Source organism: Rhodovulum visakhapatnamense (genome assembly GCF_004365965.1).
Lineage (GTDB): Bacteria > Pseudomonadota > Alphaproteobacteria > Rhodobacterales > Rhodobacteraceae > Rhodovulum > Rhodovulum visakhapatnamense.
Genome location: NZ_SOEB01000016.1, coordinates 1 through 97,610 on the forward strand (window position 1 = coordinate 1; position 97,610 = coordinate 97,610).

95 protein-coding genes, 4 pseudogenes and 1 riboswitch are annotated in these 97,610 nt (G+C 63.6%); of the genes and pseudogenes, 44 read left to right on the plus strand and 55 right to left on the minus strand.

Annotation, left to right across the window (positions count from 1 at the left end):
• The 12 genes from EV657_RS13995 to EV657_RS14055 form a co-directional block, all read right to left on the minus strand.
• Positions 1-224, minus strand: a 224-nt coding sequence (locus EV657_RS13995; RefSeq protein WP_134078427.1) for a transposase, incomplete at its 3' end; no start/stop codon positions are given.
• Between the two features lie 29 nt (positions 225-253).
• Positions 254-988 carry a hypothetical protein gene (locus EV657_RS14000; RefSeq protein WP_134078429.1) on the minus strand — a complete coding sequence of 245 codons (735 nt, stop codon included), beginning with the start codon at positions 986-988 and terminating at the stop codon, positions 254-256.
• 508 nt (positions 989-1,496) lie between these two features.
• Positions 1,497-2,690: a GIY-YIG nuclease family protein gene (locus tag EV657_RS14010; protein WP_134078430.1), complete on the minus strand. Its 1,194-nt coding sequence runs from the start codon at positions 2,688-2,690 to the stop codon at positions 1,497-1,499.
• Complete coding sequence (locus tag EV657_RS14015) at positions 2,683-4,788, minus strand: pseudomurein-binding repeat-containing protein (protein WP_243837623.1); 2,106 nt, start codon at positions 4,786-4,788, stop codon at positions 2,683-2,685. The genes EV657_RS14010 and EV657_RS14015 overlap by 8 nt, the downstream gene beginning before the upstream one ends.
• Positions 4,728-5,144 carry a hypothetical protein gene (locus EV657_RS14020; protein WP_134078432.1) on the minus strand — a complete coding sequence of 139 codons (417 nt, stop codon included), beginning with the start codon at positions 5,142-5,144 and terminating at the stop codon, positions 4,728-4,730. The genes EV657_RS14015 and EV657_RS14020 overlap by 61 nt, the downstream gene beginning before the upstream one ends.
• The gene (locus EV657_RS14025) at positions 5,141-7,888 is read right to left on the minus strand and encodes a DNA methyltransferase (RefSeq protein WP_134078434.1); all 2,748 of its coding nucleotides are present in this window, start codon (positions 7,886-7,888) and stop codon (positions 5,141-5,143) included. Before EV657_RS14025 ends, EV657_RS14020 begins: the two co-directional genes overlap by 4 nt.
• Positions 7,885-8,307, minus strand: a complete 423-nt coding sequence (locus tag EV657_RS14030) for a type II toxin-antitoxin system VapC family toxin (RefSeq protein ID WP_134078435.1) — start codon at positions 8,305-8,307, stop codon at positions 7,885-7,887. Before EV657_RS14030 ends, EV657_RS14025 begins: the two co-directional genes overlap by 4 nt.
• Positions 8,308-8,310: 3 nt before the next feature.
• Complete coding sequence (locus EV657_RS14035) at positions 8,311-8,559, minus strand: FitA-like ribbon-helix-helix domain-containing protein (RefSeq protein WP_107326311.1); 249 nt, start codon at positions 8,557-8,559, stop codon at positions 8,311-8,313.
• A gap of 48 nt (positions 8,560-8,607) precedes the next feature.
• Entirely contained in the window at positions 8,608-8,883 is a 276-nt protein-coding gene (locus EV657_RS14040; protein ID WP_134078437.1) for a WGR domain-containing protein, read from the minus strand.
• A gap of 84 nt (positions 8,884-8,967) precedes the next feature.
• Positions 8,968-9,900 (minus strand): DUF2493 domain-containing protein, encoded by a 933-nt coding sequence (locus EV657_RS14045; protein WP_134078438.1) that lies wholly within the window; start codon positions 9,898-9,900, stop codon positions 8,968-8,970.
• 367 nt (positions 9,901-10,267) lie between these two features.
• Positions 10,268-11,299 carry a DUF7146 domain-containing protein gene (locus EV657_RS14050; RefSeq protein ID WP_134078440.1) on the minus strand — a complete coding sequence of 344 codons (1,032 nt, stop codon included), beginning with the start codon at positions 11,297-11,299 and terminating at the stop codon, positions 10,268-10,270.
• A gap of 3 nt (positions 11,300-11,302) precedes the next feature.
• Positions 11,303-15,664, minus strand: a complete 4,362-nt coding sequence (locus EV657_RS14055; RefSeq protein ID WP_134078442.1) for a bifunctional class I SAM-dependent methyltransferase/DEAD/DEAH box helicase — start codon at positions 15,662-15,664, stop codon at positions 11,303-11,305.
• A gap of 177 nt (positions 15,665-15,841) precedes the next feature.
• On the opposite strand from EV657_RS14055, the gene EV657_RS14060 reads away from it, so the two are divergent.
• From EV657_RS14060 to EV657_RS14070, 3 genes are all read left to right on the plus strand, one after another.
• A complete protein-coding gene (locus EV657_RS14060; RefSeq protein ID WP_134078444.1) occupies positions 15,842-16,138 on the plus strand; it encodes a hypothetical protein in 297 nt (98 codons plus the stop codon).
• 365 nt (positions 16,139-16,503) lie between these two features.
• Positions 16,504-17,325 (plus strand): type IV toxin-antitoxin system AbiEi family antitoxin, encoded by an 822-nt coding sequence (locus EV657_RS14065; RefSeq protein ID WP_134078445.1) that lies wholly within the window; start codon positions 16,504-16,506, stop codon positions 17,323-17,325.
• The gene (locus EV657_RS14070) at positions 17,315-18,232 is read left to right on the plus strand and encodes a nucleotidyl transferase AbiEii/AbiGii toxin family protein (protein ID WP_134078447.1); all 918 of its coding nucleotides are present in this window, start codon (positions 17,315-17,317) and stop codon (positions 18,230-18,232) included. The genes EV657_RS14065 and EV657_RS14070 overlap by 11 nt, the downstream gene beginning before the upstream one ends.
• Before the next feature lie 82 nt (positions 18,233-18,314).
• On the opposite strand, the gene EV657_RS21620 is transcribed toward EV657_RS14070, so the two are convergent.
• The 8 genes from EV657_RS21620 to EV657_RS14105 form a co-directional block, all read right to left on the minus strand.
• Positions 18,315-18,491 (minus strand): hypothetical protein, encoded by a 177-nt coding sequence (locus EV657_RS21620; RefSeq protein ID WP_166673712.1) that lies wholly within the window; start codon positions 18,489-18,491, stop codon positions 18,315-18,317.
• Positions 18,492-18,527: 36 nt separating this feature from the next.
• Positions 18,528-19,145 (minus strand): DUF6088 family protein, encoded by a 618-nt coding sequence (locus EV657_RS14075; protein ID WP_134078448.1) that lies wholly within the window; start codon positions 19,143-19,145, stop codon positions 18,528-18,530.
• A gap of 57 nt (positions 19,146-19,202) precedes the next feature.
• Entirely contained in the window at positions 19,203-19,847 is a 645-nt protein-coding gene (locus tag EV657_RS14080; protein ID WP_134078450.1) for an antitoxin of toxin-antitoxin stability system, read from the minus strand.
• A complete protein-coding gene (locus EV657_RS14085; protein ID WP_134078452.1) occupies positions 19,840-20,259 on the minus strand; it encodes a hypothetical protein in 420 nt (139 codons plus the stop codon). The genes EV657_RS14080 and EV657_RS14085 overlap by 8 nt, the downstream gene beginning before the upstream one ends.
• Positions 20,260-20,334: 75 nt before the next feature.
• Positions 20,335-20,532 carry a hypothetical protein gene (locus tag EV657_RS14090; RefSeq protein WP_134078453.1) on the minus strand — a complete coding sequence of 66 codons (198 nt, stop codon included), beginning with the start codon at positions 20,530-20,532 and terminating at the stop codon, positions 20,335-20,337.
• Position 20,533: 1 nt separating this feature from the next.
• Positions 20,534-20,911 (minus strand): DUF6915 family protein, encoded by a 378-nt coding sequence (locus tag EV657_RS14095; protein WP_134078455.1) that lies wholly within the window; start codon positions 20,909-20,911, stop codon positions 20,534-20,536.
• A gap of 10 nt (positions 20,912-20,921) precedes the next feature.
• On the minus strand, positions 20,922-21,413 hold the full coding sequence (locus EV657_RS14100) for a DUF6878 family protein (protein ID WP_134078456.1): 492 nt from the start codon (positions 21,411-21,413) through the stop codon (positions 20,922-20,924).
• A gap of 101 nt (positions 21,414-21,514) precedes the next feature.
• Positions 21,515-22,033, minus strand: a complete 519-nt coding sequence (locus tag EV657_RS14105) for a DNA repair protein RadC (RefSeq protein ID WP_134078458.1) — start codon at positions 22,031-22,033, stop codon at positions 21,515-21,517.
• Between the two features lie 159 nt (positions 22,034-22,192).
• Here EV657_RS14105 and EV657_RS14110 point away from each other — a divergent pair, with 159 nt between their 5' ends.
• Positions 22,193-22,576: a hypothetical protein gene (locus tag EV657_RS14110; RefSeq protein ID WP_133618642.1), complete on the plus strand. Its 384-nt coding sequence runs from the start codon at positions 22,193-22,195 to the stop codon at positions 22,574-22,576.
• Between the two features lie 51 nt (positions 22,577-22,627).
• Here EV657_RS14110 and EV657_RS14115 read toward each other — a convergent pair whose 3' ends face one another.
• Positions 22,628-23,827, minus strand: coding sequence for a DUF932 domain-containing protein (locus EV657_RS14115; protein ID WP_134078460.1), 1,200 nt, complete (start codon positions 23,825-23,827; stop codon positions 22,628-22,630).
• 451 nt (positions 23,828-24,278) lie between these two features.
• On the opposite strand from EV657_RS14115, the pseudogene istA reads away from it, so the two are divergent.
• From istA to EV657_RS14135, 4 genes and pseudogenes are all read left to right on the plus strand, one after another.
• A pseudogene (gene istA, locus EV657_RS14120) lies at positions 24,279-25,499 on the plus strand (IS21 family transposase); the annotation flags it as partial.
• Positions 25,432-26,160, plus strand: a complete 729-nt coding sequence (istB, locus tag EV657_RS14125; RefSeq protein ID WP_134078461.1) for an IS21-like element helper ATPase IstB — start codon at positions 25,432-25,434, stop codon at positions 26,158-26,160. The pseudogene istA and the gene istB, both read left to right, overlap by 68 nt.
• A gap of 172 nt (positions 26,161-26,332) precedes the next feature.
• Positions 26,333-27,356, plus strand: a pseudogene (locus EV657_RS14130) (IS110 family RNA-guided transposase).
• 259 nt (positions 27,357-27,615) lie between these two features.
• On the plus strand, positions 27,616-30,930 hold the full coding sequence (locus tag EV657_RS14135) for an error-prone DNA polymerase (protein ID WP_243837625.1): 3,315 nt from the start codon (positions 27,616-27,618) through the stop codon (positions 30,928-30,930).
• Positions 30,931-30,977: 47 nt separating this feature from the next.
• Here the strand turns inward: EV657_RS14135 and EV657_RS14140 are convergent, their stop codons facing one another.
• Together EV657_RS14140 and EV657_RS14145 are read right to left on the minus strand one after the other, a co-directional pair.
• Positions 30,978-31,364 (minus strand): hypothetical protein, encoded by a 387-nt coding sequence (locus EV657_RS14140; RefSeq protein ID WP_107326303.1) that lies wholly within the window; start codon positions 31,362-31,364, stop codon positions 30,978-30,980.
• Between the two features lie 189 nt (positions 31,365-31,553).
• Positions 31,554-31,958, minus strand: coding sequence for a single-stranded DNA-binding protein (locus EV657_RS14145; protein WP_133618492.1), 405 nt, complete (start codon positions 31,956-31,958; stop codon positions 31,554-31,556).
• Between the two features lie 420 nt (positions 31,959-32,378).
• On the opposite strand from EV657_RS14145, the gene EV657_RS14150 reads away from it, so the two are divergent.
• On the plus strand, positions 32,379-32,699 hold the full coding sequence (locus EV657_RS14150) for an H-NS histone family protein (protein WP_134078465.1): 321 nt from the start codon (positions 32,379-32,381) through the stop codon (positions 32,697-32,699).
• A gap of 204 nt (positions 32,700-32,903) precedes the next feature.
• On the opposite strand, the gene EV657_RS14155 is transcribed toward EV657_RS14150, so the two are convergent.
• Complete coding sequence (locus tag EV657_RS14155) at positions 32,904-33,503, minus strand: LysE family translocator (protein WP_134078466.1); 600 nt, start codon at positions 33,501-33,503, stop codon at positions 32,904-32,906.
• A 106-nt stretch (positions 33,504-33,609) separates the two neighbouring features.
• On the opposite strand from EV657_RS14155, the gene EV657_RS14160 reads away from it, so the two are divergent.
• On the plus strand, positions 33,610-34,056 hold the full coding sequence (locus tag EV657_RS14160; protein ID WP_134078468.1) for an Lrp/AsnC family transcriptional regulator: 447 nt from the start codon (positions 33,610-33,612) through the stop codon (positions 34,054-34,056).
• Positions 34,057-34,216: 160 nt separating this feature from the next.
• On the opposite strand, the gene EV657_RS14165 is transcribed toward EV657_RS14160, so the two are convergent.
• Positions 34,217-35,092, minus strand: a complete 876-nt coding sequence (locus EV657_RS14165) for a DMT family transporter (RefSeq protein ID WP_134078470.1) — start codon at positions 35,090-35,092, stop codon at positions 34,217-34,219.
• 553 nt (positions 35,093-35,645) lie between these two features.
• Complete coding sequence (locus EV657_RS14170) at positions 35,646-36,542, minus strand: LysR family transcriptional regulator (RefSeq protein ID WP_134078472.1); 897 nt, start codon at positions 36,540-36,542, stop codon at positions 35,646-35,648.
• Between the two features lie 139 nt (positions 36,543-36,681).
• Between EV657_RS14170 and EV657_RS14175 the strand changes: the two genes are divergently transcribed.
• The 4 genes from EV657_RS14175 (at position 36,682) to EV657_RS14190 (ending at position 40,589) form a co-directional block, all read left to right on the plus strand.
• Complete coding sequence (locus EV657_RS14175) at positions 36,682-37,866, plus strand: MFS transporter (protein ID WP_134078473.1); 1,185 nt, start codon at positions 36,682-36,684, stop codon at positions 37,864-37,866.
• Positions 37,867-37,986: 120 nt separating this feature from the next.
• Positions 37,987-39,078, plus strand: coding sequence for an alpha/beta hydrolase (locus EV657_RS14180; RefSeq protein ID WP_134078475.1), 1,092 nt, complete (start codon positions 37,987-37,989; stop codon positions 39,076-39,078).
• A gap of 66 nt (positions 39,079-39,144) precedes the next feature.
• Positions 39,145-39,555, plus strand: coding sequence for a cyclophilin-like fold protein (locus EV657_RS14185; RefSeq protein ID WP_134078476.1), 411 nt, complete (start codon positions 39,145-39,147; stop codon positions 39,553-39,555).
• A 287-nt stretch (positions 39,556-39,842) separates the two neighbouring features.
• Entirely contained in the window at positions 39,843-40,589 is a 747-nt protein-coding gene (locus EV657_RS14190; RefSeq protein WP_134078478.1) for an SDR family oxidoreductase, read from the plus strand.
• Between the two features lie 672 nt (positions 40,590-41,261).
• Here EV657_RS14190 and EV657_RS14195 read toward each other — a convergent pair.
• The 6 genes and pseudogenes from EV657_RS14195 to ectA form a co-directional block, all read right to left on the minus strand.
• Positions 41,262-41,453 (minus strand): hypothetical protein, encoded by a 192-nt coding sequence (locus tag EV657_RS14195; RefSeq protein WP_425057260.1) that lies wholly within the window; start codon positions 41,451-41,453, stop codon positions 41,262-41,264.
• A 260-nt stretch (positions 41,454-41,713) separates the two neighbouring features.
• Positions 41,714-41,866: pseudogene (locus EV657_RS22740) on the minus strand (IS5/IS1182 family transposase); the annotation flags it as partial.
• 161 nt (positions 41,867-42,027) lie between these two features.
• Positions 42,028-43,461 (minus strand): aspartate kinase, encoded by a 1,434-nt coding sequence (locus tag EV657_RS14205; RefSeq protein WP_134078481.1) that lies wholly within the window; start codon positions 43,459-43,461, stop codon positions 42,028-42,030.
• Positions 43,462-43,474: 13 nt separating this feature from the next.
• On the minus strand, positions 43,475-43,858 hold the full coding sequence (locus EV657_RS14210) for an ectoine synthase (RefSeq protein WP_134078482.1): 384 nt from the start codon (positions 43,856-43,858) through the stop codon (positions 43,475-43,477).
• Positions 43,859-43,862: 4 nt separating this feature from the next.
• Entirely contained in the window at positions 43,863-45,137 is a 1,275-nt protein-coding gene (gene ectB / locus EV657_RS14215) for a diaminobutyrate--2-oxoglutarate transaminase (RefSeq protein ID WP_134078484.1), read from the minus strand.
• A 26-nt stretch (positions 45,138-45,163) separates the two neighbouring features.
• Complete coding sequence (ectA, locus tag EV657_RS14220; RefSeq protein WP_134078486.1) at positions 45,164-45,682, minus strand: diaminobutyrate acetyltransferase; 519 nt, start codon at positions 45,680-45,682, stop codon at positions 45,164-45,166.
• 447 nt (positions 45,683-46,129) lie between these two features.
• On the opposite strand from ectA, the gene EV657_RS14230 reads away from it, so the two are divergent.
• The 4 genes from EV657_RS14230 (at position 46,130) to EV657_RS14245 (ending at position 50,019) form a co-directional block, all read left to right on the plus strand.
• Positions 46,130-46,546, plus strand: coding sequence for a universal stress protein (locus tag EV657_RS14230; RefSeq protein ID WP_243837627.1), 417 nt, complete (start codon positions 46,130-46,132; stop codon positions 46,544-46,546).
• A 27-nt stretch (positions 46,547-46,573) separates the two neighbouring features.
• The gene (locus EV657_RS14235) at positions 46,574-48,241 is read left to right on the plus strand and encodes a BCCT family transporter (RefSeq protein WP_134078489.1); all 1,668 of its coding nucleotides are present in this window, start codon (positions 46,574-46,576) and stop codon (positions 48,239-48,241) included.
• Between the two features lie 101 nt (positions 48,242-48,342).
• Complete coding sequence (locus EV657_RS14240; protein WP_134078543.1) at positions 48,343-49,122, plus strand: ion channel; 780 nt, start codon at positions 48,343-48,345, stop codon at positions 49,120-49,122.
• Positions 49,123-49,203: 81 nt separating this feature from the next.
• Positions 49,204-50,019 (plus strand): formate/nitrite transporter family protein, encoded by an 816-nt coding sequence (locus tag EV657_RS14245; RefSeq protein ID WP_134078491.1) that lies wholly within the window; start codon positions 49,204-49,206, stop codon positions 50,017-50,019.
• Positions 50,020-50,025: 6 nt separating this feature from the next.
• On the opposite strand, the gene EV657_RS14250 is transcribed toward EV657_RS14245, so the two are convergent.
• The 5 genes from EV657_RS14250 to EV657_RS14270 form a co-directional block, all read right to left on the minus strand.
• Entirely contained in the window at positions 50,026-51,303 is a 1,278-nt protein-coding gene (locus EV657_RS14250) for an MFS transporter (RefSeq protein ID WP_243837631.1), read from the minus strand.
• The gene (locus EV657_RS14255) at positions 51,300-52,169 is read right to left on the minus strand and encodes an MBL fold metallo-hydrolase (RefSeq protein WP_134078492.1); all 870 of its coding nucleotides are present in this window, start codon (positions 52,167-52,169) and stop codon (positions 51,300-51,302) included. The genes EV657_RS14250 and EV657_RS14255 overlap by 4 nt, the downstream gene beginning before the upstream one ends.
• 22 nt (positions 52,170-52,191) lie before the next feature.
• Positions 52,192-52,935 carry a ZIP family metal transporter gene (locus EV657_RS14260; RefSeq protein WP_134078494.1) on the minus strand — a complete coding sequence of 248 codons (744 nt, stop codon included), beginning with the start codon at positions 52,933-52,935 and terminating at the stop codon, positions 52,192-52,194.
• 75 nt (positions 52,936-53,010) lie between these two features.
• Entirely contained in the window at positions 53,011-53,463 is a 453-nt protein-coding gene (locus tag EV657_RS14265) for a sll1863 family stress response protein (protein ID WP_134078495.1), read from the minus strand.
• Positions 53,464-53,473: 10 nt separating this feature from the next.
• Positions 53,474-53,761: a sll1863 family stress response protein gene (locus EV657_RS14270; RefSeq protein WP_134078497.1), complete on the minus strand. Its 288-nt coding sequence runs from the start codon at positions 53,759-53,761 to the stop codon at positions 53,474-53,476.
• Positions 53,762-53,891: 130 nt separating this feature from the next.
• Between EV657_RS14270 and EV657_RS14275 the strand changes: the two genes are divergently transcribed.
• Genes EV657_RS14275 through EV657_RS14285 form a run of 3 tightly spaced genes read left to right on the plus strand, consistent with a single transcriptional unit; the run spans position 53,892 to position 56,987 of the window.
• Positions 53,892-54,263 carry a cupin domain-containing protein gene (locus tag EV657_RS14275; protein WP_134078499.1) on the plus strand — a complete coding sequence of 124 codons (372 nt, stop codon included), beginning with the start codon at positions 53,892-53,894 and terminating at the stop codon, positions 54,261-54,263.
• A 4-nt stretch (positions 54,264-54,267) separates the two neighbouring features.
• Positions 54,268-55,677 carry a dihydrolipoyl dehydrogenase gene (locus EV657_RS14280; protein ID WP_134078500.1) on the plus strand — a complete coding sequence of 470 codons (1,410 nt, stop codon included), beginning with the start codon at positions 54,268-54,270 and terminating at the stop codon, positions 55,675-55,677.
• A 41-nt stretch (positions 55,678-55,718) separates the two neighbouring features.
• Positions 55,719-56,987 (plus strand): MgtC/SapB family protein, encoded by a 1,269-nt coding sequence (locus EV657_RS14285; RefSeq protein ID WP_134078502.1) that lies wholly within the window; start codon positions 55,719-55,721, stop codon positions 56,985-56,987.
• A gap of 518 nt (positions 56,988-57,505) precedes the next feature.
• Here the strand turns inward: EV657_RS14285 and EV657_RS21625 are convergent.
• From EV657_RS21625 to repA, 6 genes are all read right to left on the minus strand, one after another.
• Positions 57,506-57,670 carry a hypothetical protein gene (locus EV657_RS21625; RefSeq protein ID WP_007803240.1) on the minus strand — a complete coding sequence of 55 codons (165 nt, stop codon included), beginning with the start codon at positions 57,668-57,670 and terminating at the stop codon, positions 57,506-57,508.
• Between the two features lie 391 nt (positions 57,671-58,061).
• On the minus strand, positions 58,062-58,535 hold the full coding sequence (locus tag EV657_RS14290; RefSeq protein WP_134078503.1) for a hypothetical protein: 474 nt from the start codon (positions 58,533-58,535) through the stop codon (positions 58,062-58,064).
• 101 nt (positions 58,536-58,636) lie between these two features.
• Positions 58,637-60,808, minus strand: a complete 2,172-nt coding sequence (locus tag EV657_RS14295) for a ParB/RepB/Spo0J family partition protein (RefSeq protein ID WP_134078547.1) — start codon at positions 60,806-60,808, stop codon at positions 58,637-58,639.
• Positions 60,809-60,977: 169 nt separating this feature from the next.
• The gene (repC, locus tag EV657_RS14300) at positions 60,978-62,189 is read right to left on the minus strand and encodes a plasmid replication protein RepC (protein WP_134078548.1); all 1,212 of its coding nucleotides are present in this window, start codon (positions 62,187-62,189) and stop codon (positions 60,978-60,980) included.
• 212 nt (positions 62,190-62,401) lie between these two features.
• A complete protein-coding gene (repB, locus tag EV657_RS14305) occupies positions 62,402-63,334 on the minus strand; it encodes a plasmid partitioning protein RepB (protein ID WP_134078505.1) in 933 nt (310 codons plus the stop codon).
• Positions 63,318-64,511 carry a plasmid partitioning protein RepA gene (repA, locus tag EV657_RS14310; RefSeq protein ID WP_134078507.1) on the minus strand — a complete coding sequence of 398 codons (1,194 nt, stop codon included), beginning with the start codon at positions 64,509-64,511 and terminating at the stop codon, positions 63,318-63,320. The genes repB and repA overlap by 17 nt, the downstream gene beginning before the upstream one ends.
• 208 nt (positions 64,512-64,719) lie before the next feature.
• Between repA and EV657_RS14315 the strand changes: the two genes are divergently transcribed.
• The gene (locus EV657_RS14315; protein ID WP_134078508.1) at positions 64,720-64,947 is read left to right on the plus strand and encodes an AbrB/MazE/SpoVT family DNA-binding domain-containing protein; all 228 of its coding nucleotides are present in this window, start codon (positions 64,720-64,722) and stop codon (positions 64,945-64,947) included.
• Positions 64,937-65,332, plus strand: coding sequence for a PIN domain-containing protein (locus EV657_RS14320; RefSeq protein ID WP_134078510.1), 396 nt, complete (start codon positions 64,937-64,939; stop codon positions 65,330-65,332). Before EV657_RS14315 ends, EV657_RS14320 begins: the two co-directional genes overlap by 11 nt.
• Positions 65,333-65,410: 78 nt before the next feature.
• On the opposite strand, the gene EV657_RS14325 is transcribed toward EV657_RS14320, so the two are convergent.
• Positions 65,411-66,295, minus strand: a complete 885-nt coding sequence (locus tag EV657_RS14325; protein WP_134078512.1) for a recombinase family protein — start codon at positions 66,293-66,295, stop codon at positions 65,411-65,413.
• A 227-nt stretch (positions 66,296-66,522) separates the two neighbouring features.
• Here EV657_RS14325 and EV657_RS14330 point away from each other — a divergent pair, with 227 nt between their 5' ends.
• Entirely contained in the window at positions 66,523-67,590 is a 1,068-nt protein-coding gene (locus EV657_RS14330; RefSeq protein ID WP_208323277.1) for a hypothetical protein, read from the plus strand.
• Positions 67,591-67,711: 121 nt separating this feature from the next.
• On the opposite strand, the gene EV657_RS14335 is transcribed toward EV657_RS14330, so the two are convergent.
• Positions 67,712-68,377 carry an ArsR/SmtB family transcription factor gene (locus EV657_RS14335; protein WP_134078515.1) on the minus strand — a complete coding sequence of 222 codons (666 nt, stop codon included), beginning with the start codon at positions 68,375-68,377 and terminating at the stop codon, positions 67,712-67,714.
• An 88-nt stretch (positions 68,378-68,465) separates the two neighbouring features.
• Here EV657_RS14335 and EV657_RS14340 point away from each other — a divergent pair, with 88 nt between their 5' ends.
• Both EV657_RS14340 and bluB read left to right on the plus strand, forming a co-directional pair.
• The gene (locus EV657_RS14340; protein ID WP_134078517.1) at positions 68,466-69,320 is read left to right on the plus strand and encodes a sterol desaturase family protein; all 855 of its coding nucleotides are present in this window, start codon (positions 68,466-68,468) and stop codon (positions 69,318-69,320) included.
• A 56-nt stretch (positions 69,321-69,376) separates the two neighbouring features.
• Positions 69,377-69,563: riboswitch (cobalamin riboswitch) on the plus strand.
• A gap of 43 nt (positions 69,564-69,606) precedes the next feature.
• Positions 69,607-70,329: pseudogene (bluB, locus tag EV657_RS14345) on the plus strand (5,6-dimethylbenzimidazole synthase).
• A gap of 45 nt (positions 70,330-70,374) precedes the next feature.
• Here bluB and EV657_RS14350 read toward each other — a convergent pair.
• From EV657_RS14350 to EV657_RS14380, 7 genes are read right to left on the minus strand one after another with little or no spacing between them, the layout of a single operon-like run.
• Positions 70,375-70,755, minus strand: coding sequence for a hypothetical protein (locus tag EV657_RS14350; RefSeq protein WP_107326240.1), 381 nt, complete (start codon positions 70,753-70,755; stop codon positions 70,375-70,377).
• Between the two features lie 15 nt (positions 70,756-70,770).
• Positions 70,771-71,463 carry an ABC transporter ATP-binding protein gene (locus EV657_RS14355; RefSeq protein WP_134078519.1) on the minus strand — a complete coding sequence of 231 codons (693 nt, stop codon included), beginning with the start codon at positions 71,461-71,463 and terminating at the stop codon, positions 70,771-70,773.
• A 3-nt stretch (positions 71,464-71,466) separates the two neighbouring features.
• Complete coding sequence (locus EV657_RS14360) at positions 71,467-72,600, minus strand: ABC transporter permease (RefSeq protein ID WP_133618486.1); 1,134 nt, start codon at positions 72,598-72,600, stop codon at positions 71,467-71,469.
• A complete protein-coding gene (locus EV657_RS14365; RefSeq protein ID WP_134078520.1) occupies positions 72,597-73,742 on the minus strand; it encodes an efflux RND transporter periplasmic adaptor subunit in 1,146 nt (381 codons plus the stop codon). Before EV657_RS14365 ends, EV657_RS14360 begins: the two co-directional genes overlap by 4 nt.
• A 3-nt stretch (positions 73,743-73,745) precedes the next feature.
• On the minus strand, positions 73,746-74,342 hold the full coding sequence (locus EV657_RS14370) for a TetR/AcrR family transcriptional regulator (protein WP_107326294.1): 597 nt from the start codon (positions 74,340-74,342) through the stop codon (positions 73,746-73,748).
• Positions 74,343-74,395: 53 nt separating this feature from the next.
• Positions 74,396-74,671: a DUF6522 family protein gene (locus EV657_RS14375; protein ID WP_133618482.1), complete on the minus strand. Its 276-nt coding sequence runs from the start codon at positions 74,669-74,671 to the stop codon at positions 74,396-74,398.
• Entirely contained in the window at positions 74,668-75,099 is a 432-nt protein-coding gene (locus EV657_RS14380; RefSeq protein ID WP_134078522.1) for an Rrf2 family transcriptional regulator, read from the minus strand. The genes EV657_RS14375 and EV657_RS14380 overlap by 4 nt, the downstream gene beginning before the upstream one ends.
• A 75-nt stretch (positions 75,100-75,174) precedes the next feature.
• Between EV657_RS14380 and EV657_RS14385 the strand changes: the two genes are divergently transcribed.
• The 5 genes from EV657_RS14385 to EV657_RS14405 are packed head-to-tail and all read left to right on the plus strand — an operon-like array spanning position 75,175 to position 78,685.
• A complete protein-coding gene (locus tag EV657_RS14385) occupies positions 75,175-75,633 on the plus strand; it encodes a group III truncated hemoglobin (protein ID WP_134078524.1) in 459 nt (152 codons plus the stop codon).
• Between the two features lie 13 nt (positions 75,634-75,646).
• Complete coding sequence (locus EV657_RS14390; protein ID WP_107326284.1) at positions 75,647-76,135, plus strand: hemerythrin domain-containing protein; 489 nt, start codon at positions 75,647-75,649, stop codon at positions 76,133-76,135.
• Positions 76,128-76,811, plus strand: coding sequence for a 5-formyltetrahydrofolate cyclo-ligase (locus tag EV657_RS14395; protein WP_134078525.1), 684 nt, complete (start codon positions 76,128-76,130; stop codon positions 76,809-76,811). The genes EV657_RS14390 and EV657_RS14395 overlap by 8 nt, the downstream gene beginning before the upstream one ends.
• Positions 76,811-78,016 (plus strand): NnrS family protein, encoded by a 1,206-nt coding sequence (locus tag EV657_RS14400; protein ID WP_134078527.1) that lies wholly within the window; start codon positions 76,811-76,813, stop codon positions 78,014-78,016. The genes EV657_RS14395 and EV657_RS14400 overlap by 1 nt, the downstream gene beginning before the upstream one ends.
• 6 nt (positions 78,017-78,022) lie before the next feature.
• Entirely contained in the window at positions 78,023-78,685 is a 663-nt protein-coding gene (locus EV657_RS14405) for an NnrU family protein (RefSeq protein WP_107326250.1), read from the plus strand.
• 4 nt (positions 78,686-78,689) lie between these two features.
• Here EV657_RS14405 and EV657_RS14410 read toward each other — a convergent pair whose 3' ends face one another.
• Positions 78,690-79,388 carry a cyclic nucleotide-binding domain-containing protein gene (locus tag EV657_RS14410; RefSeq protein WP_107326251.1) on the minus strand — a complete coding sequence of 233 codons (699 nt, stop codon included), beginning with the start codon at positions 79,386-79,388 and terminating at the stop codon, positions 78,690-78,692.
• A gap of 249 nt (positions 79,389-79,637) precedes the next feature.
• Between EV657_RS14410 and EV657_RS14415 the strand changes: the two genes are divergently transcribed.
• The 12 genes from EV657_RS14415 (at position 79,638) to EV657_RS22260 (ending at position 94,741) form a co-directional block, all read left to right on the plus strand.
• A complete protein-coding gene (locus EV657_RS14415; protein WP_134078529.1) occupies positions 79,638-82,355 on the plus strand; it encodes a nitrate/nitrite transporter in 2,718 nt (905 codons plus the stop codon).
• Between the two features lie 15 nt (positions 82,356-82,370).
• Complete coding sequence (locus EV657_RS14420; RefSeq protein ID WP_133618475.1) at positions 82,371-86,117, plus strand: nitrate reductase subunit alpha; 3,747 nt, start codon at positions 82,371-82,373, stop codon at positions 86,115-86,117.
• Positions 86,114-87,640: a nitrate reductase subunit beta gene (gene narH / locus EV657_RS14425; RefSeq protein WP_107326207.1), complete on the plus strand. Its 1,527-nt coding sequence runs from the start codon at positions 86,114-86,116 to the stop codon at positions 87,638-87,640. Before EV657_RS14420 ends, narH begins: the two co-directional genes overlap by 4 nt.
• Entirely contained in the window at positions 87,640-88,335 is a 696-nt protein-coding gene (gene narJ, locus EV657_RS14430; RefSeq protein ID WP_107326208.1) for a nitrate reductase molybdenum cofactor assembly chaperone, read from the plus strand. Before narH ends, narJ begins: the two co-directional genes overlap by 1 nt.
• Before the next feature lies 1 nt (position 88,336).
• Positions 88,337-89,122: a respiratory nitrate reductase subunit gamma gene (gene narI / locus EV657_RS14435; RefSeq protein ID WP_134078531.1), complete on the plus strand. Its 786-nt coding sequence runs from the start codon at positions 88,337-88,339 to the stop codon at positions 89,120-89,122.
• A 5-nt stretch (positions 89,123-89,127) separates the two neighbouring features.
• On the plus strand, positions 89,128-89,922 hold the full coding sequence (locus EV657_RS14440) for a peptidylprolyl isomerase (RefSeq protein WP_107326210.1): 795 nt from the start codon (positions 89,128-89,130) through the stop codon (positions 89,920-89,922).
• Positions 89,923-89,942: 20 nt separating this feature from the next.
• Positions 89,943-90,512, plus strand: coding sequence for a hemerythrin domain-containing protein (locus EV657_RS14445; RefSeq protein WP_134078532.1), 570 nt, complete (start codon positions 89,943-89,945; stop codon positions 90,510-90,512).
• Positions 90,502-91,119, plus strand: coding sequence for a carbonic anhydrase (locus tag EV657_RS14450; protein ID WP_134078534.1), 618 nt, complete (start codon positions 90,502-90,504; stop codon positions 91,117-91,119). The genes EV657_RS14445 and EV657_RS14450 overlap by 11 nt, the downstream gene beginning before the upstream one ends.
• Before the next feature lie 65 nt (positions 91,120-91,184).
• Positions 91,185-92,393 (plus strand): molybdopterin molybdotransferase MoeA, encoded by a 1,209-nt coding sequence (locus tag EV657_RS14455; RefSeq protein ID WP_243837635.1) that lies wholly within the window; start codon positions 91,185-91,187, stop codon positions 92,391-92,393.
• An 11-nt stretch (positions 92,394-92,404) separates the two neighbouring features.
• Positions 92,405-92,926: a DUF2478 domain-containing protein gene (locus EV657_RS14460; RefSeq protein WP_134078537.1), complete on the plus strand. Its 522-nt coding sequence runs from the start codon at positions 92,405-92,407 to the stop codon at positions 92,924-92,926.
• Between the two features lie 183 nt (positions 92,927-93,109).
• Positions 93,110-94,327 (plus strand): chromate efflux transporter, encoded by a 1,218-nt coding sequence (gene chrA, locus EV657_RS14465; protein WP_243837637.1) that lies wholly within the window; start codon positions 93,110-93,112, stop codon positions 94,325-94,327.
• Positions 94,328-94,564: 237 nt separating this feature from the next.
• Positions 94,565-94,741, plus strand: coding sequence for a potassium-transporting ATPase subunit F (locus EV657_RS22260; protein WP_243837639.1), 177 nt, complete (start codon positions 94,565-94,567; stop codon positions 94,739-94,741).
• Between the two features lie 180 nt (positions 94,742-94,921).
• Here EV657_RS22260 and EV657_RS14475 read toward each other — a convergent pair whose 3' ends face one another.
• Both EV657_RS14475 and EV657_RS14480 read right to left on the minus strand, forming a co-directional pair.
• The gene (locus tag EV657_RS14475) at positions 94,922-95,764 is read right to left on the minus strand and encodes a hypothetical protein (RefSeq protein WP_113901343.1); all 843 of its coding nucleotides are present in this window, start codon (positions 95,762-95,764) and stop codon (positions 94,922-94,924) included.
• A 238-nt stretch (positions 95,765-96,002) separates the two neighbouring features.
• On the minus strand, positions 96,003-96,659 hold the full coding sequence (locus tag EV657_RS14480) for a hypothetical protein (RefSeq protein WP_045682560.1): 657 nt from the start codon (positions 96,657-96,659) through the stop codon (positions 96,003-96,005).
• 301 nt (positions 96,660-96,960) lie between these two features.
• Between EV657_RS14480 and EV657_RS14485 the strand changes: the two genes are divergently transcribed.
• A complete protein-coding gene (locus EV657_RS14485; RefSeq protein WP_208323279.1) occupies positions 96,961-97,524 on the plus strand; it encodes a Fic family protein in 564 nt (187 codons plus the stop codon).
• Positions 97,525-97,610: the final 86 nt, after the last annotated feature.

Genomic DNA, 97,610 nt, shown 5'->3' on the forward strand with positions numbered 1-97,610 from the left:
CGTGCGAAGACACCCATGTCGCCCCACCGCTTCCAGCGATTGTAGAGGGTCTTCGGCGGACCATACTCCCGTGGCGCATCGCACCAACGCAACCCGTTGCGATTGATGAAGATTATTCCGCTCAACACGCGCCGATCATCGACGCGCGGCTTACCATGGCTCTTCGGAAAGAAAGGCTTCAACCGCTCCATCTGCTCGTCGGTCAGCCAGAAAAGGTTGCTCATCATCACCCCCGTCAGTCCGGGAGTTTGAATCACGCAGGCCGGGCAGCCTCAAGCAAATCAATGGGTCCTGAGCCTAGGCCGGAAAGGATTTGTCGCACATCATTCGCGATCAAGGGGTCGATGTCGGAGCGGTCAGGGGACAGACCAAGCGGCTGCTTCACGGCATTGTAGAGCCCCTGTACGTCCTTCTTGGCAGGGAGCGGTAACCCCAGCTCGATGAGGATCGACCGGCACACGCTCTCGACCGTGCTGCACGCGGCGGTGACGGCATCCTCGGGGTCGGTCTGGCTACTGGCGAGGGCGCGGTCCAGATCGCGGCTCACCGTGTCGAAGTCGATCACCTCGGACAGCCCGGCAAGCTCCGCCAGGACAGGGACATTCTTGCCCGCCTCAACAAGCCGCATCCGCCCGCCCTGCTGCTGAACCTCAAAGCCGTCGAAGCGCAGCGCGCGGTTAAGATGATCGAGCACGGCGATATGGCGCTCGGGCTCATGGATAAAGTCGCGGGGGTCAGCGGCAGCCTCGATGATCCTCGGGAGTGCTTGATCGGCTTCGAAGCCATTGTTGAGATTGATAAGGCACTGCACCAATGACGGCACGCGGGAGCCATTCACCGTGAAGGCCACATTGCAGGCGCGCATGAATTTCTCGATCTTCGGCCCGCTGCGATAGATCCCGATGGGAGGCGTCGTGTCATGGCCCCCACCGCCGCTGATAATGTCGGCGATGGCGTCAATGCTCTGGGGCGATAGCGGGAAGGGCATGGCTATAGGTGATCCTTCGCCCAAAGAAGCGCATTGAAGGCGGCAAGCTTTGCATCGCTTTCAGTTGAATATGCCTTCCTACCAATCTGAGCGGCTCCCGATGCCCTTCTCAGGACACGCACTGACCATCCGGCGCCTGCCCGATACACCGTAAGATTGAACCCGTCTGTGTTGATGTAAAGGTTGCCTTGTCTGGATGTGCGCCATTTTCGAGAAGGCCATCCAGCACGGCGGCGTGCGGAATTTCTGAGACGCTTCTCCCGCTCCCGGGGCCGCTTGTAGTCCTCTTCCATGTGCTCAGCACAAACACAGCCGACTTGAAGCGAACCGGGATAGTCTGGATGCTCCATGATATGAGCATACCGGATTTCGGCGCTTTCACACATCTCGCAGAGTTGGCTGGGCTCTTCCAAGTCTTCAACCCCGACACAGGTCCAGCCTTTTTTCGGGACGCCTGCCTCTGACCATTTCCCTCGACGCGTGTGACTGTCCCGATCCATCGCCCAACCTACCCCGAAATCCATTTGAGTTCGGCTGCGTGGGGATCATAGCGATAGCTGGTTATTGTGCCGTCCCTGATCTTCTCCACAGCATCGTTTATGACAAAGAGAGGTACGAGGAACCATTCTCGCGGGACCACAGGCCGTCCAAAGCGATCCATGACCTCGATTTCGAGCCGTGCGGGTTCGAAAATCCGGTGGATCAGGTTTTCCAGCTTGGACCGGTTGATGTTGTAGAGCTCATATGTCGCAATCACCTCGACATTCGCCATCAAGAATGTCGGTTGCAAATGCGCGCCGGCGATCCGCTTTTCGACGCTCATATTGGTGACGCCGATCTTGTGCACCAGTTCCCGGTTTTCTGTGACGAGTGGATGATCTGACTTGCTGCGAAGCACATAAATGATCCCGCTGGCCTCATCGCCATCGATTGTCTGGTCCGAAAAAAGCGGGCCTGCCGATGGGTCAGTGATCCGGCGTCCGGCGTCGTCCTTGTTCAACGCGCGCTGGAGCGAGCGCATCAGCATGTTGCTCTCGGTGCCGTTGTCAAAAATGACCCGAAGGCGAGCATCCGTACGACCTTGCTCGTTCGTGATGGTCTCACCCTTTTCAGCAACATAGGCTTTCTGACCGCCGACGATGAAAAAGCGGCCCTTCTCGATCTCCGCTTTCATCTCGAAAGGGCGCGTTTCGCGCAAACCGGTGTCCAGTTCCTTTTGGACCATCTCGAACAATGGCTTGAACTTTGAGAAATCTTCGCATTTTTCACGGTTGGCGACCTCGTCGGCGGCCTTTTTCTCAGCGGTAGAGCGGACATGCTTCAATTCGGTAAGTGGGGATGCATCAACCGCCACACCCAGTTCCGCCAGAAGCGCGTCATCATCGAGCTCATCCGTGTCCGTCGCTACGAGCATCGGGCCCTCTGACAGAAGTTCGTGTTTGTCAAAGGGCGCGACGAGATCGCGGCATTCCTGCAAGTCGCGGATCCGATCGAGGCGCACTGCATAGAGACGTTCGAAGATATCGCGGTCTTCACCGTGCTGTGGCGGGCGACCGAATTCATCGACGAACCGAAGGATCTCTTCAAAGCCTGCGATGATGCGTTCTTCGCGTGGTGTGCGGCTGAGCTGCTTCTTGACCTCGACCTCGACACCAAGCTCAGCAAGAAGGGCATCATCCTCGTCGGTGAAACCCTTAGCCATTGGCAGCCTCCTGCTTCATGCGCGCGAGATAGGCCACGCCTTCGGCCATTTTCTTCTCCCACGGATCAGGCGATGTAATGGATGGCAGACGGCCTCGCTCCTGCTTGAACTTGACAGCACGCTTCGCCAGATCGCGCGCCTCGTCCGGTGACAGTTGCACCTTCTTCGCCGAGATCACGGCTTGAACCTGCCGAAGGCTATCCTCGCTCATCGTCTTTGCCAGGATCGAATAGGCTTCGCCGAAGGGGTTGATCCGGTCGATCAAGTCGATGTCGAGCTCACGCACATCCATGGCGAATTTGCGCACCCCGTCGATCAGCGCGGTGTTTCCCGTAGTCTGCGTGTGATCGCCATTCGACAGAGCGATCTCTTTCGCCTTCTGGGTCAGGTTCAGCGCGGCCACCGCATGCTGGCGCACGGCTTCCTGATCCTCGGCGTTGAGCTCCGGGAACTTTGCTCCGACGATCTTTCCCATTCGAACCTGCGTGAGTTCCTCGGGCACCAACTCCTCATCGAATAGGCCGCGCTCGATCGTGGTCTTGTCCTGGACGAAAGCGGTGATCACCTCGTTGAGGTCCTCCTGGCAGATGCGCTTGGCTTCCTTGCTCTTGGGTTCGACCAGGCCCTTGATCTCGATCTGGAATTGCCCACTGGCCTCGTTGAAGCCGACATTTTCCTTGCTCGGATCATAGCCGCCGTCCCCGTAATCGAACCCTTCGACAGGGCCGCTTTTCGCGGTTTTCGGCGTGAAGTTGAAACGCGGGGCCAGCACCTGCTCCATCAGCAGGCTGGCAGCGATCGCTTTCAACGTGTCGTTGACCGCCTCGGTTACGGCCTCAGCCGCGGCGTCGGGCTCCGCGATAAGGTTGGTGAAGCGCGCGCGCGTCTTGCCCTCGGCATCGCGGGTGGCGCGGCCGATGATCTGTACGATCTCCGTCAGGCTGGCGCGATAGCCGACTGTCAGGGCGTGCTCGCACCAGATCCAGTCGAACCCTTCCTTCGCCATCCCCAGGGCGATGATGATGTCGACATGGTCGCGATTGTTCTTCTGCGCGGGGTCCTTCAGCGCGGCGGAAACCTTGTCGCGCTTGGCCGGTTCGTCATCCACCAGATCGGCGATGCGCAGCACACGCCCTTCCGGCGTCTTGACCAACTGAAACCCCGTGGCGGGGTCGGTGCCCTGCCAGTCGCCCAGGGCGTCGATGATGTGCTCGACCTCGCGGTGCTTGTCCTTGGTGCTTTCGCGTGAGTTCACGTTCGGAATGTGCAGGATCGTCTTCTCGGTCGGGTCGAGCACCTTGAGGATGTCATCCGCATAGGACCCGGAATAGAAGAAATACCCGATGTCGAGCGACTTGAGGTATCTGTAGCCGTTCAGCTGTTCGTAATAGGTGTAGGTGACGGTGTCGAACTTCGCCTCGTCCTCGGGCGACAGAACGGCCTCGGCATCACCGCGGAAGTACGATCCGGTCATGGCGACCAGATGCACCTTGTCGCGGGCAACCAGCGCGCCCAGATGCGCGCCCAGCTTGTTGTCGGGGTTGGCCGAGACGTGGTGGAATTCGTCCACCGCGATCAGGCGATCATCAAAGGCCTCGATCCCGAACTTGTCGACGGCGAAACGGAAAGTGGCATGGGTGCAAACAAGCACCTTGTCGTCGCTCGCCAGGAACTTGCCGACGGCGCCGACCTTGCCGTCATCGCCACCGGGCGCGTTGCACAGGTTGCATTGCGGCTGGACGGTCCAGTCGGCCCAGAAGCCATACTTGCTGAGCGTCTCGTCGTTGAAGCTGGACCCGATGGATTTTTCCGGCACGACCACGATGGCCTGACGCAGGCCCTGATTGTGCAGCTTGTCGAGCGCGATGAACATCAGCGCGCGGCTCTTGCCCGAGGCAGGGGGTGACTTGATCAGCAGGTATTGCTCGCCGCGCTTTTCGTAGGCGCGTTCCTGCATCGCGCGCATGCCCAGCTCGTTCGACTTGGTCGAGCTGCCGTTGGCGGCGTATTTGACAGAGACGGAGGGGACACCTTTGGTCATTGCGAAATCCTGTACTCGTTCAAATAGCTGATGGCCCAAGCAGGCGGGCTTGGCCAACTGCGAAAGCCCTTCTGATGCCAGGTGACGCTGTCGGCACCGATCTTGTCATTCGCTTCCATGAAACCGACCAGGGCATCATGATCGTAGAGATAGAGATCGTCGCCATGAAGAAATGCGATGTGAATGCCCTTGCCGGTATATTTCCGGTCGATGACAAGCCGCCCCTTGAGCTGAATTTTCAGAAAGGTTTCGCCGTCGATATGCACGGCGATGAAATCCGCGCCCTGCCAGTCATCGGTCAGGCGGATACTGTTGAAGCCGTAATCGGCCAGTCGCCCGGCGACCTTCTGGAAGTTGTAGTTCTCTTTCTGCCGTGAGTTGAGATCGGCATAGGCGACGCGCTGAAGCTTCATGCGCTCACCTTCGTCGTCATCCGCGTATACATCTCGAACAGCTTTTCCAGCCGTTCGGTGTCGTTGCGGAAGCGGCGGCCGATGTAGATGCGTTCCAGCACCTCGTCGTTGTGGTCATGGGCGGCGCGCAGGTTTGCGGGCATTTTTTCGGGGTCGTAGAGGTCGGCGATGGTGGCGGGGAAATGCGCCTCGCGGGCCAGAAGGATGCCTTCCGCCGCCGCTGTCAGATCAGCGCGGTTCTTTTCGGTCAGTTTGGGGACGGGGAAGGTGTTCCAGCCGAGGGTGTTGGAATAGCGGAAATCGGTTTTCATCTTGCCGCAGACCGTGGCGATCCAGACCAGATGCAGGCGCGAGGCGATCAGCGCCATGTTCCAGAGCGGGGCGTCGTAGAGGGCGAAGGTTTCACTGGTCACTGTTGAGCGCGCATCAATGATGCCGTTCGGCAAATATGGGCGGTTTTCAGAAGACGTTCGAGGAACAGTGAGCGTCCAATTCTTTCCGATCCGCATTTCACGCATCTGATGGGCGCGACTTGCCATCTCGTTGGCGCTCTTGTCGCGGCTATTCAAGCGCATAATGCGCACGCCTTCTATGCGTTGGCGAATTGCTTCAATCGCCAACGCCTCTTGCAGATGATCGTTCTCAATCCACAAGCAATAGCGTTCCAATCCGCGAATGAACTCCGCAGAACCATAAATCCGGCGGATGAATTTGTTATGTTGGTCGGGGGTCAGACCAAGGGTCCGCACTTCGTCTGCACTCAGGAGCAGGTGCCCGCCGTCAACGGGCTTGTTCCCAAAGCTCATGTTGGCGGTGCCGTTCATCGGCCTACTGGCTTTGTCCACTATCACATTCGGAGCGGCCACCAGATAGGCATTGACGTTGTCCGCTTCCTTCACAACGGACCCACCATCATCTGCCAGCGTGAACAGCTTGCGCACTTGCCCCGCATGGTTGGAAATCGCCACAATCGCCACGGTCACGCCCGCGTTGTGGCTCGCAAGGTTCGCCCATTTGAAACTGGTATGGGCAAAGACAATCTCGTGCCCTGTCTTGAAAATCAGCGGCCATAGGATCGGCACCTGTTGCCCCTGACAGATCGAGTTGGTGGACACGAAGGCCGACACGGTGGGCGTGTGCAGCCCGTAATCGGCGGCCTTCATGAACCAGCCCGCGACATAGTCGAGTGACTTCCAGCTTTTCGTGCGCCCGTCGAAAATGCGCTGCAAATCCTCTTTCTGTTCGGTGCTTTGCCACGTTGACCCCAGATAGGGCGGGTTCCCGCAGATATAGGTCTCGCCCCCCTCATTGGCGAAGTCGATCTGTGCCTGATCCTCTGGCTGCATGAACAGGTCATCGGCCTGGAACTTCACCCCCGTCCCCGTGGGCGGGCAGACCGACAGCCAGTCCAGCCGCAGGGCGTTGCCGCAGGTGATCCAGTTCTGCGCATCCAGCGGCAGGAACTCGGCCAGCGCCTCTTTCTGGCCGCGATAGGTCACATCGCATTGGTATTCCGCGATGATCAGCGCCAGCCGCGCGATCTCCGCCGAGAAATCCCGCAGCTCGATCCCGCGATAGTTGGTCAGGGGAATGTCGGTGCGGCGCAGCGGCTCGCCCCGGCGCTTGTTGATCTCATACTCAAGGCTGCGCATTTCCTTGTAGGCGATGACAAGGAAGTTGCCCGACCCGCAGGCGGGGTCAAACACGCGGATCTTGGCCATGCGCGCGCGCAGATTGGCCAGCTTGCGCGCATTGTCGCCCGCTGCCTCCAGTTCCGCCCGCAGATCATCGAGGAAGAGCGGGTTCAGCACCTTCAGGATGTTCGGCACGGAGGTGTAGTGCATGCCGAGGACCGAGCGTTCCTCCTCATCCGCGACGGCCTGGATCATCGACCCGAAGATGTCGGGGTTGATCTGCGTCCAGTCGAGGCTGCCGATATGCGACAGGTAGCGCTGCGCGATCTTGGAAAAGCGCGGCACATCCGTGCTGCCCGAGAAGAGCCCGCCGTTCACATAGGGAAAGGCATCGGCCCAGCGGGGCAGCTTGGCCTCGGCGCGTTTCGGAATGGCGGTGTTCATCGCGCGGAAGATTTCGCCAATCACTTCGTGCGTGTTCGACCCGTCGCGGTTCGCCATCTGGTCGATGGTGGCGGTGAACAGGTTGTCGCTGACAAAGATGTCGGTGTCTTCGGCAAAGAAGCAGAAGATCAGCCGCGCCATGAAGTGGTTCATGTCATGGCGTTTTTCGGCGCTGCCCCAGTCGGGGTTGTCCTTGATCAGCTCGACATAGAGCCGGTTGAGGCGGCTGGTCGCGCGAATGTCAAAGGCGCTTTCGCGGATCTGCTTGACGGTGGAGATACCGGCGAGCGGCAGGAAGAAGCCGAAATGGTCGGGGAAATCGGTGTAGCGGCAGGCGATGGTCTCGCCGGTGGTGATGTCCTCGGCCTCGAGGTCGATACCATCCGTGGCCAGGATGAACTTCGCCTTGGCGCGGGTCGTGGCGGGGCTATCGCGAAGGGCGGTCAGGGTCGCCGCGATATCGCCCGGGGCGCAGGTTTTCAGGTGGATGTTGTTGGTCTGAAGGACGCCGCCGATATCGGACTTGTTCGACGCGCCGGTACGCAGCCGCTTGATGGTCGTGTCCTTGTTGCCGAAGGCCATGAGGAAGGCATAGGGAAACTCGGCCGCATCAAAAGGCTGCTCAGCGAGTTCGGAAACTGCTTGTTCAATCTCAACGGCGTTCATGCGGCGGTCCAGGGGTTGATCAGGTCGATCTCGCAGCCCTCGAAGTCAGGCGTGTTGCGCGTTGCGACGGAGGCACCACGGGAGTGGGCAATGGAGGCGATCTGGCAATCGGCCTGGGCGATCGGTCGCCCGGCAGCACGTCGTGATGCAGCGATGGTGGCATAGGACTGCGCAGCGTCGCTGTCGAAGGGCAGGATACGACCGGCGAGGTCTTCGCGCAGGATACGGTCGACGGCGTCAATCAGCGCGGCGCGGCGCTTGCCGTTCTCCATGATCGCGAGGCCGTAGCGCAGCTCTGCCTCCGATATCGAGGTCAGGTAGACGTTGAGCCCGTCCTGAGCGGACAGCCAGTGTTCAACCTTGGGCTCCGGGGCCGGGCGCAATAGCTCCGAGATGACATTCGTATCGAGGATGATCATGCGTCAGGCCTGGTCGAACATTGGCGGTTCGCGCATGGCTTCACGCTGCGGAAGGTCGAGATCAACGCCGCCCAGAGGCGCGACACGCGCGCGGATCGCCGCGGCGAGATCGTGGGTAGGCTTCGCTTCGCCGACGACGTGGCGCAGGATCTCGCGCGCCTCCTCTTCCATCGAGCGGCCATGTTCGGCCGCGCGGATGCGAAGGCGCCTCTTCACGTCATCGTCAAGGTTTCGGATGGTGATGCTTGCCATGATATCCTCCTGAGAGGAGTGTAATCATCGCAATCAATGCGATCAAGACTAATTGCCTGAATGCAGAGCCTCATAGCCCCGCCGCTTCTTCAATGCTGCGAGCTTCATCAACGCGGTGATCGCTTTGCCTTCATCAGGGTGCGTCTCGATCATCATCTGTCCCCGAAAGCCGATCCGACCCCACTCGCGCACGAGGCTAGCACGGCCGAAAAGATCGCGCTGTACGCTCAGCCGATAGAAGCGACGCATGTTGCGCGCCGGATCGATCCGGCGCATCTGCACGTCGGTCGGGAAGACATCGAGCTGGATCGGGCTATGGTACATGTAGTGATCAATTGAGGTTTCCTACACAATATCAGGTGGAAGTGTGCGCTTCCACCTCGATTTCCCCGCGAGGGGAAAGGGGGCTCACGCCCCCTTCTCGAACTTCATGACCGGGATACCCAGCTTCTTGGCCTTGTCGGCGAGGTTCTCCTGGATGCCATTGCCCGGGAAGACGAGGACACCCACCGGCAGCACATCGAGCATGGCGTCGTTGCGCTTGAAAGGAGCGGCCTTGGCGTGCTTGGTCCAGTCGGGCTTGAAGGCCACCTGCGTCACGCCCCGGGCCTCAGCCCATTTGGCGGCGATGAGCTCTGCGCCCTTCGGGCTTCCACCGTGCAGGAGGACCATGTCGGGATACTTGGTCCGGACCTGGTCGAGCTTGCCCCAGATCAGGCGGTGATCGTTGAAGTCGGTCCCGCCGGTGAGGGCAACTTTGGGCCCTACGGGCAACATCACTTCGGTCTCAGCCCGGCGCTTGGCGGCGAGGAAGTCGCGGCTGTCGATCAGGGCGGCGGTCATGTGCTGGCGGTTCACCATCGAGCCGGTGCGGGGCCGCCAGGTCGATCCCGTGTGATGGACAAACTCGGTGGCGGCGTGATCGCGCATCATGTCCATGCAGTTGCGCCGTTCGATCAGGGTCAGGCCTTCCGCCGTCAGGCGCTCGAGTTCCGTGGATTTCACCTCGGAGCCGTCCTGCTCGCGCTGAAGGCGGCGCTGCGCCTGCTCGTTCTCGTCGAGCGACCGCTCGATCCGGGCCGTGGCGCGGTGGAAGAGGTTGACCTGGCCCCAGAGCACCTCCTCGAGGTCGGGTTCCATGCGGGTGTCTTCCAGGGTCGCAACGAGGGCGTCGAAGATGTCGGCGACGGCGACCGCGAGGCGCTGCCCATCGGGCATCGGGCGCGGATCGGGCTCGTCAAAGGGGCGGTAGCCATAGAGCTGCAGCTCGTCGAGCGCATGGGCGGTCTGGGATGCAGTGTGGGCGGGTTCATACGCGTCGTCGTGGGTGTGGATCGTCATCGGTTCTTGCCTCCGGGCCTATCTCGTCCGCGCGTCATCCCGCGCGGCCTTCATGGGCTGCGAAAGCCGTCACGGGGGACGCCCCTTCACCCCCTTTCGGGGCCGGAACGCATGTGGAGGAGGGCGGGGGGCGGCTGATTTGTCTTTCGCGATGCAAAGGCGGGGCGAGCCCCGCCGGCGGAAATCAGTCGCCCCCCGTCCTTGAAGGGGCGGCACCTTTGACGGCCGCCTGCCCATCTCTTGAAGGCCGCTCGGGTGACGGGTGGATGAGATTGCCCGGAAAGAGGCAAAGCGACGATCCACAGCCATGACAGGGATCCGTACCCCCCTGCCCCGCACTCCCCGACTGACCCTTGCGCGATGCGGATCAGCCTGACAGGCGATGCCGATCCTCTGGCCCGATCTGCCCTGCCAGATGCTGGCGCAGCGCCTCTTTGCCGTACGCCCGGAGATCATCGTTGAAATCCCCGAGCCGCGGTTCCAGCACCCGCACGCGCACCCCGACCTCGGAGGCTCTAGCGCTCAACTTCTCTGCCGCGCGCTGCCCGGCCGGATCGCGATCGATCGCGATGTAGAGGCGCTTCAGCCCCTCCGGCAGCAGGACCGCCCCGAGGTGACCCGACGAGAGCGCCGCCCAGACGGGAAGGCCGGGCACTGCCTCGACAAGGGACAGCATGGTCTCGATGCCTTCACCGACCACGAGGATGTCGTCATGCGGAGTCAGCCTGACGGCATTGCCGAGAAGGTGACCCATGGCACGCCGCTGCGTCTCGACCCGCGCCTTTCCCTGTCCGTCAGGCGCGAGCCAAGTCCGATGCACACCCTGAAGGGCGCCAGCCCCATCGGTGACCGCGGCGATCATCGCCGGTCTGGGGATGCTCCGGGTCTGCCCTTCATCCCGATGCCAGCACTTCGGGTGGAAGCGCAGGGCGCTCATCACCCCGCCTTGGGTCAGGCCACGGGCCCGGAGGTAGGTGTCGGCAAGCGTGCCTGCGACCGGCGCCGAGGCTGCGAAGAGCCGCGCCGCCGCCGCTGGTGTACCACCGGGGGCCTTGGCCTTCTTCGGCACTGGTGCATCCGGGAGGACCGGCTGCGGACGGCCCAAATGCGCCCGGGCCTCGGCCAGAAGATCGGGAAAGCGGGAGATCCCGGTCCTCTCGCGGATGATGTCGAGAAGATCACCATGCTCGCCCGTGGCGCCGTCCGTGAACTTGCCGGCCGCGCCTGGCCCGGAAGCAGGCCCGGTCAGGCGCACGAAGAGCGACCGGCCGGGATTGTTCTGTAGGTCTCCAACGATCCAGTAGGACCCTTCCCGCCGTCCGGCGGGAAGGTAAGCGCGACACACGCTCTCTGCGTTTTCCGCAAGAGCGCGGATCACATCTTCGGTCTCGGAATACATGGCTCAACAACCTCCGCGCGCATGTAGTCCCGTCACGGGACAACGTGCAAGCAGACGATCAAGCACTGCGATGCCGGCTGAGTCCGTCGGGCAGAAGAGGCGCAGCTTCCAGCTGATGATCTCCGAGAAGAAGCCATCGGCCTTGAGTCGGTCTTTCGCCGCTTCCGTGAAGCCAGAGAGCTCGATCCGGTTCAAGCCCATGACGCGGGAGCGGTGCAACTCCATCCCTTCGGCCAGCCGCACCACGGTCTTGCCTTCGAGAACGAGGGCATGAACCTGTGCGGCTGTCAGCTGCGGCGCGTCAGCGGCCAACGTGGTCGCGACCCAAGACGGCGAGACCCGGCGACCGATGATGCGCTGACCGTCATCGGTCTGCAGCCGGTAGACGCGGGTTTCATCCTGCGGCAGTTGCTTCCAGATCGGCAGCAGCAGCCCCGCCACGATGTGCAGCGTGGTTTCCGTGAATTCCGGCACCTCGGCCAGCTCAGACGTCCAGGCTTCGGTGAATGCCGCGCGGTCGGCCTCGAGCCAGTTTGTGTCCTCCATGATTTTGGCCGGAACAGTGCTGGCCTCGGTGGGGCGGATCAACCGCAGGCGCGGCTCGATGGTGCCGTCGTCCATCATTAGGCTGGTGGCGGGCACCTGCACGGCAGACCGGCCCGAGCGGCTGTTGACCAGCAGGCGTGCCTTGGGGTCATCGAGCCAGTCGAGCGCATCCGCGAGCGAGGTCGGCGTGTTGCGACGCTTTTCGGCGATGGTCAGGAGCTGGGTCTCCGCGCCGGAGCCGGGATGGGTGTAAATCACCCGAGCATCTGTCACGCGGAAGCTCTCGGCGCGCAGCGTCTCGAGCCCGAGGTCATACACCCCGGCAGCGATGGCGCCCTCGATCCGCGCATCGAGAAGCTCTTCGAAGGCCGAGAAGAGCACAGCCTGCATGTCGATCGTCAGCGCCAGCAGGCGATTGAGGAAAGTCGTGATCGGCGGCAGGTCGTCCTTCAGCCCGTTGTCATCGGTCAGGCTGAGGCCGGTGGCATCCTCGAAGGCCGCGAGCGAGCAGCCCGCCACATCGCCGCGATAGATGCGGCGGTAGAGCTGGCGCAGGGCATCGCGGGCGTAAGGACTCTCGAGATTGTCCTCGGGCCGGAACAGCCCCTGCCCGCCGGTCTGGCGCTGACCGCGCGTGATCGCACCCAGCGTGTCGAGGCGGCGGGCGATGGTGGAGAGGAACCGCTTCTCCGCCTTCACATCGGTAGCAACGGGCCGGAACAGCGGCGGCTGCGCCTGATTGGTGCGGTTCGTCCGCCCCAAACCTTGGATGGCGGCATCGGCTTTCCAGCCGGGTTCCAACAGATAATGAACCCGCAGGCGCTGGTTTTTCGCGCCGAGGTCTGCGTGATAGCTGCGCCCCGTGCCGCCCGCGTCGGAAAAAATCAGGATGCGCTTCTGGTCATCCATGAAGGCGGCGGTTTCCGCGAGGTTGGCGGAGCCGGCACGGTTTTCCACGACAAGCCGCGCGGCAGGACCCTCGCCCTTCCTCACGATGCGCCGCGACCGGCCCGTAACCTCGGCCACGAGGTCGGTGCCGAAGCGCTGGACGATCTGGTCGAGAGCCCCCGGCACGGGCGGCAGCGAGGCCAGCTTCTCGATCAGCGCATCGCGCCTGCGGGCCGCTTCGCGGCATTCGACCGGCTGGCCATCGCGCACCACGGGCCGAGACGACAGGTTGCCATCGCTGTCGGTGAAGGGCTCGTAGAGCTGCACCGGGAAGGAATGGGCGAGGTAATCCAGCACATATTCCCGCGGGGTGATGTCGACCCGGATGTCGTTCCACTCCTCGGTTGGGATTTCCGACAGGCGGCGCTCCATCAGCGCTTCGCCGGTCGAGACGATCTGGATGACGGCTGTGTGGCCTGCCGCCAGATCGGCCTCGATACTCGCGATCAGCGTGGGGGTTTTCATGGAGGTCAGGAGATGGCCGAAGAAACGCTGCTTGGCGGATTCAAAAGCCGAGCGCGCTGCAGATTTGGCCTGCCGGTTCAGAGTACCGTTCTCAGCGGTGATATTGGCCGCCTCCATCGCAGCGGCGAGGTTGTTGTGGATGATGGCGAAGGCCCCGGCATAGGCATCGTAGATGCCGCGCTGCTCAGGCGTCAGCGCATGTTCCAGCATCTCGTATTCGACGCCGTCATAGGAGAGCGAACGGGCGGTGTAGAGGCCGAGAGACCGCAGGTCTCGGGCCAAGACCTCCATCGCGGCGACGCCGCCCGCCTCGATGGCCTCGACGAATTCGGCGCGGGTCGCGAATGGAAAGTCCTCCCCGCCCCAGAGCCCGAGGCGCTGCGCATAGGCGAGGTTGTGGACGGTCGTGGCCCCCGTGGCCGAGACATAGACCACACGGGCATTCGGCAGCTTGTGCTGCAGGCGCAGGCCCGCCCTGCCCTGCTGCGACGCCTCGGTGTCACCGCGCTCGCCCTTCGACCCGGCGGCATTCGCCATGGCATGGCTTTCATCGAACAGGATCACCCCGTCGAAATCCGCCCCGAGCCAGTCGACGATCTGGTCAACGCGGGATTTCTTGGCCCCTCGCTCCTCGGACCGCAGTGTGGCATAAGTGGTGAAGAGGATGCCCTCGCTCAGCGGGATGTCGCGGCCTTGCGCGAAGCGCGACAGGGGCGTGACGAGCAGGCGCTCCTGGCCGAGCGCTGACCAGTCGCGCTGCGCGTCCTCGAGAAGCTTGTCGCTCTTCGAGATCCAGAGCGCCTTGCGGCGGCCTTGGGCCCAGTTGTCGAGCACAATCCCAGCCGACTGGCGGCCCTTGCCCGCGCCCGTGCCATCGCCCAGAAAAAACCCGCGCCGAAAGCGGATGGCGTCAACAGCATCGTCCGGCGCGGCCGAAACCATGTCGCCGGTCTCATCGACGGTCCAGGATCCAGCGAGATACGCGCCGTGCGCCTCGCCCGCGTAGATCACGGTCTCCAGCTGCGCGTCGGAGAGCAGGCCGTCGCGCAGGACGGCGGCGGGGAGTTTCGGGCGGTAGGTGGGCTTCGGGGGCGCGACCGAGGCCATGGCGGCTGACTGCACCAGCTTGGTCGGGTGTGAGGCAGCGCCGGGGATGTCGATGGCTTGCAGACGGAAGGTCTCGTAGATCGCATCGGACAGACGCGCGGCGCCGAGGTCGTCCTCCGTCTCGCGTAGGGTGTATGCGAGGTCCTCGGCATCGGGCGTGGTGACATGCGCATCCGTCTTGGCCGACGCCGTTGACCGCTGGGGTCGAGCGGCAGGGCCGGAGGCACGGGAAGGAATTCCCCGGAAAGGGGAAGTGGTCGGGGAGCACGCGACTGCGCCCGCATCCATCTCGAGGCGTGGCGGGACCTCTGCTACAATCCGGGCGAGGAGCTGCGGCGCATCGACGGACATCGGCCGAGCCAGATCGGCGGTGATGTCGCCCCGCTCGCCGCCTCGGCATTTGTCGAAGACCGAGATCCGCGTCTCGAAGCTGGTGCCATGCTTGGCGAAAGCAGCGCCTGACACAGCGCCGGTGAATACCAGATGTGCGGTCTCGGTCAGGCGGGCGAAGGTCTCGGACCAGGCGGGCGCATCATGTGCGAAGCTTGCGCCCGTGATCGCGACCAGTCGCCCGCCGGGGGCCAGCCGGGCAAGCGCCGAGCGCAGATGGCGCGCCGTCGCCTCGGTCGTCCGGCCATCGACATGGGCCACGGCCGAGAAGGGCGGGTTCATCAGGATGACGCTCGGACGAACGCCCGCGTCCAGATGGTCGTCGATTTGCGCGGCATCAAAGGTGGTGACGGGTCGCTCCGGAAAGAGAAGGCGCAGGAGGTCGGCGCGGGTCTCGGCGAGTTCGTTCAGCGCGAGACTGCCGCCCGCGATCTCCGCGAGGATCGCCAGAAGGCCGGTCCCGGCCGAAGGCTCGAGGACGAGGTCACGGGGCGTGATCTGCGCCGCCGCCAAAGCCGCCAGTCCCATCGGCAGCGGGGTCGAGAATTGCTGGAAGCGCTCCATCTCCTCCGAGCGGCGGGTGTGCGTCGGCAAGAGACCCGCCACCTTGGCGAGGATCGGCAGCAGGGCAGCGGGCGATCCAGCCCGGCCCAGAAGCGCGCGGCCGAATTTCCGCAGGAAGAGGACCAGCGCCACCTCGCCCGCCTCATAGGCGAGCTTCCAGTCCCAGGCACCATCGGCATCGGAGCCGCCAAAGGCGCGCTCCATCTCGATCCGCAGACGCAGCGCGTCGATCTGAAACCCTTGCGCCAGATCGGGCTGCAGCGCCTCGGCCACGGCGAGGATCGCGGGCGCGGGATCGCGATATGGAACAGGAACGGGAGGCGCAACAGGCGCGAGATAGGTCATCGGGAAACTCCGGAATGAAGGACAGGGACCGGCCCGGGCACCCTCTCTCGGGCACCCTCAGGCCTGATCTTCCCCCGCCCATCTCTCCCTCTCGAACCGACGCGCCCCAGAGCTTCGGCTTGATTTTGTTCCTGTTATGTTCTATCTTGAAAGCCAAGCCAGCAAGGGAGTTTCCCGATGGACAGCACCACATACGCCCTGCCAGCGACACCGAAGCAGATCGCCTATGCGCGGTCGCTCGCGCAGCGCAACCAGACCCTCCTGCCCTGGGAAGTTCAGCAGGACCGCCGGTCCTTGAGCGCCTGGATCGAAGCGCAGGCCCAGCTGAAGCCGGTCTCCGAAATGGACCGACTGCCCACGTCCAAGCAGGTGGCCTTTGCGGAGAAGCTCGCGCGCATCAAGCGCCGCGCCGTCCCGGATGAATGCTTCCGCGACAAGGGGCTCATGTCGAAGTGGATTGACGGGAACAAGTGAGGACGTCGTTAGCGGGCCCCGGCCTTCCGGAGCTTCTGCCATACCGTGGCTTGGCAAACCGAGCGTAGTTGCCAACCTGTAGATTGGCCGATTGGACCTTCGGGACATCAGCCTCGGTCAAACTCCTGTCCGAAGGACCAAGGCCTGGTCGCGGCGGCACGCCGGGAGGTACACCGCTGCGACCTTCGGCAACCACCGCAAGTCGTAGCCGTCTCTCAACCCCGCGCCTTCAGATCTCCCACCACTTGGGGCTACTCCCTCAGGTCTTTGGAAATCTTGATATTGGAGCGTTCAAAACGCTGAAAGACTGCCCACACCAAAGAAACCAGTGGCCGCCTCTTTGAAAATATGTCACTTTAGGCATCATGGACGCCGCAAGGTCACAAAATCTGAAGAAGCTGCTCGATGCCGTGCCTGCCGGGTACCTGGTCGATGCCGCATGGCTCGTCTCCCAAGGCATCGCCTACGAGAGCTTCCGTGACTATGTGAAGCGTGGCTGGCTCGACCGCGTCACCCGAGGCGTCTTCCGTCGTCCGCTCCCCAGCACCGCTGCCACGCCGACATCGAACAGCATCGACTGGAAGACCTGCATCCTGTCCACGCAGCATATCATGGGTCATGACCTGCATGTCGGCGGCACCACGGCGCTCAGCGAACACGGGCATGCCCATTACCTGCACCTCGGCGAAAGCGCTCCTGTCTGGGTCTACGGGGACAACATCCCGAATTGGCTGACAAAACTGCCGATGGATGCCCAGATCAGAACGCGCCCCCGATCTTTGTTTGCCGACCCGAAACTGGGCTTGATCGAGGGCATGACGACCGGCCAACCATGGGACTGGGGTCTCACGATGTCGACGCCGGAGCGCGCGATCCTGGAGGCTATGGACGAACTGCCCGACCATGAAAGCTTCCACACGCTCGACATGGTCTTCGAGAGCTTGACGACCCTTCGCCCGAGACTGCTGTCAGACCTCCTGCAGTCCTGCAGCAAGATCAAGGTCAGGCGCCTGTTCTTCGTTTTCGCTGAGCGCCACGATCATCCCTGGCGCAACCGGATCGACCCGGAGGCCTTCGACCTCGGCAGCGGCGATCGAGCCTTGGTTCAAGGCGGCAAGATCCACCCGCGCTATCGGATCATGGTGCCGGAAGATTTCGTGAAACCGGAGGCCGACCGTGGCGCGTGAGACCTATGAAGCCCAAGTCGCGCTTCTGGTGCGCATCCTGCCCCATGTCGCGGGCGAAAACGTTTTCGCGCTCAAAGGCGGGACGGCCATCAACCTCTTTTACCGCGACATGCCGCGGTTGTCGGTCGATATCGACCTGACCTACCTGCCGATCAAGGAACGCGCCGAGAGCCTGGACGAGATCAATGCCGCGATGGATCGCATCGCGGCTGCCATCGAGGCCGGTATCCGCGGCGCGAAATCGCAGCGCATCCAAGGCGGCGGCGGCGGAGACACACGGCTGCTTGCACGCCTCGGCAATGCCGAGATCAAGATCGAAACCTCTCCTGTGACCCGAGGCGTGGTTCACGACCCGGAAATCCGGATCGTCTCGGGCGCCGTGGAGGACGCCTACGGCTATGCTGAAATACAGGTCGTCTCTTTCGAGGACCTGTTCGCAGGCAAGCTGCACGCTGCCCTGGATCGGCAGCACCCCCGCGACCTCTACGACGTCACGCTCCTTTACGAAAACGAGGGCCTGACGCAGGACCTCTTCCAGACCTTCCTGATCTATGTCGCCAGTTCGCCCCGGCCGGCGCATGAGCTTCTCGATCCGAATCTGATCGACCTCGAGCAACCCTACGCGCGGGAGTTCGAGGGAATGACCAGAACACCCGTTCCTCTCGACTCGCTTCTGGCGACGCGCCTCAGGCTGATCGCAGATGTACAATCGCGCCTCGACGACAAAGCGAGGCAGTTCCTTCTGACACTTCAAGACGGGGAACCAGACTTTGCGGCCATCGACCGGGCGCAGGCGGCTCACCTGCCCGCCGTGCAGTGGAAACTCCTGAACCTGAACAAGCTGAAGCGCGACAACCCCATAAAGCACGCCGCGCAGCGCGACGCCCTGGTGAAGCTTCTGGGCTGAACCATGTCCTGCATCGGCGAGACGGGGGCAGAGACGTCGCCGTCCTCAGCACGTCTATGGGAAGTCCAGAAGACCGGCGAACTCAGTCCGTCGTTGCAAGCCCTGTGTCGCGCTGAACTGACCGCATTTTCGCCTGACGAAAGGCCAAGCGCAGGGCTTCGGTCGGCAAAGGCGGTGAGTCGATCGCCTCAAAGAAGCGCTCATGGTCGATCTTCTTGAGATCAGTGTGGTCAGGACTTTCGATATCGGGTGTTGTCATCTTTACGATCCTCTGGTGCAATTGCGGTTTGGCAGATCAGCCGCCAGCCGCGATCGAGGCACGTGGATGGACCATCTCTCCGACCAATCGCGCCAGCCAGGTCGGGAACTGCGGCGCAGCCGATACCAGTTCTGTCTTTGCAGTCTCCGTGAGCTTGGATCGCAGGATTTGCATGGCCTTGGGAGCCTCATCCGGCCCGAGCCATGCCAGCGCACGGACGGCCTGGCCCGAGGTCTTGCTCCCAAGGGCCAACTGCCAACGCGGTGCATGACGCAGTTCGACTGCCTGCCGGCCAAGGTTCAGCACACGGCTTCGCCCCGAGGTGAGGTAAACCGACTTGACCGGCACCTGCGTGGTCAGGCCCAGAGCGTTTGCCGCGGCAGCACCGCTAGGCACGATCGTCTCGCCCCGCTGCACGGCGAGCGCTTCAATCGCCTGTTCAGCGGACGGACTGCGCGGACCAAAGCGTGTCTGGACGGGGCGCATGTAGATGCCGCGTCCTGAGCGGATCAACTCGCCGCGCGCAGCCAGACGCGACAGCGTTTGATCGACCGCCGCGCGCGAGCCGAGATGCAAAAGCCCCTTCGCTGCCAAGGGTACCCCCTCCGGCAACGTCGTTGCGACATTCATAATGCTCTCGGCCATGCGCTCCATGATCGCTCCTTTGTCAGAAACATACGCAGTTTTCTGACAGTTTTCAACCGTGCGCCCTTACCCGAAGCGACGCCCGGCTTCTGTGAAGGTGTACTCGTTGACGATGATCCCCTCCTCGATGGCCTCATCCGAGGTCAGGTGGTCGTATTCAGCCTCAAGCTGGCGGTAGAGCCAGCGGGCCAGATCGCGCAGCGCGTCGGTCACGATCTCCTCGGCATCCTCAGTCGGCGGCTGCCAGGTCGGGCTGTCGCGGGTGACGTCTACGGACATGGTGTATTCGTGGTAGTAGCGCCCGCGGTGGCTGACCTCAGCGGCGAGCTGATAGAAGTTCCGCCGCTGGATGGCCTGCAGTCGATCCGCGATGCCATGCAGCGTCGCGTCGGTCGGGGCGTAGTCCCGAATGCGGGCGGCGGCGCCCTTCACGTGGGACCAGTAACCTTCGAAGCAAGCGCCGTCGCCCTGGCTCCAGAAGCCGGAGAACCAGATGCAGGGCTTGGCCCGCGTGCCGCCGCCCATCAGCAGGACGGGCCTGGTCTTCAGGCGGACGCCAAGGATCTCGCAGACCCGCTCGAAATCCTCGTAGACCGCGTCCCACCAGTCATCGTGGGGTCCAAGCTCGCGATACCAGCTGCGCGCCTTCTCCTTGGCGGCATCCGAGAGTTCGGGGAACTGGTAGACGGTGGTGCAGATGATCTCAGGCATCGACGTCCTCCCCGTTGAGAGCGCCGGCCAGCCATTCTTGCGTGCTGGTCCAGCCGATGGATTTGCGTGCGCCGAGATCGATGACATGCGCGCCGCCGCCGAAGGCGTCGAGGCGCGGTCGGGAGCAGGTGTGGGCATACTGGAAGCCCCACAAGCCGGTGAGGTCGAGATCGTCCGCGAGGCGCATCACGAAGCGGATGACAGCTTCGACATCGCCGTGCTCGTCGTCATGGATCCAGAGGCTGCTACCTTCCGGCGCGTCCTGGCGCACGAGGTCGAAGCCTGCAACCTCCGGGTCCTCGACATCCTGATCGGCTTCGCGCAAGCTCTGGAATAGGGCGAGCGCGCGGGCGGCCTTGTCGGGGGTACCGACGTCGAGCAAGCACGAGAAATGGGTGAAGTTATCTGCCATTGGGACCTCCTGAATGGGGAAAACCCGGCCGGGCGGCCGGGCGTTGTGTTGGAATGAAGGGGTGGTTGGGGGTAATCAGCCGTTTGGCTGGTCGCCCGCCGCCTGTCGCGCGGCATGGGCGCAGAGCATCTGCTGGTAGAAGCGCTTGCGCGCCGTCCGGAAGCCGCGAACAGCCCGGGTGTCAGGATGAAGCGCCCGGACCGCCGCGCGCAGGACGGTGTATGGCGAGGCCGTCGCTGGCAGGCCGAGGCGCTGATAAGCCGTATCGGTCATGTCAGCTGACCTCGACCACGGGCGAGGCGAGATGCGGATCGACCAGCGCCTCGATCCGCTCGGCCCGGCCCATCCAAAGTTCAGGCCGGATGGCCTTCACCCAGTCTGCGAAACTCGGGATGAAGCCGAGATCTTCCTTCACATGCTGTTCGCCGACCCAGCGGGTCGGGATGACACGTCCGGTCGAGAGCGTGAGGGTCGGGCCGAAAATCGTTTCAGCCATGAAGATGCCCTCGGCATGGTGGCGCAGCGCCCGGTGCCGGAAGTCAGCTGTGATCTCCTTGCTTGCATCAAACCAGGAATGCACCGCGATGAAATCGTCGACCGTGCCGCCCCATTTCTTCACCGAAGACAGGGCGTGGTGATAGGGATGTGCCATCGCTCCCCCCTCAGAAATCATGGGTATGGAGTTCGGACGAGGTGAAGCGCTCGTTGAACTCAAGATGGATGCAGCGGGCTGCCGCGTCGAAGCAGAACTCTCCCCAGGCGCCGTCGTTGTTTTCCCAACCGCCATGGGTGTCGGAGAGGAAGTCGTAGGCCAGCTGCTCGACGACATCCTCCAGCGAGAGCTGCCGCATCTCCACCTCGGGGTCGTCCCAGGTGAGCGCCGCGTATTCGATCTCGGTCAAGGGGAACTCGACCGCGGTCTCTCCCGCCCAGGCGCCGATGCTTTCGATCTGGCCGCTGTCTCCAGCACCATCGAAGGTGACAGTGACATGGGTGATGCCGGCGGCCGTGAGGCCGTCGAAGAGGCGATCCTTGTTGCCGGGGCGCAGCGCTTCGATCCGAGCGGCACGCTCGGCATGGGCCGCGAAGATCTGCGCCATGTCGACGGTCGAGGGCGCCATCGGGGGCGCGAGGGTGGGTTCACTCAGGGTCATCGGGTGTCTCCGGTAAGGGGAAGGGATCGGAGCCGGGCCGGGCGATCTCTCTCCCCCGGACAAGCTCCAAATCCCCTCTGCCCTTCTCTGCCTCTCGGGCCTCACGCAGCGACCTGCAGCGCCCGGGCGGCGAAAGCGCGCCAAAGCGGGTCGACGAGACGCCCGTCCAGAAGATCGGCGCAGTGGCGCAACTGAGCCGCCAGATCGGGCTCGCCCCAGGCGGACGCGCGGCCGGCCTGCGCGCGCAGCTGGCTTGCCTCGGTCACGACGCCCCGCGCTTCGGCCGCGCTCATCACCGGGTGACACCACGCGACAGCGTGGTCTCTGGCGGCCCCAGCCAGCACAAGCCGCTCGTCGCGATCGAGGATCGCCAGAAGTTGTGGCGCGGCACCCGGGGCGATCCCCTCGGCATGGTTGATCGCGCCCTGCATGGCCCCGGCCAGCGTCACGAAGCGGGCGAGGACGAGGGGCGCGGCGCGGCCCGACATGAGATCAGCCGGCGCGCGGCGCGAAAGGGTCAGGACGAAGGGGTGACTGGGGTCAGCGTCGCTGGTCGGAAAACGCGGCGGGACGCCCCGCGCATAGGCGGTCGGGTGGATGGGCAATGGCAGGTCGAACATGGGGGAGATCTCCAACGGCGCGGGAAGCCGTTCTCCCCGCCTCATCCGTCAAAGAACAAACCGCCGCCCTCTTCCTCTAAGGGGAAATTGTCGGCACATTGCAATCCAAGAGCGCTTATGGTGGTTGCACCCAGACCACAAAGGATCGAGGTTATCTAAGTGTTAAAGAAACAGATTAGGACTTATCGTGTTAAGCCTTTCAGCCTTCCAGCTGTATTTGGCCTATGCTTGACAGTGGTGATTTCCCAACTCCCGCAGGCCGCTTTTGCCGACAATGACTGGGGATGTATTTCCCAAGACGCATTCTGGACGCGTGTCCAAGAAACCACCACAAGAGCAGCCAAATCCCACGAAATTACCCTAAGCGGGCGTCAGCATGATAGCGGCTACTCCCACGCAAACGATTTTTTTCAGTCGCTGCACATTTTTGAAGACGGAGCGTGGGTTATTTTCAATATGACTATACGAGAAGCAGAACCCTACGATGAAGTACTATATTGCCTGATCAGCCGAGGCACGAGCAGCGCTTTCCATCAGTTCTGATCGACGACCCCTTGGAAAGTTGGGGCACCCATGGGGGCGCCCCAAATCATGTCAGCCGACCCGGTCGAGAAGCTTCTTGGCGCGCCCCTCCATGTCGAGCCGGGCGTCCTGCTGGGTCTTGTCGCGCGCAAGCCGCGTGATGCCCTGCACGAAGTCGAAGATGCTTTCGGGCGGGCGGCCCTCTTCCATCAGCACCTTCTCGATGATCTTGCCGGATTCAGCCTTCGAGAAGCCCCGCTTGCGCAAGAAATCAGCGCGATCCTCGTCGCTGCGCGCCACGATCTGCTGCCGCGCAGCCTTGATGCCGTTCACGAAACCCTGCGGCGAGGAATTGGCGAACCGCGTCAGCGCCGGGGCCGCCTCGTGTGCGAAGCGCGAGGTCGCGTATTTCGAGTGGCGGATCTTGATCTCCTGGAAATCCTCGACGCCCCAGAGGTTGCGGTTCTGGCACACCGCCCGCAGGTAGAAGCTTGCCATCCCCAGGGTCTTCGCGCCCACCTCGGAGTTCCAGCAGTAGAAACCCCGGAAGTAGAGATCGGGGGAGCCGTCGGGCAGACGCCCCGCCTCGATCGGGTTGTGGTCGTCTACGAGGAACAGGAAGACGTCACGGTCCGAGGCATAGAGCGTGGTCGTGTCGCGGCTGATCTCGACATCGGGGTTGTAGACCCCGGTCGACCAGTCGAGCACCCCCGGCACCTTCCAGCGCGTGTCGCCCGTGCCGTTGCCCGCGATGCGCTGCACCGCCTCGACCAGTTCATGGTCATGGATGCGGCCATAGTCGGGGCCGGTGACGGCACGCAGTTCGGTGCGACCATCTTCAGTCTCGAAGGTCTTCACCTGCTCGGCGCGGTGGTTGGTCAGGCCGTATTGCAGGTTGATCCCCGCCAGCGGCGCGGGCAGCTGCCGCAGGTATGAGGCCGGCGCGCCGACGATGCTCGCAAGCTGGCCAAAAGCCCAATGCGTGGGCGCCACCGGCTCCTGCGCTTTCGGCAGCATCAGGTGCAACCGTTCGGGGTTATCGCGCGCTGCCTCGGCGCGGATGTCCGCCGTCTGCACCACACGGCTGCGGCTGCGCTCGGAGCGGCCCTTCACATTGGCCCAGAGATCGTCGAGCGACAGATACCGCTCGTCATCGGGCCGGTTGAACCATTCGGACGACACCCGCCCGTTCCGCTCACCCCGGCTCACATCCACTTTCCAGCCATCTGCACGCACCGGTGCGACCGGATCCAGAACTTCCACAACGCCCATCGGCGATCTCCCTCGACGGGCGCCGGAAGCCACTCTCCCAGCCCTCAACCCGTCAGCGCGCCAAGCGCAGCCCTCTAACTCTTTGAAAGGAAAGGAGGTGAAATATAGGGGCGAAGCCACCAACCATCCCGAGGGGTGCGAATCCCCTCCCGCCACACGGTGCAGCGTGGGGCGCGAAGCGAGCGGGTGAGGCCGACCGGGTGCTTCCGGAAGGCCATAAATCAGCAGAACCAGCTAACGCCGGGCGTGAGGGAACTTCCGATCCCGAGACCGGCCCGGCTAGCCAGTCCGCCATGGAGAGGGAAACCGAACCGATGGCCGAAGCCCCGTCAGGAGGTTCCCCACCGACTCGGAAGTGGGTGGGGCAGTCGAAAGACTTGTGGAGCGCCGACGCCCGATTGATGGGCGGGTGTCAGGGACGGCGGGGCAACCCGCCGTCAGCGTCCGGGAAGCCTCGGCCAGTGCCTATGTTCCGCTGAGCTTCGATCCCGGCGAGGCCTACCAGTTCGACTGGAGCCATGAGATCGTGATCCTCGATGGCGTGACGGTGACGGTCAAGGTGGCCCATGTCCGCCTGTGTCACAGCCGGATGCCGTTCGTGCGGGCCTATCCCCGCGAGACGCAGGAGATGGTGTTCGATGCCCATGACAGGGTGTTCGCCTTCTTCGGCGGCGCCTGCGCGCGGGGCATCTACGACAACATGAAGACAGCCGTGGACACGATCTTTGTCGGCAAGGACCGGGCCTACAATCGCCGGTTCGAACAGATGTGCGGGCACTATCTGGTGGAACCGGTCGCCTGCACACCGGCGTCGGGCTGGGAGAAGGGGCAGGTCGAGAACCAGGCGGGGGTTCTACGGCGGCGGTTCTTCGTGCCCCGCCCGAAGTTCAAATCCTTTGCCGAGCTGAATGCCTGGCTCGAGGACCGGTGCATCGCCTATGCCAAGGCGAACCGGCATCCCGACATTCCGGACAAGACGATCTGGGAGGTGTTCGAAGAGGAGCGGTCGGGCCTGGTGCCGTATGTCGGTCCGTTCGATGGATTCCACGCCGTCCCGGCGTCGGTGTCCAAGACCTGCCTCGTGCGCTTCGACAAGAACCGCTACTCGGTGGACGCCCGCGCGGTCGGGAGGCCCGTCGAGATCCGCGCCTATGCCGACCGCCTGGAATGCTGGCAAGACGGTCAGGTCGTGGCCCGCCATGATCGGGCCTTCGGTCGCGGCAAGACGATCTACGACCCGCTCCATTACATCCCGGTTCTGGCGCGCAAGCCAGGCGCCCTGCGCAACGGGGCGCCGTTCAAGGGCTGGGACCTGCCGCCAGCCCTGCACCGGGTTCAGCGCAAGCTCGAACGTCAGCCCGGCGGCGACCGGCAAATGGTCGACATTCTCGGGGCCGTGCTCACCGACGGGCTGGAGGCCGTCGAAGCCGCCTGCGCCGAGGCGTTGGAACAGGGCGTCCATTCCGCCGGTGTCGTTCTGAACATTCTGGCGCGCTACCGCGAACCGCCACCGCCGCTGACAATCACGACGCCGGATGTGCTGAAGCTGGACCGCGAGCCTGCCGCCAATTGCGACCGCTATGACAGCCTGAGGAGAACACGGAATGGAACGATCGCAGGTGCTGGACGCCATGGGTCAACTGAAGCTCTACGGCATGAGGACGGCTTATGACGAGATCATCGCCACGGCGGTCAAGCGACAGCACGAGCCGCAACAGATCATTGGCGACCTCCTGGCCGCCGAGATCAGTGAGAAGCAGGCGCGCTCGATCAAGTATCAGATGACCATCGCCAAGCTGCCGCTGGCCAAGGAGATCGAGGAGTTCGACTTCCAGGCGGCCGAGGTCAACGAGACCCTGATCCGGGATCTGGCCACCGGCGACTTCCTTGACCACCAGCGCAATCTCGTGCTGATCGGCGGCACCGGAACCGGAAAGACCCATCTCGCGGTCAGCATCGCCCGGGCCTGTATCCGAAACGGCCGCCGTGGACGGTTCTTCAACGTCGTCGACCTCGTGAACAAGCTCGACGCCGAAGCCCGGGCCGAACGGCAGGGCCGGACTGCGGACCTGATCTCCCGCCTCGACTTCCTGATCCTCGACGAACTCGGCTATCTCCCGTTCGCCCAGACCGGCGGCCAGCTCCTGTTCCACCTGATCAGCAAGCTCTACGAGCGCACCTCGATCATCGTCACGACCAATCTCGCCTTTGGCGAATGGCCCACCGTCTTCGGAGACGCGAAGATGACCACCGCGCTGCTCGACCGCCTGACGCATCACTGCGAGATCGTCGAAACCGGCAACGAAAGCTGGCGCTTCAAGAACCGAGCATAACGCAAACGGCACCCCGCTGGCCCGCCGCCGCTGCGTTACATGGGGACTACGCAGCGCCGGGCCAGCTTAGCTCCAGGGGGGTCAATTTTGATGGGGTGGATGCCCCCGCCCGACGGCATCGCGATGTGCCAGGATGGTGATGCTGAAGTCACCATAGAAAGAGGAGGCATCCATGAATGAGGTTAGCATCGTCGGCGTCGACCTGGCCAAGCAGGTCTTTCAGGTTCACGGCGCTGCGGCGGACGGGCGGGTGCTGTTCCGCAAGAAATTGTCACGCCCGCAGTTCGCGAAGTTCATGGCGGCCCTGCCTCGGTGCGTCGTGGCGATGGAGGCCTGCGGCACCGCGCATTACTGGGGCCGGGAGTTGGCCGGGCATGGGCATGACGTCCGGCTCATCCCGCCGGTCTATGTGAAGCCGTTCGTGAAGCGGCAGAAGAACGATGCGGCCGATGCGGAAGCCATCGCCGAGGCGGCCCTGCGCCCGACGATGCGCAGCGTGGCTGTGAAGACGGCCGGACAACAGGCGCGGGCGATGCTTTTCCGGACCCGCGATCTGCTCGTCGGACAGCGCACCCAGTTGATCAATGCACTCCGCGGCCATCTTGCAGAGCATGGCATCGTCCTGGCCAAGGGGCATCGGCAATATCGACCGTCTCGCCACGCGCCTCGAAGAAGAAGGCCTTCCCGATCTGGTCCGGGACCTGGGGCGGCTCTACCTCCACCGGATCGCCGGACTCAGCGACGAAATCGACAAGCTGGACGGGCGCATCGCGGCCGCCGCGAAGGAAAGCGATGTCGCGCGCAGCCTTCAGACGATGCCGGGGATCGGTCCGGTCTGTGCCATGGCGATTGCCACCTTCGCGCCCGACATGCGGGAATTCCGCCGCGCGCGCGATTTCTCGGCCTGGCTCGGGCTCGTTCCCCGGCAACATTCCAGCGGCGGCAAGCAGAAGCTCGGCCGCACCTCCAAGATGGGCCAACGCGACATCCGGCGCCTGCTGATAGTGGGGGCGATGTCCGTCGTGCATTGGCGAGGGCGCGATGGCGGCAGGCCCGGGTCGTGGCTCTCCCGCATGCTGGCCCGGAAACCGCGCATGCTGGTCGCGATCGCCCTGGCCAACAAGATGGCCCGGATGGTCTGGGCCATGCTCTCGCGCAACGAGGACTACCGGGATCCGGTCGGCGCGGTCTGCTGACCGCGGCCGCCGGAGCATCGGCGATGTGAGGAGGACGACGACCAGCATGGGCAAATGATCGACAAGATCCGGAACGGGAAAACCAGTGGCGTCCAACGAGCCCGAGCTCGCAATTTTGATCTGGACCCCGGTCCGCGCATCACCACACCGGCCCGCGGCATGTCACGGCCGCACCTCAGAGGCCTGAAACATGACCGCATCCGATCACATGCTCAGAAGGTCAGAAAGTCCTTGCATCGAAGGGGGCATCCAAACATGCATGCCGATCCACACATCCCATCCCGAGGAACTGGTGACCCGCGCCGCCGAACTGGGTCTTGCGGCCATTGCCATCACCGACCGCAATTCGGTGGCGGGCGTTGTGCGGGCGTTCTCCGCGCTCAAGGAACTGGCGCGGCTGCGAGATGAATCCCGGGCAAATGTCCAGGCCGCACAGGATGGCCCGGCCATCAGGTCGCAGCGCGTCACCGACCACTCCAGCCGCCAGGACGTACCCCATTTCACTGGCGCGACCGGGACGCCCAGTCTGTCCGCCACCGCCCTGCCGAAGCTGATCGCGGGCGCACGGCTGGCGCTGACCGACTCTGCGGTCGAATGGCTTGCGCTACCCACCGGTCTGATGGCCTGGTCCCGCCTGACCCGGCTCTTGTCGTTGGGCAAGCGCCGCGCTCCCAAGGGCGAATGCCACCTGCAACGGGCGGATCTGGCAGAATGGGGACAAGGCATGATCCTGATCGCCCTGTCGCCTGATCCGATGGAGGATGGCAACCCCAAGACCACCCGCAGCGATCTGCTGGCCGTTGCCCGCACTTTTCCCGGCCAGTGCTTCCTCGGGGCCGCCCCCCGCTATGATGGCCGCGATCAGGCCCGCCTCGACCAGCTGGCCATGCTGGCCCAAGGCGTGAACCTGCCGATGGTTGCCGTAGGCGACGTGCTGATGCACCGCGCCGCCCGTCGCCCGCTGGCCGATGTACTGACCTGCCTGCGCATCGGTTGCACCATCGACAACATCGGCGAGCACCGGCTTGCCAATGGCGAACGCCGTCTGAAATCCGGGGCCGAAATGGCGCGGCTCTTTGCCCGCCACCCCGCCGCCCTGCGCCGCACGGTGGAGATTGCCGACCGCTGTGTCTTCCGCCTGAACGACCTGCGCTACCAATACCCGGACGAGGCGCAGGATGGCGAACCGGCGCAAGACCGTCTGGAACGCCTGGCCCGGGCTGGGCTGCACTGGCGCTATCCGCCCGGACCGCCGCCCAAGATCGTCCATCGCGTGGAAAAGGAACTGACCCTGATCCGCGAGGTGGACTACGCGCCCTATTTCCTCACCGTGCATGACATCGTCCAGTTTGCGCGATCGAAGGGCATCCTGTGTCAAGGGCGGGGCTCGGCAGCCAATTCGGTGGTCTGTTACCTCCTGGGCATCACCGAGGTGCCCCCCGAAAGCATCACCCTGATCTTCGAACGGTTCATTTCCAAGGAGCGCGGCGAGCCACCGGACATCGACGTCGATTTCGAACACGAGCGGCGCGATGAGGTGATCCAGTGGATCTATGCCCGCTATGGCCGTGAGCGCGCCGGGCTGACCGCCACGGTGATCCATTTCCGCAGCCGCGCCGCCATCCGCGAGGTGGGCAAGGTCATGGGCCTCAGCCAGGATGTGATCGCCCGGCTTTCGGGTCAGATCTGGGGCTGGTCCTCCGCCGCGCCCGGCGAAGACCGCTTGCGCGACGCAGGCCTTTCCATCGAGGATCGCCGCGTGCAACTGGCCGTGCAACTGATCGGCGAGATCATCGGCTTTCCCCGCCACCTCAGCCAACACGTCGGGGGGTTTGTCATCACCAAGGGTCGATTGGACGAGCTTTGCCCGATCGAGAATGCGGCGATGGACGACCGCACCATCATCGAATGGGACAAGGACGACATCGACGCGCTCGGGCTTCTGAAGGTGGACATCCTTGCCCTCGGCATGCTGACCGCGATCCGCAAGGCCTTTGCCCTGCTGGCCGATCACCGTGGGAAAAAGCTGACGCTGGCCAGTGTCCCGCCTGAAGACCCGCCGATCTATGACATGCTCTGCCGCGCCGATGCCATCGGGGTGTTTCAGGTGGAAAGCCGGGCGCAGTTGAACTTCCTGCCCCGGATGCGGCCCCGCAAGTTCTACGATCTGGTCTGCGAGGTGGCCATCGTCCGCCCCGGCCCGATTCAGGGCGGCATGATACATCCCTTCATCAACCGCCGCAGGGGCCGCGAGAAGGTCGAAGACCTCGGCCCCGCGATGATGGAGGTGCTGGGCCGCACCTATGGCGTGCCGCTGTTTCAGGAGCAGGCGATGCAGATTGCCGTGGTCGCGGCAGGGTTTACGCCTGCGGAAGCTGACCGACTGCGTCGCAGCCTCGCTACCTTCAAACGCATGGGGACAATCGGCAGCTTCCGTGACCGTTTTGTCAGCGGAATGCTGTCGCGCGGCTATGATGCAGATTTCGCGGCGCGCTGTTTCGCCCAGATCGAGGGCTTCGGCAGCTATGGCTTTCCAGAATCTCACGCAGCCAGTTTCGCGCGGCTGGTCTATATCTCTGCCTGGCTGAAATGCCACCATCAGGCGGTCTTCACCTGCGCGCTGCTGAACTCCCAGCCAATGGGGTTCTATGCCCCGGCCCAACTGGTACGAGATGCCCGTGATCATGGTGTCGAAGTCCGTCCGATCTCGGTCAACCATTCACTCTGGGACTGCACGCTGGAGGCGCGCGCCGATGGTGGCTTGGCGCTGCGTCTTGGGTTCCGCCAGATCAAGGGCATGCGGGAGGAGGATGCGGGCTGGATCGCGGCCGCGCGCGGCAACGGCTATCCCGATGTGGAAAGCCTCTGGCGTCGGGCAGGCGTTCACCCCGACACGCTGGAACGCTTGGCCGAGGCCGATGCCTTTGTCGCTCTTGGCCTGACCCGCCGTGACGCGCTTTGGGCAGCCAAGGCGCTGAAAACACCGGCTCCGCTGCCGCTATTCGGGGCCGATGGCGAAGGCGGCGTTGAGCCGACCGTCGCGCTGCCGCAGATGACCTTGGGCCAGGAGGTGATCGAGGATTACCTCTCTCTGCACCTGTCCCTGCGCGCCCATCCGATGGAGCTCTTGCGCCCGCGCCTGCCCGAGAGCATTGCCCATTACCGGCTGGCACAGGCCAAGGGGCGCGTCACCGTTACCGGCCTTGTCATCACTCGCCAACGCCCCGGCACAGCGGCGGGCGTCATTTTCCTGACACTGGAGGATGAAACCGGCACAGCGAATATCATCGTCTGGAAACAGGTTTATGAGGCTTTCCGCAAGGCGGTGATCGCAGGCCGACTGGTCCGCGTCACCGGCCGCATTCAGCGCGATGGCCCCACCACCCACCTGATCGCCGAGCGGGTCGAGGATGTGTCGGAGCTGCTGGCCACGCTCGGCCGCCCGGTGATGATCGACGCCAATGACGGTCGCGCCGATGAAACGAAACGCCCGGTCGGGGGAAGCATCAGATCGACAGCGCGCCATCCCCGGGAGCAGGCGCGAAAGCTGTTTCCGAGCCGGGACTTTCACTGACGGGTTGCCCGAAGATGCACTGCTGGGCACGGTGTATGGAGTTCGGCTCAGGCTGGGCCCAGATCGGCCCCAAACTTGATTGCGCCCAAAAACTTGGCGTCCAACTCAGGCTCATCCCATTTACCTGCGACCGTCATCCAACGGTCAATAAGCGACATGAAGTCCGGATCATCGCAGCTCATCTGAAACGTGTAGAGGCGATTGACGATCTGGCGCATCAAATCCCGCATCGCGTCATCGTCGATATGCGACACCTCGGCCCAAGCGATCTTGCGGCCCTCGGCATCAAGCACGAACACATCCGAATAGTCGCCATTATGCGTGACCGGAACGACACCTGCATGCACGGCCTCAAGCCTTGTATTGCGCACGCACATCACGGCCATGATCTTGGCCAAGCTCGCAGCGATCCGCTCTTTGTCTTCGGGTTTCATGCGCGAAACGTAGCGGAAAGAGGGCGATGCAGCCAGTCGTTTGCAAGGACTGCAACAGTAGAAATCTGAGTGTCTGGATCGTGTTACCGCTCTTGCCGATGCGCCTCGTCGGATTTCCGATATTTTGCATCGAGAAACCGAAGCCCGGCGAGTTTCCCCCGCCGGGCCCGAGGGGGGAGACCCCGTTCCTCAGAACGGGATCTCGTCGTCGCGGTCGACCAGCTCGGGGTTTTCGTTCTCGGCCGACTTCGGCCGGCTCAGGAAGTCGACCTTCTCGGCGATGATCTCGCAGCCGTAGCGGTCGTTCCCCATGCTGTCGATCCACTTGGTGTAGTGGATGCGGCCGTGGACGAGGACCTTCATGCCCTTTTCGCAATGCTCCGCGACCGTCTTGCCGAGACCGTTGAAGCAGGTGATGCGGTGCCATTCGGTGTCCATGACCCGGTAGCCGTTCTCGTCGCGCAGGACGCGTCCTTCCGAGAGGCGGGGGCGGGAGGTGGCGAGGCTGAAGTTGGTGATCTTGGTGCCGCCTTGGGTGCTGCGGACTTCGGGTTTCTGGCCAATGTTGCCGGCGAGAATGACGATGTTCTGCATGGGTCAAGCTCCTGTGTGTCCTGTCTTCGGGACCGTCCCTTCGACAAGACCCGGAAAAAGCCCGTCGGGTGACGCGTGCACGGTGGACGGAACGGAAGCCGGAAACCCCCAGAGGACCGGGGTGGAGCGGGCAGCCCCAAAGGGGCAACTCGGCCCGGTCTGACGCGGGGTTGCGCGCGAGAGCCCGAACGGGATTAGGGGATTGTCAGTCGAAGGGATGGCTCAGAAGCCAGAGATGCGCAGGGAGCCCATGCCAGAACCTGTCACCCGGCCAATCGGGACTGCCTGACCCCAAGCCCAGCATCCCACTCGCGCCGAAAGTGCCGATCACCGGCTCCCGCCCCCTTGCCCCGCCAGCCGGAACGTGCGGCACCTGCCGCGACGGGCTATCGATACCGGGTCGGGACAAGGACCGCAGCCATGTCTGATTTCGATCTCGAGGCACTGTCGCTCGGAGAGCTGAAGAAAATGCAGAAGGACGTCGCCAAGGCGATTTCCACATTCGAGGATCGGCAGAAGGCGGAAGCCCGCGCCAAGGTGGAGGCCTTCGCCCGGGACCTGGGCTACTCCCTGGCCGAACTTGTCGGCACGGAGACGAAATCCTCCCGTGCGGCTGTCGCGGCGAAATACCGGCACCCTGAGAACCCGGCGCTGACTTGGTCGGGCCGGGGTCGCAAACTGCAGCGGTTCGTGGGGGCGTTGGAGGAAGGGACGACCGCAAGCGACCTAACCATAAGTTGAGGGTATGGGCGACGCGATCGGCCCTGAGCCGACCTTGGCGAAGAGATCGGACGCCGCATCGCAGCTTCACCAAAGAAGCCATTCATGGAGACCGCAGCATTTTGGGCGACCAGAGGTCCGCAGTGCGGGCTTTGCGAACCTAAACCCCATACCAGAGCCAGTTCAATCGCACCTTTCCGGAACCGAGTTTGGCAACGTCCAAACTCAAATTCCGAGGCCGAGCACGGGATAGAGCGACGCTACTAGCAAAGCCGCCATGGTGATGTTGAAGACCCTGAGCCGGGTGGAAGTCGACAGCCATTGCCGGACGACAGTCCCAAGCCATGCCCAGACCGAGATCGCCGGAAAGCAGACGAGTGCGAACGCACCGGCCACGATGGCGACCGACAGCATCGAGCGGTCGGGCGCGTAGAGCGTTATGGCAGACAGGCACATGGCCCAGGCCTTGGGGTTCACCCACTGGAAAGTGGCCGCTTGAAGAAAGGTCATCGGACGACTGTCCGCGCCCCGCTCCTCCACCGGGGCGGCCGTTGCGATCTTGAATGCGAGCCAGAGCAGGTAGCCAACGGAAACGACCTTCAGCACCAGGTTCAGCGCAGGCAATGCATCGAACAGAGCCATCAGCCCCACACCTACGAGGAGAGCCATGACCGACACGCCCCCGACGATGCCGAGCATGTGCGGCAGGGTCCGCCGAAAGCCGAAGTTCGCACCGGACGCCATCAGCATGAGGTTGTTCGGCCCCGGCGTGACGGTGGCAACAAATGCGAAGCCCAGAAGGGCGGTCAGGATAGCGAAACTCATGGGGCGTGCCTCCGATAGTGCTTGGGCGCAACAATAGCGGGAAGAGGTCGCAACATGTCGTCTAATGCTCTATCCTCAGACACAGATGCACAACGATTGATGCCTCATGGACGCTATAGACAAGAAAATATTGCGCGAGCTACGGCGTGACGGCCGGATGAGCAATGTCGCTCTGGCCGAACGTGTCGGCCTGTCTCCCTCGGCTTGCCTGAGACGAGTTCAGGAGCTGGAGCGAACCGGAGTGATCCTCGGCTACAGGGTCGTGACCAGCCCCGAGCGCATGGGGCGCGGGTTCGCCGCCTATGTCATGGTCGGCCTGTCCTCTCATACCAAGGCAGCACAGGAGGGCTTTGAGCGCGCCATGGCAATCGCGCCAGAAGTCGTCGAGTGCCATAACATAGCAGGGGCTTTCGAGTATCTCCTCCGCGTCGAGAGCGCCGATCTCTCGGAATACAAGCGCTTTCACACGGAGGTTTTGGGCACCCAATCCCATGTCCATGCAATCACGTCCTACATCGTGATGGGATCACCCAAAGACGAGCGCGCCACTTGATCGCAGCACACGAGAAGGGCGTTGGTCGTGGACCTGTATGCAGTTGCTGCCGAATGTCGTGGAAGGGCTCGGAACCGACCTCTGTCGCGTCGCAGCATACCCCGAATCGCGGGCACCTCGCGGCGTCGAGGTCGGAGCTGACCATCCGCGGCGGTGCGTGCTACCGGGACGCTTCGCGGACTACGATGAAGATCCCGCTGGCGATGATCACCAGCGCGCCCATAACGGTCGCTGGCGTGAGCAGATCTCCCCAGATCAGCCAGCCGAGGGCCGTCGCCCAGATCAGCGATGTGTAGTCGAACGGCGCGACCACCGCCGCCGGCGCCATCCGGAACGCCTGACTGATGAGCGCGATGCCGAGGCTCCCGCAGATCGCGATGACCAGGAACAACCACAGGTCCGCCGGCTGAACCGGCGTCCAGAGCCACAGCGCGACGGGCGCGGCGTAGACCATAGGGAACAGAACCACGTAGAGCATCATGGTCAGCAGGCCCTCGCCCGGGTCGAGCCAGCGCCCGCTGAGCATCATGAGCGCGTAAAGAAACGCCACGCCGACCGGCATCAGTGACGCAAGCTGGAATGTCGAGGCGCCCGGCTGGACGATGATCAGCACCCCGATGAAGCCGACCAGGACCGCGCTCCAGCGCCGCCATCCCACATGCTCTCCTAGCAGCGGGACGGAAAGTGCGGTAATGAAGATCGGGGCGGCAAAGACCAGCACCGTCGCCTCGGCCAGCGGCATGACGCTCAGGCTGGTGAAGTAGAGAGAGGCGGCCGCCACCATGATCAGCCCGCGCCACGCATGCAGCCCGAGGTTGCGTGTGCGCAACGCATGTGCCCCGTGCAGCGCCAGCACCGCGGCTAGGATGATCGGGATCGCGATCAGATTGCGAAGGAAGACGATGTGGACCGGGTGGTAGCGATCAGTGAGCACCTTGGCGATGGCGTCGTTCAGCACCAGGAACATGATACCGGCGCAGATCGTGAGGATCCCGCCGAGGGCATTCTCCTGCTCGATCCGCGTCCTGAGGCTCATCCCGTTTCCCCGCTTGGTCGTCGGCGGCGGATACCACACCGGGCGCGCGGATGCGACCGCCGGGAAATGTGGCAAGGTCAGGGTCGTCCTGCGTGGACGGCCCAGAGCCGACCTTGGCGAAGAGATCGGACGCCGCATCGCAGCTTCACCAAAGCAGCCATTCATGGAGACCGCAGCATTTTGGGCGACCCGAGGTCCGCAGTGCGGGACAAAGTGAGCTTTCGCTGCAAGTGCGCCAATGTCAGCAAAGCGCGCATTGCAACGTTGCCAATACATTGGTGGAGCATGTTCCACCGCGGCGCGCTAGTTGCGCTGCAGCGGTTTTGGAAACGCCTATCACCACCGCCTTTCCGCCCGTAGCGGAGTACACCAGCGAGGTCGGCGAGCGCGGCCGAAGAACTAGGAATGCTCTCGGATGGGTTTAGTATCGCCGAGATACTGGCCGAACATTTCACGCGAGAACAGGCGCGGACGTGTGAGATGTTACAACCACGTGCCTTCGGTTCTTTATGCGTGGAAACTTACAAACCTCTAAGCGGCTTAGATGCATCTTTCACGGATGCGCATAACGAAGCGCATCGACGATGACCCTGAAGGCCGGCAGGTTTTGCCGCCGACTGGGGTAGTAGATGTAGTACCCTGAGAAAAACGGCGACCATTCGTCCAGAACCTGGACCAGGTCTCCCGCCGCGATGTACTGCACAACCGTATCCTCGGGGATATAAGCGATGCCGTAACCGTTCAGCGCCGCATCGATCATCGCGTGCGAGGAATTGAAGGCGAGCTGGCCATCGACCCGGACGCGCAGATCCTGCCCATCCTTTTCGAACTCCCAGGCGTAGAGCCCGCCGGCCCTGAGGTGCCTGTGGTTGATGCAATTGTGCCCGATCAGCTCTTCCGGATGAACGGGCGCGGGATGTGTCTTCAGGTATCCGGGTGACGCGACCGCCACCAATCGCCAATCCGGACTGACCCTGACGGCAATCATGTCCTTTTCGACGCTCTCGCCAAGGCGGATACCAGCATCGAAACCCTCCTCCACGATGTTGCGAAAGCCGTTGTCGATGTTCAGCTCGAGTTTGATGTCCGGATAATCGACAAGCACAGGCCGCAGCTTCGGCCAGACGTAGCTCTGCAGTGCGTGATCGGACAGCGTGATCCTGATCGTCCCCGCGGGCTTGTCGCGAAACTCCGTCAGTGACGCAATCTCCGCCTCGATCTCTTCCACGCGCGGCGCCAATGCCTGTCGCAGGCGCTCTCCTGCCTCCGTGGGCGCGACGTTGCGCGTCGTGCGCGTCAGGAGCCGGATGCCCATTTGCGTCTCGAGGCGCTTGATGGTGTGGCTGAGCGTGGACTGGGCGATGCCGAGCTTGGCAGCGGCACGCGTGAAGCTTCGCTCCTCAGCAACGGCCAGGAACCACAACAGGTCGTTGAACTGTCCCCGCGCCATGCTCCGCTCCCATCATGCTGAACCACTTATGCTCCCTATCGATTAATGCAATCGTATTTGCACGTCTAATCCATTTGTTCGGCTACTGCTATTTATGCGTCATCGAAAGCCGGCTCTGCAGCCGGAAGCGAGGCGCAGAATGTCCACGACACGCACAGCAGAACCAGCCGATACGCGCTCCGCCTGGGGCGCGGTCATGTCGATGGCGCTCTGCGTCGCCGTTCTCATCGCCTCGGAGTTCATGCCCGTCAGCTTGCTGACCCCGATCGCAAGCGAGCTTGGCGTCAGCGAGGGACAGGCCGGTCAGGCGATTTCGATCTCCGGTCTCTTCGCCGTCATCACCAGCCTCACGATTGCCGGACTGACCCGAAGCGTGGACCGCAAGCAGGTGCAGTCCGCCTTCGCAGTCCTCCTGATCGTCTCGGCCCTGATTGTCGCCTCTGCGCCGACCTATCCCGTGCTGATGATCGGTCGCGCGTTGCTGGGCATCGCCATCGGCGGGTTCTGGTCGATGTCGACCGCCATTGTGATGCGGCTTCTCCCGGCGGAACAGGTGCCGCAAGGCTTGGCTGCGCTTAACGCGGGCAACGCAATCGCGGCGACCATATCGGCGCCGCTCGGTGCCTGGCTCGGCGACATCATCGGCTGGCGCGGAGCGTTCGCGCTGATCGTTCCGGTCGCAGTGCTCGCGCTGGTCTGGCAACGCATCCACATGCCGCCTCTGCCGCCCCGCGGCATCCGGCGCACCAATCCTCTCGGACTGCTTTTCCAGCCTCAGGTAGCGCTCGGCATGGCGTCGATCTTCCTGCTGTTCATGGGCCAGTTCGCGCTGTTCACTTATCTGCGGCCGTATCTCGAGGGAGTGGCGGGCTTCTCCGTTCCCATGCTCTCCGGCGGCTTCCTGGCCCTCGGGCTTGCGGGCCTCGCCGGCACCTGGGCGATCAGCCACCTGCTGCGAACCCGCCTCTATGGTCTGCTGGTCGCGATTCCAGCGGTCATGGCGGCGCTTGCGGTCCTGATGATCGCGTCGGCACCGCTGCCGGCCGGTGTCGGCGCACTGATTGTCCTTTGGGGGTTCTTCGGAACGGCGGCCCCTGTCGGCTGGGGCACCTGGCTTGCCCGGACGCTCGGCCCCGAAGCCGAGGCCGGCGGCGGGCTCCAGGTGGCGACCATCCAGCTGGCGATCATGGGCGGCGCAGCCACCGGCGGACTGCTCTTCGATGCACTCGGCTGGCAGTTCACCTTCGCCCTCTCGGCCACGCTTCTCGGTGGTTCGGCCCTTTGCGCCTTGCTCGCCTGGCTCCACCAGAGGAGTTCGAAATGAGACTTTCCGGCTTCTCGCCGCTCTGGCCTTTCCCGCCATCGCTCACGCCTAGAAGCGCGGACTGCCGCTCATCCGACCAACACCATCAAATGAAATCACCCGCTTGAAGGAGCAAACGACATGACCGAAGGAACTGTTCACACACCGAGAGACCTGCCTGACGCGAGCCGCCGGACCCTGCTGATGATGACCGGTGCGAGTCTCGCAACCGCAGGTCTTGTGTCACTGGGCACCTCGCCCGCTTGGGCGCAGGCCAGCGGCGAATGGGACAAGACGTTCCCCCGCAGCGAGGCCGTGACTTATGAGAAGGTCACCTTCACGAACCGCTACGGCATCACCCTGACCGGCGATCTTTACATGCCGTCCGACCGCGGGGACGCCGCGCTGCCGGGCCTGACCGTCGCCGGGCCGTTCGGCGCCGTCAAGGAGCAGTCGGCCGGTCTCTATGCCCAGACTATGGCCGAGCGCGGCTTCATCACGCTCGCATTCGATCCCTCCTTCGTGGGTGAAAGCGGCGGCGAGGCGCGCGACGTGGCCTCGCCCGACATCAACACCGAGGATTTCATGGCTGCGGTCGATTACCTTGGTCTGCACGATGCCGTGGACCGCGAGCGGATCGGCATTATCGGGATCTGCGGCTTCGGCGGCATGGCGCTGAACGCGGTGGCGGCCGACAAGCGTGTCAAGGCGGTGGCCACGACCAGCATGTACGACATGTCGCGCGTCATGGCGCGGGGCTATTATGACAGCCTGACGGACGAGCAGCGGGCCGAGAGCCTCGCGCAGATGAGCCGGCAGCGCTGGACGGATGCCGAGACCGGCGACCCCGCGATGGCCGGCGGTCTGCCCGACAGTCTTGACGGCATCGATGATCCCGTCATCCGCATGTACCATGCCTACTATAAGACGGATCGGGGCTATCACCCGCGCTCGGTCAACTCGAACGGCGGCTGGACGGTGACCAATCCGCTGTCCTTCATGAACATGCCGCTGCTGACCTATATCGCGGAAATCTCGCCGCGGCCCATGCTGGTGATCGCCGGCTCCGAGGCGCATTCGCGCTATTTCACCGAAGAAGCCTATGCAGCCGCGGCCGAGCCGAAAGAGCTGATGATCATCGATGGCGCCGACCACGTCGATCTCTACGATCAGCTGGACGTGATCCCCTTCGACCGACTGGCCGAGTTCTTTGGCGAGCATCTCGCGGCCTGAGCACGCGGGGCCCGCGCGCAAGCGCGGGCCCCTGCCCGCCAAATCCGCTGAACAGAGGATCGTCGCATGTGGAAATCAACATTGGGCGCTGCCGCTGTCGCGCTGGGATTGTCTGGAGCTGCCATGGCACAGGAACAGATTAGTATTTCGTCAGACTGGGGTGACGTGACCGCGATGCTTGCGGATAACGAAGCCGCCGAGGCCTTGCTGGAGATGCTGCCGCTGACCATCGACATGCGCGACCATCTTCGCCAGGAAAAGACAGGCTACCTGCCATCCGACTTGCCCGAACTGGCGCGCCAGCGCGACTTCTCGACGGGCACGCTTGGTCTGTGGAGCTCCAATCACTTCGTGATCTACTACAGCTCCGGCAGCGTCCCCGCTCCAGGCATCATCATTCTCGGACAGGTCACGGGCGATGTGTCGATCTTCGATCGCCCGGGCAACCTCACCGTCGAACTGACGCGCCTCGAATGAACCAGCGGCGACGCTGACCGCTCCACGATTACGCTGCAGTCCCGAACGGCGGTCTGCCGTCCCATGCCAAGCGCGGGCGCGCCTGTTCGGGCAAGACGGAAGTCGAGTTCAGCGGAGCGGAGTAGTCCGTACGACCGGGCTTCGCACTGCCAGTCCCGTGCGCGGGAGATGGCAGCTCTCGCTGCGAGCGCAACTGCATACAACTTCAACAACGGCGCGCTGCGAGCCACTCATTCCCTTGGTGGGGCCAGGAGTCAGCGCGCCATCCATCCTCGAAGGAGAAATCAATGACCGACAACATCACTGGAAAAGTCATCGTCATCACAGGCGCCTCGAGCGGCATGGGCGAAGCCGCGGCTCGGCATCTTGCGTCGAAGGGCGCTAGCGTCGTACTTGGCGCGCGGCGCGCAGATCGTCTTGAGGCGCTGGCGGCCGATATCGTCGCCGCCAGCGGTAAGGCAACGGTCGTCGTGAGCGACGTGACGAATCGGGCGGACGTGCAAGAGCTGGTCGATACGGCCGTCGAGACCTATGGACGGATCGACGTGCTCATCAACAATGCCGGCGTGATGCCGCTGTCCCCCCTCGAGCGCCTTAAGGTCGACGAATGGGACCAGATGATCGACGTCAATCTAAAGGGCGTGCTCTACGGCATCGCGGCCGCGCTCCCCTATATGAAGGAGCAAAAGGCGGGCCACATCATCAGCCTGTCGTCAGTCGCGGGACATAAGATCTTTGGCGGTTCTGCAGTCTATTCCGCGACGAAGTTCGGCGTGCGGGCCATCAGCGAGGGACTCCGTCAGGAGGTGAAACCCTACAACATCCGCACCACAATCATCTCACCTGGTGCGGTGAAGACCGAATTGCTGGACCACATCACCGAGCAGGATGTTCAGAAGGCCAACCAAGACTATGTCGGCCAAGTTGGCGTTCCGGCCGAGACGTTCGCTCGCTTGGTGGACTTCGCCATTAGCCAGCCGGAGGACGTTGACATCAACGAGATCCTCTTCCGGCCAACGGCTCAGGAACTCTGAGTAGCGGTTAAGCCAAAACGCCGGCGGATGCTCAGCTTTCTTAATTGGAATGGCCCCTCGGGGGCCATTTCTTTTCGTGATGTTCACTAGCCCCAGAAACGAGCTCGAGGTACCTCCCAACAATTCCCCCAAAGTCGCGTCTCAGAAGGTTCGACGTCAGGACTGGAGTGCCCCCGTTTCACCAAACCCTCCGCATGAGGGTTGGCTCTTAAACTAGTGATGATTTTAGTCGGATATCGCCGCCGAGTATCTTGACACGAAGCTACCCTGCTGCGGCGTCAGTGACCGGGTTCGGATGGACCTCCGCAAGCAATGGCAGCATTGGGCGCTTCGCACACAATCAGGCGCCGCCGCAGCATCCCTCGGAGAGGGCTCGGAGCCGACCTCTGTCGCGTCGCAGCATACCCCGAATCGCGGGCACCTCGCAGCGTCGAGGTCGGCCCGTTCCGGCCATTGACCACCGCCTCGCTCCGCCGCGGTGCGGTCCGTCATTCCCGCCGTTCGCTGCGCCTGCGAAGTCGAGCCTCGTGCGCGCTCGCGCGGCGTGCGCTCTTGAGGATATGGGCTTTGCGGTTGCGCCGGAAAGCGCCGTCCGGCACCATCTCGCCCACCGACGCCTCGCCCTTCTATCCTTACGCAAGCGAACGCTGGGTTGAAGAGGCTCCGGCATCTTCAGGCAGTGCACCTCGGGGGTCGCCGTGTCGGGGGCGTGACCGAGGTGCCGGACGGCGCTTTCCGGCGCAACAACGCGGCGAAATCCTTGGTCGCCCGGATATGAGCCTTCTGCGCCTTGTCGCCCATGCCGCGGATGCGCATATCCTCGATCATCCGCTCGCGCAGCGACGTCGTTTTCTGATCCTTCATGGGCTCCTCCTGTCTGACGATTGAGAAGGTCCCAATCGTCAGGCCAGCGGCCCCATCAGCGAAGCGTGAAGGTCAGATTGGCGCGATACGCCAGAAACAGGCGCCATTGCCGCGGAGCGGCTTCGTCCTTCCGCCCATAGCCTTGTTGTCCACCCCGGGCGTGTACCTCTGGCCGGTTGCGGGGGCGCCGCGCCCTGGAAGTTACTCTTGCCCAACCCTGCTCCAGAAACTCGCCTTTCAGCCGGGTCGATCTGCGAGACATCCCAGTCCTCCTTCGGCGTCGAGTTCTGCTTGTTGGCGTCCGCCTCGATCAGGCTGGCATCGACCGCCATGCGCTTGCCGCTGACCAAGCCTTCTTCGATGCACCGCGCCACGGTCGTCTCGAACACCGCACTTGAACCGTCATCATGTCGGCAGCCCTCGCGCTGACCACGGACCGAAGCACGAACCCGGGGAAGATCATTCTGGAAGATGGGCGCTCTCCCGCCAGCGACACCGGGGGCTCCACGATGGTCCGCATCACGGCCGACCATTTGGTTCGGCCAGCGGGTCATCATGTCAAAAGCGCGTTGACTTAGACCTCACCGTTACCGAAGCCCTGACCGGAGGTCGCCTCGACGAGGGCCTCATGGATCGCGGTGATCGCATCGTTCAGCCGATCCTCCGGTACAAGGAACTGCACATCCACGCCCCGTGCGATGGCGTGCACGCCAAGGCTGTCGATGCCGGCCTTGGCCAGCGCATGAAGGCCACGCTCCGGCACCCCGAGCCCAAGCAGGCCGCGTCCGACCGCACTGACCAGCGCGATCTTGCGGATGTCGATCTCGGCATTTTCGAACCGGCCCTCGACCGTGCGTTCCACCGCGCGCAGCGCCTTGAGTTGCGGATCGACGTAATGCGTGATGGTGTTCGCGTTCGACGCCTTGGAGACGATCCAGACATCGTTCTGCGTCAGCGCGTCCAGGATCGCGGCATCGTAGCCCTTCACGCCCACCATGTCCGGCTCGTGCACCGACAGCGCCGCCACGACGAGGCCCGTGACCATCTCGACGCGCGGCGCGTCCTCGACGTCCGACAGAATCAGCGTGCCGGGGTCCTCCACGTCGAACGCATTGGCCACGCGCAACGGGATCCCGGCCTGTCGCAGGATCTTGGCTGCACTCGGGTGCACAGCCTCCATCCCAAGGTTCGACATCTGGTCGGCCACGTCGTAATCGGTCTGCCCGATCTTTCGAGCCTTTCCAGTTCCGACGATCTTGGGGTCGGCGCTCGATAGATGGAATTCCTTGTGGATCACGGCCTCGCGTGCGCCAGTCAGGGCGGCGATATGGGCAAAGGTGACCTCGGAATAGCCGCGGTCGAATTCCCGCATCAGCCCTTCGCGGCACTGCGCGTAGCCGGTCACGATCGGCAGCTCGCGGTCGAAGTCGATGTCCGACAGGGCATCCGTGAGGCGCGCTTGCAGGTCCGGGTGGCTGTCGTCGCGCCAGCCCGACAGGTCCACAATGCGCGCATCCACGCCGCGGCGGTTCAGCATCAGCGTCACCACCTTGGCGGAATGCGCCTCGCCCAGCCCCGAGAGCAGTTCGCGGATGGTCAATAGCTGGTTGCCCAGCCGGAAATGTCCATAGGAGGTCAGGCGCTGCAGGTCGATCAGGCACGAGCGCGCGCCCTCGATCCGGTCGCGCAGGAACTCGTTGGCTTCCTGCCGATCCCCATCGTGGGAGAGCAGTCGGCCATGCACCTCCGCCATGCGCGCCGCCGTCCGATCCAGCGCCTCGCTCCATTTCATGTCCGACTCGGCCGAGGCGAAATGCCCGTAGACGCCCGGTTCGCCCGATTTCTTGCTCTCCAGCAGCAGGTCCGTGATCCCGCCGAAGGCAGAGACCACGAAGAGCCGTCCGTAGGGACCGCCCTCGCGATCGCCGCAGAAAAGCGTGTCCATCAATTCGTCGGCGCGGCTGATGGAGGTTCCGCCGATCTTTTCGACGGTATGTCCTTGTATCATGGTCTGGTTCTTCTCACTCGGCGGGGGCGTAGGAGCCGTCCTTGCGGTGCACTTCGCGACCCGTCACAGGTGGGTTGAAGCAGCATGCCATCACGAGGTCTTCATGGGCAACGAGCGTGTGCTTGTCATGCTGGTCGAGGGCATACATCACGCCGGGCCCGATCTCATGCGTCTCGCCCGTGGCGAGATCGGTGATCCGGCCAGCGCCGGAAATGCAATAGACGCTTTCGAAGTGGTGCTTGTAGTGAAAGGTGTGCTCGCTACCCGCCTTCAGAGTGGTGATGTGGAACGAAAAGCCCATCCCGTCATCGGCCAGCAGCATCCGCACGCTGGTCCACTGTGCGTCAGACACGGCGCGGTCGCTGGTCTTGAGGTCGTTGAAATCCCGGACGATCATGCTCTTACTCGGCGGCCTTGTGGGATTTCGAAGCGGCCTCGCCGACGGCGGCCTCGAGGATGTCGAGCCCTTCGTCTAGCACCGCGTCGGGCGTGGTGAGCGGGCCGAGGAACTTGACCACCTCGTCATTGGCACCCGAGGTCTCGATGATCAGCCCGCGCTCGAAAGCCTCCGCGCAGATCGCCGCGGCCAGATCGCCAGAGCCGACGTTGATGCCCCGCATCATGCCCCGGCCGCGCATCTCAGCCCCCGGCACCAGTTCGGCGATCCGCGACAGGCGGCCCTTCAGATGTGCGCCCTTGCGGCGGACCTCGGCGGCGAAGGTGTCGTCCTTCCAGAATTTTTCCAGCGTCACGCGCCCGGTAACGAAGGCATGGGTGTTGCCGCGGAAGGTGCCATTGTGCTCGGCCGGCTTCCAGATGTCATACTCGGGTTTTACCAAAAGCGCCGCGAAGGGCAGGCCGAAGCCCGACAGCGATTTCGCCTGCGTGATCATGTCGGGCTCGATCCCGGCCTCCTCGAAGGCGAAATACCGCCCCGTGCGGCCGCAGCCCGACTGGATGTCATCGACGATCAGCAGCGCGCCGAGCTTCTTCGCCAGCCGGGCGACGCCCTGCATCCACGCGTCCGAGGCCGCGTTCAGCCCGCCTTCGCCCTGCACCGGCTCGAAGATGAAGGCCGCCGGCGCGTCGAGGCCCGACGAGGAATTCCCGAACATGATCTCCAGGTGCGCTAGCGTGTCCACATCCGCGCCAAGTGACCCGTCGTAAGGCATGTGCGTAGCGCCGCAGAGCGGTCCGCCCCCCGCGCCCGCGCGCTTGCCTTCGTTCCCGGTCAGCGACAGCGCGCCCATTGTCATGCCGTGAAAGCCGTTCGTGAAGGACACGATGTTGCGCCGGCCCGTCACCTTGCGGGCAAGCTTCATTGCCGCCTCGACGGCATTGGTCCCCGTGGGCCCGGTCATCATCACCTTGTGGTCCATGCCGCGCGGCTCGAGGATGATCTCCTCGAACGCTTTCAGGAAGCGCGCCTTCTCGACGGTGTACATGTCCAGCCCGTGCGCGATGCCGCCGGCCTGGATGTGCGCGATCAGCGCCTGCATCATATCCGGGTCGTTGTGGCCGTAGTTGAGCGTCGAGCAGCCGGCGAGAAAGTCGATGTATTTACGCCCGTCGGTGTCGAACAGATGGCTGCCCTCGGCGCGTTCGAAAACCACGGGAAAGCTGCGGCAGTAGCTGCGCACCTGGGACTCGCGGCGCTCGAAGATGTCGTTTTGCATGGGGGATCTTTCTGCAGGAATGCCGGTCATTGGGCGGCTGTGCGGTCGATATCGCTGATGGTGACCATGTATTCGGTGGCTTGCCTGCCGCTAAAATGCGCGTCTTCCTCGTAATGCGGTTCGTGGTCCAGTTCGGCCTCCATCTTGTCGGCGAAGCTGTTGAACAGTGCCCAGCTCGCGTCGTTGTCGGCGGTGATGGTGGTCTTGAGCTTCGTGACCTCGGCGCAGGCAGGACGCTCGAACAGTTGGTCCAGCATCTTCTTGGCCACGCCGCGGCCGCGGGCGGTTTCGCCAACTGCGACCTGCCAGACGAACAGCGTGTCAGGCTCGTCCGGTGGAATGAAGGCCGAGATCCAGCCGACGATCACGCCGTCGAGTTCCGCGATCACACAGGTATCCGCGAAATGATCGCACTGCACGATGTTGCAGTACATGGAGTTTTCATCGAGCGGGCCGCTTTTGCGAATGAGTTCCCAGACATCGGCGCCGTCTTCGGACGTGGGCGCACGAAAGGTCAGCAGGGCGCGGGAGAGGGCGTCGGGCATGGTGCTCTCGATTCGTTGTTCCGAGGTCATCGTAGCCTTCACCGTGACGGTAGTTGAGTAAAAACACGACATCGCGGGGTTTTTTCGGCTTGCTGTCGAGCGCGCGACGAATGCTCGAGGCTGCGGCGCGTCGCCCTCGTTCTCGCGACGATCTGGCTGAGCGGCTGCGCGACGGCCCGTTCTGATGTCGGCAGACTCGGTGCCTGTCCGCCGGTCGTCGAGTATAGCAGGGAGTTCCAGGCGCAAGCGGCCGAGGCGCTCGCCCTACTGCCGGAAGGGTTAGCGATCGCCGAGATGCTGGTGGACTACGCTGTGATGCGAGTGCAGGCGCGTGTGCGCGAGTAGTTAGGTCCGCTTCGTCTCAAAAGCGACGCCCAAAAAAACGATCACTTCGGCTGCCGTTTGAGCGTAGACGAGGAAAGGTAACTTCTCTCTTGGAGAATCACTGTGCCATACAAACACATCATGGTGCCGATTGACCTCGAACACGCCGATCGAATGGGCAAGGCGATCGACACGGCCCGCGCCCTCGCGAGGCAGTTCGACGCAAAGCTGACCTTCGTCGGCGTCACCTCGGAAGTTCCCGGACCTTCCGCGCACAACCCTGCCGAATTCGAGAAGAAGATGGCGGCGTTTGCGCAAGAAAGCGGCGCCGACCTTCCAGCGGGGGCCAGTTCGAAAACCTATGTCGCGCATGATCCGACCGCGCATATCGACGGCATTCTCCTCGACGCCGTCAAGGAAATCGGCGCGGATCTTGTGGTGATGGCTTCACATATTCCGAACGTGATGAACGCCATCTGGCCCTCGCATGGTGGCAAAATGGCCTCGCATGCGGATGTATCTGTCTTCGTGGTTCGCTGACGCGACCCCGCCAAGGATAATAATAAAATGACTGAAGATATAAAGAACACCGAAATCGAAGCGGACGATCAGCCCGAGGTCGAGCCCATTCCCGAACCCGAGGGCGACACCGAGATCATCGAGACCGAATTCGAGATCGGACAGGACAATATCGCCAGTTCCTGGAAGCTGGAATTCGACATTCACCAGGTCGTGTTCACCGTCTCGGCCCTAGGGATCATGGCATTCACGTTCCTCACGATGGCCTACCAGACCGCGCTAGAGCCGGTCTTCTTGAACCTGCGCAATTGGCTGACCGGCAACCTCGACTGGTTCTTCCTGCTGTCGGGCAATATCTTCGTGCTGCTGTGCCTGTTCCTTATTGTCTCGCCGCTGGGAAAGGTGCGCCTCGGCGGTCCAGAGGCACAGCCCTCCTACGGGTATGTCGGCTGGTTCTCGATGCTGTTCGCGGCCGGCATGGGCATCGGGTTGATGTTTTACGGTGTTTCCGAACCCATGAGCCATTTCGGCACTGCCATGGGCGGGATCACCGTCGGAGAGGATGGCGTGCGCACCGACTGGGCGCCGCTGGGCGGGGCCGAGGGCGACGTCGCGGAGGCCGCGCGCCTCGGCATGGCCGCCACGATCTTCCACTGGGGCCTGCATCCCTGGGCGATTTATGCCGTCGTGGCGCTCGCCCTGTCGCTGTTCGCCTACAATAAGGGCCTGCCGCTCACACTACGCTCCTGTTTTTATCCGATCTTCGGAGAGCGGGTCTGGGGCTGGCCCGGCCATATCATCGACATTCTGGCCATCTTCTCCACGATCTTCGGTCTCGCGACCTCGCTGGGGATTGGCGCCCAGCAATCGGCGGCGGGCCTCAACTTTCTGTTCGGCACCTCGATCTCCAACCCGATGCTGGTCACTCTGATCATCGTCATCACCGCGATTGCGCTGGTGTCGGTGGTGGCCGGGCTTGACGCCGGGGTCAAGCGCCTGTCCGAAATCAACATGGCGCTGGCGGCGATCCTGCTGGTCTTTGTCATCGCATTCGGCCCGACCATGGCCATCGCGACCGGCTTCTTCACGAACCTCGCCGCCTACGGTGAATACCTGCCGGCCCTGTCGATGCCCTTCGGACGCGAAGATGCAAACTTTGCCTCGGGGTGGACGGCATTCTACTGGGCGTGGTGGATCAGCTGGTCGCCCTTCGTCGGCATGTTCATCGCGCGCGTCAGCCGGGGCCGCACGGTGCGCGAATTCCTGATTGCCGTGCTGATCGTTCCGACCATCCTGTCGGTGCTGTGGATGACCGCAATGGGCGGCACGGCGATCGGCCAGGTGGTCAACGACGGCTTCACCGGGGTGCAGGACGCAGCGCTGGAACTCAAGCTGTTCGAGATGCTGACACAGTTGCCGCTCACCGGGCTGACCTCGCTGGTCGGGATCGTCCTCGTCGTGGTGTTCTTCGTCACCTCCTCCGACTCCGGCTCGCTCGTGATCGACACCATCGCCGCGGGTGGCAAGGTTAACGCGCCGACCCCGCAGCGGGTTTTCTGGGCGAGCTTCGAGGGCCTCGTGGCCATCGCGTTGCTGCTTGGTGGCGGTCTGGCGGCCTTGCAGGCGATGGCTGTCTCCACCGGGTTGCCGTTCACCATCGTGCTGCTCGGCGCCTGTTACGCCATTGTGCGCGGCCTGATGAGCGAGCCGCGGTAAGACGTCCGGGGCGGCCGTTCGAGGCCGCCCCGACCGTGCCCCCACGCAAGCCAAGGTAGCGACGAATGGCGGCGGGCGACCGCGAGCCGACTATGCCAATGATGAAAGACCTGCACCGCACCATCCGCCTGCTCTACACGGGGCAAAGTCGGAACGCCCGGCGGTTCCGCTACGGTCTCATTGCGTTCGACGCGCTGTCCATCGTGTATTTCCTCGCGACCGCGGCGTTGCCGACGACGCCGACCATGACCGCGCTGAACACCGGGCTTGGCCTGCTCATCCTGCTCGATCTCGCGGCCCGCTTCTGGATTTCCGACAACCTGCGCCGCGAGCTTACGCGCATCTACACGCTGGCGGATATTGTCGTGGTGGCGTCCCTCCTGCTTGCACCGCTCCTCACCGAGAACCTCGCCTTCCTGCGCGTGCTGCGGGGTCTGCGGCTGATCCATGCCTACCACCTGCTGCGCGATCTGCGGCGCGAGAGCCTGTTCTTCCGCCGCCACGAGGACGCGATCCTTGCCGCGGTCAACCTGTTCGTCTTCATCTTCGTGACCACGTCGCTTGTCTTCGTGCTGGCTTTCGACGAAGCCGCCGGCATCGGCGGATATATCGACGCGCTCTATTTCACGGTTGCGACGCTGACCACCACCGGCTTTGGCGACATCACGATGACGACGCCGGGCGGCAAGCTTCTTTCGGTCTTCATCATGGTCGTGGGCGTGGCGCTTTTCGTGCAGCTTGCGCGCGCCATCTTTCAGCCGTCCAAGATCAAGTATAAGTGTCCGGAATGCGGACTGAACCGGCATGAACCGGATGCCATCCACTGCAAGCATTGCGGCGAGCCGCTGAAAATCGAGACGGAGGGCGAGACGGGAACCTGAGCGCTCCGTTCTCTCCCTATCACGGGCCGCAAGGCTGCTGCGCCCCGGAGGTGAAGGCCGGGGCCATGTGGAAGACCAGAAATGTCTGAAGAAGCCGATCTTGACCGCGACGAAAAAAAGCAGGTCGACGAATACTCGAATGTCCCTACCTCGGTCATCTTCGAGGCGATCCGGCGTGAGGGCGATCATGAACTGTCCCGCCCCTTGAGCGCGCTCTGGTGGTCGGGCGTCGCGGCGGGGCTTGCCATCAGCACCTCGGTGCTGGCGAAAGGGTTTCTCGCCTCGATCCTGCCCCATGCGGACTGGGCGGCAGGGATCACCAACCTTGGCTACACGGTCGGCTTCCTGATCGTCATTCTCGGGCGGATGCAGCTGTTCACCGAGAACACGATCACGCCGATCCTGCCGCTGTTTCTGGCGCCGACGCGATCGAATTTCGCGCAGACGGCGCGGCTCTGGGGGATCGTTTTCGCCGCCAATCTCGTGGGCTGTATGGCCGCGGCGCTGGTGTTGGTGCACGGGCATATCCTGCCCGAAGCGCGGTTCGAGGGGATCGTGTCGATCTCGCGCCACTATGCCGAGGCGAGCCCTTTCGAGCATTTCGCCTGGGGCATTCCGGCGGGGTTCCTGATCGCGGCGCTGGTCTGGATCCTGCCGCGGATGGAAAGCGCGGGCGAGGTGCTGATGATCGTGATCGTCACCTACATCATCGGGCTGGGCGGCATGTCGCACGTGGTGGCCGGGTCGACCGAGTTGTTCGTGCTGGTGGTGGGCGGCGAACTGGGACTCGCGCCCGCCGTCTTCGGCGGTATCCTTCCCGCGCTTGCGGGCAACGTGCTCGGCGGCACGGGCATCTTCGCGGCGCTGACCTACGCGCAGGTGCGCGAGGAGATCTGAGCGCCGTCAGTCCTGCTGGACCTCCTCCAGCCCCCGCGCCAGGACCGCGCCGAGGGCGGCGATGACGGCAAAGGCAAGCAGGACGGGCGCCGGGCCGAAGCGGTCGGCCGCGATCCCGAACAGCCCGCCCGCCAGAAGCGCTGCCCCGATCAGCGTGTTCGACAGCGCCGTATATCGGGCGCGGAAGGCGTCCTCGGCCATGTCGGTCAGGTGCAGCTTGCGGCCCGCGCGCACGCCCTCATAGGCGATCTGCGCCGCGAAGATCGCCGCTGCCGCACCAAACGCCCCGCCAAGCCCGCCAAGCGCGAGGCCGATGCCGCCGACGACGCCGAAGACCGCGGCCCCGAGCGCGCCCGCGGCCATCAGCGTCTGGCGGCTGGAGCGATCCGAGAGCCGCCCCCAGACGTAAGAGGCCAGCACCGAGGCGGCGGTCGAGGCCATGACCAGCGGCCCCAGCTGGTCGAGCGCGCTGCGCCCCGAGGTGGCCGACAGCATGACGATGAAGGGCGGGGCCAGCGCGGTGACGGCGAGTGCCGCCCGCGAGGCCACGAAGAGGCGCAACTGGCCGTCGGTCACGATCGGCTCGACCAGCGCGGCGAGGCTGCCGTCGTCATCCTCGGTGTCGGGTGTTTTATCGGGCTCGCGCAGCGTCATGAAGATGACCGAGGCCAGCAGGAACGCCGTCCCCGCCAGCGCGATGATCGCCGCCAGCGGGGCGACGGCCACCTCGAAGAGCCCCGCGGCCATCATGAGGCCCACGCCGAAGACCGACACCGACGCGACCGAGGCGGCCAGGCCCGTGACCGCCCCCCGCCGCCGCTTGGCAATGGTGCGCGCCAGCGCGTCCTTGTAGCTGACCGAGGCGGCCGAGCGCGCCACGGCAAGCACCGCGAGACAGACCACGATCGTGGCGCCCGCCACGGCCCCCGACAACAGCAGCGCGGCGGCCGCGATGCCGAGCGCCGCGATGCCCTGCACCGCGCTGCCCACGGCCCAGAAACGCTTGCGCTGCGGGCTGGCCTCGACCCGGCGGGCGAGCGCCAGTTGCGGCAGGAGCGCGCCCGCCTCGCGCACGGGCACCAGCAACCCGACCATCGCGCCCGGCGCCGACAGCGCCGTCAGCAACCAGGACAGAACCAGCTTGGGGTCGATCAGCGCGTCGGCCGTCTTGGTCAGCGTCAGCGACACGACGTGGACGACGCCGTTGCGCGCCTCGCCCTTCTCGATCTGCGCGGCCTTCGCGCCGGTGATCGTGCCGAAGGCCTTTTCGACCGGGTCGCTCATCGTGGCTCGAACTTTCCGACCGGAATCCGCAGGTAGCTGTGCCCGTCGGCCTCTGCCTCGGGCAGGCGCCCGCCCCGGATGTTCACCTGAAGCGCGGCCAGCATGCGCGTGGGCAAAGGCAAGGTCGCGTCGCGGGCATCGCGGATGGCGATGAATTCGGCCTTGCCGATCCCGTCCTTGACATGCCGGTTGCGCAGGCGGTGTTCGGCCACGGTCGCCATGTATTCAGGGGCTTGCCCTTCATCGGGGTAATCGTGGCCGATATAGAGCCGCGTGTCGCCCGGCAGATCCAGGATCGCGCGCAGCGAGGTCCACAGATCCTCGGTGCTGCCGCCGGGGAAATCGGCCCGGCTGGTGCCGCTTTCGGGCATCATGAACGTGTCATGGACGAAGGCCGCGTCGCCCGCGACATAGGTGATCGAGGCCAGCGTGTGACCGGGCGAGAACATCACGCGCACGGGGATCTCGCCCACCATGAACTCGTCGCCCTCGGCGAAGAGCCGGTCCCACTGGCTGCCGTCGGTGGGGAAATCGTCGCCAAGATGGTAAAGGCCCTTCCACAGCTTCTGGACGTCGGTGACCTTTTCGCCGATCGCCGTGGGCGCCCCGAGCTTCTGGGACAGATACGGTGCGGCCGAGAAATGATCGGCATGAGGGTGCGTGTCGAGCACCCAGACGACCTCCAGCCCTTCCGCCTCGACATAAGCAAGGATCTCGTCGGCGCTTTCGGTCGTGACGGCGCCGGCCTCGGGGTAGAAATTCCAGACGGGATCCACGATGGCGGCCTTCTTCGTCGCCGGGCAGTGGAAGACGTATTGCAAGCTGCCAGTGGGCCGGTCGAAGAAGGCGCGGACGATGGGGGACATGGGGAACTCCTGATTCAGCCGCTCAATGGGCAAGGACAAGCATCTGGAAGGCCATCATGGCCGAGAAGGCCAGCGTCACGGCGGTCGCCGCCGATCCGTGGCGGACCTTTTCCAAGGCATCGGGGTAAAGCTCCGAAAAGACCATCCAGATCATCGCACCCGCCGCAAGGCCAAGGCCAACGGGCAGAAAGGGTCGGAAGGTTTCGACGAACAGGTAGGCGGGCGCGGCCATGATCGGCTGCGGCAGGCTGGTGAAGATGGCCCAAAGCGCGGCCTTCCAGACCGGCGTGCCGCGCGGCACCAGCACCAGCGCGATGGCCAGCCCCTCGGGCACGTTGTGGAAGGCGATGGCCGTGGTGATGTAGGCGCCCAAGCCCTCGGAGCCGGCGAAAGACACGCCGACGCCGACGCCCTCGGCAAAGGAATGTGCCGTCATGATGCCGAGGATCAAGAGCGCCTTGGCCGCACCCGCACCCTGCAGGTCGGCCACCTCAATGTCGCCCGCGCCCGAAAGCAACCGGTCGGCCAGAACGATCGCGCCCAGCCCCGCAAGCACGCCCACCAGCGTCAGCGTGATGTCGAGCGACACGCCCTCGGCGATCAGGCTGTGGCTGGCGGCCAGCATCAGCCCGGCGGCGGCGGCGTTCGACCAGCCCACCGTCCGGTCGCTTACGCGTCTGACGAACAGGACAGGCAGCGCGCCGACGCCGGTCATGATCGCGGTCAGAAGCGCCGCCGCGACGACGATCCAAAGGGCTGTGTCCATGGTGCTTCTACAGAAATTCTTCGGTCCGACCCTTCGCCGCCCGCAATCCTTGCGCGGGCGGCGCGGGCCGGACGGTCAGTTGTTGGAGGCGTCGTCGTCTGCCGCGCTCCACGCCTCGGAGAGGGCGGTCCACGCGTCCGAAAAGCCGGTCTTCAGTTCGTCCCAGGCGCTGCTCGCGCCGGACGCAAGCGCGCCATAGCGCTCGCCGAGGCGGTTGCGCGCCTGCCGCAGGTCACGCAGCCGCGCTTCGGCGGTCTCGCGCGCGGCGTCGGACATCTCCGACCAGTTCTCGCGCAGGGCCTGCTCGCGCCGCTCGATCTCGGCATCGAGCCGGTTCAGCGCCTCGCGCGCCTCGGCCAGCGCCTGGTCGCGCTCCTGCTCGGAATAGGCCGCTATGGCGTCCATCGAGTCCGAGATTTCCGCGCGAACCTCGTCGGCGGTGGTCAGCGCGTCCGACTCCTGCGCGGCGGCGGGCATGGCGAGCAGAGCGGCGAGCCCCGCCGCCCGCAGGGTATCGCGGACGGTCATCGGCATGTCCTCACTTGAAGCGGGCCATGGCGCTGTCGAAGGCGCCCGAGATGCTGTCCCAGGCCTTGTCGAAGCCCGCCTTCATGTCGTCCCAGGCGTCGTCGCCGGCCTCGCGCAGCTCCTTCAGCTTCGCCTCGGCCTCGTCGCGCTGCGCGCGCGCCGCGTCGAGCTGCTTCTGCGCCTCGATCTTCGCGTCGGCTTCGGCCTCGTCGACCTGCGCCTTCATCTTGTCGATCTCGGCGTTCCACTGATCGATCTTCGCCTTGGCTTTTTCGATATACTGGTTCCGTTCGGACATCGGAGCGATTCCTTCCTGTTGAGGGGGTGTGCATGTGCACGCCATCGGACGTTAGCCGATTGCCTGCTGGTTGAATAGCGGGCCAAGTCCTGAGCAGACGCGTAAAACCACGGCACGAGGAGGCCGCACCATGACCGAGACCCCGAAACTTACACTGCCCGTCGTCGAGCTGGCCCGCGCGAATGACGAGTTCCGCAAGGTCCTGTGGACCGGCGAGCAGACGCAGCTGGTGCTGATGGCCATCCCCGAGGGCGGCGAGATCGGCGGCGAGGTGCACGAGGGGCATGACCAACTGCTCTACTTCGTCGCGGGCTCGGGCGTGGCCAAGATCGGCGAGACGGAAACCGAAATCGCCGATGGCGATGTCAGCATCGTGCCCTCGGGCGTTTTCCACAACTTCCGCAACACCGGGTCGGGGATGCTGAAGCTCTTCACCACCTACAGCCCGCCCGAGCACGAACCGGGCACCGAGCACGAGACCAAGGCCGACGCGGACGAGTAAGCGCATGAAGGTCGATACCGTCATCGTGGGCGCGGGCAGCGCCGGGCTTTCGGCCCTGCGCGAGGTGCGCCGCTATACCGACGATTTTCTGCTGGTGAACGACGGCCATTGGGGGACGACCTGCGCCGCCGTCGGCTGCATGCCGTCCAAGGCGCTGATCGAGGCGGCGAACGCGTTTCACCGGCGCGGCACGTTCGAGGCGTTCGGCATCCGGGGCGCACAGGGTCTGAGCGCGGACATTCCTGCGGTCCTGGCCCGCGTGCGCGCGATGCGCGACGGGTTCGTGAAGGGGCCGGAAGCGGTGCCGGGCAAGCTGGGCAAGCGCGCCGTCCCGGGGCGCGCGCGCCTGCTCGGCCCCGGGCGGTTGGAGGTGAACGGCGAGACGGTGGAGGCGTGCGCGATCATCCTCGCCCCCGGCAGCAGCCCGGTCGTGCCGGGGCCGTGGCGGGATTTCGGCGACCGTCTCCTGACCACGGACACGCTCTTCGAACAGGCCGACCTGCCGCGCCGCATCGCCGTGATCGGCATGGGCGCGATCGGGGTGGAGATCGCACAGGCGCTGGCGCGGCTGGGGCTGGAGGTCGCGGGCTTCGACGCCGTCGAGGCGCTGGCAGGCATCGACGACCCAGAGGTGCTGGCCGCCTTCCGCCCGCTGATAGAGGCCGAGCTTGCGCTCCATCTGGGCGCCCCGGCAGAGATCGAGGATACGGGCGGCACCCTCCGCGTGACCGGCGCAGGCGGGGCGTTCGAGGCCGACGCGGTGCTGGCCGCGATGGGCCGCAGGCCGAACATCGACGGTCTGGGGCTGGAGATGCTCGGCGTGCCGCTCGACGACGACGGGTTGCCCGAGGTCGATCCCGCGAGCCTGCGCATCGGCGATCTGCCCGTCTTCCTGGTCGGCGACGCGAACGGTTACCGCCCGCTCCTGCACGAGGCCGCCGACGAGGGGCATATCGCAGGCCGCATGGCCGCGCCGGACGCGGAAGGCGGGCTGTGCCGGCGCACGCCGCTTTTCATCACCTTCTCTTCGCCGCAGGTGGCGCGGGTCGGCCCGCCCTTGTCTGACCTGGACGAGGCGAGCGTCGCAACCGGCCGGGCGGATTTCTCGAAACAGGCCCGCGCCCGCATGGCACAGACAGCCGCCGGCCTCCTGCGCATCCACGCCGACCGAAAGACCGGCCGCCTGCTGGCCGCCGAGATGTGCGCGCCGGGGGCCGAACATCTGGCGCACCTGCTGGCCCTGGCGGTAGAGGCGGAGATGACCGTCGCCGACATGCTGGCGATGCCGTTCTACCATCCGGTCCTTGAGGAAGGGATGCGCAGCGCCTTGTGCGACCTCGCCAAGGACGTCGCAGGTGCGGGCGGATCGGATCTCTCCGACTGCAAGGCGATCGGCCATGATGCGCTCGACTGAGCCTGGTTCCGCCCGCTACGGCACAGGGATGATGCGCAGACATGGATGACCTCGAACTCTTTCAGCGGCTCGGAGTCGCGCTTGCAATCGGGCTGCTCCTGGGGCTCGAGCGGGGCTGGCACGGACGCGAGGAACCCGAGGGGGCGCGCATCGCGGGCCTCAGGACCTTTGCGCTGGCGGGCCTCCTCGGCGGGGTCAGCGGCTGGCTCGCATCGCTGACGGGGCCGGTCGTGCTCGCCTTCGCCTTTCTCGGCCTCGCGGGCCTGCTGGCGCTGAGCTACCGGGTGCGCCTGAAGGAAAACGACGATCTCGGCCTGACGACCGAAGTTGCGCTGCTGCTGACCTTTGGGCTGGGAGCAGCGGCGGTTCTGGGCGATCTGGCGCCGCCTGCCGCCGTCGCAGTGGTCGCCGCGCTCCTGCTGACCATGAAGCGGCGGCTGCACCTTTGGGTGGCGCGGCTCGAACGGCTCGAACTGGAGGCTCTTCTCAGGCTCGCGCTGATCTCGGTCGTCATCCTGCCGGTGTTACCGGATCAGGGATACGGGCCAGGCGCAGCGCTCAACCCCTACGAAATCTGGTGGGCGGTGGTCATCGTGGCCGGCCTGTCCTTTGTCGGCTACGCCGCGATCCGGCTTGGCGGGGCGGATCTGGGGGTCCTGCTGACGGGTCTGTTCGGCGGTCTTGCCTCGTCGACATCGACGACGGTCGCGCTGGCCCGGCTTGCCCGGACGCAGGCCGGTCTTGGCCCTGTCGCGGCCTCGGGCGCCGTCGTCGCGGGATCTGTGACGTTCCTGCGCATCCTCGTCCTCGCGGCGATCTTCCATCCACCCCTGATCGCGCCGCTTGCCATGCCGATGGGCGTCATGGCGGTGACCGGCCTCGGTGGCGCGGCGATCCTGAGTGTTCGCGACCGCGGCACAGACCGGGCATCGGATCTCGACGCCGTCGCCAATCCGCTCAACCTCGGGGCCGCACTGGCGTTCGGGGCGCTTCTGACCATCGTGCTGCTGGTGCTGCATTACCTTGAGGCATGGTATGGAAAGGCCGGCATCCAAGTCGCCGCCGCGCTGTCGGGCGTGACCGATGTCGATGCGATCACCATCTCGGTGTCGCGGCTTGCCGGAGGCGACCTTGCCGTAAACGCGGCCGCCACGGCGATCTTCATTGCCGCGACCGTCAATACCGCCATCAAGGCCGCGATCTCCATCGGAATGGGCGGCAAGGCCATGGGTCTGCACGTCGGTATCGTCTATGCGATTGTCGTGGCGGTTGGTATTCCCGCCTTGTGGTTCGCCGTCGGGGGAAGTTAAGCAGATAAACGTGGTCTATGCACGATTTCAACTGTATTCAGGACGAAAAGTATGACCTCGAGCCGTAACGCGACTTCGGCGGCCAAGCTTCCCGCTCATTTCGTTTGACCTTAGAAGCATTCCGGTCGCCTGCCATTTCAACGTTTAGCGCTGGTGGCGACGGCGCGAACTCAGAGTCGCTTCTCTTTAGGTAGAGCATCAACCTCCGCGGCCATCGGAAAAGTCGTTGGTTGCTTATCAGTGGACCCCGCTCCATGGCGCGTCTGGCCCGGCGAAGTTTTGAGAACGCATCATTCCTTTGACCGTGCGCGGTCACCTTGAATGGCCGCTCTTCGAAAACTCGGTTCGCAGCTTCGCACCCGCAGAGAAAGTCCGTTCTCCGCCCTGTGTACGTACCACGATCTGCGCAGATGGCACACAGACGTTCCTCTGATCGGCATCGCCGGTCACACGGTCGGCGATAGGCCCAGAGGCGCACCCGCGCCGCGCCCGGGCCCTCGGGAAGTGAGGCCGAAGCCTCACCCGAAGGGATCGTATTCCGAGACGATCACGACCTCGTCTCCGTCGATTTCATCGGCGGGGACAGCGCCGAAGGTTCCATCCCCTGCCTGGAAGACAACGATCGAGACCATGAGCGTGGCGGCGAGGGAAGCGGCGAAGGCGTGTGCATCTTTGCGGGACATCTGTTTGGCTCCTATCTTGGAGGCGGGGGACCATCCCCCGCGCGACAGGACCCCGCAGGCCCGAAGACTGGCTGACATCACCGGGTGCGTTCGGCTCGCCCGAATCTGCCCGGCGGCACGGGCTCGCCCGTAGTCCGACCCCTTTGCGGGTTGATCTCGAAGACGGGATTCGGGGCAAGGAAGGGAATGGCGAGCGGGGGATGGTGCCCCGACGTCAGGAGCCGGTTGTCCCGCTGATGCTTGGAACGCCGCCAGCCTCCCGGGCAGGCTCTTGGTTGAAGACCTCCGTCTTGGGGGATGGATCCTATGGCGCCCCGCGATATCGCGGGACGAGGTTCTTGGTCGGTGAGAGGCCCGGCCCTTCGGCAGACCCCTCACGCCTTGTCAGGGCTCAGGCGGCCAGGTCCGCGCCCCCTGCCCTTTCGCCGTCCTCGGCACCGACGATCTCGAGCCGCGCGTTGCGATAGCCCTCCCGCGCAATCCATAGCTCGGCCGCGGTGACGGACTCCGCCAGATGCAGCAATTCAGTGTTGCCCCCGAAGTCGAGGAGCACACGCACCTGCCCGGCCTTCGGTACCTCGGCCACTTCGAAGATCAGTCGGCTGTCCGCCGAATGACTGCGCATGATGGTGACGAGGATCACCCCGTCCGAGGAGAAGTTCCCTTCATGCAGCGTGAAGGAGGCCGGAGCGGTCCAGGTCGGATAGACCCGGGGCGGCTCCTTCTTCACGAGACGACCGACGCCGTTCGAACGCTCCCAGGCGGCAAGCTTCTTGGTGAAGCGTGCCGGCGGCTTGGGACTGCCGTCCGTGTAGCGAATGAGCGCCCCCAAAGGGGCTGTGTCGATGATGTTTGTTGCAGACATGATTCCTCATCCCGAATGCGAGTATCCGCATTCATCATATTGATATTGCTGTGTTTTGTGAGATAGAGGGGCGGGTTTCCCCGCCCCCCGGATGGCTCAGATCACTCTGCCGCCATCATCGACGCATCGCTGTCCGGCAAATCGACCGTCAGAAAGGCCGGGAGAGCGATGTCTTCGGGATCGCCCGCATCTTCCCCCTGCCGTTCTCCGACCGCCTCTCCGTCGAACGTCACCAGATCGGCCCGGCGCAGGACCTCGGGCAACCAACCGCTTCCCTTGAGAAGCCGTTCGGCTTCCGTCGCCATTTCGCCCTTCTTCAGATGGTCGAGAAGCTGCGCAGTCCCCTCGCCTTTCGCCTCACGCACGGTCTCGAGGATCCGGGCCTTGGGAACCCGGTTGAGATAGCCATCGACCGTCGGCTCCCAGCCTGCCTCAACCATGTCGAGATCGACCGCGCGCACCACGAGATCGGCATGGGCCATGCGGCGAGTCAGACCGCTGGCTGAAATACCTGCCCCATAGGGGTGCACCTTTTCATGAAGCGCGTTGATCCCAAAGCTGAGGCAATGCGCCAGCAGAGCCAGACGGCTGCCGTGGTCGAGGATCGTCAGATACTCCCAGAGCGCCGCATCGTCTCCGAGGGGCAGGTCGGCCTCCCAAGCCGCATGACGTTCGTCGACGAGCTTCGCCACGACGCTGTCCTTCAGATCGGGCGCCTGCGCCGACATGTAGACGTGACGCACCGAAGCCTCGAGACAGCTGCCGGTGGCAGATGAGGTGCGGAAGGTGTCCGTCACGAGCTTCAGGAGCAGGAGCGTCAGCGCGACGTCGGGCGAGCGCCCGATTGCTTCCCGAAGCGCGAGGGTCCGGTGGGCGGTCATTTCCATGACCAGACGCTCGGGCAGCGGCTTCAGCGCCCCGTCGTCTTCCTCGTCGGATGCGTCCGCGCCGATCGGGTGACCACCCGAGGTGATGACGGTACCCCCGGCGGAGGTGGCCGACGGGTTCCAGTTGGAAACACCGACATCACCCCCCTGCCCCATGGCATCCAAACCATCGCCCTCCTGGACCGCGGTCTCCTCGCGCGGCTCGTCTTCGGGCCGGACATAGCCGCGATAGATCGCAAGACTGCCGTCCCGATCCAGCGTCACGAATACGCCCGCGCGCGCAACCTCGGCCGGGTCGTAGTTCAGCGGCCGCTGTTCGAGCGCTTCCATCGCCATCTCGAGCTGACCGAGCCGGGCATCGATCTCTTCGGGGTACTCGTCCTGGTCGGCGCATTCTTCCTCCAGCGCCCGATACTCGGCGAGGAGCGAAGCGTGGGCCGCGCTTTCCTCGTCCGTCATCAGCGCGGGATCACCGGCCAGACGTCGCAGACCGTGGCTGTAGCCATAGGGCAGGTCGGTCGCCACCTCGATCCACTTCCAGCCCTCCGAGGCCAGCGCCTCGGCTTCGGCTTGAAGCTTCTCGGCGACCAGCTGGTCGAGCAGAGCAGGGTCCTCGAGCCAGCCACCGTCATCGCCCTGGAAAAGATCACGCAGGACGACACCACCCGCCGCCTCATAGGCATCGACACCGACGAAGACCGCACGACGATCCGAAGCCCGGACCGAGGTCTCCGTCAACATACGCCGGATGGCGTAGGGCTCCTTGTTCCAGGAGTTCTTCACCGCATCCCAGACCTGGACCTGACGCCCGTGGTCAGGGTTCACCGTGAACGCCATCAGCTGTTCCAGCGTCAAGCCATCCTCGGCATAGACCTCGAGCAGGGCAGGGGCCACGGACGCGAGTTTCAGGCGCTGCTTCACGATCTGCGGGGTCACGAAGAAGGCCGCGGCGATCGCTTCCTCGCCCTGACCCTTCTCGCGAAGAGCATGAAATGCGCGGAACTGGTCGAGCGGGTGCAAAGCCACACGCTGCATGTTCTCGGCCAGCGAGTCGTCCTCGGCCAGAATGTCGGACGCGGCATCCCGCACGATGCAGGGGATCGGGGCGGTTTTCGCCAGTCGCTTCTGCTTCACCAGAAGCGTCAGCGCCTGGAAGCGACGGCCACCGGCTGGGATTTCGAACATGCCGGTCTCGACACCATCGGCATCGACAACGGCCCGGACGTTCAGGCTCTGCAGGAGCCCGCGACGGGCAATGTCCTCGGCCAGTTCCTCGACCGAGACGCCAGCCTTTATGCGCCGCACGTTGGACTGGCTCAGCGCGAGCTTGTTGAAGGGAATGTCCCGCGAGGGGGACAGGGTGACTTTCTGGGCTGCTTTCGCCATCAGATCTTCTCCGCGACGGGCGTCGGAAGCCACTCTCCCGAACTCACTTCCCGTCACCCCTCAAACCCCCAACCTTTTTCTCTCTTCGGCTATCGACGCATCGCTGCGTGACTTAACAGCTGTAAAGTCGCGCCGAACTTGATGATCGCTCCAAGAGACTTAACAGCTGTTATGCAGCATTTCGCCGGGACATCAGCGCCATGACCATCGGTCCGCAGGAGAACTCGCCCGCCGCCGCCTTGGATGTCAGCGCACGGAGGTAGCCACCGGGCGATCGGATGTCCGCAAAGCGTTCCAGCATGGCGACGACAACGATCGATGCCTGCTCGGGGCCCATGAACCGTTGCGCTTCTTCCCAAGCGGACGCACTGATCCCCATGGCCGGCCGCACATGGCAAGCGGCATCGAAAAGCTGATGCCAGTGACGGATATCGCCCTGGTAGAAGGTTTTGAGCGATGGGCACCCCGCGATCACCAGATGGAGCGGAATCTTTGGCACGCGTCTTGTGTCCGCTTCTTCCACGTCAGCAAAAAGCGCATCCGTTTCAGGATCTGGCGCGCCGGCCGCCGCCCCGCCTTTGTCTAAGGCAGGTTCAAGATCTATAGATTCTTTATTTGAATTATGATGGTGACGCTCAAACTTGGCACCATTGGTGTTCATTTCTTCTGTTTCAAGACCGTCAATGACGTTGCGTGCGTGGTCGAGAAGGGCTTCGAGGTCCGCTCTAACTGCCGCAAGTTCCTCGATCGCAAGCTTGCGGCGGAGGGCGCGCGCAGTAAGGACAGCCTTGTCGCGAAGCTGATCCCAGAGGCCAAGGCCTGGCCGGATCTCCTCTCCAAACTCCGCAACGGCAGCGAGATCGCGCCGCATGAGGCTCACGACCTCCCGCAGTCGCCGCACACGGTCCTCGGCCTCACGCACGGCCTCTGCGGCCCGTGCAATCTCCTCGGCCCGGCAGTAGAGCGGCGAGAGATCAAAGCCAAAAGCCACGCGCTCTTCGCCATGCTTGCGGACATACCTCTTCCCGTTGGGGCTATCGCGGCGCATCAGCAAGCCTGCCTCGACCAGGCGGGCAATGTGCCTGCGCATCGTGGAGCAAGGCATACCGTTCAGCCGCTCGCAGATTGCCTTGTTGGACGGGAAGACAACCATCTCGGCGTTCCCGCCAAGCGCATCATCCGGAAAGAAGCTGAGAAGCCCCTGCAGAACAGTCAGATCGCGCTCGGAAATCCTAAAGGCGGCCTGCGCCTTGGACAGCTCGCGAAGGAGCTCCCACTTGTTGACGGGCTTGCCCGGAACAGACGCCTCAGGCTGCTCGACCACGCGCAGATGGGCGTGCGAGATCGGCCGCATAAACGGCGAAATCGGTGTGTACTCCATGATGTCATTCACGAAGGCAAAATTTCCCTGGCCCGCGAATCGCTTTGCGCTTGCGGGAAAGGGGCCAGATCGCTACATTCAGAGGTGCGAAAACTGAGTTTTGTAGCGGGCTGGTCCCGTGCGAAACCTAAGAAAGGTCTCGTGAAGCTTGCTTCTCGGGGCCTTTTTCTTTTCTGCCTGTCTCGTGCCTCCTTTTTGGTTGTTGCTCTTCCTCAGTCTTCCTTGCGCTTCCAGCGCTCGTGAAGCTCGGCGATCAGCTGCGGGGCCTTGCCCTCAAGCCAGCTGACAAAATCTCTATCCTCGGCCTTCAGCTCGAGCTTGAACTGTCGGCCGCGGCGCCCTGTCGCGATGGTTGCAGCCCCGACACCCGGAATGGCCACAATGGGTGCCCCTCGGGGACTTGATGGGCGGGTCGGCCGCTCTGCCTGCACCACTGCGGAGAGGACGGCCAGGAACGCGGCGTCCGACTTTTCGTCGGGACCACCAGAGTGAGAAGACCTGGCCTCAGCCGCCACTGCAGCGAGGTCCTCGCGGTCCACAGATGCATCGGCCATTGACTTCTTGAGCTCCTCCCAACGAGGCCGGCCGATACCTGGCGCAGCACCGATCGCTAGGACGAGGCTCTCGCCAACCGCGCGGACGACGCTTAACAGCTGCGACACACCAGCTTCGGTGAGGCCCAGAACCTCCGCCACACCCTTGTTGGTACGTTCCGCCTCTCCCAGATGATCGCCATTGAGCAAGGCCGCCGCAACCAACGCACGTTCGATGAAGCTAAGGTCACGTCGTTCTTGGTTCTCAAGCAGTTGATCACGAAGCGCCTGATCCCCGTCCATTTCAGTTACGATCGCACGGACCTTGATCCCGAGCTCTCGGCAGGCTTCAAGCCGACGACGCCCGTAGATCAGGCTGTAGCGATCACCTTCGAGAGGTCGTACGAGGATCGGCACCCGTTGGCCGCTTCTGGAGATCGATGCCTTCAGCCCAGCAATCTCGATTTGGAGACGGTCATCCAGCCTGCCCAAGGTCTCGACATGGTCAGGCTCGATCTCGAACACGCCGCCCCGCAGCCTGCGCCCCTCAAGAGCGTCGGGGGCATTACGCAAAGTCTGCAAGGGCAGTCCCAGTTTAGGCTTTCTTGCCATTGCGTCCCCACGTGCTCTGGATGATCGCGGCGATCTCATCGTTGACGGCATTCATGGACTCGATGGCGCGGTCGAAGGTTTGGCGCGTGAAGTCCTTCTTGTCCGCCTCATACAAGGTCTGCTTGGTCAGCCCGGCATCCGATATCGCCGTCGACTCGACCATGTGGTTGGTCAGCACCGAACGCCCGAAGAGCCCGCGGATGAAGGCGATCACCTCGGTCTGTGGGGCGTCGCCCACCTTGTAGCGGGTCGGCAGGAACCGGAGCCAATCGAACCGCAGGTTGGCGCCTGCATCGCGGATCACACCCAACAGGTCTGCCGTCATCCGCAGGAACTGCGACATCGACATGAGGTCGAGCATCTGTGGATGGACGGTAACCAGGACCCCCGAGGACGCGGAAAGGGCAGACATGGTCAGGAAGCCCAGTTGCGGAGGGCAGTCGATCACGACGACATCGTAGTCGCTTTCGACGCTGTCGAGTGCATCACGGACTCTCGCGAAGAAAGCGCGGGCGCCGCCACGCTGGATCGCGGCGGGGGTCTCATGTTCGAACTCCATGAGCTCGAGATTGCCCGGAATGAGATCCAGGCCTCGGATGTACGTCTTCCTGATGACCTCGGAAACCGGGACAGGGTCGTCATAACGGACTGCGTCGTATAGCGTCCCCCCTTCCATGAGGTCCAGTTCAGGCTGGATCCCATGCAAGGCGGACAACGACGCCTGCGGATCCAGATCAATGGACAGGACCCGATAACCCTTGAACGCAAGTCTCTGTGCAAGGTGTGCTGATGTGGTTGTCTTGCCGGACCCACCCTTGAAGTTCACAACGGAAATGACCTGCAGCTCGTCCCCTTTGCGCCGACCAGGCACATAGGTTCCCGGCTTCTTGGCATTGGCCTCGAGGCTGTGCCTGATCTCCCAGACATCGTCGAGGGTGTAGCGGCGATGGCTACCGGCCGTCGTCTCGACGTCCGTGATCTTGCCTTCCCGATGAAGTTTGCGAAGGTAGGTGTGATCGACACCGAGCAGCTCGGCCGCCTCACCGCTCGTCAAGCTGCGCATCACCTTTTTCGCGTCTGGTGGAAAGTGCGCTGCGCGTTGTGCATGCAGGTTCGAAGCCAAGAGTTCGGCGTAGTGGCCAATGGCGACGTCCAGGTCTTTGTCTATCTCGGTCATGCCCTGCTCGATCCGTGGGCGCGATTTTTATGTGACCGCGCGGTATTTTTCGAGACTATTGCCTGACCGATCAGATTCGCGCAAGCACTTTCTAAATCTGGTGTCAGCCACTGCGCGACGCACAAGAGTAGCCCAAGCAGCGGACAGGCTTGCCCATTCAACCAACATGATATACATTCCTGATCGTATATCCACTCAGGAGGTCACGATGCAGGTCGCGAAATGGGGCAACTCGCTTGCCGTCCGCCTGCCCGCGGAGCTTGTCCGGGAGCTTGGCCTCAAGGAAGGCGATCAGATCGATCTGGTGAAGGACGACGGCCAGGTCAGAGTCCGTCGTCTAGCGCGCGCGGATGAGGTGCTGACGGGTCTGCGCCGCTTCCGGGGCAAGCTGCCCGCTGCAGAGCGCCTGAGCCGCGACGCTGCGCATGAGCGCTGAGTTCGCGGACACGAATGTCGTTCTTTACCTGCTCGACGATGGCACGAAAGCCGATCGCGCCGAGGTTATCCTGGGGCAGGGGCCCCGGATCAGCGTTCAGGTCCTGAACGAGACGCTGGTGAACTGTCGCCGCAAGGCTGGCCTGAGCTGGGAGGAAGCAGAGGCGTTTCTTGAGGGCATTCGTGCCTTGTGCCCCGTCGAAGAGCTGACCCTTCAGACCCACGACGTCGGCCGCGCCTTGGCGGAACGCTACGGCTTCTCGATCTACGACGCCATGATAGTGGCCAGCGCTTTGGTTGCGGGCTGCACCACGCTGTGGAGCGAGGACATGCAAGATGGCCTGCTGGTCGAAGGCCAGCTTCGCATCATCAATCCCTTTACGTGAGCAGACAGTTTCTGAGCATGGGGCCGGTCAAAGCCTTGTAATCCTTCCATGTCGTGGAGGATTTGCAAGGTATCTCGACTACTCAAGCAGCCCCAGCCTCTCGGCCCGCTCCAGCAGCATCTTCACCGAGGAGGGTTGCCAGCTTGTCCGCCCGCGGGGCGTACGCTCGCGCATCGCTTCCAGTCGAGTGCAGATCGCCTGAAGTGTGATGTCGGGGTCCGCGCCCTTGATGGCGGCGACGATGGCGGGCAGGCGGTCGTCGGTCTCGCGGCGGCCCGCTCGGGCCAGCACAGTCTCAGGCAGGAAGCCGTCGCGGACATAAGCGTTGACGGCGCGCAAAAGCCGGCTCTGCGTCCACTGGCGCTCGCGGGGCAGGGGGCCGTTGACGATGCGCACCACATCTTCCCAGGCTAAGTCGGGCCGCAGGCGGCGCACATGGGGCACCCAGTCCTGGGCCGTCTCGTTCAGCCGCTCCATGTAGCCGTCCTGCCGCGCCAGCCGCACCTTGCGCAGCGCTGCCGGATCACGGGCGCGCAGGCCCGGATTGCCGCCAACCCGGCCTTTGGTTTTTGCGCTGGCCAGCCCGGCCTTGGTGCGTTCGCGGATCAAGGCGCGCTCAAACTCGGCGGCGGCACCCAGGACCTGCAGGGTGAACTTGCCCTGCGGCGAGGACGTGTCGATCGGGTCCATGAGCGAGCGGAAGAAGGCGCCCCTAGCTTCCAGCCGTTCAATCACCTCGAGGAGGTGCGACAGTGACCGCGCCAGACGGTCGATGCGCACCACGACCAGCGTATCGCCCTTCCCGATCCGCTCGAGCACGCGGGCCAGCACGGGCCGTGCGCGGTTGCCGCCCGAGGCCTGCTCCTCGTGGATCTCGACGCAGCCCGCGGATTTAAGGGCCTGCGACTGGGGCAGGGGGGTCTGATCCTCGGTCGAGACGCGCGCGTAGCCGATCAGGGGCATAAAATCAGGCCGTTTGCAGTTTCATATATCAGCAATAAACGACCGTTTGTAAACGGATGCAAGGACGCTCTTTGCGGTGCTGTCCATCGGAAAGCCCTTGGTTTCCTGAGGCTGACCACGGTCAGAGAGGTCTCGAAGACCACCGCGTGTGCGTGCTATATACAACTGTGTCGAGGCCCCCCAACAAAACCCTTTGGTAAAGTGCAAACTGCACGTATTTTGCACATATGAAAACTCAAGCATCCGTCTTGCATGATGATTTCAAGGTACCTCCCATTGCCGTTGGAGAGGTCGATGAGACGTCAGACGACGATCTGTGGTTCCTGCCCGGTCCGATCGAAGAGGAAACCGACGATCTGCCGCCTGGACCACGGGCGGAGCCCCACGAGATGGCGGTTCTCGACGACTGGCGGAGGGCCGAGGCGGGGCATGCCGCGCGCCTCGCCCGCGTCGCGGGTCGGCTTGGAGCGCTGGATGAACGGCTAAAGCGCGGACCAGAGGGGTGGCGGCACAGGCTGGCCCTGATCGAGGCAGGCGACCTGAGTTGGTTCGCCGGGGATCGAGTCGCGCCGGATAGGTTGGCACTGTGGATCTCCATGCGCCTTTCGGGAGTCCAAGACGACACAACAGCGCTGGCGCGGGTGGGGTGGGCGGTGCGGCGCCTGACGGGTGGGCCGGGGCCAGACGTCGACCTGTCTGCCTTCCTGGATCGCCGTGACCCCGTGCACATGGATGATGTGGCAGAACCATTCTCCGATCGAGCCGAGGGGTGGCTGGACCTTATGGCGCAAGCGGACGATCTGCACCCGATCACCCGCGCCTGCATGGGCTTTCACCTTTGGAACCTAGCAGGACTCGGGCAGCACAGTGACCGGATGGAAGCGGCGGTGACCGCCGCGCGCATCTCTGCCAGCGAAGGGAGGGGCGCAGTCTTTACGCCGCTGGCGATGGGCGGGGCAGGGGGCCTGCGCGCAGGTGGCTCACAGACGGTCCGTCTGGCGCGCTGGCTCGACGGGATGGAAACAGCAAGCCTGACCGCGATGCGGCACCTCGACGATATCGAAGCATGGTCAGCGCGGGCAGAAATCGAGATGTCACCGCTCTCGGGAAAGACACCGCGGGCGCTGCGCGCCGTACTGACCGAATGGCCCCTCGTCTCGGCCCCCATGGCCGAGACCATGACCGGCGCCAGTCGAGCGGCCGTGCAGCGCAACCTTGCCTGGATGGAAGCGCGGGGTCTGATCCGCGAGATGACAGGCCAGGGGCGATACCGGATGTGGCGCGCGACGAACTAGGGTCGCCGTATCAGGTGTCAGCCTTCGGGCAATATGATTGCATCGTCAACGAAGATGGCGCGCAATGAGCGAAGTCCTGTCCTTTCGAAACCGGGCGCCGTCTTATTGAGCTCAACAACGCTCAGCCCACGTGGATGAGCACTGGTCTTCCATCCTCACGCCATTCAGGCAAACCACCTTCCAGCCGCCGCGCGTTTAGACCGTGGCGGCGCAAAGTGGCGACGGCCTGATGGGCATAGACGCAGTATGGGCCGCGGCAATAGGCGACAATCTCGGCGTCATGCGCAAGTGTTGGGAGGATTTGCTCCAACTGCGCCAAGGTGGCGTTCCGCGCACCGGGGATGTGGCCCGCAGCGTATTCGTCGGAGGGCCGGACATCGAGAACAGTGACAGAGCCTTCCGCGAGCCGTGCGGCGAGGACCGCGCGACTGACCGGTTCGGGCGCGTCATAGCCGCCCGAGAGGCCCCGCAGGATGCGCTCGACTTGTGCCAGGTTACGTTCGGCCACGATGCGCAAAAGGTCCATGAGTTCCAGAGTCTTTGCGTCGGTGAGTCGGTAGATCACCGCCTTGCCATCGCGGCGGCTGGTGACGAGTGCGGCCCGGCGCAACTGTTGCAGGTGCTGCGAGCAGTTGGCGATGGTCAGGCCCGTCTTTTCCGCCAGCGCCTCCACGCCACGCTCTCCTTGCGCCAGTTGTTCCAGGAGCATCAGACGCGCCGGTGCCGACAAGGCGCGCGCGACAAGCGCGTATTCCTCCAGCAGGGCCAGCTTCGGGCTGATTGACAAGGCCAGTCTCCAGACGCTATATCATTCAAGCGATGCCTTGAATGATAGCGATTCCATCGCGCCCTACAAGGCCAAAGGCGAGCGATCCATGTCCGAGACCATCCTTGCCACTGAGGCGACCATCCGTCTTGCCATCTTTCTGGGTGTTCTGGCGGCAATGGCGCTTTGGGAAGTGGCAGCCCCCCGGCGCAGACGGGAGATCCCGCGGGTGATCCGCTGGACCAATAATCTTGCGCTCGTGGTGGTCGATACGGTCATCCTGCGGCTAACCTTTCCGATCCTCGCTGTCGGGCTTGCCGTCATGGCCGAGGACCGCGGTTGGGGCCTGTTCAACAATCTCGATGTGCCGGCCTGGGTCGCGATCATCGTTTCGATGCTGCTGCTCGATCTGGCGATCTACCTTCAGCATGTGATGTTCCATGCGGTGCCGGGGCTCTGGCGGCTGCACCGGATGCACCACGCCGATCTCGATTTCGATGCCACAACCGGCCTGCGGTTCCATCCTGTCGAGATCCTGATCTCGATGGGTATCAAGCTGGCGGTGGTCGCGGCGCTCGGCCCGCCCGCCGTCGCGGTGCTGCTCTTTGAGGTGGTCCTGAACGCCACCGCGCTGTTCAACCACGCCAATATCGACCTGCCACGCCCGGTGGACCGCGTGCTGCGCCTGTTCGTCGTGACGCCGGACATGCACCGCGTCCACCATTCCACCGACCCGCGCGAGACCAACTCGAACTACGGCTTCAACCTGCCGTGGTGGGACCGGCTGCTCGGGACCTACATCGCTCAGCCCGCCAAGGGGCACGAAGGGATGGAAATCGTTATCGAACAGTTTCGTACACAGCGTGATTTGTGGCTCGACCAGATGCTGGCTCAACCCCTTCGTGGACCAGCGAGCGGCTACGCCCTCGATCCAAATTCCGGGCTGAAGGATCCCGCAGAATGATTTTACGTCTGTCTTCGTCGGGAGTGCCGCGCTGATTGCGCCAGATCGAACTTACGCCTACAGTGGCGGCGTCTGGTGCCCGCCGCTTTTCGTGGCGGGATAATCGGGAACGCAGTGAAATCCTGCGACGTGCCCAACGCTGTAAGGTAGATGGGGCTGCATTTGCCACTGGTCGAATGACCGGGAAGGCGCAGCACCCGCGCGAAGCCAAGTCAGAAGACCGGCCAGACGAAACAGGACGCGCCGAAGGCCGGCGGCGCGCCCGTTTCGACGAAGGGGGACCGTCATGTCCGTTTCTGCCTCTCCGGTCGCGGCCGGAGCCTTCAGCGAAGGCGAGCGCGCTGCCGTCTATCGCGCTATCTTCTCGCGCCGCGACGTGCGCTCGCAGTTTACGGACACACCCGTGGACAAAGATGTTCTGATGCGCATTTTGACGGCTGCCCATCATGCGCCTTCGGTTGGGTTCATGCAGCCGTGGAACTTCATCATTGTCCGGGATGCCGGCGTGAGAGGTCGGGTTCAGGCCGCCTTTGCCGATGCAAACGCCGAAGCCGAAGCGATGTTCGGACCTGACCGCCGTCCGCTCTATTCCAGCCTGAAGCTTGAAGGCATCCTGCAAGCGCCGGTCAGCATCTGCGTCACTTGCGATCGCGCGCGTGGCGGCCCTGTTGTGCTTGGTCGCACCCACGCGCCCGAGATGGACCTTTATTCGACCGTCTGTGCTGTTCAGAACCTCTGGCTGGCGGCTCGGTCGGAAGGGATTGGTGTGGGTTGGGTCAGCATCTTTCGGTCGGGCGCGTTAAGCGAGATCCTTGGCCTGCCCGAAAGCGTTGTTCCCGTGGCCTGGCTTTGCCTCGGCTACGTAGAAGAGCTTTAAGACCAGCCCGAATTGGCGGCTAAGGGTTGGGCAAGCCGCCTGCCGCTGGAGCAGTTGATCTTTTGCGACACCTGGGGTCAGTGCGAGGGGGCACGGGATGTCCCGTCAGACGTGACGCCGCCTGCTTGGTAGTATCGCGGCAGGCCGCATGGTGCCCTGTGAAAGGATTGCCTTCCGTCATGCGCGACTGGCCTTTTCCCTTGCCGCCACGACGCTGATCACCACCCAGATCGCCAGGCGCAGCGCCATCGCACCCATCGTCCGCGCCTCGTATGCAGTCCCGTGCCAGACCTCCAAGAGAAACACTGCAAAGATCGCTCCGGTCGCGAGGGTGATGGCGATGGCAAGGCCGGGTGCCCAGCCAGTCCTAAACCAAAGCCCCAGACCCGCGATGATGTAGGCAAACCCTGCTAAGAAATTGAACCACAGAACGAACGGGACGACGGCCCCCATGTCGGCGCCACCAAAAAGGGCGCGGCCTCCAGAAACGATGGTCAGGAGACCGAAAACGATTGCGACAACGGCGACGGCCGTCAGGGGCTTTCTGCGGGCGGGCATGACCATCTCCTTGGTTCAGCTGTCCACGAGACGACCATCGCGCAGGTGGATCAGGCGGTCGAAACGGTCGAAGATCTTTTCATCATGCGTCACGGCGATGATGCAGGCCTTCTGGTCGCTGGCGAGCTTTCGCAGAAGGTCCATCACAAGCTGCGCCCGACCACTGTCCAACGCAGCCGTGGGTTCATCGGCCAGGATGATCCGGGGGCGGTTCGCAAGCGCGCGGGCAATGGCGACGCGTTGCGCTTCGCCCCCGGATAGCAGGGCCGGCTTCACCTTGGCCCGATGCCCGACTTCAAGGTAATCAAGCAGATCGCGTGCCCGTTCGCGGCCTCTTTCGGCAGGCCAGCCCGCAAGGTCCAGCACGACCGAGACGTTCTCTTCGGCGGTCAGGAAGGGCAACAGGTTGTGCGCCTGAAAGATAAAGCCGATCTTGTCCAGGCGCAGCCGTCGCAGATCGCTTCGGAGCCATTTGCCGTCGAACACCGCATCGCCATCCAGTTCGACCCGGCCCGCAGTCGGGGCAAGAATGCAGCCGATCACGTTCAGCAGCGTCGTCTTGCCCGAACCGGACGGGCCCAGCAGCGCGATGACTTCGCCGACATGTACCCGCAGATCCACGGACCGTAAGGCATCGACACGGGTTTCGCCTTCGCCATAATGCTTGGCGACGCCCCGCACATCGACCAGAATGTCGCCCGGTGCCATGGGTCAGCCCCCGAGCGCTGTGGCAGGGTCAACCTTCAGCGCCGCGCGGACACCAAGACCCGAGGCAACAAGGCAGACCATCAGGATGATGCCGGTCAGCACCAGCGCGTTGAACGGCTCAAGCACTACGCGTCGGGGAAAGCTGTCCTTGACCAGAAGGATCAGGGCCAGCCCGATCGCAAGGCCAGAGATGCCAAGGATCAGCGCCTGTTGCACGATCAGGCCCACGATGGTTCGATCCGGGGCGCCGATCAGCTTCAGGGTAGCGATCTGCTTCAGCTTCTCCATGGTCATGGTGTAGATGATGAGCGCGATCACCACGGCGCTGACAGACAGCAGGATCCCCAGGAACAGACCGATCTGGCGCCGCGCCCGGTCCACCACCGAGGCAAGCAGAAGCTGCTCCTGTTCACTTTGGCTGAGGGCGGAGAGGTGTTTCCATTGCCGAACCGTCGCGGTCAGAAGCGCCACATCGGCACCGGGCTGCAGCCGGGCAACAACGGCGGCCACCGTCGGTGGGCGCAGGCCGCCATCGCCCCGGGCCGCCTGCACCCGGGCAGCGGCCGGGTCCATCGCCGTCTGCAACGTCAATGCATCAGCCAAAGTCACATAGACCGCCGGATCACCGCCTGAGTTCATCGCATCCTCGACCAATCCCACGACGGTAAAGCGGTCGCGTCCCAGCCGGATGGTCTCTCCGGGCACCAGACCGGTCTTGCGGTCTGCCAGCAGTTCAAAGTGGCTTCTGCCCAGCCCCCGCCCTTCGGTAATGCGCTGCGGTCCGCCGGGACGACCGGGTTCAAAGCCGATGACATAGAGCCGCAAGGTCCCGCCGGCATGGCTGGCCTCGATCGTTTGGTAAGTGATGGCCCCGGCCTCGGCCACTCCGGGCATGCGGGCCACGGCGTCCCGGGTCGTGGCCGGGATGCTTGACGCTTCGGCAAAGGGGCCTTGAGTGCCAGCCTCGACCACCCAGACATCAGCGGCAGGGGCCTTCACGACGGCCAGGGCATCGGCGACAAGGCCGTTGTAGATGCCGATCATCGCAAGCACGACCGTCATTAGAAGCCCAAGTCCCAAACAGGTCAGGACAAAGCGGAAGAGGCCGTGGCGGATATCCTTGATGGCAAGGTTCATGGCGCAGCTCCGATGCGGGCAAGCCGACCTTCATCCACGCCTTGCAGCGGGACGGCCACGACCTGCGCAGCATCGGGCAACCCGCCCGTCACTTCCACCCGGCCCCGGTCGTCACGCGCGCCGAATGTCAGGTAGGCGCGCGAAAGCCTACTGTCCTGGACGATCCAGACCGTGCCGCGATACCCGTCGAAGCCGATAATCGCCACTTCAGGCACCATCAGGGCCGTGGCGCGTGTGGCAGTCAGGATGCGCACCTCGGCTTGTTCGCCCAGAAACATTTGCTGCGGGCAATCCGAGCAGGTCAGCCAGACGCGGCGTTCCTCATTCACCCGGTCGCTTTCCACTCCGATGCGGGTGATCGTGCCCGTGAATTCGCTGGCAGGCTGAGACCGCAGACGGATGGTGCCGGGCTGGCCAAGGGCCAGCTGACCAGCGCGTTCTTCGTCAATATAGGCCTGAATCCAAATCGTATCGGGGTCGATCAGGGTAAAGATCGGATCGCCTGACCGAACCACGGCCCCGGTTTCGGCCAGGCGTGTCACAACCAGCGCATCAAAGGGCGCGGTCAAGCGGTGACGGTCCAGCAGCGTCTGTTCAAGTTGCAGGGCAGCGACTGCATCCTGCCCTTGAGCGCGAATGACGGCGAGTTCCGCTTCGGCAACTTTCACGTCAGCACGAGCGACGTCTTCATCTCGCTGCGCCTCCTCCGCGCGCTGGATGGATGCGGCTTCCTGTCGGGTCAACTCGGCCTGCCGGCGGTTGGCCGCCTCGCGCTGCGCCAGGATTGCCGTGGCGCGGAGGACAGCCGCTTCGGCCTTGGCCTGATTGGCAGCGTTCGCCGCCACGGCGGCCTGGGCACGCGCGAGCCGCGCCTCCTGCTCATCCTGATTCAGCGCGGCCAGCGCTTGCCCCTGTGCCACGCGGTCACCTGCATCGACCGTAAGCGACATCAGTGTTCCGCTGGACTCAAATCCTACGCGCGCCAGTACCCTCGCCTCGACGGTTCCGAGCCCGTAGATGCGAAGGGCCACATCGGTTTCGGGCTGCACGACCGCCACCGTCAACGGATGCTCGGTCAGGTACATCGCTCCTGCACCGATGCTCAGGGCCGCCACCACCGCGATGATCCAGATGGTCCGCATCGATCAGCCTCCTTCCACCCCAAGCAGGTGCAGCTGGACATCCAGAAGGCGCAGCCCTTCGGCCTGCAGGCCAAAGTCGCGCGCGCCCAGTGACCAGCGGATCGCCACCCCCTGCACCAGGGAAGTCAGCAAGACCGCCACATCCGCCGCTGCAACGTCATCGCGCAGGGTATGGGACTGCTGGCCCAGCTCGACTTCGCGCATAAGATGGCCATGGAAAGCGGTCAGCCGCCCGTGGAATGCCGTGCGCAAGGCCGCGTTCTCGACATTCAGTTCGCGGGAAAACAGCAGCATGGGCATCGCGGGTGTTGCTGCGATCTGGTCCAGTTGCGCCCGGATCAGGGCCCTGATCCTGTCAACCGGCAGCTCACTCAGTGCCACAGCCGCATTCCAGGCATGGGTCAGCGTTTCGGCCACCTGGTCGGCCACGGCACTCCACATTGCAGCCTTTGTTGGAAAATGCCTGAACAGTGCAGCCTGCGTCACGCCGACTTCGTTGGCGACGGCGCCTGTCGTCACCCGGTCCGGGCCGATCTGGTCGGCCAAGGCTAGGATCGTTGCCACGATTTCAGCCTTGCGGAGATCTGACGTCTTGCGCATCGATTCATCCAAGAAAGTAAGTGATTAATCACTTACATAATCGGATGAAGGAGTCAACGTTCCAAGTCAGACGATCGGTCCCGCACCGGAAAGCGAGAACTCGACAGGATCGTTCCTGCCTCGTCGACCGTGAACCGGCAGGCGCGATTGATGTAGCGGAACGTCAGGCGCCAGCGTCCCGCGTCCGTCCCCACCCCGGCCTCGCAGATCGATGTCAGGGCACCGGTGCGCATCGACTCGCGAACGTCGGACTCGGTCAGTCCGAATGCTTCGGCGAGCAAGATTGCCGGGACGACAAAGCCTGCACCGTCACGTTCCACCTGCGTCATTGCGACACCACGAGGTTCTTTGGCAGCGGGGGCAGGGCGATATCGGCCAGTGTCGATCGGTCGAGATCCGTGAGAAAAGCTGCTTCCGCAGAACGCAGACGCGCCTTGAGCCGACAGCGCGTGTCTATCGAACAGGCACCCCCATCGGCCCCGAAACACTCGACCAAGGGCTGCCCTTCTTCCAACAACCGGATGACCTGGCCAAGCCGGATCTCGGACGCCGGTCGGGCCAGCACGGCGCCACCTCCGCCGCCGCGCCGGGTTTCGATCAGGCCTGCGCGCGCCAGATGCTGGATGATCTTGGCCAGATGATTGCGGGACAGGCCCAAGGCTTCGGCCAGTTCGGCCGTGGAGATGGCGCGCGACGGATCGGCGGCCATCCGCATCAGCATCCGTAGCCCGAAGTCGGTGAAGGAGGTCAGCCGCATGAGGTCGGTTTCCTTGAATAGGTATTTACAATACCAATTAGCAGGCCTAAGCCAAAGCGCAAGACGGAGACTCAGATGTCCAGCGCAACTGTCAGCTTGTCCATCCCGACAACCAGGCCGGAAGTGACGGCCGCCCTTATGGTAGAGACGGGTCTTAGCCCCGATGTTCTGCGCGATCTGGTACACCGCTTTTACGGCTGTGTCCGTGCAGATGCCGTTCTGGGGCCGATCTTTGCGGCCCGCATCACCGATTGGGCCGTGCATCTTGAGCGGATGGCGACGTTCTGGTCTTCGGTCGCCTTGATGACCGGGCAGTATCATGGCCGGCCGGTGCCCGCGCATACTCCGTTGCCGATCAACGGGGCACATTTTGACCGCTGGCTTGCGCTGTTCCGCGCGATAGCTGTTGATACCTGCACGCCCGCGGGAGCCTTGCACCTGATCGAGCGCGCCGAGCGGATCGCCCATTCCCTGCACATCGCCGTTCAGTCAGCCCAAAGCGACCCCGTCGCCCCACCCAAACTGTTCTTCTGACAGGAGACCTCACATGACCGAAGCTGCAGCGCCGTCCGAGCCGACCGCCCTGACCCGGCACATCGAGGAGCGCTACCATGCCCGCCACAGGGAGCAGCTTCCGCAACTGGTGGCAATGGCGGAGCGTGTCGAGGACGTGCACTTCGGCGACGTGGGCGTGCCTGACGGACTGTCGGCCCTGCTGCACGAGATGCTCGGCGAATTGGAGGTACATATGAAGAAAGAGGAACTGATCCTGTTTCCCGCGATCCGCAAGGGCGGGATGCCCGGCATCGAGACTCCGATCGCGGTGATGCGCGCCGATCATGCCGGGCATGACCGCGAGCTGGCCGAGATCCTCCGACTGACCGCAAACCTGACCTTGCCCGACGGGGCCTGCGGCACCTGGACCGGGCTTTACCGTGGACTGGATGAGTTCGCCCGTGACCTGACCGAGCACATGCGGCTGGAGAACGACGTGCTGTTCCCGCAGTTCGAGGCGGAGCGGCGCGCCGATGTCTGAGCCGGGCCCATTCGCCTCGTCCCCCTGCATGGCTTGCGAGATCGCCCCGGACTACTTCGATCCGTTGGCTGTGGACCAAGAGCAGGCGCGCGACGTCGCCCGCTGGCGCAAGGCCGAGCGCGCGCGATTGCTCGCAGACCGTCAGGCCCTGTCCGTGTCGCAGCGTCGTGCAGCGGCAGACATGATTGCCGCGCGTGTCGATACCCTCCTTGCTGAACGTTTCCCGAGCGTCGACGGGCTGACGCTCTCGGCTTGGTGGCCGATCAAGGCGGAACTGAACTTGCGGCCCTGGCTGGAAAGCCTGCTCGCACGCGGCGCGCGCGTCACATTGCCCGTGGTCACAGCGCCCTCTGCACCACTGGCGTTCCGCCTATGGACGCCGGATTGCAGGATGGTGCAGGGCTTCTGGAAGATCCCGGTCCCGGCTGACGGGCCAGAGGTGGTGCCTGACCTGACCCTTGCCCCCTTGGTGGGCTGGGACCCGGCAGGGTTTCGGCTGGGCTACGGCGGGGGGTACTTTGACCGCACGCTCGCCGTGCTGTCGCCTCGACCGATGACAATCGGTATCGGTCTGCAATCTGCCCGGCTTGCCACCATCTTTCCCCAACCCCACGACATCGCACTGGACGTCATCCTGACCGAGGCCGGGGTCCAGTACGAACAGAAGGACGCATGATGACCACCACTGCCGAACAGATGCGCGCCTGGACCGGCCCTGCGATCCTGACCTACGGGTTCCGGCCATTCTTCTTCGGGGCCGCGATCTGGGCTGCGCTGGCCATGACGCTATGGGTGCCGATGCTGTCGGGTCATCTGACGCTGCCCACTGCCTTTGACCCAGTCAGCTGGCACGCGCACGAATTCCTGTTTGGCTACCTCGGCGCGGTGATCGCGGGGTTTCTCTTGACCGCTGTGCCAAACTGGACAGGCCGGTTGCCCATCGTGGGCTGGCCGCTTGGCGGGCTGTTCCTTCTGTGGCTGGCCGGGCGCGTGGCCGTTGCCATGTCGAGTAACCTGCCCACAGGATTGGCGGCGACGGTCGATCTGTCCTTTCCGCTGGTTCTGGCCGCGGCCATTGGGCGTGAGATCGTGGCGGGCAAGAACTGGCGCAATCTGATCGTGCTGGCGATGCTGGCGGTCTTTGCCCTTGGCAACGGACTGTACCACTGGGAGGCGGCGCGGGGGGATTATGCCGCCCAAGGTTATGGCCTGCGTCTGGGGTTGGCGGCGGGTGTCATGATGATCGCGGTCATCGGTGGGCGGATTGTACCGTCGTTTACCCGCAACTGGCTGGTGCGGCGCGGGCCGGGAAAACTGCCCGCCGCGCCGATGCAGGGGTTCGACAAGGTGGCCCTGCTGGCTCTCTTGGCGGCGCTGCTCATGTGGATCGCGCTGCCGACGTCCTTGGTGACCGCCGTCTTGCTGGGGCTGGCAGGTGCTCTGCATGCTATCCGACTGGCGCGATGGGCGGGCATCCGCACGGCGGCGGAGCCACTCGTCCTGGTGCTGCACGCTGGTTATGCTTTCCTGCCTCTGGGGGCCATCGCGCTCGCGGCCGAGATCCTAATGCCGGGTGTCTTCGGCATGGCCGCAGCGCAGCATCTCTGGATGGGCGGCGCTGTCGGGTTGATGACACTCGCGGTGATGACGCGTGCAACCCTAGGCCATACTGGGCAAGAGTTGCACGCAGGCCCCGGCACGGTGGCGATCTATCTGGCGCTGGTCACCGCTGTCCTGGCGCGCGTGGCCGCGGGGGTCTGGACCGATGAGGCGATGGCGCTGCACAGCCTGGCCGGAGTGGCTTGGATAGGGGCCTTTGGCGGCTATGCCGTTCTGTACGGGCGGTTTCTGCTGCGCCTGCCGCCTGCGAAACGGATCTGACTGGGCATGGGCTGGAACGAATTCGCCTTTGCCTTCGCGGCCTTCTTCCTGACCCACTCCATTCCGATCCGCCCGCCGTTGCGGCCCTGGGCGGTGGCAAGGCTGGGGCATGCAGGCTTTGGCATCGCCTATTCGGCTCTCTCACTTGCCGTGCTGGCCTGGTTGATCGCGGCAGCGGGTCGAGCGCCCTATGTGCCGCTTTGGGACTGGGCGCCGTGGCAGAACCATGTCGTGCTGGCCGTGATGCTGCCGGTCTGCGTGATCCTGTCGCTGGCAATTGCACGACCGAACCCCTTTTCCTTCGGCGGCGCGCAAAATGACCGGTTCGACCCGGCGCGCCCCGGAATCGTCCGCCTGACGCGGCATCCCCTGCTTCTGGCGCTCGGGATATGGTCGGCGGCGCATATCCTGCCAAACGGCGACTTGGCGCATGTGATACTGTTCGGCACCTTCGCCGGTTTCGCGATGCTTGGCGGCCGCCTTGTCGACCGGCGGCGACAGCGAGAGATGGGGCAGAGATGGCACGACCTGCGCGCAGCCCTATCGGAATGCCCCGCATCGCTATCCCTGACCGCCGACACCGTTTTGCGCTTGGCTGCCGGGCTCATGCTCTATGCGGGGTTGATCTGGCTGCATCCCCTGGTGATCGGAGTGGACCCTCTGGTCTGACGCCTCAGGTGGACCCGTCGTCGATCAGCGGGTTCGGCTTGGCAAACCGCTCGAACTCTGCCTGGTTGGTGATTGTGATACGTGTTCCGTCCACCTCTAGCCCATAGGGCTGCAACCCCTTGAAGGCGCGGCTCAGGTTTTCGGCGGTCATCCCAAGCACTGAAGCGAGGCGGCGCTTCTCGAAATCAAGGTCGAACGATTCTGCCCCACCGGCGCGCCTCTGCTGGCGCAGCAAATAGTTCGCCAGCCGCTCCAACGATGTCCGCAGCTTCAGGTCTTTCTGCGCCTTGATGACCGAGCGGTAGCACTGCGCCAGTTCTGTCACGATGGCGCGGGCAAAGTTGCCGTCAATGTCGAAAACGGCGCGCACATCCTGACTGGGGATCAGCGCGATCCGGCTCTTCTCCAATGTGCGGGCTGACATGAGGTAAGGCGCATCCTTGATCGTAGCGGCCAGGATGAAGGTCGAGATGGGCCGAACGGTCGCAAGGCTGGTCTCACGGTCATTCCAGGCCGAGAAGAGGTCAACCGAACCGGACAACACAACATGCAGGAAGTCGCTCGGGTTGCCTTCAGTGATCAGTTCGATCTGCGCCGGGAAGTTCTGGACATAAGCACCGCGCATCAAGGCCGAGAAATTCTCGTCCGCCATCTGTGAAAACAGCGCGAGGTCGCGAATCTCCCTGAATGGTGAATCGGGCATCCTGTCGTCCTTAGAAGTGCTTTGGCAGAGTCCAATCCCACGATTGATAATTGTCAAGCCAACAATTGATCATCGCAGGAGGAGCCTTGACTGACCCTGCAAGCGAACCTGACATTTTTCACTAAGCCATTTATTTCAATAATAAATCCGCAACAGATGATCTAGATCAACCTCTTTGGCCTGCGTGGATCTCAGGACTGGCATCAACCCCACTGGGGAAACTGCCTCCCTCTTGCAGGAGATCCCGCCATGCAGACCGCAACGACAGCCTCACGCGCCGACCAGACCCGCGCCCTGACGCTGAGCACGATCGCCTTCACCGCCTGTTTCGCCGTCTGGACGATCTTTTCGATCATCGGCGTCGCCATCAAGGGCGAGCTGGGGCTGAACGATACGCAGTTTGGCCTCTTGGTCGCCACCCCGATCCTGACCGGTTCGTTGACACGCATCTTCCTTGGGGTCTGGACCGAGAAGTATGGCGGGCGGCTGGTGTTCTCGACGCAAATGCTGCTGGCGGCCTTGGCGACCTGGGCGCTGACCTTTGCCGACAGCTATCCGATGTATCTGTTGGCCGCATTGGGCGTTGGCCTAGCGGGCGGATCTTTCATCATCGGCGTCGCCTATGTCAGCCGCTGGTATGATGCGGGCCATCAGGGCACCGCGCTTGGCATCTTTGGCGCGGGGAATATCGGGGCAGCGGTGACCAAGTTCGTCGCGCCCTTCGTGATGGTGGGCTTTGGCTGGCAAGGGGTAGCGAATGTCTGGGCCGCAGGCCTGGCACTGATGGCGGTGATCTTCTTTGTTTTCGCCAAGGACGATCCCTCGCTCGTTGAACGTCGCCGGACCGGGGCAAAGCCGCCGAGTTTCGCCCAGCAGTTCGCGCCCCTGAAGAACCTGCAGGTCTGGCGCTTCTCGCTCTACTACTTCTTCGTCTTCGGCGCCTTCGTCGCGCTGGCGCTGTGGTTGCCGCACTACCTGATCGACGTCTACGGCGTCGATGTGCGCACAGCCGGCATGGCGGCCGCCTCGTTCAGCCTGTCGGCCAGCCTGTTCCGGGCCTATGGCGGACACCTTTCCGACAAGTTCGGTGCGCGGTCGGTCATGTACTGGACCTTCGGCTTTTCGATGCTGTTCCTGTTCATGCTGTCGTACCCGCCGACCGACTATGTCATCCAGGGCAAGGATGGCGTCATCGCCTTTTCAACCAGCATGGGGCTGTGGCCCTTCATCGCCACGCTCTTCGCGCTTGGCTTCTTCATGAGCCTCGGCAAGGCGGCGGTGTTCAAGCACATCCCGGTCTACTACCCCAACAACGTCGGCGCAGTCGGTGGCCTTGTCGGCATGATCGGCGGGCTTGGCGGGTTCGTCCTGCCCATCGCCTTTGGAGCCCTGCTGGACCTGACGGGCATCTATACCTCGTGCTTTGCGCTGCTGTTCGTGCTGGTCGGGATCGCGCTGACCTGGATGCACCTGTCGATCCGCGCCATGGAGCGCGCCGCGCATGGCGAGGTTCTGGACCGCCTGCCGCAGCTGCCTGAGATGCAGCCGATCCACCACCCCGAACGCACCGCCATACCGCGTGTGCTCGAGGATTGGCGGCCCGAGGATGCGACCTTCTGGGCCGACAAGGGCCGTGCCGTCGCACGCCGCAACCTATGGCTGTCGATCCCGGCGCTGCTTCTGGCCTTCTCGGTCTGGATGGTCTGGTCGATGGTCGTGGCGAAGCTTCCGCTGATCGGATTTGCCTTCACGCCGGAACAGCTGTTTTGGCTGGCCGCACTGCCTGCGCTTTCCGGGGCAACGCTGCGCATCTTCTACGGCTTCATGGTGCCGATCTTTGGTGGGCGGCTCTGGACGACGCTTTCCACCGCCTCGCTGCTGCTGCCCGCCATCGGCATCGGCTATGCCGTGCAGAACCCGGAAACCCCCTACTTCATCTTCCTGATTCTGGCGCTTCTTTGCGGGCTTGGCGGGGCCAACTTCGCCTCTTCGATGGCCAACATCGGCTACTTCTTCCCGAAGGCGGAAAAGGGCAATGCGCTCGCTCTGAACGCAGGCCTTGGCAACCTGGGCGTCAGCGTCATGCAGTTCCTGGTGCCGCTGGTCATCACCGCCGGTGTCTTTGGTGCCGTGGGCGGCGAGGGCGTGGCTCTGCAGGATGGCGGCACGCTGTGGCTGCAAAACGCAGGCTTTATCTGGGTGCCGTTCATCCTGGCCTCGACCATCGCGGCGTGGTTGGGGATGAACGACATAGCCGATGCCAAGGCAAGTTTTGCCCAGCAATCAGTGATCTTTGGCCGCACGCAGAATTGGCTGATGTGCGTCCTCTACATCGGCACCTTCGGCAGCTTCATCGGCTATTCGGCAGGCTTCCCGCTGCTGTCCAAGATCGCTTTCCCGGATGTGAACGCGCTGCAATACGTCTTCCTCGGGCCGCTGGTCGGCGCGCTGAGCCGTGCCGGCACGGGCTGGGTTGCGGATCGGTTCGGCGGCGGCCGCGTCACCTTTTGGGTCTTCGCGGGGATGATCGCATCCGTTCTGGCCGTGATCTTCTCGCTGCAGGCCGGCAGTTTCCCTGGGTTCTTCGCAGGCTTCATCGCGCTGTTCTTCTTCACCGGGGTCGGCAATGCGTCCACCTTCCAGATGATCCCGGTCATCATGGGCAAGGAAGTGCCGCGCCTGATGCCGCAGCTGACCGGCGCCGACCGCGCCCGCCAGATCGCGATGGAGTCGAGCGGCATCGTCGCCTTCACCAGCGCCATCGGCGCCTATGGCGGCTTCTTCATCCCCAAGGCCTATGGCTCTTCCATCGCGATGACCGGCTCACCCGTCGGCGCACTGTGGCTGTTCCTAGCCTTCTACGTGATCTGCCTGGTCCTGACCTGGGTCGTCTACACCCGGCCCGGCGGACTTCTTCATGAGATCGAGCGTGGTCGCGCTTTTGCCGCCCCCCACCCTGCCGAATAACGAAAGGACGCCAAGATGAGCCACCTGCTCGACAGACTGAACTTCCTCCAGAAGAAGACGCTGGAAACCTTCTCGGACGGCTGGGGTGAAACCACGCGCGAGGATCGGGGGTGGGAGGACACCTATCGGAACCGCTGGCGGCACGACAAGATCGTGCGGTCAACCCACGGGGTGAACTGCACCGGATCGTGCAGCTGGAAGATCTACGTCAAGTCCGGCATCGTGACCTGGGAGACGCAGCAGACCGACTATCCGCGCACCCGGGCGGGCCTGCCGAACCACGAACCGCGCGGCTGTGCACGGGGGGCGTCCTACAGCTGGTATCTGTATTCCGCGAACCGTGTGAAGAACCCGCTGATCCGGGGCAGCCTGATGCGCGCATGGCGCAAGCTTCGGGCGACGATGACGCCCGTGGCTGCCTGGGCCGCGATCCAGAAAGATCCCGCCCTGCGCGCGAGCTATACCAAGACCCGCGGCAAGGGTGGTTTCGTCCGCGCCACCTGGGACGAGGCGACCGAGATCGTCGCCGCCGCCAACGCGCATACCGCAAAGGTCTGGGGACCGGACCGAGTGTTCGGCTTCTCGCCCATCCCCGCGATGTCGATGGTCAGCTATGCGGCGGGGTCACGCTACCTGTCGCTTCTGGGCGGCACCTGCATGTCTTTCTACGACTGGTACTGCGACCTGCCGCCCGCCTCGCCGCAAACCTGGGGCGAACAGACCGACGTGCCGGAATCGGCCGACTGGTACAACGCGGGCTTCCTGATGCTCTGGGGGTCGAACGTGCCGCAGACGCGCACGCCCGACGCGCACTTCTATACCGAGGTCCGCTATCGCGGCACCAAGTCCGCCGTGGTCAGCCCCGACTATTCCGAAGCCGCCAAGTTCGGTGACATCTGGCTGAACCCGCAGGCGGGCACCGATGCGGCGCTGGCGATGGCCATGGGCCATGTGATCCTGCGTGAATTCCACCTCGACCGGCAGGCCGCGTATTTCGAGGATTACGCCCGCAAATACACCGACATGCCGATGCTGGTGGTGCTGGACGAACAGGACGGCCGCCTTGTTCCAGGACGGATGCTGCGGGCCGAGGATTTCGACGACAAGCTGGGCGAGGCGAACAACCCCGACTGGAAGACCGTCGCCTTCGATGAAGCGTCGGGTCGCTTCGTTGCCCCCAACGGCTCCATCGGCTTCCGCTGGGGTGAGGAGGGCAAGTGGAATCTGGTCGAAGAAGCTGGCAATGCCGAGACGCGGTTGCGCCTGAGCCAGATCCTTGATGAACACCACGACAGCATCGTCGGTGTGGACTTTCCCTATTTCGGCGGTGCCGCGACGGGCGACTTTGTCAAATGCGACGCGCCGGAGGTGCTGGCCCGGAATATCCCCGCACGGAAAGTGAAGCTGGCCGATGGGCGTGAGGCGCTGGTTGCCACAGTCTTTGACCTTTTCTGCGCCAACTACGGGCTGGACCGGGGCTTGGGTGGCGACTGGGTGTCGAAGGATTTCGACGACGACATCCCCTACACCCCCGCCTGGGCGGAGAAGATCACGGGCGTCGCGCGCGAAAAGATCATCGCGGTGGCCCGTGAATTCGCGGGCAACGCAGAAAAGACCCGGGGCAAGTCCATGGTCATCCTCGGGGCCGGTCTGAACCACTGGTACCACATGGACATGAACTATCGCGGCATCATCAACATGCTGGTGATGTGCGGCTGCATCGGGCAGGAAGGCGGCGGCTGGTCGCACTATGTGGGGCAGGAAAAACTGCGGCCCCAGACCGGCTGGGCGCCGCTGGCCTTCGCGCTCGACTGGAACCGCCCGCCGCGCCACATGAACTCGACCAGCGCCTGGTACGCCCATACCGACCAGTGGCGATATGAGACGTTGCGCGCGGGTGAAATCCTGTCGCCCACGGCGCCCAAGGGCGACTGGGACATCAGCCTCATTGACTACAACATCCGGGCGGAACGGATGGGCTGGCTGCCATCGGCCCCGCAGCTGAAGACCAACCCGCTGGAGGTGTCGAAGGCCGCCAAGGCAGCGGGCAAGGACATCAAGGAGTTCGTTGCCGCTGAACTGAAATCCGGCAATCTGGAAATGTCCTGCCAGGACCCGGATGCGCCGGAAAACTGGCCGCGCAACCTGTTTGTCTGGCGGTCCAACCTGCTGGGGTCTTCGGGCAAGGGGCATGAGTATTTCCTCAAGCACCTTCTGGGAACCGACCACGGCGTCATGGGCAAGGATCTGGGCGAGGAAGGCCATGCCAAGCCCGTGGAGGCCGTCTGGCATGACGAGGCACCGAAGGGCAAGCTGGACCTGCTGGTCTGCATCGACTTCCGCATGTCGACGACGGCGGTCTATTCCGACATCGTGCTGCCCACCGCGTCCTGGTATGAAAAGGACGACCTGAACACGTCCGACATGCACCCCTTCATCCATCCGCTGCAGGCGGCGGTGGACCCGGCCTATGAATCGAAGTCGGACTGGGAAATCTTCAAATCCATCGCGAAGAAGTTCAGCGAAGTGGCCCCTGAAGTGCTGGGGGTCGAAACCGACATCGTTCAGCTGCCGCTCCTCCACGACACCGCCGCCGAACTGGCTCAGGCGCATGTGAAGGACTGGAAAAAGGGCGAATGCGACCTGATCCCCGGCAAGACCGCGCCGAACTACATCGCGGTCGAGCGGGACTATCCCAACCTCTACAAGAAGTTCACCTCGGTCGGTCCACTGCTGGAAAAGCTCGGCAACGGTGGCAAGGGGATCAACTGGGACACCAAGGTCGAGGTCGGCCATCTGCGCGACCTGAACGGGGTGGTGCAGGACGAGGGCGTGTCGAAGGGCCTTGCCAGACTGAACACCGCCATCGACGCGGCAGAAATGATCCTGATGCTGGCGCCTGAGACCAATGGTGAGGTCGCGGTCAAGGCCTGGGAGGAACTGGAGAAGCCCACAGGCCAGCACCACACCCATCTCGCCGAGGGTGCGCATCACACCAAGATCCGCTTCCGCGACATCGCGGCGCAACCGCGCAAGATCATCTCTTCGCCCACCTGGTCCGGGATTGAGTCGGAAACGGTCTGCTACAATGCGGGCTACACCAACGTCCACGAGCTGATCCCGTGGCGGACGCTGACGGGACGGCAGCAGCTCTATCAGGATCACCTCTGGATGCGGGCCTTCGGTGAAGGTTTCGTCAGCTATCGCCCGCCGGTGGACCTGAAGACCATTACCAAGGCCGTCAACAACGACGCGGCCGAGGGCAACCCGCATGTCGTGCTGAACTTCATCACGCCGCACCAGAAATGGGGCATCCATTCCACCTACACCGACAACCTCCTGATGCTGACGCTGAACCGCGGCGGGCCTGTCGTCTGGATGTCCGAGGTGGACGCGAAGAAGGCAGGCCTTGTCGATAACGACTGGGTCGAGGCCTACAACGTGAACGGTGCACTGACCGCGCGGGTGGTGGTGTCCCAGCGGATCAAGCAGGGCACGCTGTTCATGTATCACGCGCAGGAAAAGATCGTGAACACGCCCGGGTCGGAAAAGACCGGCAACCGGGGCGGCATCCACAACTCGGTCACCCGCGCTACTCTGAAGCCGACCCACATGATCGGCGGCTACGCGCAGCTTTCCTACGGGTTCAACTACTACGGCACCGTGGGCAGTAACCGAGACGAATTCGTGATCGTCCGCAAGATGAAGAAGGTCGATTGGCTCGACCGTCCCGCAACCAAAGGTCTGGAGGCAGCGGAATGAAAGTTCGTGCGCAAATCGGCAAGGTCCTGAATCTGGACAAATGCATCGGCTGTCATACCTGCTCGGTCACCTGCAAGAACGTCTGGACGACGCGGGAAGGCGTTGAATACGCCTGGTTCAACAACGTCGAAACCAAGCCCGGCACCGGCTATCCCACCGACTGGGAGAACCAGAAACGCTGGAATGGCGGATGGGTCCGCAGCGCCTCGGGCAGGCTTCAGCCGAAGCAGGGGGCCAAATGGCGGATTCTGGCGAATATCTTCGCGAACCCCTCGATGCCGGAAATCGACGACTATTACGAGCCCTTCGATTTTGACTATGACCACCTGAAATCCGCCCCCGACATGACGGCCTTCCCCACCGCGCGCCCCCGGTCAAAGATCACGGGTGAGCGGATGGAGAAGATCGAGAAGGGCCCGAACTGGGAGGAGATCCTGGGTGGCGAATTCGCCAAGCGGTCGGCGGATTACAACTTCGACAAGGTGCAGAAGGACATCTACGGCGAATACGAAAACACCTTCATGATGTATTTGCCGAGGCTGTGCGAGCACTGCCTCAACCCCACCTGCTCGGCCTCCTGCCCCTCGGGTGCGATCTACAAGCGTGAGGAGGATGGCATCGTCCTGATCGACCAGGAAAAATGCCGGGGCTGGCGGATGTGCATCTCGGGCTGCCCCTACAAGAAGGTCTATTACAACTGGGACACCGGCAAGTCGGAGAAATGCACCTTCTGTTATCCGCGCATCGAAAGCGGCCAGCCGACGGTCTGTTCGGAAACCTGCGTGGGGCGCATCCGCTATCTGGGCGTCATCCTCTATGACGCCGACAAGATCGAGGCGGCCGCGAGCGCCGAGCGCGAGACCGACCTTTACGGCGCGCAGCTGGACGTGTTCCTCGACCCGAACGACCCCGAGGTGATCGCCGCCGCCCGCCGCGATGGCGTGCCGGAGGATTGGATCGAGGCCGCCAAGATCAGCCCGGTCTGGAAGATGGCGATGGACTGGAAGGTGGCCTTCCCGCTGCACCCGGAATACCGGACCCTGCCGATGGTCTGGTACATCCCGCCGCTGTCACCGATCCAGAACGCCGCACAGGCGGGGCAGATCGCGATGAGCGACCAGATGCCCGACGTACGGTCCCTGCGCATTCCGGTGAAATACCTGGCCAACATGCTGACGGCGGGGGATGAGGAACCCATCGTTTCGGCGCTGGAGCGCATGTCGGCGATGCGCCTCTACATGCGTGCGCTGACGGTGGACGGCGTGCGCGACGAGGGCATCGCCGCCCGCGTGGGAATGTCGGGCCGGATGATCGAGGACATGTACAAGATCATGGCGATTGCGGATTACGAGGACCGCTTCGCAATCCCCACCGCGCACCGCGAACAGAACGAGGCCGGCGCCGACATCCGTGGCGGCTGCGGCTTCACCGACGGCAACGGCTGTTCTGACGGCGAGAGCGGCAAGACCAGCCTGTTCGGCGGCAAGAAAAAGTCCTTCGCCCTTCCGCTGGAGTCGTTCTGATGGACCGCACCCTCAAATCCTTGTCGCTGATCCTGAGCTATCCCTCGGCTGAGCTGCAGGAGGCCATGCCCGAAATCGGCGCCGTCCTGGCCGCTGATCCGCGCCTTGCGCCTGCTACCCAGACCGCGCTGTGGAAGCTGACCGCAGATCTGGCGCAAGGCGACCTCTATGACCTGCAAGAGCGGTATGTGATGCTGTTCGACCGGTCGCGGACACTGTCGCTCAACCTTTTTGAACACGTCCACGGCGAAAGCCGCGAGCGCGGCGGCGCGATGGTCAGTCTGATCGAGACCTACCGCGATGGCGGGTTCGAACCCGCCACCTCCGAACTGCCCGACCACCTTCCGGTGCTTCTGGAATTCCTGGCGACGCGCCCCACACGCGAAGCGCAGGAAACCTTGGCGGACGCGGCGCATATCCTCGACGCCCTCTCGGGTCGCCTCAAGCGGCGCGAGAGCGGGTATGCCGCTGCGTTCGCCGCCCTTTCCGCACTGGCGGGGGGCAATGCAGATGCCGATGCCGTGGCCGGAATGCTGGGCCAGCCCGACGATGACCCGACCGATCTGGCGGCGCTGGATGCGGTCTGGGAGGAAACCGAAGTTACCTTCGGCCCCGACCCCAATGCAGGCTGTCCACAGGTCCGCGACATGCTGGCCCTGATGGACCAACCCGCCCCGCAGCACAGGAGTGCATGACATGTTCGAGAGCTTCGACATCAACTTCGTCATCTTCGGGGTCATGCCCTATGTCGCGCTGACCGTGTTTCTGGTGGGCTCCATCGCCCGCTATGAGCGCGATCCCTTCACCTGGAAATCCTCGTCCAGCCAACTCTTCCGGCGCAAGCAGCTGATCTGGGGGTCGATCCTGTTCCATGTCGGCATCCTGACGGTGTTCTTCGGCCACCTTGTCGGCTTGTTCACACCTGTCTGGGTGCTCGATGTCCTGGGTGTGCCTTATGGTCTGAAGCAGTGGATGGCAGTTCTGATCGGCGGGCCTGCGGGTCTTGCGGCGCTGATCGGTGGCACCATGCTGATCCATCGGCGACTGACCGATCCGCGCATCCGCGCCACTTCAACCACCCTCGACATCCTGATCATGATCCTGATCTGGCTTCAGCTTGCCATTGGCCTGCTGACCATCACGCAGTCCCTTCAGCACATGGACGGGGCAGAGATGATCCGCTTCATGGAATGGTCGCAAAGCGTGGTGACATGGAACATCAACGCCTGGGTCACAGTGGTGGACGTGCACTGGCTGTTCAAGCTGCACATCTTCCTCGGCCTGATCATCACCATGCTGTTTCCGTTCACGCGGCTGGTGCACATCTGGTCGGGCTTCGCGGCGCCCTTCCGCTATCTTGTGGCCCGCTCCGGCTATCAGATCGTGCGGTCCCGTCGCCGCCGCCCGCTGGAAGAACGCCGCCGCGCCTTTGACAGGCGGCAGGGCGTTGATGGTCCCAAAGCCCATACCCCGGCGGAGTGAGTGCGATGAACATGTCCCTTTTCCCCGATGTCGTGGTGAACGGCGAAACCATCCCCTCGGCGGCAATCGCCGCCGAGGCCCAGAACCACAGCGCACCGAAGGACAAGCCGGGCATCGCCTGGCGCAAGGCGGCGCAGGCCATGGCGATCCGGGCGCTGCTGCTGCAAGAGGCCCGGGCGCGCGGGCTGGCTGCTGAACCGCTCGCACTTGCCCCCGGGCGGTGGGAAACGGAAGACGAAGCCCTGATCCGCGTCTTGCTGGAAGAGGCGGTCTTGCCCGATCCGGTGACCGATGACGCGATCCGTGCCGAATGGGCGCGAGACCCCTCGCGTTATCGCTCGGCCCCTCTTTGGGACGTCTCGCATATCCTGTGCGCATGCGACCCCCGCGATCAGACTGAGACGGCCGCTGCCGAGGCGCGTGCACAGGCACTTCTGGCCCGACTCGGAGAGGGGCCTAAGGACTTCGCCCACGCCGCCCGCAAAAGCGACTGCGGGTCAAAGGCACAAGGGGGCCATCTGGGCCAGATCGGCCCCGGCGATACAGTGCCCGAGTTCGAAGCCGCTCTGCGCTGCCTGTCCGAAGGCCAGACGACCCCGGCCCCGGTCCTGTCGCGGCATGGCTGGCACATCATCCGCTTGAATGCACTCGCCCCAGGGCAGGTACTGCCGTTCGAAACGGTGCGGCCAAGGATCGCCGAGGCACTCGAAAAGGCCGCCTGGGCCCGTGCCTCGCGCGACTTCGTGAACAGGCTTGGCCAGAAGGCTACGATCACCGGCGCAAGCCTGGCCCCGATCTGATCCACGGTCAGGAGCGTCCCATGAAGCGGTCAGAACCAGCGCGACGTGGCAGCGGCCAAGGCCCCACCGATCCGGGCCTTTTGGCCCGGCCGCTGGACTTCATCAGCGAGGACCATCTGCGCGAACGCCAGATCTGCGCTGAGATAGACCGCCTCGTCTCCGCCGAGACCTTCGACCGCCCGGCAGGCGTCACCATCCTGCGTTTTCTGAACGAAGAGCTTGGCGTGCATCTGCGGGATGAGGTCGAAGACCTGTTCCCCACCCTTGCGCGGCGCTGCACCGATGAAGATTCCATCGCCTCCGTCTTGGGCCGCATCCGCCACGATCAGGAGCAGGCCCTGTCCCTGCTGCCTTCAGTGCGTGGGGCCATCGCCAACTGCCTCGACGCTGGGGCCGACCTTTCCAGCGAAGACCGCGAGGTTCTTGCGCGTTTCGCCGCGCATGTCCGCCGCCATCTGGTGGCGGAGAACGCTATCCTCCTGCCCATAGCCCGCGCCCGGTTGACGCGGGGCGACTTGCGCCGTCTGGCCAATCACATGCGGTTGCGGCGCGGGCTTCCCACCAGCCAGGGGGTGACCAGTGCTGAGTGATATCCTTGCCCGCAACCGCGACTGGTCGGCCAAAAGACAGGCGCAGGAACCTGGATATTTTACCCGTCTCGCGGCCCTGCAAGCCCCGGAATTCTTCTGGATCGGATGTTCGGACAGCCGTGTTCCGGCCAACGTCGTGGCGGGGCTCGACCCAGGCGAGGTCTTTGTCCATCGCAACGTGGCGAACATCATTCATTCCTCTGATATGAACATGCTGTCCGCGCTGGAATTCGCGGTCGAAGCGTTGAAGGTGCGCGAGATCATCGTCTGCGGCCACTACGGCTGCGGCGGGGTCAAGGCAGCAACCGAGGATCTTCCTCACGGTCTTGCCGACCACTGGCTGGAGCCGATCCGACGCCTTTCCCGCGCCTATGCGGTCGATCTGAGCCGCCAGCCGGACCTTGAGGCGCAGCGCGACCGGTTGGCCGAGTTCAACGTGGTCGAAGGCGTCCGCCGGGTCTGCGAGACGCCTATCCTGCAGCGAGCCTGGACGCGCGGCGCGAAAGTCCGGGTGCATGGGCTGATCTACGGTTTGAAGGACGGCCTGTTGCGCGACCTCGACTGCAGCGTGGGTCCAGGACATTTCAAGGAAGGAGCAGCACTATGAGTATACTTCAGCCAGTGACACGGACCGGCTGTGGCTGTGAGGGTCACGATACAAGCAAGAAGCTGATGACGATCGATGCCGCTCACGACCTGATTGGGCATTGCGTGACCATCGTCGACGGAACGGAAGACATCTGTCTTGGCAAGGCTTTGGGCCGCGTGCTTGCCGACCCTGTCAGTTCACGCAGCATGTCTCCTCCGTTCGACAACGCTGCAATGGACGGATTTGCCTTTTCCTCGGCGGCGCTGCGAGGTGATGGACCGTGGGTACTGGACGTAGCAGCGCGTATCCAGGCGGGGCAGTCCTCAGCCCTGCCTCTGGTCGACCTGCAAGCCGCGCAAATATTCACTGGGGCAAAAGTTCCCGAAGGCGCGGACGCGGTCATGATGCAAGAAGAAGTCAAGCGGATGGGAAAGACGATCCGGGTAGCCATGCGACCAACGCCCGGGCTCAACATCCGCCGAGCCGGTAGTGAAATGGAGGCAGGGGTCACGGTGCTTGAGACGGGACGCCGGCTTGACGCGCGCGCGATTGCCGCCTGTGCTGCAGCCGGGGCGGGCTCTGTAACGGTGCGCAGGCGATTGCGCGTGGCGCTTCTGGTGACCGGCAACGAAATTCGCACGGCCGGTGCTCTGCGTGCCGAGGCTCAGATCTGGGACGTGAACACTCCCATGCTGACCGGCATTCTGACGCAGCCCCAGATCGATATTGTTGCTGTGGAACAGGGCATTGACAGTCGCGACGGGTTGTTCCTGCAGATTGCGGAACTGGCTGCCAATGCCGATCTTGTCATCACTACCGGCGGAATTTCGGTCGGTGAGGAAGACCACATCAAACCTGCGCTGTCAGCTCTTGGCGGGGACATTCAATTTAGTGGCGTTGCGATCAAGCCGGGCAAGCCGGTATCCTTCGGTCGTATTCGGGGCGCATGGTGGCTGGGTTTGCCAGGCAATCCCTTGTCAGCCTTCGTCACCTGGCAGCTTTTCGGAACGGCGATTGTCGCCCGACTGACCGGTGAAACGGAGCGAGTTACCCGGCGCCATGTCGTTACGGGAGCGGCGATTTCCAGGAAGCCCGGTCGTTGCGAGTTACGACCCGCGAGATGCGTAGGCTTTGACGGCCAAGGCCGTGAGGTCGTGACATTTGATGCCGAAACTCATTCCGGCCATGTCCGCGGGTTACCCGAAGCAGACGGGTTAATCTTTTTGCCAGCCGACTGTGATTTCCTGCCCGAAGGCGCACTCGTCGAATTCCAACCCTTTTGTCCAAACTGAGAAGGCCGAAGATGAACCTCGCTTACACAATGGCGCCGGGCCGCGGCGATACCGATCTCATCCTCTTCAATCTTTCAAGAGCAATGGCCTCGCGTGGGTTTCGCTGCTGCGGTACGGTCCAGATAAACTCCGAGCGCTCCGATGCAGGGCCGTGTGATATGGATGTGCAAGTCTTACCCAAAGGTCCAATTCTGCGGATCAGCCAGGACCTCGGCCGTGCATCGCGCGGTTGCAGGCTTGACCCGGCGGCTTTGGAGAAAGCCGTTGGCCTTGTATCAGCCAGCTTGGTGCAAGGTGCAGATCTCCTGATCATAAACAAGTTTGGCAAACACGAAGCCGAAGGGCGCGGATTCCGAATGGTTGTCGCAGAAGCGCTATCCAACGGGATACCAGTTTTGGTAGGAGTCAACTCGCTCAACCTGTCTGCTTTCGAAGAGTTCGCAGGTGGCCTCGCAGTACCTTTGGCGCCTGAACCGAATGCCTTGGAGAGTTGGGCCATTCAGATGACCGGATCGAACCTTGCCACGGCCTGAGCCGCCGTGGATGTAACGTCCGCGATGCTGCCTTCACTCTCTGGGAGGATCCTATCTGATATCGCCGCAGATTAAGCACGACAGTTGACCGTCAAAAATCTTTCACGAAATCACCGATAGACGTTGGGGTGCGCTCCGTCATCAGTTCCGATTGAGCGTACGGATCTGGGTGAGGCACGTAGAATGATGGGCGATACGCAACTGTCTAGGGACAGTAAGACACTGGGCACGCCGGGCGAGGTGTTCACCACGTTCCTGAAGCTTGGCCTGACGTCATTTGGCGGTCCAATTGCGCATCTGGGCTACTTCCGCGAGGAGTTGGTCAACCGACGCAAGTGGCTTTCCGACCATGCCTACGCGGACCTTGTGGCACTTTGTCAGTTCCTGCCCGGGCCGGCCTCCAGCCAGGTGGGCTTTGCCCTTGGCATGATGCGTGCCGGTTGGCTGGGGGCTCTTGCGGCCTTCACCGCCTTCACGCTCCCCTCGGCACTGGCCCTTCTCGTCTTCGCTATGACGTCGGCCAGCATTGCGGGGCCGATCGGCACCGGCGCGCTGCATGGGTTGAAAATCGTCGCAGTGGCGATTGTCGCGCAGGCGGTCTGGGGCATGGCCAAGAACCTCTGCCCCGACAAGGAGCGCGCCGCGATAGCAGTCATCGCGGTCGGGATGCTCGCCTTCCTGCCCGGGGCCATCGGAATGGTTGGCGCGATCATCGTCGGCGCGGCGCTTGGCCTTGCCCTCGGCCGCGGCACGGGCGCACCCATCGGCGGGCATATCACCATGCCGGTGACGCGGGGTGTCGCGGGCGTGGCGCTGTTGGTCTTTGTCGGGCTGCTCGTCCTTCTGCCGCTGCTGGCGGGGCAAGGTCAGGCTCTGGCGGTGTTCGACAGCTTCTACCGCGCGGGCGCGCTGGTCTTTGGCGGCGGCCATGTCGTGCTGCCGCTTCTGGAGGCCGAGGTGGTGCAGCCCGGCTGGGTGACCCAGGATGCCTTCCTTGCCGGTTACGGTGCGGCGCAGGCGGTGCCTGGGCCGCTCTTCACCTTCGCGGCCTATCTGGGCACCGTCCTCGGCCCTGAACCGAATGGTGTGGTAGGTTCGGTGATCGCCCTTCTCGCGGTTTTCCTGCCCGGCTTCCTGATCCTGATCGGCGTCCTGCCCTTCTGGGACAGGTTCCGGTCGATGGCGCGGGCGCAGTCGCTGATGCAGGGCGCAAACGCCGCTGTCGTCGGTATCCTGGGCGCAGCGCTCTACTCGCCGGTCTTCACCAGTGCCATCGGCGATATGCGGGACTTCACCTTGGCCTTGGCCTGCTTCGTCCTGCTGATGGCCTGGAAGATGCCGCCTTGGGGTGTGGTAATCGTTGCTGCTCTCGGAGGGGTCGGTATTGAGCTTCTTACCTGAAGACGACACCGAGTTCGAAGCAAAGCGAAAGTACCACGCGGCTTCCTGAAAATGCGAATGGCTTCGCGCACCACTCGGCCTTGATACGACTCACCGGGAACGTGGCGAGCTACCACGCCTGGGGGCGCGATTTGCAGCCTTTACGAATTCTTTACGCGGATCACGTGTGTTCCTCATAGCCCCCTTACGCAGTCTTCGCCGGCCTTTTCCTGACACACTTGAAGGAGCTGTCGATGCTTGACTTTCTCTACATTTTCCTCGGCCTCGAAGTTTTTGCAGCCTGCGCCGCCGGCATCCGCGCCTTCGATCGGCTGTGAGGGCGGCGCCATGTTCGATCTGATTCTTGGGCTCGCCGTGGAAGCAGGCCTGTTCGTCTATCTCGGCGCGGCGCTGCTACGGCCCGACCTGTGCTAGGGGTGCCGCATCACGCTTGAACTCATCGCTGTAGTTTCTTGTCCCCATCTCGGCCCCCTTGCCCAAAAGTTAGGGGGCAAAGCGTCTATAAAGAATCCAGGGGCACCTCAGGCTCGCAGCTCTTTGGTCCCAGTCAGGTCGCCACTTCGCCGGCTATCTTGGGCGTTGTCTGCTCTGCCATCATCGCGCGATTTCGCCAGCAATCACGGCTCTCCCATGAACAGCGAGTGTCGCCGTGAACCTTGGACAGCCGAATTGTCGAATGATTTCGAGAACGCGAAGGTCGTAAGCAGCTTGCCCGATGAGCCGGCACAGGTCTGAAGCGTGAAACTGCCGGTTGCCGCTTGGTGCAGCCTTTATCTGATTGTGTAGCTCGCGCGCCCATGGATTGGGCGCTCTCTCCGGCGTGGCCGCTGTCTCCGGTCGGCTTACCGTGCCTGGTGATGTTCGCCATCTGCGCATGAACCCGAGTAGATAGCCAGCCGGAACCTTGTCGTTCCCGCGCGACCGGTTGAAGGCCAGGAAGCGGTCCCAGATCACCTGCGTGTCGACGTTCCAGCACGGCAGGGCCTTCTTCGCCGCCTTGATCAGGTCCGCCCAACAGGTTTGGAAGACGTTCGAGCCAGCGCTAATAGTGATCTGTCCTGAGAATACAGTTTTGTTACCTTTCTCTCTAGATAGTGATGTGTCGCCTGTGCCTGACTCAACATCCTGATCATCCCCCTGTTCATCAAAGGCCGAAAAACGGAAAAGCCAGGGCGCGAACTTGCCGTTTGGCTTCTCTCGCCTCAGCTCCAGTTCGGACGCCTCGAGTTCCGCCAGCAGTTCGGTCAGGTACTGGCGCGAGATGTTCATCTTGGACGCGAGGCCCGCGAGCGTGAAAGCGGCCGTCCCACGCGATAGCCCGTTGAAGCCCTCCTTCCACGCGATGGCGTCGAGGATGACTGTTGCCAGCTTGTGGGCGGATACGGACAGCTCTGTCTGTGTGATCCGCCGAAGGATCAGGCCGGTTGTGGGTTCCATGGTCGGTGTCTCCTCGAGAGACGACCCCATGCCGAGAGCAAAAAACATTCTTGCCAGCAAAACAACTTTGCTGGTTGCAGAGGTTCGGACAGTGCGCTAGAAGATCCTTGTTCACGGGTTCTTCTAGCACGGCGTCAGGCTTTTCGGTCTGGCGTCGTTTCCCTTTTCGGGTTCGGTGCACAGTCTCCGGTGCAAGGTGGGTCGGAGGCGGGCCTGTCCGATGGAGGCCCGGCCGGGTTCAGTAGCGGACCTCTTCGAAGCCGTAGTTGCCCTCATGATCCCGCCAATCGACGAAGACCGAGCGGTAGTTGACTTGTCCGCATCCGCTTGGGCGGGGAAGGTCAGATGCTGTAGGCACGGCGGCTACGCTCGAACCTCGCCAGTGGTAATCACCTTGTGTGCCGTAGGAACCAAGACGTGTGCCGTCGGATCGGATGCAATCGCCATCTCGATTCTGGCGCTGGCTGAACTGGATGTGAAACACGCGGATGCTCCGAACGAAGTCGAAAGCATCGCCCGAAATGTCGATATCAGCGCGCTCGTCAGACTGGACCTGGACCAAGGGCAAGGGATCTTGCGGCACGCTGATCTGATGCGCATCCCGGAAGGCGATGTCGTACAACCGTTCCATTGGCGACTCCACGGCAGGGGCGCTGAACGACGCCCCCATTGGGCACCGCCAGATCTGCAAGGGCGGTTCAATCGGCCAGGGCGTGATCCTGCGAATGAAGACCGCCCTTGCATGGGCACAAGGCGCCGATGCCGGCCAGCCGCCCGCCAGACAGAGCAAGATGGCGCAGTCGACCTGATAGGCGTGCGCCGGCTCGACCGAGCCGACGAGGCTCGATACTGTGATGGCTACGGCAGTCGCCGCAGTTCGGACCCTGTGCTTCATGACGCCGACTCCCACTATAATGGTTCCCCGATACGAAACAACACTAACGATAGCAAGGATATTTCATCGCGGGAGTTGCGGTGTGACCCCCCAAGTGCTGGTCGCAGATGACGGTCTGACGCGTGACGTGGCTGCAGGGCACCGATTGCGCCATGGGATCCCTAAGCCAAGCGAAAGTGGACAGCAAACCGGCCAAATCACCGGACGTGATCTCCGTAGCCTGTAACTCACTACTATGATAAATATCCATTTTGTGGAGAATGCGTACGGCCAAGAAAGCGGCCAGAGGGAAGGTCATGTGATGGTCCGTGATGACGGCGAGACGATAGGCTTGTTCGAGCCCCTCATGGTCTCGGAGGGCTCTCCTGCCCGCGCGGGGTTAAATGATCTTGTGCTTGAGCTGGCGGAGAAGTCCGCAGCATTCCGCAGCAGCTTGCCCGCCTCGATAGCGGAGGCGCTTGCCGATCTCGTGCGGGCGATGAACTGCTACTACAGCAACCTCATCGAGGGCCATGACACCCATCCCATCGACATCGAACGCGCGATGCGGAACGATTACAGCGCCGATCCGAAAAAACGAAACCTTCAGCTTGAAGCCAAGGCGCATGTCGCCGTTCAGAAATGGATCGACGAAGATGGCATGGTGGAACCACCGACCGCGCCTGCGTCAATCATCGAACTGCATCGCCGGTTTTGTGAACTCTTGCCGCCCGAGCTTCTCTTCGTCGAGAACCCAAAGACAGGCGAGAAAATCCCGGTTGTGCCCGGGGAACTGCGCACACGATACGTTGAAGTCGGACGGCATATCGCCGTCAGCCCTGGTGCCGTCCCCCGCTTCCTCGACCGAATGCACAAAGGGGTCTGATGCCGGAGGGGGCAGAATAGTACGCTAAGGGCTGATTTTGGCTCCTGTGCGGTGCAAAGTTCTGTAGATCGTTGGCCTTGAGACCG

Bases quoted from the DNA above. Each gene is read 5' to 3' on its own strand.
- EV657_RS14000 (WP_134078429.1), bottom strand. From the start codon at position 988: ATGCCCTTCCCGCTATCGCCCCAGAGCATTGACGCCATCGCCGACATT.
- EV657_RS14010 (WP_134078430.1), bottom strand. From the start codon at position 2,690: ATGGCTAAGGGTTTCACCGACGAGGATGATGCCCTTCTTGCTGAGCTT.
- EV657_RS14020 (WP_134078432.1), bottom strand. From the start codon at position 5,144: ATGAAGCTTCAGCGCGTCGCCTATGCCGATCTCAACTCACGGCAGAAA.
- EV657_RS14025 (WP_134078434.1), bottom strand. From the start codon at position 7,888: ATGAACGCCGTTGAGATTGAACAAGCAGTTTCCGAACTCGCTGAGCAG.
- EV657_RS14030 (WP_134078435.1), bottom strand. From the start codon at position 8,307: ATGATCATCCTCGATACGAATGTCATCTCGGAGCTATTGCGCCCGGCC.
- EV657_RS14035 (WP_107326311.1), bottom strand. From the start codon at position 8,559: ATGGCAAGCATCACCATCCGAAACCTTGACGATGACGTGAAGAGGCGC.
- EV657_RS14040 (WP_134078437.1), bottom strand. From the start codon at position 8,883: ATGTACCATAGCCCGATCCAGCTCGATGTCTTCCCGACCGACGTGCAG.
- EV657_RS14045 (WP_134078438.1), bottom strand. From the start codon at position 9,900: ATGACGATCCACACCCACGACGACGCGTATGAACCCGCCCACACTGCA.
- EV657_RS14050 (WP_134078440.1), bottom strand. From the start codon at position 11,299: ATGTATTCCGAGACCGAAGATGTGATCCGCGCTCTTGCGGAAAACGCA.
- EV657_RS14055 (WP_134078442.1), bottom strand. From the start codon at position 15,664: ATGACCTATCTCGCGCCTGTTGCGCCTCCCGTTCCTGTTCCATATCGC.
- EV657_RS14060 (WP_134078444.1), top strand. From the start codon at position 15,842: ATGGACAGCACCACATACGCCCTGCCAGCGACACCGAAGCAGATCGCC.
- EV657_RS14065 (WP_134078445.1), top strand. From the start codon at position 16,504: ATGGACGCCGCAAGGTCACAAAATCTGAAGAAGCTGCTCGATGCCGTG.
- EV657_RS21620 (WP_166673712.1), bottom strand. From the start codon at position 18,491: ATGACAACACCCGATATCGAAAGTCCTGACCACACTGATCTCAAGAAG.
- EV657_RS14075 (WP_134078448.1), bottom strand. From the start codon at position 19,145: ATGGAGCGCATGGCCGAGAGCATTATGAATGTCGCAACGACGTTGCCG.
- EV657_RS14080 (WP_134078450.1), bottom strand. From the start codon at position 19,847: ATGCCTGAGATCATCTGCACCACCGTCTACCAGTTCCCCGAACTCTCG.
- EV657_RS14085 (WP_134078452.1), bottom strand. From the start codon at position 20,259: ATGGCAGATAACTTCACCCATTTCTCGTGCTTGCTCGACGTCGGTACC.
- EV657_RS14090 (WP_134078453.1), bottom strand. From the start codon at position 20,532: ATGACCGATACGGCTTATCAGCGCCTCGGCCTGCCAGCGACGGCCTCG.
- EV657_RS14095 (WP_134078455.1), bottom strand. From the start codon at position 20,911: ATGGCACATCCCTATCACCACGCCCTGTCTTCGGTGAAGAAATGGGGC.
- EV657_RS14100 (WP_134078456.1), bottom strand. From the start codon at position 21,413: ATGACCCTGAGTGAACCCACCCTCGCGCCCCCGATGGCGCCCTCGACC.
- EV657_RS14105 (WP_134078458.1), bottom strand. From the start codon at position 22,033: ATGTTCGACCTGCCATTGCCCATCCACCCGACCGCCTATGCGCGGGGC.
- EV657_RS14115 (WP_134078460.1), bottom strand. From the start codon at position 23,827: ATGGGCGTTGTGGAAGTTCTGGATCCGGTCGCACCGGTGCGTGCAGAT.
- istB (WP_134078461.1), top strand. From the start codon at position 25,432: ATGGAACGATCGCAGGTGCTGGACGCCATGGGTCAACTGAAGCTCTAC.
- EV657_RS14135 (WP_243837625.1), top strand. From the start codon at position 27,616: ATGCCGATCCACACATCCCATCCCGAGGAACTGGTGACCCGCGCCGCC.
- EV657_RS14140 (WP_107326303.1), bottom strand. From the start codon at position 31,364: ATGAAACCCGAAGACAAAGAGCGGATCGCTGCGAGCTTGGCCAAGATC.
- EV657_RS14145 (WP_133618492.1), bottom strand. From the start codon at position 31,958: ATGCAGAACATCGTCATTCTCGCCGGCAACATTGGCCAGAAACCCGAA.
- EV657_RS14150 (WP_134078465.1), top strand. From the start codon at position 32,379: ATGTCTGATTTCGATCTCGAGGCACTGTCGCTCGGAGAGCTGAAGAAA.
- EV657_RS14155 (WP_134078466.1), bottom strand. From the start codon at position 33,503: ATGAGTTTCGCTATCCTGACCGCCCTTCTGGGCTTCGCATTTGTTGCC.
- EV657_RS14160 (WP_134078468.1), top strand. From the start codon at position 33,610: ATGGACGCTATAGACAAGAAAATATTGCGCGAGCTACGGCGTGACGGC.
- EV657_RS14165 (WP_134078470.1), bottom strand. From the start codon at position 35,092: ATGAGCCTCAGGACGCGGATCGAGCAGGAGAATGCCCTCGGCGGGATC.
- EV657_RS14170 (WP_134078472.1), bottom strand. From the start codon at position 36,542: ATGGCGCGGGGACAGTTCAACGACCTGTTGTGGTTCCTGGCCGTTGCT.
- EV657_RS14175 (WP_134078473.1), top strand. From the start codon at position 36,682: ATGTCCACGACACGCACAGCAGAACCAGCCGATACGCGCTCCGCCTGG.
- EV657_RS14180 (WP_134078475.1), top strand. From the start codon at position 37,987: ATGACCGAAGGAACTGTTCACACACCGAGAGACCTGCCTGACGCGAGC.
- EV657_RS14185 (WP_134078476.1), top strand. From the start codon at position 39,145: ATGTGGAAATCAACATTGGGCGCTGCCGCTGTCGCGCTGGGATTGTCT.
- EV657_RS14190 (WP_134078478.1), top strand. From the start codon at position 39,843: ATGACCGACAACATCACTGGAAAAGTCATCGTCATCACAGGCGCCTCG.
- EV657_RS14195 (WP_425057260.1), bottom strand. From the start codon at position 41,453: ATGAAGGATCAGAAAACGACGTCGCTGCGCGAGCGGATGATCGAGGAT.
- EV657_RS14205 (WP_134078481.1), bottom strand. From the start codon at position 43,461: ATGATACAAGGACATACCGTCGAAAAGATCGGCGGAACCTCCATCAGC.
- EV657_RS14210 (WP_134078482.1), bottom strand. From the start codon at position 43,858: ATGATCGTCCGGGATTTCAACGACCTCAAGACCAGCGACCGCGCCGTG.
- ectB (WP_134078484.1), bottom strand. From the start codon at position 45,137: ATGCAAAACGACATCTTCGAGCGCCGCGAGTCCCAGGTGCGCAGCTAC.
- ectA (WP_134078486.1), bottom strand. From the start codon at position 45,682: ATGCCCGACGCCCTCTCCCGCGCCCTGCTGACCTTTCGTGCGCCCACG.
- EV657_RS14235 (WP_134078489.1), top strand. From the start codon at position 46,574: ATGACTGAAGATATAAAGAACACCGAAATCGAAGCGGACGATCAGCCC.
- EV657_RS14240 (WP_134078543.1), top strand. From the start codon at position 48,343: ATGAAAGACCTGCACCGCACCATCCGCCTGCTCTACACGGGGCAAAGT.
- EV657_RS14245 (WP_134078491.1), top strand. From the start codon at position 49,204: ATGTCTGAAGAAGCCGATCTTGACCGCGACGAAAAAAAGCAGGTCGAC.
- EV657_RS14250 (WP_243837631.1), bottom strand. From the start codon at position 51,303: ATGAGCGACCCGGTCGAAAAGGCCTTCGGCACGATCACCGGCGCGAAG.
- EV657_RS14255 (WP_134078492.1), bottom strand. From the start codon at position 52,169: ATGTCCCCCATCGTCCGCGCCTTCTTCGACCGGCCCACTGGCAGCTTG.
- EV657_RS14260 (WP_134078494.1), bottom strand. From the start codon at position 52,935: ATGGACACAGCCCTTTGGATCGTCGTCGCGGCGGCGCTTCTGACCGCG.
- EV657_RS14265 (WP_134078495.1), bottom strand. From the start codon at position 53,463: ATGACCGTCCGCGATACCCTGCGGGCGGCGGGGCTCGCCGCTCTGCTC.
- EV657_RS14270 (WP_134078497.1), bottom strand. From the start codon at position 53,761: ATGTCCGAACGGAACCAGTATATCGAAAAAGCCAAGGCGAAGATCGAT.
- EV657_RS14275 (WP_134078499.1), top strand. From the start codon at position 53,892: ATGACCGAGACCCCGAAACTTACACTGCCCGTCGTCGAGCTGGCCCGC.
- EV657_RS14280 (WP_134078500.1), top strand. From the start codon at position 54,268: ATGAAGGTCGATACCGTCATCGTGGGCGCGGGCAGCGCCGGGCTTTCG.
- EV657_RS14285 (WP_134078502.1), top strand. From the start codon at position 55,719: ATGGATGACCTCGAACTCTTTCAGCGGCTCGGAGTCGCGCTTGCAATC.
- EV657_RS21625 (WP_007803240.1), bottom strand. From the start codon at position 57,670: ATGTCCCGCAAAGATGCACACGCCTTCGCCGCTTCCCTCGCCGCCACG.
- EV657_RS14290 (WP_134078503.1), bottom strand. From the start codon at position 58,535: ATGTCTGCAACAAACATCATCGACACAGCCCCTTTGGGGGCGCTCATT.
- EV657_RS14295 (WP_134078547.1), bottom strand. From the start codon at position 60,808: ATGGCGAAAGCAGCCCAGAAAGTCACCCTGTCCCCCTCGCGGGACATT.
- repC (WP_134078548.1), bottom strand. From the start codon at position 62,189: ATGGAGTACACACCGATTTCGCCGTTTATGCGGCCGATCTCGCACGCC.
- repB (WP_134078505.1), bottom strand. From the start codon at position 63,334: ATGGCAAGAAAGCCTAAACTGGGACTGCCCTTGCAGACTTTGCGTAAT.
- repA (WP_134078507.1), bottom strand. From the start codon at position 64,511: ATGACCGAGATAGACAAAGACCTGGACGTCGCCATTGGCCACTACGCC.
- EV657_RS14315 (WP_134078508.1), top strand. From the start codon at position 64,720: ATGCAGGTCGCGAAATGGGGCAACTCGCTTGCCGTCCGCCTGCCCGCG.
- EV657_RS14320 (WP_134078510.1), top strand. From the start codon at position 64,937: ATGAGCGCTGAGTTCGCGGACACGAATGTCGTTCTTTACCTGCTCGAC.
- EV657_RS14325 (WP_134078512.1), bottom strand. From the start codon at position 66,295: ATGCCCCTGATCGGCTACGCGCGCGTCTCGACCGAGGATCAGACCCCC.
- EV657_RS14330 (WP_208323277.1), top strand. From the start codon at position 66,523: ATGAAAACTCAAGCATCCGTCTTGCATGATGATTTCAAGGTACCTCCC.
- EV657_RS14340 (WP_134078517.1), top strand. From the start codon at position 68,466: ATGTCCGAGACCATCCTTGCCACTGAGGCGACCATCCGTCTTGCCATC.
- EV657_RS14350 (WP_107326240.1), bottom strand. From the start codon at position 70,755: ATGCCCGCCCGCAGAAAGCCCCTGACGGCCGTCGCCGTTGTCGCAATC.
- EV657_RS14355 (WP_134078519.1), bottom strand. From the start codon at position 71,463: ATGGCACCGGGCGACATTCTGGTCGATGTGCGGGGCGTCGCCAAGCAT.
- EV657_RS14360 (WP_133618486.1), bottom strand. From the start codon at position 72,600: ATGAACCTTGCCATCAAGGATATCCGCCACGGCCTCTTCCGCTTTGTC.
- EV657_RS14365 (WP_134078520.1), bottom strand. From the start codon at position 73,742: ATGCGGACCATCTGGATCATCGCGGTGGTGGCGGCCCTGAGCATCGGT.
- EV657_RS14370 (WP_107326294.1), bottom strand. From the start codon at position 74,342: ATGCGCAAGACGTCAGATCTCCGCAAGGCTGAAATCGTGGCAACGATC.
- EV657_RS14375 (WP_133618482.1), bottom strand. From the start codon at position 74,671: ATGACGCAGGTGGAACGTGACGGTGCAGGCTTTGTCGTCCCGGCAATC.
- EV657_RS14380 (WP_134078522.1), bottom strand. From the start codon at position 75,099: ATGCGGCTGACCTCCTTCACCGACTTCGGGCTACGGATGCTGATGCGG.
- EV657_RS14385 (WP_134078524.1), top strand. From the start codon at position 75,175: ATGTCCAGCGCAACTGTCAGCTTGTCCATCCCGACAACCAGGCCGGAA.
- EV657_RS14390 (WP_107326284.1), top strand. From the start codon at position 75,647: ATGACCGAAGCTGCAGCGCCGTCCGAGCCGACCGCCCTGACCCGGCAC.
- EV657_RS14395 (WP_134078525.1), top strand. From the start codon at position 76,128: ATGTCTGAGCCGGGCCCATTCGCCTCGTCCCCCTGCATGGCTTGCGAG.
- EV657_RS14400 (WP_134078527.1), top strand. From the start codon at position 76,811: ATGACCACCACTGCCGAACAGATGCGCGCCTGGACCGGCCCTGCGATC.
- EV657_RS14405 (WP_107326250.1), top strand. From the start codon at position 78,023: ATGGGCTGGAACGAATTCGCCTTTGCCTTCGCGGCCTTCTTCCTGACC.
- EV657_RS14410 (WP_107326251.1), bottom strand. From the start codon at position 79,388: ATGCCCGATTCACCATTCAGGGAGATTCGCGACCTCGCGCTGTTTTCA.
- EV657_RS14415 (WP_134078529.1), top strand. From the start codon at position 79,638: ATGCAGACCGCAACGACAGCCTCACGCGCCGACCAGACCCGCGCCCTG.
- EV657_RS14420 (WP_133618475.1), top strand. From the start codon at position 82,371: ATGAGCCACCTGCTCGACAGACTGAACTTCCTCCAGAAGAAGACGCTG.
- narH (WP_107326207.1), top strand. From the start codon at position 86,114: ATGAAAGTTCGTGCGCAAATCGGCAAGGTCCTGAATCTGGACAAATGC.
- narJ (WP_107326208.1), top strand. From the start codon at position 87,640: ATGGACCGCACCCTCAAATCCTTGTCGCTGATCCTGAGCTATCCCTCG.
- narI (WP_134078531.1), top strand. From the start codon at position 88,337: ATGTTCGAGAGCTTCGACATCAACTTCGTCATCTTCGGGGTCATGCCC.
- EV657_RS14440 (WP_107326210.1), top strand. From the start codon at position 89,128: ATGAACATGTCCCTTTTCCCCGATGTCGTGGTGAACGGCGAAACCATC.
- EV657_RS14445 (WP_134078532.1), top strand. From the start codon at position 89,943: ATGAAGCGGTCAGAACCAGCGCGACGTGGCAGCGGCCAAGGCCCCACC.
- EV657_RS14455 (WP_243837635.1), top strand. From the start codon at position 91,185: ATGACGATCGATGCCGCTCACGACCTGATTGGGCATTGCGTGACCATC.
- EV657_RS14460 (WP_134078537.1), top strand. From the start codon at position 92,405: ATGAACCTCGCTTACACAATGGCGCCGGGCCGCGGCGATACCGATCTC.
- chrA (WP_243837637.1), top strand. From the start codon at position 93,110: ATGATGGGCGATACGCAACTGTCTAGGGACAGTAAGACACTGGGCACG.
- EV657_RS14475 (WP_113901343.1), bottom strand. From the start codon at position 95,764: ATGGAACCCACAACCGGCCTGATCCTTCGGCGGATCACACAGACAGAG.
- EV657_RS14480 (WP_045682560.1), bottom strand. From the start codon at position 96,659: ATGAAGCACAGGGTCCGAACTGCGGCGACTGCCGTAGCCATCACAGTA.
- EV657_RS14485 (WP_208323279.1), top strand. From the start codon at position 96,961: ATGGTCCGTGATGACGGCGAGACGATAGGCTTGTTCGAGCCCCTCATG.